The 115343-nt window shown below is 50.9% G+C and carries 100 protein-coding genes, 1 pseudogene and 1 riboswitch (2 of these 102 running past the window's edge); of the genes and pseudogenes, 47 read left to right on the top strand and 54 right to left on the bottom strand.

Annotated features, from left to right (window positions below):
• From M1D61_RS02250 to M1D61_RS02230, 5 genes are all read left to right on the top strand, one after another.
• Window positions 1-1274 carry the 3' portion of a DNA-binding protein gene (locus M1D61_RS02250; protein WP_458121006.1) on the top strand. Its footprint begins 70 nt before the window's first position, so only the last 1274 of its 1344 coding nucleotides appear in the window; its start codon lies off the left edge, out of view; the stop codon is at window positions 1272-1274.
• Window positions 1275-1501: 227 nt separating this feature from the next.
• Window positions 1502-2836, top strand: a complete 1335-nt coding sequence (locus M1D61_RS02245; protein WP_458121005.1) for a hypothetical protein — start codon at window positions 1502-1504, stop codon at window positions 2834-2836.
• 62 nt (window positions 2837-2898) lie between these two features.
• The gene (locus M1D61_RS02240) at window positions 2899-4212 is read left to right on the top strand and encodes a DNA-binding protein (protein WP_458121004.1); all 1314 of its coding nucleotides are present in this window, start codon (window positions 2899-2901) and stop codon (window positions 4210-4212) included.
• A 33-nt stretch (window positions 4213-4245) separates the two neighbouring features.
• Window positions 4246-5595 carry a hypothetical protein gene (locus M1D61_RS02235; protein ID WP_458121003.1) on the top strand — a complete coding sequence of 450 codons (1350 nt, stop codon included), beginning with the start codon at window positions 4246-4248 and terminating at the stop codon, window positions 5593-5595.
• 193 nt (window positions 5596-5788) lie between these two features.
• A complete protein-coding gene (locus M1D61_RS02230; protein WP_458121002.1) occupies window positions 5789-7183 on the top strand; it encodes a DNA-binding protein in 1395 nt (464 codons plus the stop codon).
• A gap of 168 nt (window positions 7184-7351) precedes the next feature.
• On the opposite strand, the gene abc-f is transcribed toward M1D61_RS02230, so the two are convergent.
• The 4 genes from abc-f to M1D61_RS02210 all read right to left on the bottom strand — a co-directional run bounded on the left by abc-f (window position 7352) and on the right by M1D61_RS02210 (window position 10213).
• Entirely contained in the window at window positions 7352-8986 is a 1635-nt protein-coding gene (gene abc-f, locus M1D61_RS02225; protein ID WP_458121001.1) for a ribosomal protection-like ABC-F family protein, read from the bottom strand.
• Between the two features lie 114 nt (window positions 8987-9100).
• Window positions 9101-9358 carry a hypothetical protein gene (locus M1D61_RS02220; protein WP_458121000.1) on the bottom strand — a complete coding sequence of 86 codons (258 nt, stop codon included), beginning with the start codon at window positions 9356-9358 and terminating at the stop codon, window positions 9101-9103.
• Between the two features lie 19 nt (window positions 9359-9377).
• Window positions 9378-9542, bottom strand: coding sequence for a hypothetical protein (locus M1D61_RS02215; RefSeq protein ID WP_156075144.1), 165 nt, complete (start codon window positions 9540-9542; stop codon window positions 9378-9380).
• 83 nt (window positions 9543-9625) lie between these two features.
• Complete coding sequence (locus tag M1D61_RS02210; RefSeq protein WP_458120999.1) at window positions 9626-10213, bottom strand: VanZ family protein; 588 nt, start codon at window positions 10211-10213, stop codon at window positions 9626-9628.
• Window positions 10214-10397: 184 nt separating this feature from the next.
• Here M1D61_RS02210 and M1D61_RS02205 point away from each other — a divergent pair, with 184 nt between their 5' ends.
• Both M1D61_RS02205 and M1D61_RS02200 read left to right on the top strand, forming a co-directional pair.
• The gene (locus M1D61_RS02205; protein WP_458120998.1) at window positions 10398-10859 is read left to right on the top strand and encodes a pyridoxamine 5'-phosphate oxidase family protein; all 462 of its coding nucleotides are present in this window, start codon (window positions 10398-10400) and stop codon (window positions 10857-10859) included.
• Between the two features lie 100 nt (window positions 10860-10959).
• On the top strand, window positions 10960-12528 hold the full coding sequence (locus M1D61_RS02200) for an FAD-dependent oxidoreductase (RefSeq protein ID WP_458120997.1): 1569 nt from the start codon (window positions 10960-10962) through the stop codon (window positions 12526-12528).
• A gap of 319 nt (window positions 12529-12847) precedes the next feature.
• Here M1D61_RS02200 and M1D61_RS02195 read toward each other — a convergent pair whose 3' ends face one another.
• Window positions 12848-13183: a YrhK family protein gene (locus M1D61_RS02195; RefSeq protein WP_458120996.1), complete on the bottom strand. Its 336-nt coding sequence runs from the start codon at window positions 13181-13183 to the stop codon at window positions 12848-12850.
• A 198-nt stretch (window positions 13184-13381) separates the two neighbouring features.
• On the opposite strand from M1D61_RS02195, the gene M1D61_RS02190 reads away from it, so the two are divergent.
• Both M1D61_RS02190 and M1D61_RS02185 read left to right on the top strand, forming a co-directional pair.
• Window positions 13382-15661 (top strand): hypothetical protein, encoded by a 2280-nt coding sequence (locus M1D61_RS02190; RefSeq protein ID WP_458120995.1) that lies wholly within the window; start codon window positions 13382-13384, stop codon window positions 15659-15661.
• Between the two features lie 230 nt (window positions 15662-15891).
• Window positions 15892-16038, top strand: a pseudogene (locus M1D61_RS02185) (bifunctional O-acetylhomoserine aminocarboxypropyltransferase/cysteine synthase); the annotation flags it as partial.
• 219 nt (window positions 16039-16257) lie between these two features.
• Here M1D61_RS02185 and M1D61_RS02180 read toward each other — a convergent pair.
• Window positions 16258-16719, bottom strand: a complete 462-nt coding sequence (locus M1D61_RS02180) for an NUDIX hydrolase (RefSeq protein ID WP_458120994.1) — start codon at window positions 16717-16719, stop codon at window positions 16258-16260.
• 250 nt (window positions 16720-16969) lie between these two features.
• A complete protein-coding gene (locus tag M1D61_RS02175; protein ID WP_458120993.1) occupies window positions 16970-17455 on the bottom strand; it encodes a hypothetical protein in 486 nt (161 codons plus the stop codon).
• Between the two features lie 194 nt (window positions 17456-17649).
• Here M1D61_RS02175 and M1D61_RS02170 point away from each other — a divergent pair, with 194 nt between their 5' ends.
• Both M1D61_RS02170 and M1D61_RS02165 read left to right on the top strand, forming a co-directional pair.
• Window positions 17650-18369 (top strand): 3-ketoacyl-ACP reductase, encoded by a 720-nt coding sequence (locus M1D61_RS02170; protein WP_458120992.1) that lies wholly within the window; start codon window positions 17650-17652, stop codon window positions 18367-18369.
• Between the two features lie 226 nt (window positions 18370-18595).
• Window positions 18596-19180, top strand: a complete 585-nt coding sequence (locus M1D61_RS02165) for an LOG family protein (protein WP_458120991.1) — start codon at window positions 18596-18598, stop codon at window positions 19178-19180.
• Window positions 19181-19327: 147 nt separating this feature from the next.
• On the opposite strand, the gene M1D61_RS02160 is transcribed toward M1D61_RS02165, so the two are convergent.
• From M1D61_RS02160 to M1D61_RS02150, 3 genes are all read right to left on the bottom strand, one after another.
• Window positions 19328-21034 carry a methyl-accepting chemotaxis protein gene (locus tag M1D61_RS02160; RefSeq protein WP_458120990.1) on the bottom strand — a complete coding sequence of 569 codons (1707 nt, stop codon included), beginning with the start codon at window positions 21032-21034 and terminating at the stop codon, window positions 19328-19330.
• Between the two features lie 312 nt (window positions 21035-21346).
• Window positions 21347-22888, bottom strand: coding sequence for a PucR family transcriptional regulator (locus tag M1D61_RS02155; protein ID WP_458120989.1), 1542 nt, complete (start codon window positions 22886-22888; stop codon window positions 21347-21349).
• Window positions 22889-22934: 46 nt separating this feature from the next.
• The gene (locus M1D61_RS02150; RefSeq protein WP_458120988.1) at window positions 22935-23882 is read right to left on the bottom strand and encodes an aminopeptidase; all 948 of its coding nucleotides are present in this window, start codon (window positions 23880-23882) and stop codon (window positions 22935-22937) included.
• Between the two features lie 238 nt (window positions 23883-24120).
• On the opposite strand from M1D61_RS02150, the gene M1D61_RS02145 reads away from it, so the two are divergent.
• The 3 genes from M1D61_RS02145 (at window position 24121) to M1D61_RS02135 (ending at window position 26280) form a co-directional block, all read left to right on the top strand.
• Window positions 24121-24654 carry an isochorismatase family protein gene (locus M1D61_RS02145; protein WP_458120987.1) on the top strand — a complete coding sequence of 178 codons (534 nt, stop codon included), beginning with the start codon at window positions 24121-24123 and terminating at the stop codon, window positions 24652-24654.
• A 123-nt stretch (window positions 24655-24777) separates the two neighbouring features.
• Window positions 24778-25623, top strand: coding sequence for a basic amino acid ABC transporter substrate-binding protein (locus M1D61_RS02140; RefSeq protein WP_458120986.1), 846 nt, complete (start codon window positions 24778-24780; stop codon window positions 25621-25623).
• 3 nt (window positions 25624-25626) lie between these two features.
• The gene (locus M1D61_RS02135; RefSeq protein ID WP_458120985.1) at window positions 25627-26280 is read left to right on the top strand and encodes an amino acid ABC transporter permease; all 654 of its coding nucleotides are present in this window, start codon (window positions 25627-25629) and stop codon (window positions 26278-26280) included.
• Window positions 26281-26459: 179 nt separating this feature from the next.
• On the opposite strand, the gene M1D61_RS02130 is transcribed toward M1D61_RS02135, so the two are convergent.
• The 4 genes from M1D61_RS02130 to M1D61_RS02115 form a co-directional block, all read right to left on the bottom strand.
• Window positions 26460-27836, bottom strand: a complete 1377-nt coding sequence (locus M1D61_RS02130) for a TrkH family potassium uptake protein (protein ID WP_458120984.1) — start codon at window positions 27834-27836, stop codon at window positions 26460-26462.
• 19 nt (window positions 27837-27855) lie between these two features.
• The gene (locus M1D61_RS02125) at window positions 27856-28992 is read right to left on the bottom strand and encodes a nitric oxide synthase oxygenase (RefSeq protein WP_458120983.1); all 1137 of its coding nucleotides are present in this window, start codon (window positions 28990-28992) and stop codon (window positions 27856-27858) included.
• Between the two features lie 370 nt (window positions 28993-29362).
• Window positions 29363-29845 (bottom strand): Dps family protein, encoded by a 483-nt coding sequence (locus tag M1D61_RS02120; RefSeq protein WP_458120982.1) that lies wholly within the window; start codon window positions 29843-29845, stop codon window positions 29363-29365.
• 143 nt (window positions 29846-29988) lie between these two features.
• Window positions 29989-30756, bottom strand: coding sequence for an AIM24 family protein (locus tag M1D61_RS02115; RefSeq protein ID WP_458120981.1), 768 nt, complete (start codon window positions 30754-30756; stop codon window positions 29989-29991).
• Between the two features lie 500 nt (window positions 30757-31256).
• Here M1D61_RS02115 and bacA point away from each other — a divergent pair, with 500 nt between their 5' ends.
• The 3 genes from bacA to M1D61_RS02100 all read left to right on the top strand — a co-directional run bounded on the left by bacA (window position 31257) and on the right by M1D61_RS02100 (window position 34039).
• Window positions 31257-32093 carry an undecaprenyl-diphosphate phosphatase gene (bacA, locus tag M1D61_RS02110; protein ID WP_458120980.1) on the top strand — a complete coding sequence of 279 codons (837 nt, stop codon included), beginning with the start codon at window positions 31257-31259 and terminating at the stop codon, window positions 32091-32093.
• 141 nt (window positions 32094-32234) lie between these two features.
• Complete coding sequence (locus M1D61_RS02105) at window positions 32235-32606, top strand: hypothetical protein (protein ID WP_458120979.1); 372 nt, start codon at window positions 32235-32237, stop codon at window positions 32604-32606.
• A gap of 92 nt (window positions 32607-32698) precedes the next feature.
• Entirely contained in the window at window positions 32699-34039 is a 1341-nt protein-coding gene (locus tag M1D61_RS02100; RefSeq protein ID WP_458120978.1) for a hemolysin family protein, read from the top strand.
• 137 nt (window positions 34040-34176) lie between these two features.
• Here M1D61_RS02100 and M1D61_RS02095 read toward each other — a convergent pair whose 3' ends face one another.
• Together M1D61_RS02095 and M1D61_RS02090 are read right to left on the bottom strand one after the other, a co-directional pair.
• Window positions 34177-35241, bottom strand: a complete 1065-nt coding sequence (locus M1D61_RS02095) for an anthranilate phosphoribosyltransferase (protein WP_458120977.1) — start codon at window positions 35239-35241, stop codon at window positions 34177-34179.
• Between the two features lie 20 nt (window positions 35242-35261).
• Entirely contained in the window at window positions 35262-35861 is a 600-nt protein-coding gene (locus M1D61_RS02090) for an ANTAR domain-containing response regulator (RefSeq protein ID WP_458120976.1), read from the bottom strand.
• Between the two features lie 425 nt (window positions 35862-36286).
• Between M1D61_RS02090 and nirB the strand changes: the two genes are divergently transcribed.
• The 3 genes from nirB to cobA are packed head-to-tail and all read left to right on the top strand — an operon-like array spanning window position 36287 to window position 39956.
• A complete protein-coding gene (gene nirB, locus M1D61_RS02085; RefSeq protein WP_458120975.1) occupies window positions 36287-38773 on the top strand; it encodes a nitrite reductase large subunit NirB in 2487 nt (828 codons plus the stop codon).
• A gap of 18 nt (window positions 38774-38791) precedes the next feature.
• Window positions 38792-39121: a nitrite reductase small subunit NirD gene (gene nirD, locus M1D61_RS02080; RefSeq protein WP_046212720.1), complete on the top strand. Its 330-nt coding sequence runs from the start codon at window positions 38792-38794 to the stop codon at window positions 39119-39121.
• Between the two features lie 43 nt (window positions 39122-39164).
• Entirely contained in the window at window positions 39165-39956 is a 792-nt protein-coding gene (cobA, locus tag M1D61_RS02075) for a uroporphyrinogen-III C-methyltransferase (RefSeq protein ID WP_458120974.1), read from the top strand.
• Between the two features lie 219 nt (window positions 39957-40175).
• Here cobA and M1D61_RS02070 read toward each other — a convergent pair whose 3' ends face one another.
• Together M1D61_RS02070 and M1D61_RS02065 are read right to left on the bottom strand one after the other, a co-directional pair.
• Window positions 40176-41129 carry a nucleoside hydrolase gene (locus M1D61_RS02070; protein WP_458120973.1) on the bottom strand — a complete coding sequence of 318 codons (954 nt, stop codon included), beginning with the start codon at window positions 41127-41129 and terminating at the stop codon, window positions 40176-40178.
• Window positions 41130-41345: 216 nt separating this feature from the next.
• The gene (locus tag M1D61_RS02065; RefSeq protein WP_458120972.1) at window positions 41346-42245 is read right to left on the bottom strand and encodes a diacylglycerol/lipid kinase family protein; all 900 of its coding nucleotides are present in this window, start codon (window positions 42243-42245) and stop codon (window positions 41346-41348) included.
• 453 nt (window positions 42246-42698) lie between these two features.
• Here M1D61_RS02065 and M1D61_RS02060 point away from each other — a divergent pair, with 453 nt between their 5' ends.
• On the top strand, window positions 42699-43565 hold the full coding sequence (locus M1D61_RS02060) for a YitT family protein (protein ID WP_458120971.1): 867 nt from the start codon (window positions 42699-42701) through the stop codon (window positions 43563-43565).
• Window positions 43566-44113: 548 nt separating this feature from the next.
• Window positions 44114-44839: a DNA-3-methyladenine glycosylase family protein gene (locus M1D61_RS02055; protein WP_458120970.1), complete on the top strand. Its 726-nt coding sequence runs from the start codon at window positions 44114-44116 to the stop codon at window positions 44837-44839.
• A gap of 185 nt (window positions 44840-45024) precedes the next feature.
• Here M1D61_RS02055 and M1D61_RS02050 read toward each other — a convergent pair whose 3' ends face one another.
• Genes M1D61_RS02050 through M1D61_RS02040 form a run of 3 tightly spaced genes read right to left on the bottom strand, consistent with a single transcriptional unit; the run spans window position 45025 to window position 49176 of the window.
• The gene (locus M1D61_RS02050; protein WP_458120969.1) at window positions 45025-46980 is read right to left on the bottom strand and encodes an ABC transporter ATP-binding protein; all 1956 of its coding nucleotides are present in this window, start codon (window positions 46978-46980) and stop codon (window positions 45025-45027) included.
• Complete coding sequence (locus M1D61_RS02045) at window positions 46977-48713, bottom strand: ABC transporter ATP-binding protein (RefSeq protein ID WP_458120968.1); 1737 nt, start codon at window positions 48711-48713, stop codon at window positions 46977-46979. The genes M1D61_RS02050 and M1D61_RS02045 overlap by 4 nt, the downstream gene beginning before the upstream one ends.
• Window positions 48706-49176, bottom strand: coding sequence for a MarR family winged helix-turn-helix transcriptional regulator (locus M1D61_RS02040; protein ID WP_046212713.1), 471 nt, complete (start codon window positions 49174-49176; stop codon window positions 48706-48708). Before M1D61_RS02040 ends, M1D61_RS02045 begins: the two co-directional genes overlap by 8 nt.
• 375 nt (window positions 49177-49551) lie before the next feature.
• Between M1D61_RS02040 and M1D61_RS02035 the strand changes: the two genes are divergently transcribed.
• Entirely contained in the window at window positions 49552-52095 is a 2544-nt protein-coding gene (locus M1D61_RS02035; protein ID WP_458120967.1) for an S-layer homology domain-containing protein, read from the top strand.
• A gap of 114 nt (window positions 52096-52209) precedes the next feature.
• Here the strand turns inward: M1D61_RS02035 and M1D61_RS02030 are convergent, their stop codons facing one another.
• Window positions 52210-54495, bottom strand: coding sequence for an ATP-dependent DNA helicase (locus M1D61_RS02030; RefSeq protein ID WP_458120966.1), 2286 nt, complete (start codon window positions 54493-54495; stop codon window positions 52210-52212).
• Window positions 54496-54986: 491 nt separating this feature from the next.
• Between M1D61_RS02030 and M1D61_RS02025 the strand changes: the two genes are divergently transcribed.
• From M1D61_RS02025 to M1D61_RS02010, 4 genes are all read left to right on the top strand, one after another.
• A complete protein-coding gene (locus tag M1D61_RS02025; protein ID WP_458120965.1) occupies window positions 54987-57242 on the top strand; it encodes a helix-turn-helix domain-containing protein in 2256 nt (751 codons plus the stop codon).
• Between the two features lie 558 nt (window positions 57243-57800).
• Window positions 57801-58832: a tripartite tricarboxylate transporter substrate binding protein gene (locus tag M1D61_RS02020; protein WP_458120964.1), complete on the top strand. Its 1032-nt coding sequence runs from the start codon at window positions 57801-57803 to the stop codon at window positions 58830-58832.
• 46 nt (window positions 58833-58878) lie between these two features.
• Window positions 58879-59904, top strand: a complete 1026-nt coding sequence (gene kdgT, locus M1D61_RS02015; RefSeq protein WP_458120963.1) for a 2-keto-3-deoxygluconate transporter — start codon at window positions 58879-58881, stop codon at window positions 59902-59904.
• A 316-nt stretch (window positions 59905-60220) separates the two neighbouring features.
• A complete protein-coding gene (locus M1D61_RS02010) occupies window positions 60221-60955 on the top strand; it encodes an NPP1 family protein (protein ID WP_458120962.1) in 735 nt (244 codons plus the stop codon).
• Between the two features lie 119 nt (window positions 60956-61074).
• Here the strand turns inward: M1D61_RS02010 and M1D61_RS02005 are convergent, their stop codons facing one another.
• The 3 genes from M1D61_RS02005 to M1D61_RS01995 form a co-directional block, all read right to left on the bottom strand.
• Window positions 61075-61977, bottom strand: a complete 903-nt coding sequence (locus M1D61_RS02005) for a DUF4179 domain-containing protein (protein WP_458120961.1) — start codon at window positions 61975-61977, stop codon at window positions 61075-61077.
• A gap of 169 nt (window positions 61978-62146) precedes the next feature.
• Window positions 62147-63355 (bottom strand): DUF4179 domain-containing protein, encoded by a 1209-nt coding sequence (locus M1D61_RS02000; RefSeq protein ID WP_458120960.1) that lies wholly within the window; start codon window positions 63353-63355, stop codon window positions 62147-62149.
• Complete coding sequence (locus tag M1D61_RS01995; protein ID WP_046212706.1) at window positions 63342-63881, bottom strand: RNA polymerase sigma factor; 540 nt, start codon at window positions 63879-63881, stop codon at window positions 63342-63344. The genes M1D61_RS02000 and M1D61_RS01995 overlap by 14 nt, the downstream gene beginning before the upstream one ends.
• A gap of 231 nt (window positions 63882-64112) precedes the next feature.
• Here M1D61_RS01995 and M1D61_RS01990 point away from each other — a divergent pair, with 231 nt between their 5' ends.
• A complete protein-coding gene (locus M1D61_RS01990) occupies window positions 64113-64370 on the top strand; it encodes a hypothetical protein (RefSeq protein ID WP_458120959.1) in 258 nt (85 codons plus the stop codon).
• A 150-nt stretch (window positions 64371-64520) separates the two neighbouring features.
• Here M1D61_RS01990 and cidR read toward each other — a convergent pair whose 3' ends face one another.
• Window positions 64521-65408, bottom strand: a complete 888-nt coding sequence (gene cidR, locus M1D61_RS01985) for a cidABC operon transcriptional activator CidR (protein ID WP_458120958.1) — start codon at window positions 65406-65408, stop codon at window positions 64521-64523.
• A 125-nt stretch (window positions 65409-65533) separates the two neighbouring features.
• On the opposite strand from cidR, the gene M1D61_RS01980 reads away from it, so the two are divergent.
• The 3 genes from M1D61_RS01980 (at window position 65534) to M1D61_RS01970 (ending at window position 67440) form a co-directional block, all read left to right on the top strand.
• Window positions 65534-65905 carry a CidA/LrgA family protein gene (locus tag M1D61_RS01980; RefSeq protein WP_458120957.1) on the top strand — a complete coding sequence of 124 codons (372 nt, stop codon included), beginning with the start codon at window positions 65534-65536 and terminating at the stop codon, window positions 65903-65905.
• Window positions 65902-66582 (top strand): CidB/LrgB family autolysis modulator, encoded by a 681-nt coding sequence (locus tag M1D61_RS01975; protein ID WP_458120956.1) that lies wholly within the window; start codon window positions 65902-65904, stop codon window positions 66580-66582. Before M1D61_RS01980 ends, M1D61_RS01975 begins: the two co-directional genes overlap by 4 nt.
• A 378-nt stretch (window positions 66583-66960) precedes the next feature.
• A complete protein-coding gene (locus M1D61_RS01970; protein ID WP_458120955.1) occupies window positions 66961-67440 on the top strand; it encodes an AbrB/MazE/SpoVT family DNA-binding domain-containing protein in 480 nt (159 codons plus the stop codon).
• Window positions 67441-67619: 179 nt separating this feature from the next.
• Here the strand turns inward: M1D61_RS01970 and M1D61_RS01965 are convergent, their stop codons facing one another.
• The 4 genes from M1D61_RS01965 to M1D61_RS01950 form a co-directional block, all read right to left on the bottom strand.
• Window positions 67620-68408: a DUF2087 domain-containing protein gene (locus M1D61_RS01965; protein ID WP_458120954.1), complete on the bottom strand. Its 789-nt coding sequence runs from the start codon at window positions 68406-68408 to the stop codon at window positions 67620-67622.
• Between the two features lie 230 nt (window positions 68409-68638).
• On the bottom strand, window positions 68639-69847 hold the full coding sequence (locus M1D61_RS01960) for an MFS transporter (protein ID WP_458120953.1): 1209 nt from the start codon (window positions 69845-69847) through the stop codon (window positions 68639-68641).
• Window position 69848: 1 nt separating this feature from the next.
• Window positions 69849-70337: a DUF6530 family protein gene (locus tag M1D61_RS01955; RefSeq protein ID WP_458120952.1), complete on the bottom strand. Its 489-nt coding sequence runs from the start codon at window positions 70335-70337 to the stop codon at window positions 69849-69851.
• 307 nt (window positions 70338-70644) lie between these two features.
• Window positions 70645-71829 carry an MFS transporter gene (locus M1D61_RS01950; protein ID WP_458120951.1) on the bottom strand — a complete coding sequence of 395 codons (1185 nt, stop codon included), beginning with the start codon at window positions 71827-71829 and terminating at the stop codon, window positions 70645-70647.
• Between the two features lie 127 nt (window positions 71830-71956).
• Window positions 71957-72056, bottom strand: a riboswitch (purine riboswitch).
• A gap of 622 nt (window positions 72057-72678) precedes the next feature.
• Here M1D61_RS01950 and M1D61_RS01945 point away from each other — a divergent pair.
• The 5 genes from M1D61_RS01945 to M1D61_RS01925 all read left to right on the top strand — a co-directional run bounded on the left by M1D61_RS01945 (window position 72679) and on the right by M1D61_RS01925 (window position 78215).
• Window positions 72679-73545 carry a PRD domain-containing protein gene (locus M1D61_RS01945; protein WP_458120950.1) on the top strand — a complete coding sequence of 289 codons (867 nt, stop codon included), beginning with the start codon at window positions 72679-72681 and terminating at the stop codon, window positions 73543-73545.
• Between the two features lie 218 nt (window positions 73546-73763).
• Complete coding sequence (gene nagE / locus M1D61_RS01940) at window positions 73764-75251, top strand: N-acetylglucosamine-specific PTS transporter subunit IIBC (protein ID WP_458120949.1); 1488 nt, start codon at window positions 73764-73766, stop codon at window positions 75249-75251.
• Between the two features lie 244 nt (window positions 75252-75495).
• Window positions 75496-76758, top strand: a complete 1263-nt coding sequence (locus M1D61_RS01935) for a cation:proton antiporter (RefSeq protein WP_458120948.1) — start codon at window positions 75496-75498, stop codon at window positions 76756-76758.
• A 306-nt stretch (window positions 76759-77064) separates the two neighbouring features.
• A complete protein-coding gene (locus tag M1D61_RS01930) occupies window positions 77065-77517 on the top strand; it encodes a DUF4385 domain-containing protein (protein ID WP_458120947.1) in 453 nt (150 codons plus the stop codon).
• A gap of 161 nt (window positions 77518-77678) precedes the next feature.
• A complete protein-coding gene (locus M1D61_RS01925) occupies window positions 77679-78215 on the top strand; it encodes a hypothetical protein (protein WP_458120946.1) in 537 nt (178 codons plus the stop codon).
• 204 nt (window positions 78216-78419) lie between these two features.
• Here the strand turns inward: M1D61_RS01925 and M1D61_RS01920 are convergent, their stop codons facing one another.
• Window positions 78420-79520: a copper amine oxidase N-terminal domain-containing protein gene (locus M1D61_RS01920; protein WP_458120945.1), complete on the bottom strand. Its 1101-nt coding sequence runs from the start codon at window positions 79518-79520 to the stop codon at window positions 78420-78422.
• A gap of 103 nt (window positions 79521-79623) precedes the next feature.
• On the opposite strand from M1D61_RS01920, the gene M1D61_RS01915 reads away from it, so the two are divergent.
• On the top strand, window positions 79624-80601 hold the full coding sequence (locus tag M1D61_RS01915; RefSeq protein WP_458120944.1) for a MerR family transcriptional regulator: 978 nt from the start codon (window positions 79624-79626) through the stop codon (window positions 80599-80601).
• Between the two features lie 13 nt (window positions 80602-80614).
• Here the strand turns inward: M1D61_RS01915 and M1D61_RS01910 are convergent, their stop codons facing one another.
• The 5 genes from M1D61_RS01910 to M1D61_RS01890 all read right to left on the bottom strand — a co-directional run bounded on the left by M1D61_RS01910 (window position 80615) and on the right by M1D61_RS01890 (window position 85841).
• Window positions 80615-81661, bottom strand: coding sequence for a glycosyl hydrolase family 18 protein (locus M1D61_RS01910; RefSeq protein ID WP_458120943.1), 1047 nt, complete (start codon window positions 81659-81661; stop codon window positions 80615-80617).
• Window positions 81662-81808: 147 nt separating this feature from the next.
• Window positions 81809-83224 carry an MATE family efflux transporter gene (locus tag M1D61_RS01905; RefSeq protein WP_458120942.1) on the bottom strand — a complete coding sequence of 472 codons (1416 nt, stop codon included), beginning with the start codon at window positions 83222-83224 and terminating at the stop codon, window positions 81809-81811.
• 362 nt (window positions 83225-83586) lie between these two features.
• Complete coding sequence (locus tag M1D61_RS01900; protein ID WP_458120941.1) at window positions 83587-84492, bottom strand: hypothetical protein; 906 nt, start codon at window positions 84490-84492, stop codon at window positions 83587-83589.
• A gap of 386 nt (window positions 84493-84878) precedes the next feature.
• On the bottom strand, window positions 84879-85298 hold the full coding sequence (locus M1D61_RS01895) for a hypothetical protein (RefSeq protein ID WP_458120940.1): 420 nt from the start codon (window positions 85296-85298) through the stop codon (window positions 84879-84881).
• Between the two features lie 300 nt (window positions 85299-85598).
• On the bottom strand, window positions 85599-85841 hold the full coding sequence (locus M1D61_RS01890) for a hypothetical protein (RefSeq protein ID WP_458120939.1): 243 nt from the start codon (window positions 85839-85841) through the stop codon (window positions 85599-85601).
• Window positions 85842-86195: 354 nt separating this feature from the next.
• Between M1D61_RS01890 and M1D61_RS01885 the strand changes: the two genes are divergently transcribed.
• Window positions 86196-88013, top strand: coding sequence for an APC family permease (locus tag M1D61_RS01885; protein ID WP_458120938.1), 1818 nt, complete (start codon window positions 86196-86198; stop codon window positions 88011-88013).
• A gap of 184 nt (window positions 88014-88197) precedes the next feature.
• Window positions 88198-88773, top strand: a complete 576-nt coding sequence (locus M1D61_RS01880; RefSeq protein ID WP_458120937.1) for a hypothetical protein — start codon at window positions 88198-88200, stop codon at window positions 88771-88773.
• A 178-nt stretch (window positions 88774-88951) separates the two neighbouring features.
• On the opposite strand, the gene M1D61_RS01875 is transcribed toward M1D61_RS01880, so the two are convergent.
• Entirely contained in the window at window positions 88952-89911 is a 960-nt protein-coding gene (locus M1D61_RS01875) for a DMT family transporter (RefSeq protein ID WP_458120936.1), read from the bottom strand.
• 284 nt (window positions 89912-90195) lie between these two features.
• Here M1D61_RS01875 and M1D61_RS01870 point away from each other — a divergent pair, with 284 nt between their 5' ends.
• On the top strand, window positions 90196-91569 hold the full coding sequence (locus M1D61_RS01870) for an aminotransferase-like domain-containing protein (protein ID WP_458120935.1): 1374 nt from the start codon (window positions 90196-90198) through the stop codon (window positions 91567-91569).
• Between the two features lie 294 nt (window positions 91570-91863).
• On the opposite strand, the gene M1D61_RS01865 is transcribed toward M1D61_RS01870, so the two are convergent.
• On the bottom strand, window positions 91864-92676 hold the full coding sequence (locus M1D61_RS01865) for a hypothetical protein (protein ID WP_458120934.1): 813 nt from the start codon (window positions 92674-92676) through the stop codon (window positions 91864-91866).
• Between the two features lie 779 nt (window positions 92677-93455).
• Here M1D61_RS01865 and M1D61_RS01860 point away from each other — a divergent pair.
• Window positions 93456-94832, top strand: a complete 1377-nt coding sequence (locus M1D61_RS01860) for a DUF2252 domain-containing protein (protein WP_458120933.1) — start codon at window positions 93456-93458, stop codon at window positions 94830-94832.
• A gap of 219 nt (window positions 94833-95051) precedes the next feature.
• Here the strand turns inward: M1D61_RS01860 and M1D61_RS01855 are convergent, their stop codons facing one another.
• The 3 genes from M1D61_RS01855 to M1D61_RS01845 are packed head-to-tail and all read right to left on the bottom strand — an operon-like array spanning window position 95052 to window position 98038.
• Window positions 95052-95879 (bottom strand): carbohydrate ABC transporter permease, encoded by an 828-nt coding sequence (locus M1D61_RS01855; protein WP_046212682.1) that lies wholly within the window; start codon window positions 95877-95879, stop codon window positions 95052-95054.
• The gene (locus M1D61_RS01850; RefSeq protein WP_458120932.1) at window positions 95879-96745 is read right to left on the bottom strand and encodes a carbohydrate ABC transporter permease; all 867 of its coding nucleotides are present in this window, start codon (window positions 96743-96745) and stop codon (window positions 95879-95881) included. The genes M1D61_RS01855 and M1D61_RS01850 overlap by 1 nt, the downstream gene beginning before the upstream one ends.
• 57 nt (window positions 96746-96802) lie before the next feature.
• Window positions 96803-98038, bottom strand: coding sequence for an ABC transporter substrate-binding protein (locus M1D61_RS01845; protein WP_458120931.1), 1236 nt, complete (start codon window positions 98036-98038; stop codon window positions 96803-96805).
• A 559-nt stretch (window positions 98039-98597) separates the two neighbouring features.
• Here M1D61_RS01845 and M1D61_RS01840 point away from each other — a divergent pair.
• Together M1D61_RS01840 and M1D61_RS01835 are read left to right on the top strand one after the other, a co-directional pair.
• Window positions 98598-98897 carry a hypothetical protein gene (locus M1D61_RS01840; RefSeq protein WP_458120930.1) on the top strand — a complete coding sequence of 100 codons (300 nt, stop codon included), beginning with the start codon at window positions 98598-98600 and terminating at the stop codon, window positions 98895-98897.
• A 42-nt stretch (window positions 98898-98939) separates the two neighbouring features.
• A complete protein-coding gene (locus M1D61_RS01835) occupies window positions 98940-99209 on the top strand; it encodes a hypothetical protein (RefSeq protein WP_458120929.1) in 270 nt (89 codons plus the stop codon).
• Window positions 99210-99459: 250 nt separating this feature from the next.
• Here M1D61_RS01835 and M1D61_RS01830 read toward each other — a convergent pair whose 3' ends face one another.
• The 8 genes from M1D61_RS01830 to M1D61_RS01795 all read right to left on the bottom strand — a co-directional run bounded on the left by M1D61_RS01830 (window position 99460) and on the right by M1D61_RS01795 (window position 109027).
• Window positions 99460-101115 (bottom strand): diguanylate cyclase domain-containing protein, encoded by a 1656-nt coding sequence (locus tag M1D61_RS01830; RefSeq protein ID WP_458120928.1) that lies wholly within the window; start codon window positions 101113-101115, stop codon window positions 99460-99462.
• A 299-nt stretch (window positions 101116-101414) separates the two neighbouring features.
• Complete coding sequence (locus M1D61_RS01825) at window positions 101415-102383, bottom strand: nucleoside hydrolase (protein ID WP_458120927.1); 969 nt, start codon at window positions 102381-102383, stop codon at window positions 101415-101417.
• Window positions 102384-102525: 142 nt separating this feature from the next.
• A complete protein-coding gene (locus tag M1D61_RS01820; protein ID WP_458120926.1) occupies window positions 102526-103281 on the bottom strand; it encodes a metallophosphoesterase family protein in 756 nt (251 codons plus the stop codon).
• A 32-nt stretch (window positions 103282-103313) separates the two neighbouring features.
• Window positions 103314-104312 (bottom strand): glycosyltransferase, encoded by a 999-nt coding sequence (locus M1D61_RS01815; RefSeq protein WP_458120925.1) that lies wholly within the window; start codon window positions 104310-104312, stop codon window positions 103314-103316.
• A gap of 224 nt (window positions 104313-104536) precedes the next feature.
• Complete coding sequence (locus M1D61_RS01810; protein WP_458120924.1) at window positions 104537-105070, bottom strand: GNAT family N-acetyltransferase; 534 nt, start codon at window positions 105068-105070, stop codon at window positions 104537-104539.
• Window positions 105071-105271: 201 nt separating this feature from the next.
• Window positions 105272-107140, bottom strand: coding sequence for an ABC transporter substrate-binding protein (locus tag M1D61_RS01805; RefSeq protein ID WP_458120923.1), 1869 nt, complete (start codon window positions 107138-107140; stop codon window positions 105272-105274).
• Window positions 107141-107202: 62 nt separating this feature from the next.
• Window positions 107203-108297 carry a phosphotransferase gene (locus M1D61_RS01800; protein WP_458120922.1) on the bottom strand — a complete coding sequence of 365 codons (1095 nt, stop codon included), beginning with the start codon at window positions 108295-108297 and terminating at the stop codon, window positions 107203-107205.
• A gap of 232 nt (window positions 108298-108529) precedes the next feature.
• Complete coding sequence (locus M1D61_RS01795; RefSeq protein ID WP_458120921.1) at window positions 108530-109027, bottom strand: phenolic acid decarboxylase; 498 nt, start codon at window positions 109025-109027, stop codon at window positions 108530-108532.
• A gap of 181 nt (window positions 109028-109208) precedes the next feature.
• Between M1D61_RS01795 and M1D61_RS01790 the strand changes: the two genes are divergently transcribed.
• Window positions 109209-109763 (top strand): PadR family transcriptional regulator, encoded by a 555-nt coding sequence (locus tag M1D61_RS01790; RefSeq protein ID WP_458120920.1) that lies wholly within the window; start codon window positions 109209-109211, stop codon window positions 109761-109763.
• A gap of 251 nt (window positions 109764-110014) precedes the next feature.
• Here the strand turns inward: M1D61_RS01790 and M1D61_RS01785 are convergent, their stop codons facing one another.
• Window positions 110015-110530 (bottom strand): DUF2179 domain-containing protein, encoded by a 516-nt coding sequence (locus M1D61_RS01785; RefSeq protein WP_458120919.1) that lies wholly within the window; start codon window positions 110528-110530, stop codon window positions 110015-110017.
• Between the two features lie 210 nt (window positions 110531-110740).
• Between M1D61_RS01785 and M1D61_RS01780 the strand changes: the two genes are divergently transcribed.
• The 3 genes from M1D61_RS01780 (at window position 110741) to M1D61_RS01770 (ending at window position 111739) form a co-directional block, all read left to right on the top strand.
• Window positions 110741-111082: a sigma factor-like helix-turn-helix DNA-binding protein gene (locus M1D61_RS01780; protein WP_458120918.1), complete on the top strand. Its 342-nt coding sequence runs from the start codon at window positions 110741-110743 to the stop codon at window positions 111080-111082.
• Entirely contained in the window at window positions 111034-111252 is a 219-nt protein-coding gene (locus M1D61_RS01775) for a hypothetical protein (protein ID WP_458120917.1), read from the top strand. The genes M1D61_RS01780 and M1D61_RS01775 overlap by 49 nt, the downstream gene beginning before the upstream one ends.
• A 127-nt stretch (window positions 111253-111379) precedes the next feature.
• Window positions 111380-111739 (top strand): hypothetical protein, encoded by a 360-nt coding sequence (locus M1D61_RS01770; protein WP_458120916.1) that lies wholly within the window; start codon window positions 111380-111382, stop codon window positions 111737-111739.
• Here the strand turns inward: M1D61_RS01770 and M1D61_RS01765 are convergent.
• From M1D61_RS01765 to M1D61_RS01750, 4 genes are all read right to left on the bottom strand, one after another.
• A complete protein-coding gene (locus M1D61_RS01765) occupies window positions 111696-112244 on the bottom strand; it encodes a hypothetical protein (RefSeq protein WP_458120915.1) in 549 nt (182 codons plus the stop codon). The two genes, M1D61_RS01770 and M1D61_RS01765, sit on opposite strands and share 44 nt — an antisense overlap.
• Before the next feature lie 228 nt (window positions 112245-112472).
• Window positions 112473-114080 carry an FAD-dependent oxidoreductase gene (locus M1D61_RS01760; RefSeq protein ID WP_458120914.1) on the bottom strand — a complete coding sequence of 536 codons (1608 nt, stop codon included), beginning with the start codon at window positions 114078-114080 and terminating at the stop codon, window positions 112473-112475.
• Window positions 114081-114319: 239 nt separating this feature from the next.
• Window positions 114320-114511, bottom strand: coding sequence for a hypothetical protein (locus M1D61_RS01755; protein WP_458120913.1), 192 nt, complete (start codon window positions 114509-114511; stop codon window positions 114320-114322).
• Window positions 114512-114593: 82 nt separating this feature from the next.
• Window positions 114594-115343: the 3' portion of a DUF4127 family protein gene (locus M1D61_RS01750; RefSeq protein WP_458120912.1), read on the bottom strand. Its footprint extends 867 nt past the window's final position; the window shows 750 of its 1617 coding nt (coding positions 868-1617); the start codon falls outside the window, past its right edge; the stop codon is at window positions 114594-114596.

Genomic DNA, 115343 nt, shown 5'->3' with positions numbered 1-115343 from the left:
GCTTCAGCAATGCCTCCGGCATCAACCGCGGCATTCTGAGCGCTACCCTGAACGGCAACCCGCCCAAGCCGATGTCCATTAACCAGCTGGACCGGATGGGAACCGCTCTCGGCAAGCCGGAAGGCTGGCTGTATGAGCAGTTTATCGAAGAAAGCTTCATCGATGGCAAAGCGAACTGGCGCCGTATACGTCCTCTGCTGCTGCGCTGTATGGAGCTTCATCGAAACGATTTGATCGAACGTACACTCTATCTGCTCATGGAAGACCCCAACCACATCGGACACGTCTTTGAACTGGCTGAGGAACAGGTTCAAGCTGGCTTTGCAGTGGAAACGGTTCCTTTGTATACATGTGTGGTTGAAAATGAACGCAATTACCAGTCCGAGCGGCTGGCGATCAGCCAGTACCGGATTTTCCGGGCATCGATTGGGCATAATATTGAGGATAATTTGAAGGCTGCATTAATCTTTGAGCCGTTTCGGAACCGGTTACCGGATTATTTGAAGCTGGATGCGCTGCTTAAGCTTATTAATGTAAACTATACCGTCCAAAATTGGGATCATGCGAGCCAGTTAGCCAGAGAACTCCATAGTCTGGCCAGTCATATTCACCAGCAGAAGCTTCAGGCAAAAGCGAAGAATAAACCTTTTAAAATGCCTGCTGCGGAACGCCCTCTTCTTTTGTATTATGGGCAAAGTTTGCTCATGCAATTTGTCGCTAATGAATATCAGGAAAAGTATGAGACTGCGCGCACATATCTGGAGCAATTTTCTGATTTGCACTGGTTTGAAGACGATCATCCAGAGAACAAGAACTACATTGAATTTTTCAAGTTTTTTGGCATGTTCAATGCGCTGAATCTGGATATATTAACAGGCAATGAACATAAGTTAACCGATTATTTTGAGCTTTTAAAAAAGCATCCCGAGGAAGCATTGCCCAGTCTCTTAATGATTATAGGAGCAGCCAACAAGCATGGTTACGACATTGACCATTTTCTTGCTTATTATGATGATATTATCTATCCTGCGGATATTATGGATTATCTGATTAAAGGCAAGAGCATCAAACATAATTATCAGGACATCCCGATCGGGATCAGTCGTTATGTGAATATTTATTACCAGCTGGCGACTTACCACTGTGATCGAAAAATTTATGATAAAAAACTGGAAAAAGTTCTATATGCACTAGAATCCACTGTTGAGAAATACAACCGCGGACGCATTATGGATTGCCTGAATTTATTCAAAAAATTACGCAGCTTGAGATAAATATGAGCCTGCCGAAAATAATGTCAGCTAAAAAGATTTGGCGCACTTGAGCAAATTCGGCTTATTTCGTAGAGATTTAAGCTTTAATCAACTGCTACACAAATGAACTAAAATCTTTAGGGACTAAGTTACCTGATACACAGAACGACAAATAACATAGTAAGCTTAGACTTTTATTTCTGCCTAAAAGGATTAAATAACGATTTTAAAGAAAAGCGGGGATTATATTGGAAACAGCACGTGCGTTAATCAAACCGATCAATCTGGAAATCACCCGTCAAGGCTATACTTTAACTACATTCAGTCAGGCTTCAGGTATTAACAGAGGTGTACTAAGCGCCACGCTTAATGGCAATCCTCCCAAAAAAATGTCGATCAATCAATTGGATCAAATGACTAAAATACTGGGTAAACCGGCTGGTTGGCTGTATGACCTTTTTATAAAAAATTGCTTTCCGGAGAATGGCAAACCAAACTGGCGAAGAGTAAAACCACTGCTGGTACGCTGCCTGGAATTGAATCATATGGAGCAGGCTCAGCAGATTCTTTCGCTTCTCGCTCTTGATCCTTCGTGTCTGCAATCCATATTTAATCTTGCTGAACAATTAAGTGAACACATCGCTAACAGCCAGTCTGCTCCGTTGTACACACATATTATCGAGCATGAGAAAGATTACCAATCCGAACGTCTGTCCATCAGCCATTATCGAATGTATCGTTTTTCTGTAGGAGAGGATCTGGAACAGAATGTGAAGTTATCGCTCTGTTTTGAACCATTTCTACAGCATCTTCCAACTTCTCTGGCTATGGAAGCCATCATGCATCTGGCCAGTAATGCTTACGTGATGCAGGATTGGCCCCGTATCAAAGGTTATGGCAAAAATTTAAACCGGATAGTAACTGCCGTCTACAAAGAAGAATGTCGAAAAAGAGCTATTGATCCGGATTATATGTCAATACAAACAGAGCGCCCGTTGGTCGCTTATTACGGACAAAGCTTTCTTATGAGATGCATTTCATTAGAACATGAACAACAGTATGAAGAAGCCGAAAAGTACCTGGAAGGATTTGCTGATCTAAGCTGGTTCGAAGGGCTGAATGAAGAGGGATGGAAAGAAGTAAACAAGCTAAAAAAGTATGCCATGTTTAATGGCTATAATTTAAAAATACTAAAAGGACATCAGGAACTGCTGCCTCAGTACTTTCAACTGCTTGAACAGTATCCTGGCGAGGTGCTGCCTACAGTATTGATCGCTCTCAAGGCCAGTAATGCACATGGTTGGGACATTGACCATTTTTTACAAAAATATTCTTCCATCATTTATCCTCCCGATATGGTCAACAGCATCCTTACCAATCGTTATTACAGCCTTCAGTCTGCACTCAGCCGATATATTCATATTTATTATGAACTTGCTTTATACCATTGCAACCGCAATCGCTACAGTGAAGAGCTGGCCAACATATTATCAGCACTGGAGATAACACTTGAAAAGCATAAGCAGTACCGTATTATGGACTGCCTAACACTGCTGCAAAAGCTGCGGAAGCTCACAACATAAGTATAAATACCAGATCAAACTGCCGGAAACTCTGCAGTCTGCGATGAGCAGGAGGTGAAATCATGACAGAGTTAAGAACCATCCGTCACGAACTGGAAAAGGAAATTGCCAGGCAGGGCTATACTCTCAGCAGCTTCAGCCGACTGTCCGGCGTGAATCGTGGGGTATTGAGCGCCACGCTAAATAGCACTACGCCCAAGCCAATCTCCATCAATCAGCTGGATCAAATGAGTGCAGCTCTTGGCAAACCGGAAGGCTGGCTGTATGAATTGTTTATTGAAGAATGCTTCGCTACAGAAGAAAAAATCAACTGGCGCCGTATCCGTTCGCTGATTACACGCTGTGTAGAGCTGCAGCAGGAAGACCTGCTCGAACGTACACTCTATCTGCTTCTAGAAGCACCTTCCTATACCGATGAGTTATTCCAGCTGGCTGAGAGTCTGATTCCGACAGGAGCACCGCTGGTCATGATGCTGTATAAATACATTATTAAATATGAACGTCATTCCCATTCCGAACGGCTGGCGATCAGTCACTATCGGTTATTTGGCGATATCATTGGGGCAGATGTCGAAAACAGTTATGTTTACGCTTTGAAAATACATGATTTTATTGAATACCTGCCTCTGCCTCTTCAACTGCAGGCTTGGCACAGATGTGCCAACAGCTATTACTGGGTACAGCAGTGGGACAAAATGGAGTATTGCGCGGATCAAATGATTGAAATCACCCAGCGAATCTACCGGGAATACGTGGATAGAAAGAATCGTCCTCCAGTTCTGTACATAGGTACGGAACGGTCCTTTGCAGCCTATTACGGTCAGGCGCTGCTGATCAAAGGGACATTTTATGAACATACAGGCAATTATGCCAAGGCGTTGGAATATGCCCATAAATATTACGACCTATCCTATTTGAAAGGACTGGACGAAGAAGGACAACGGGAAATTCAAAAGCTGCGAGTATTTGCAGAGGGTAATATATATGGAATGAACATGTACCTGGGTCATTTTGACATTTTGGATAAATATGTTGATTATCTGCATACGTACCCATCGGAAATCATTCCCGGCTTGCTTGTTATTCTTACTGTCGCTAATAAATATGAAGTTAATATTGATGACGTTCTGGATCAGTTTGCCCCCGATATCGATTCACTCCTTCAACCTAATGAGCATTATAGGGAGTTTGCGTTGAATGCGTATTATACCAATGCCATTTACCAGCTTGCGCTATATCAGGCCAAACATAAAAAGCCCAATCAACAGCTGCAGCATACGCTTATTCACTTTGAAAGTTCGCTTAATAAATACAATATGAAGCGTACGATGGATATTACATCTTTACTTCAGGAATTTATCCGGTCTTCTCTTTAACAGAGGGAATATATTTATGATGAGGTGAGGTCTGTGCATCAGCCTAGTTGTTTGGCAGCTATACTCGAGCAGGAAATTCGGCGGCAGGGTTTCTGTTCCATCAGCCAGTTCAGTAAAGTCTCTGGAATTAACAGAGGTGTACTCAGTGCCACGCTAAGCGAACATTCTCAAAAATCCATGTCCATTCAGCAGCTGGATCAGATGGCCAAAGCATTGCAAAAACCGTCAGGGTGGCTGTATGACCAATTTCTCACAGAATATTTTTCGGCAAAAGAAAAATTAAACTGGCGCAAACTTAGACCCTTCCTGATCCGCTGCATCCAGTTAAACAGGGTGGATAATATTCATTCTCTGCTGGAACGCCTGGCTCCTATTCCGGGACAGCTCCAGCATATTTTTGATCTGGCTGAGGAGCTTGTGCAGACAGCCGATTATCCGGCTGTACGCGACCTGTATGAGGCGGTTATTCAGTATGAGAAAGATCATCATTCCGAGAAACTCGCAATTAGTCATTATCGTATATTTATGATGGAAATTGGACTCGATCTGGAGAAAAATTATCGAGCGGCCATTAGCTTTAAAGCCTTTTATCAGAAGCTGCCGATTCATTTCAAGCTGGATGCACTGCTGAAATTGGCCTTTCACTCGTATATATTGCAGGATTGGGAACGTGTTCAAAAATATGCGGTTGAGCTTAACCAACTATCCGTCTCCCTTTACGACCTGCTGTATCAACAGAAATCGGTATCCGAGATAGCTGTCATTCCGTCTTTGCTTCGTCCTCTGGTCGTGTATTATGCACAAAGTTATTTACTGCGTTTTGGTGCTCTCGAACGTGATGGGAAATATGAAGAGGCTCGAGAGTATTTACCCTTTTTCAAAGACTTGAGCTGGTTCAGAGGGCTGGACGAAGAAGGGAAAAAAGAGGTGCGGAATTTCAGTATTTATGCTGATTTTAATGAGTGTAATATTGAACTGCTGCAGGGTAATAGAGATATCCTCCCCCGCTATTTCAAACTCATGGAAGCGTATCCTAATGAAATTCTCCCCAGCCTGTTTATTCTGCTGAAAGCAAGCAATATTCACCATTGGGATATCGATTATGTATTGGACAAATATAATGATGTGATCTATCCCATAGATATGCTGGAAAGCATTAATATGATGCGGTCTTATGCCGCTCAAGCGAGTCTGAATCGCCATGTTCATATTTATTACGAGCTGGCTCTGTATCACCTGAATCGCAGCAAGCCTTTGGAGCAGCTGGATGTCATTTTATCGGCGATGGAGACGACAATCGAGAACTTCAACAACTCCAGAATGGTCGATTGTCTGGCACTGCTGCACAAGTTGCGGACGATTCCTAAAATGGAAACCAAATAACCACTTTGATGAGAGCTGTCTATCCTCCGCGATAAGACAGCTTTCTATTTATGATACCTAAATTTGGCTAAAACCATTAAAAGTAATTGACCGCAGTTCAAACCCTAATATATAATGTAATAAATTTGAAGATCATGGGTTTACTGGGGCGCAACAAACGGGAAACTTTCGGAACAAAGGGGTGTGTTCGGTTATGATTACCAACACCACAACCATACGACTTGAGATTGAAAAAGGTATTCGACAAAAAGGCCATTCACTCAGCAGTTTTGGTAAGCTGGCTGGAATTAACCGCGGTATCATCAGCGGCATTTTGAATGGCAATCCGCCCAAATCGATTTCCATCCGCCAACTGGATCTGATGGCCGAAGCACTGGGCCACCCGGAAGGCTGGATGTATGAGTATTATGTGGATGAATGCTTTATCAATGAAAAGGCTGACTGGCGGCGGATTAAAGCATTTTTATTAAGGTGTACAGAGATTGGAAGATATGACTGCATTCAGGCGGTATTGGATCGCTTGATGGAGGATTTATCAAATACGGTTTCTGTATTTGGTTTGGCTGAGGAGCTGTATGAAGAAGGCAAAGTAAAAGAATCTCTGCCTTTTTATGAATGCGTTATCGAGAATGAGAAGCATCAGCATTCGGAGAGATTAGCTATTGCTCATTATCGTGTATTTAGAGCTTCTATTGGGGAAAACACCGAGCAAAATTTGAGAGCTGCTGTACGTTTTGAAGCATATAGAGATAGACTTCCAGAAAATTTTATGCTTGATGGACTTCTAGCACTTGCAAATGTTTATTACAACTTAGAAAGTTGGTATTATTTCGAACGATATGGCGATGAATTGAATAGTATAAGTAAAGCAATTTATAATGAAAGACAACGATTTTTCAAAGAAAAAGGATATTATGAGCCATTAAATACCGAAAGACGACTCGTAGTATATTATGGACAAAGCTATGTTATAAAATCAATAGCGTTGGAATGTATGGGAAAATATGAGGAAGCCAAACAGTATGTGAAAGAGTATATGGATTTAAGCTGGTTTGGCGAACTTGATGATATCGGTAGACAAGAAGTTGATAAATTTAGACTATTCTCTATAGCCAATATGCACAATTTAAATCTATTATCTGGTGATATTACTTCTCTTCTTGACTACGTTGATTTCTTGATTAAAAATCCAAACGAAATTTTACCTAGTTTATGTATTATTACGCAATCTGCTAACAAGTTTGGCTTTAAAATTGATGATCTAGTAGAGAAGTTACTAAATTCTGTGTCATCAGATAAAAATTACTATCAACCTGCAATATCCACAAGTCATTATATTGATTTCTATTACTATTTTTCTATTTATAAATTTAACTCCCAAGTGTATGATGAGGGTATAAATTATTTGCTCAAAAGTTTAAAACTATCTAGTGATATCTTCAATAAAAATAAGATGTTGGAAAGAATGTTACTTTTCGAAAAATATCGCGAGTTTGCAAGTGAAGAAGAATTGCTGCTTTACAATTCCATTATAAAGGAGATATATAATTATGAAAAAACATCTGTTTTCTCTATTAATGTCCTCTAGCATGTTTTTGCTAATACTTATAAGTTCTAATGAGCAGTTTCAAACTTTATATGATACTTTAATCAATGGCGTGGGTGCATAATAAATTAAATAAAATATAAATCAAAAATGGAATTCAGAAAAAGAGAATATTCTTTTTTCCTGAATTCCATTTTTTATGCTAAATTTTTATAAATGTTCTTTGACTACATAATCCTCATAATTCCCCAGCGTCACCTTCAATTCCCCATCTTCCAGACTCCAGATCTGTCCCGCAATCCGGTTAATAAAATACCGATCATGCGACACCGTCAATATCGTTCCCGGAAACTCTTCCAATGCCTCTTCCAACGCTTCTCTTGAGGAAATATCCAGATGGTTCGTCGGTTCGTCCAGGATCAGCAGATTGGGACGCTGGTGCATCAGGATCGCCAGACGCAGGCGGCTCCATTCACCGCCGGACAGTCCGGAGACTTTCTTGAATACATCGGGTCCATAAAATAAAAACTTCGCCAGTTGGCCCCGGGCCTGGCCTTCTTCCATCCTCGCCTCCAGCTTAAACCATTCCAGTACGGTCTCGCCTCTATCCGGCGGAGCTGCTTCCTGGGCGAGGTAGCCGACATCTGTGCGGGAACCGAGAGTCAGGCTGCCGGCATCGGGTTCTTCCTGGCCGAGGATCATACGCAGCAGGGTGGTCTTGCCTGCTCCGTTACCGCCGATGATGGCCGCGTTCTCGCCATAGCGCAGCAGTGCTGATGCTTCCTGCAGCAGGATTCGGTCTCCGTATGCTTTCCATACCTGATCCAGCACCAGTACACGTTCGCCGGAGCGTTCGCGCTGGCGCAGGTCCAGTTCCATCTGGGCGCGATCCATGACCGGGCGCTTGACCTTTTGCATACGGTCGAGCGCTTTTTGCATGGAAGCGGCCCGGCGGTGGAAGGCGGGACTGGGTGGATTGGAGCGGTTGCCCCATTCGATCAGGCGCTTGATCGATTCCTGGATGCGTTTGATTTCCTTTTGCTGCTCCTGATAATCTTCGAACTGGCGGACGAGCCGCCGCTGCTTCTCCTCCCGGTAGGCGGAGTAGTTCATCGGGTAACTGGTCGCTTCACCGTCCTCCAGCTCGATGATCTCCTGCACGACTTTGTCCAGGAAATAACGGTCATGGGAGATGATGACTACTGTAGCAGACGAACCGGTGATGAACTGCTCCAACCAGACGACGGCGTCCATATCGAGATGATTCGTCGGCTCATCCAGCAGCAGAATCTCCGGACGGGTGAGCAGCAGTGCTGCCAGACAGACTTTGGTCTTCTCTCCGCCGGATAGGGCATGGAAGCGCTCCTGGTGGCGATCCGGGCTGATGCCAAGGCCATTCGATACGGCCTCGATACGGGCGGACATCTCATAGCCTCCCTCCTGCTCGAATCGATCCAGCGCTTCGCCATATTGCTTGAGCACTTTCTCCATTTGCGGGGTGGACAGGCTGCTGTCTCCCATCTGTACGGTGAGCTGCTCCATATGCTGCTGCAGATCCAGCAGCTCCCGGAAGCTGCCGCGCAGTACATCCAGGATGGTCGTGTCCCCGGTATATTCGGGCACCTGGGCCAGATAGCCGATACGGGCGCCTTTCTGGATATGGAGGCTGCCCTGATACGGGCGCTCCAGTCCGGACAGCATCCGGAACAGGGTCGTTTTGCCGGCGCCATTGAGGCCGATCAGGCCGATTTTGCGGCCGCTGTGGATTTCGAGAGTGACACTGGACAGAACCTGTTCGGCTCCGTAATATTGTTGAACCTGCTGACAGGCGATCATAATAGACATATTGTATATTCTCCTCTACAAGCTGCAGCGAAGAGACCGAGATAACGGAATGTGCCGTCTCTGTTCACTATGCAGCTGTTTGTATTTTTTTGAGGGGAAATGCGCTGCTGCCTGTCAGCCCGGCGGGATCACCGGAATTTCGCCTGTACCTGCCGCTGTGAGCCTGTCACAGCTGAATGGGTACACGAAAAAGCCGCAGGGAAATGTCCCTGCGGCTGTACTCTGTGAGTCAAGTCCCCTGATAAACAGAGGAGTCTCCGAGTGCAGACGCTTCATGCGCCGGCGGATCTCAGAGATACGATATAGACCGGATCGGAAGACGTACAGGAAATAGATGCAGGGAGACACCGAAGTGTGGTTCTGCATATCCATCTGTACGGTTCCTGATCCGCTATACTGCAAATCCGACCGAGGCTGAAGGCAGGAGCGGCATTTCGCCATTGTACGAGTATTCATTTTTGGACAGACTTCTCCCGTCTTTGCCAAATGAATGTACAATACTACAGCTGCCCAGCGGTCTGCGCTCCAGCGTAATAAATAATGGGAATGTTAACATCCTGCCTCACCTCCTTGGTTGGAACGAATCCGGAATAGCCCATGCTCCTTCCCGGGAGCGGTGGATTCATGGATTCGTTCGTATTATTTCCTTTTTAACACATCCGGCAGCCAGCTGGCAAGGCTTTTCTGACCAAATGGGGTACGCAGCAGCAGACTCACCAGCCCCCAGCCGATCATGGCACCGGTAAAATTAAAGATAATATCGTTGATATCGACCGTCCGGTACGTATAGCCGAGCAGCAGATTCAATATCCCCTGCAGCGTCTCAACGGCTACCCCGATGCCGAGTCCGAGCCAGACCATACGGAGCCGATGGTGCTGCACCGGTACGAGGAATGGCAGCAGCAGACCGTAGGGGATGGTCATCAGAATATTGAGATAGTTGGACTTGTCGTCCAGGATGGAATCATAGAACTGGGAGTGAAACGGTATTATGTTGAACCGCACCATCCCCGGCTCGCTGCCGGCCATGCGCATCAGCGTGAGCAGCTGCGGGTCGACCGGGAACGGGAAGAACGTATACCGGATCACATTTAACATATAAATGCCGAAAATGCCTGCGATCAGCAGGTAGATCCCGCGGCGGCGGTGTATTCGCCACAGGATCAGCAGAATCAGGCCAATCAGGATCGTTCCGATAATCCATAGTCTCGTATCAAATAGCAGCATGGGTGTACTCCTGTTCCAGTAAGAATGCGTACGATGCAATCAGTGGTATGATCACTACATACGGGTATTATGATTTTACCTGTTCCACCTGCTTCTATGCAAAATGCCATATCGGCTGCAGGGCGGGACACTTTATGCTATAACAGATGCGAAATTACAAGAACAAGAAATGGAGTGAATTACCATGGAACATACTACACTTACCCCTTCCCTGATGCAGCTGCTGAATGGACAGGACCTGCAGCACAAGCAGCATCTGGCCATGCCGCTGCTCACGATTGGCGAAGATGGCTACCCCCATCAGGCGATGGTCAGTGCCGGTGAAGTGCTGATGCTCGATGAGCGGCATGTACGGCTGGCTCTCTGGCAGGGTACGACAACGACAGGCAATCTGCAGCGCAGCGGCAAGGCACTGCTGACCTTTGTCTGGGAAGGCGTATCCTACGCACTGCGGCTGTCCTGTACACCGCTGCCGGAGCTGGAGGAGGCTGTCTATCCGCGGGCACGATTCGAAGCCGTGATCGAGCATGTACGCGAGGATACGGCCAAGTATGCGGAGCTGACCTCCGGCATCACCATTCGGCTGCATCAGCCGGACGATGTGCTGTCCCGCTGGCAGGAGACGCTGGACGAGCTGCGGCGATAAGACGATACTTTGTACACTCTTCGATTAACCCCCTGCTGACAGTGGTAATGAAAGGATATGCTTAGTTACCTATCGCTTACGATCTGACAGGAGGGACATAATGAAAGAGGATACGAACAAGGACATTACCCGCAAAGCTGCCGAAACGGAACTGCCGGATCATCCCTACTCCTTCTGGCGCGCTACGACCGAACTGCCTTCCTTTCCCCCGCTGCGTGAAGAATTGGATGTAGAGATTGCTGTCGTCGGTGCCGGCATTACCGGGATCACGGCTGCATATCTGCTGGCTAAGGAAGGCAAGCAGGTCGCCCTGTTCGATGCCGGCAAAGTACTCGACGGCACAACCGGCTATACAACGGCCAAAGTCACTTCCCAGCATGGTATGATCTACGACCATCTGCGCAAGCATGTGGATAACGAGAGTGCCATTCTGTACTATGAAGCGGCCGAGGAAGCCAAACGGTTCATGCAGCAGCTGGTGAAGGATAACGGGATCGACTGTGACTGGCAGGAAGAGACGGCCTATCTCTATGTGGAATCAGACGATGACGAACTCAAAAATCTGGAAAAGGAAATGGATGCATACCGTGAACTTGGTATTCCCGGGGAATGGGTAGATACGCTGCCAATACCGCTTCGGGTCAAAGGCGCGATTGCCCTGCCGGGGCAGGCCCGCTTCCATCCGCTCCAGTATCTGAAATTCCTGCTGATGGAGTTCCGGGTGATGGGCGGTCAGGTATATGAGGACACGATGATCGAGGAAGTGGAAGACGGCGACCGTCCGCGGCTGCTTGTGCAGGATCAGGAATTTGGCGTGACCTGCGACAAAGTCGTATCCGGCTCGCACTATCCGGTGACCGATCAGAACGGGTTTTACTTTGCCCGGCTGCAGCCGCAGCGTTCGTATTCACTGGCGATTCGTACAGAGACGCCTTTTGAAGGCGGTATGTATCTCAGTGCCGATGAGCCCAAGCATTCGCTCCGCTCCGCTACCTTTGAAGGACAGCAGTACGTTATTGTCGGCGGCAAAGGGCACCGTACCGGCCAGGAAGAAGAGACAACGATGCATTATGCGGATCTGGAGACCTTTTCCGGTATGCTGCTCGGGATCAAGGATATTCCGTACCGCTGGTCGGCGCAGGATCTGTATTCCCTCGACCGGATGCCATGCATCGGCTATGTGACCAGCGACAAACCGAATATTCTCGTCGGTACCGCTTATGCCAAATGGGGGATGACCTCGGGCACGCTCGCGGCCATGATAATGACCGATCTGATCATGGGCCGAAATAATCGGTACACCGATCTGTTCTCTCCTTCCCGCAAAATGCCGCTGCTGGAGCGGATCAAGACCGCTGTCAGCCATAACGCGACAGTCGCCAAGGAGCTGGTGACCGGCAAGCTCGATTTCAACCGCCGCAAAGCGGAAGATCTGGAGCCGGATCAGGGCGCGGTCATCTGGCATCATGGCAAACGCACCGGCGCCTACCGCGATCCGGAAGGCAAGCTGCATGTGGTCGATACAACATGTACCCATATGGGCTGCGAAGTAGGCTGGAATGAGGCTGAACGTTCCTGGGACTGCCCTTGTCATGGCGGACGTTTCAGCTACACGGGCGAAGTGCTCGAAGGCCCGCCGACCGATCCGCTGAAGAAGATCAAGTCCTAGTCGGTTACGACAGCTGAATGAAAATGAGGATGGTCAAGTCATACTTAACTGTGCTGCCGCCGGATAGAGGACACAGGACCGAATAACACTGCAAACCATGACATTGGCCAAGATCTTCTTTTCTGTCTCAATAACAATACAACCCCTGGCTGGGATAGCCGGGGGTTTTTGCATAATAACAGGGTCAAGCAAGCTGGCGGATACTTGAGCAATATTGTCTATGCAACTAATAAATTTTCGGCTGCCCTTTTTCTATGCAGCCTATATCATTCTAATGCTCCAATTATGCTCGTACATTCCACGACTGCTCCCAGTCTAGCTATTTCTCACTCGTCTGCCCTTGTTCCGTCATCCATTCCACATGGAATTTGCGTACTAATGAAAGAATGGCTCTAAATAATGTGTTCGCATTGCCGATAACAAACATAACTGTTCCGGTTTTGGTCTGATTGGTAAAGAAAAAATAGCTGCCCACCAGAAAGCAGACGGTTGTAATCATATCGTTCAGCAGACTGATCAGCTCGTAGCGGTTCTCGGCTACCAGTCGGCGTTTTCTGAATTCGACCGCCAGTTTGTAGGCGTCCGGCTTGCGTATGCGCATGCGGCGACTTTTGACAGCTGGCCGCAATGATCGGGCTGCCCGATGTTTTCTCACGATGTATCGCCTCCCTCTGTTGCACTTACCCGGTATGCTTCCATTGACAACAATAGAAAGGAAATTGATCTACATTTGTAATATTTATCTGCTGCGACCCCGATTTTATGTAAGGTAATGGTTTTAATGATATATTATGGATTCTTTGTGGTACTGTATGGATAAAGGTATTTTTATTCTAATGTAAAGGATGACTCTATGCGATCCCGAAAAAAAACACACCAACGCTTAAACCGTCCATTGATCATCGCTGTTGTGGCTGCGGTTGTCGTTATTGCTGCCTTTTCCTTCTGGCTGCTTCGCGGCAGTCCGGCAGACCAACCCGCTGCCAAGACGCCTTCCGGCCCAGGCGGCCATTCGTATACCGTACCTGTCGTCGACAAAAACGGGGTCAAGCGTACCTCTACCGTGGTCGGCGAGCAGCTCGCTGTGTATGACGGCAGCACCTGGCAGCCTTCCTTCTGGGCAGGCATCAATATGGGTGCAACAACGCCTGGCCACTATCCCGGAGAGCTGAGCCCTACCAAGGAAGACTATCTGCGCTGGTTCCCGGAAATGAAAGCGATGAATATCCGGGTACTGCGGATTTATACGATCCTGCCTCCTTTTTTCTATGAAGCGCTCAAGGAATACAACGAGACGCAAAAGGAACCTCTGTACCTGATGCAGGGGGTCTGGTCACCGGAAGAAGAGCTGATCGGTGAAGACTCCAGAGGCCGCGATGCCTATACGCCGGAGATCACACAGACATTTACCAAGGAAATTCAGGAAGCGGTAGGAGCAATCCATGGGCAGATTACGATTGCCGAGAGTCTCGGTCATGCACACGGGCAGTATACGGCGGATGTCTCCCCTTATCTGCTCGGCTGGATCCTTGGGACAGAATGGTTCCCGTATACGGTCGATGTCACCGACAGGGCCCATCCGGATCAGCCGCCTTATAAAGGCAAGTACTTCAGCGCAGACGCAGACGCTACTGCCTTTGAGAGCTGGTTGGCCAGCATGCTCGATGTTGCGGCGGAAGCAGATATGAAATACGGATGGCAGCATCCGATGTCCTTTACCAACTGGGTAACGACCGATCCGCTGGAGCATCCGAACGAACCGCTGGAGCAGGAAGATCTGGTATCGGTCGACCCGATGAACATCAAGCCGGTAGCGAATAATTGGCAGGCCGGTTACTTCTCCTCCTATCATATTTATCCGTATTATCCGGATCTGCTGCGCCAGCAGCCGGAGTACAGAAAATACAAAAAAGCCGATGGTACGGTCAATCCGTATGCCGGTTATCTGCATGATATGCGGAAGCATCACAAAGGCATCCCGCTCATCGTCGCCGAGTTTGGGATGCCAAGTTCGCGCGGGATGGCTCACTATGGACCACTGGGAAGAAACCAGGGGATGCATACCGAAGAGGAGCAAGGCAAGCTGAATGCCGGAATGGTCAAGGATATTTATGATGAAGGGCTGGATGGTGCCCTGCTGTTCGAATGGCAGGATGAATGGTTCAAGTTCACGTGGAATACAATTGATCTGGAACCTGCCGATCGCCGGGCCATGTGGCGCAGCCGTCTGACCAATGAAGAGCATTTTGGCGTGATCGCTGTGGAACCGGGTGCCAGTGCGGATGATATGATCCATCTGGATGGCAAGACTGAAGACTGGAACAAAAACCAGACAGCGGTCACCCATGATTATCCGGATATGACGATGCAGATGACGCACGATGCCGCCAATCTGTATATCAAACTGGAGAAAAAACAGGGTGATTGGGATTTCAGCCAGAACAACCTGTATATCGGCTTCAATACGAATGGCGAAGGCAGCCTCAAGTCCGACAAGGCGCCTGGCGTGACCTTTGACCAGCCGATCGAGTTCCTCCTGAGCCTTCAAGGCAATACGGATAAGGACGGTCATCTTTATATCAACAGCGCCTACGACCAGCATACGTATCTGTATGGCGCTTCCCGTAAGGAAATCCCGTATGATCCGAAATATGCCAATGGAGCGGCCGGTTACTTCCTGCCGTGGAAGCTCGCGCTGAACCGGGAGCTGTATCTGCCGCAGACCAAAGTCACCATGCCGTTTGAGGAACTGGAGGTTGGCAAGCTGCACCACGGTATCAACGATCCGGCCAGCCCGGAATTCAACAACCTGTCCGACTGGTATGCCAAGGACAATGTGATCGAATTCGCGATTCCGTGGATGCTGCTCGGCTTTATGGACCCTAGCTCCCTGACAGTCTGGGAGAATCCGTATCAGGCCAAAGGCATCGCCCCGCAGAAGACCGATGGTGTCAAAGCCTCACCGATACTATTGCCAAAAAACAGCCAGACCGTTGTTAATGCGCCGGCATTTGGCAGTTACACCTGGGAACCATGGAACGAACCGGTCTCTCATGAACGTCCGAAAAAGAGCTATCCGATTCTGCAGGAAGCATATGCCCAGTATGCCAAGCCTGCCAAAAAAGAACAGTAATTCATGTCTAACAGCCGCAGCGGTGTCACGCTGCGGCTATTCATTGTATTCAATTTTCCTATAGAAGATAGAATATTCCAAATTGATATTTGCCGCTTGAATATTGAACAGCCCCATGCGAGAATAGTACAAATCAATTTCTCACACTCACACACCATGGCACTGCTGACATCATGATGGATGGAAACATTGTTGTATCACAACCTCATCTTGTTCAAAGGAGACTGACCATGACTGAACCTAATCCTTATTTTTTGGAAACGCTTGCGATTCACGCCGGACAGGAGATCGATCCGACGACATTTTCCCGGGCTGTACCGTTGTACCAGACTTCCTCCTACGGATTCCGTGACAGCGAACATGCCGCAAATGCGTTCACAGCTGTGTTATAAAATGATGATATACTCCGTATGAAAAGGATATCGATCGTCTCCGAGAGTACGCAGAACCTAAAGAAAGAGGGCATTCCGGCAAAACTGGGATGCCCTCTTCTACTATTTTATTCGTAGCTATTGTGATTGTTGTACTCAGCTTCCCTTTCCTGTCAATCTGCTGGAAAGCATTCGACTGCGCAGTGCATACACACCCAATCATAGTTACCGATACACACCCTTGCGCCCTTCGCGGAAATCAGCCAGCATGTCCACATTCTGCCGGTTGAACAGCGGCGGGGCCGACTCCGGTGCAAAAAAGCGCAGTTCCCTCGTCTCTTCATTCTCCGTCAGCGGCGAGCCGCCGGTGATCCGGCAGACAAAAGCGGTCAGCATCGTCTGGGCGCTGTCTCCGTTCGGATACGTATAATCATACCGGGTGTAGACACCCTGAAGATAATGGATCTCCACTGCATAACCGGTCTCCTCCATCACTTCCCGTTTAACTGTGTCTTCTGCCGATTCACCGAGTTCCATCGCTCCACCGGGAAAGCCCCACTGGCCGTTATCCCGGCGCTTTTGCAGCACAATCTCGCCCCGTTCGTTGGTAATAATCGCTCCGGCAAAGTTGGTGAAAATATGCTCCTTGCCGACTTTGGACCGAATCCAGCCGATATAGTTTGCCATCTTTGTAATCTCCCTCCGTGTCTGGTTCACCTTTGTCAGTTTGATATGGATATCATTTCCTTTTACCATACCTTATCCGGGATCATTCACCAAGCCCGAACCGGAAAAATGGCAAAATAAAAGACAGATCACCGTATGATGCACTCAGCAATCTGTCTCTAATCTATAATCATCATTGTCCAATTAACCGCAGCAGCACTGGGCTGGACCGCAAAGCCAGCTGCCATGGAAACACTCCATCTCAGCGGCATCAGGCGATCACTTCCAGGCCGGTACCTTCAGCAGCAGCACGGTCAATTGCGTCATAATAAGCTTCCAGTGAGCAGTCCACGATCTGTTCGAATACATAGCTGTTCACCTCGGGGACGAGCACACGGGCAAATTCCCATGCATTTTCCTCGATCCGCAGCGCGATGCGTGCACGCAGCAGCGGGTCGGTACACTCGTCGAGATCATCTGCCAGCTGTTCAAGCATCGGATCCTCGGCATGTCCGAGTTCGTGAGCGAGGATGATGGTGAAATAGTCATTCACATGTTTTAAGGAACCGAATAAGTTAAAGCACTGCTCTTCGATTGCATGGAGATACAACGTGATCATTCGGCTGTTCATGCCGAACTTGCCACCCACGGAACGTGGTCCCGGAAATCTTTTTCTGGTGCGAACCCGTACATCACTGTTAGCGCGATGAAGAAGAGTCTGAATGGTTGTTTTGACGTGACGTTGATCCACAGGCATCCCTACACTTTCCTGAAATTTAGTTCGGTCATTTCAAGTTTATGAAATTATTGAACTATTATACAAGAATATGTCGGAATATGTAACCAATTTGATTACCCTTTTGTGAATATCATGAAACATTTTTTTTGCGGGAAAATTAGTAGTATACTATTGCAGTAGGATATTATCGTGAAAATGGAGGTTATTTTATCATGGAATTACGCAATAAAACAGCCATTATTACTGGGGCCGGCAAAGGAATCGGTAAAGCAATCGCCGAGGCACTCGCACGTGAAGGCGTCAATCTGGGTCTGCTCGCGCGCACAGCTGCCGATCTGGACGAACTGAAAAGCACACTATCCGAACAGCACGGTGTACAGGTATTTACCGCTGCCGCCGACGTATCCAACTCCCAGGAAGCCCGTGCAGCCGTGTCCGAACTGGCCTCTTCACTCGGTCATGTGGATATTCTGATCAACAACGCCGGTACGGCTTCCTTTGGCAAACTGGCGGAGATGGACCCGGAACAGTGGGAACAGATTATCCGTGTTAACCTGATGGGCGCTTATTATGTGACCCATGAGCTGCTGCCAGCGATGATCGAACAGGGCAGCGGCGATATTATCAATATCGCTTCTACTGCCGGTGAGCGCGGCTTTGCGACAGGTTCGGCGTACTGTGCATCCAAGTTTGCCCTGCTTGGCATGACTGAAGCGCTGATGCAGGAAGTACGCAAGTCCAATATCCGTGTCACTGCGCTCAACCCGAGCACTGTGAATACGCCGCTGGCGGTCAATGCCGGTCTGCCGATCGGTGACGAAGACCGTATGCTCCAGCCGGAAGATGTGGCTGAACTGGTACTCGCCGGTCTCAAGCTGCCTTCCCGTGTCGTACTGAAAACAGCCGGTATCTGGACCAATAATCCACAGTAATCCTTACCTTTTCCACCCTGCTATCCCCTGCCACGTATAATCCGGCAGGGGATTTTTGCTGTCAACTTGACGAGGAGTAAGCGTGCAGCGGAGATCCTGCCTATGTTTATTTTGTATAAAACATTATTTATTTTGCATAAGGCTTTATTTCCCAATGAACTGCGTAAATAAAGGTTATATATACTATGGTATACTGTAAATTATTCCCTTGTAAGGAGTGAACAGCATGAAGTCGATCTGTGTATTTGCAGGATCAGCAGCAGGACATCATCCTGATTACCTTCAGTATGCTGCACAGCTGGGTACCCATATTGCCGGCCTCGGCTACCGCCTGATCTACGGCGGGTCGCGTCTGGGTCTAATGGGTGCGGTAGCGGATGCGGCACTGGCTTCCGGCGGCGAAGTGACCGGCATTATGCCGGGCGGACTGCTGCACGGTGAGCGGGTACATCAGGGATTAACAGAGATGATACAGGTAGGCAGCATGCATGAACGCAAAGCCATGATGCAGGAGCAGGGAGATGCCTTTATCGCACTACCCGGCGGGCTCGGTACCCTGGAGGAACTATTCGAAGTATTATGCTGGTCCCAGATCGGCATTCACAATAAACCACTCGGCCTGTACAATATTCGCGGCTACTACGATCCGCTGCTGGAGATGGTTCGGCACAGCATGAACGAAGGCTTTACCGGGGAATCCTGTCTGAGCCGGCTGTTCGTCTCTGACAATCCGGAGGAGATTATCCAGGCGGTCAGTCATGAACTGCCGATCACCTCAGATCTGCGCTGGAATCCGACCGGCTGCCAGTAAGCTGCCAGCTGCTCTTTTACTGACCAGTACCGATAGGCGGATTACGCATATTGGTTACTGCATCAGGCAGTAGACACTGCCTTGATTATTATAAATGCCCGCTGACGCACGGTGGTAATTCCACCGGTTCAGCGGGCATTTGTATGCTCAGGATAATACTTTGGATACGGCCGACTGCAGCTGGCTGGACATCGCGTCCAGTTCCTGCGAACCGGCGGCCAATGTCTCCAGTTCACTCGCTGCCGTCTCGGAAATTGCCAGCACACGATTGGAAGCGGACAATGTATGTTCCATCGTCTCTTCCAGCTTGCTCATCATGCTGGTCACATGCTTGGCATGTTCTACCTTTTCACGGGCAATAACGGATACTTCCTGTACGCTAGCTGCCGTTGTACCCACCGCCTGCCAGATCGCTTCCAATGCTTCTCCGGAAGACTGGGCGGCTGCACGTCCGGTATCCAGATGCGTTCGACCCTGCTGGAGCATTTCAACTGCCTGCTGGAGCGAATCGCTCATCTTGCTGGTAAATTCTTCGACCGAATTGGCTCCCTCGCTGGCCTGTTCTGCCAGCTTGCGTACCTCGGAAGCAACTACGGCAAAGCCTCGTCCTGCTTCCCCGGCGCGTGCCGCCTCAATCGAAGCATTCAGCGCCAGCAGATTGGTCGAGCCAGCAATACCGGAGATGGTATGGGCAATCGATTTGATTTCCTTGGAATACTCCGCCAGCTGACCGACGATACGAGCATTTTCCACCGAAGAACGGGCAAAGCTGTCCAGCGCATCAATCGTCTGGGCCATCGTTTCCTTGCCCAGCTGGGCGGTCTCACGGGTATACTGTGAATCCTGGACGGCGCCGTCCACACGTATCGCTGCACGCTGGATCAGCTGTGACAATGCATTCATCGTCTCCATCGAATCATGCAGTACCCGGCTGCCGGCTTCGGCATTCTCATTCATTTCCTTGTTGCTGACAACGACCTGGCTGTACGAGCTGCTCATCTCTTCCAGAGAGCGCGAGAACTGCTCGGACGAGAAACTGATCTGATTTGCCGAGGAATACATATTTTGGCGGATATCCTGCATCAAATGGGACAGATTATCCATCATCGTACGGATCGAAGCGGACAGTCTGCCAATCTCGTCCCGGCTGTGCACTTCCGGCAGTTCCACCTGCAGGCTGCCGCCGGCGACCTGCTCTGCGGCACGTGTGATCATGGTGAGCGGACGCAGCATACGCTTGGTCAGCAGCCAGATCACAACGATCGCTGCGAGGACTTCACAAATAATGAATAGAATAATGCCGCGCTCAAATTCATTACTGGCCTGCTCGTACGGAGCATTCGGCACACCAACATACCAGATGCCGATAATATCACCTGCTGCATTGTGAAGCGGTACATAGGCAGCCTGATTAACCTGGCCCACGACTTCCGCTTCTCCGGTATACGGCTGTCCCTGCTTGAGCACCACATTTCCCACCTTATCGGAAATCTGCGTGCCCACCGCGCGGCTGCCGTTCGGCTTGATCACATTGGTCGCTACACGCGTATCCTGCAGAAACAGTGTCGCGGTATCGCCTGTTTTCTTGCCAAAAGTATCCAACCAGTCAAAGTTGTCGTTCATGACGGTAGTGCCTTTGTACAGCTTGCCATCCCGTGCGGACCACTCCCCCGGATACATGGCATCAATCAGCAGCATACCGGTGTCCAGATCACTGAGCAGTTTTTTCTGCGCAGCCCCCACGATCTGATGATCCGCTTTCTTCACGGCATAGTACCCGAGCATTCCACTGCCGATAATAATCACCAGACTGATGAAAATCACCATTTTCTCCCTAAAACCCAATCTTCTCATAAACCCCTGATTCCCCCTCGGACATGGCTCTGTCCTATGATCCATAATAGTGCCAGTTTCTCATGAACCCGCATATATTCTGTAGATTCTATTGTCAGGATGCTGTATTCGATAGCAGGTTCCAAAGCTACTGGTCAATAACTAGCTCAACAATACCTTATCGGAGCTGAAGGTTGATTAGTTAATATTTTTTACTTAAAATTTGAAATTCGGCAACTATACACCTATAGGTCCAACAAAAAAGCAATGCCTCAGCTTTTCAGGCCGGGCATTGCTTGGTGTTGTAGAATCTATGGCAGACAGAACATCCAATCAGCCTTCCGGATGCTCCATCAGGTAGTAATAGATCAGGCACATATGAATGATAAACTGCTGGTGCGGGTCGTTCAGGTCGATGCCGGTGATATCGCGGATTCGGTCGAGCCGGTACTTGACCGAATTGCGGTGGATAAACAGGTGGTTGGCTGTATCCATCAGGCTGCCGCGACTGTCCAGGTAAAAGAACAGTGTGCGCAATAGATCACTGTGATGCTCTTCATCGTACTGCCGGAGCCGGCCGAGCTTGCGGTCGAACAGTTCGCCAAAACCTCGCTCATCGACCGAGCCGCGCAGCAGGTGGTAAATCTCCACATCCTTGAATGCGGTCAGTGAACCGCCTCCGCTCAAGCGGCGAGAGATGGTCAGTGCGCTGCGTGCCTCGCTGTATCCATGATGGATGTCCCACAGCCATTTCGGCCGGCCGATTCCTGCACGGTAGCCGTGCAGATGGCCCTGACGGTCATTTAACCAGCCAGCGATAATGGTATCCCACGGGATCTCCTGCTCTTCGCCTTCTGCAGCCTGTTCCTGCTCCGGAGGCGGGGTGGGCAGGAACAAAATAGCACGGTTGCTGCGGAATTCCACATGGGGACGGACTCCATATTTGTCCGCCTCGATGGACAGCAGATGATTCATCCACTCTTCCTCCGGGGCGGTCTGGCCTTCGATCACGACAATCTCCCACTGCTGCGCCGGATTCATGCCGAGCTGGCGTCCGCGCTGCTCCACTTCCTGGCGCGGTGGAACCGGCGGGGTCATCAGCTCATCGATAAAGTTGCCGCGCAAACGGCTCTCCGTATCCTCGATGATTTTGTTGCGCATCAGCTCCAGCGCCAGTACCAGCCGTGCCTGCTCCACACCGACCTCTTCCATCGCGTCCAGCTTTTCCTTATCCACGATCAGGCGGGCAACGCTGCGCCGGTCGACATTGATGTTCCAGCTGAGCGGATGATCTGCCTGCCGGTAATCCCAGCCCACCGGGGAAGAGACGATAGTGACACCGGTGTTATCAATCACGGCGACCGGTGCCTTGAGCAGATCGGAGACATGGTCATTGACCGCCTGGATGCCGATATTCTCCAGCACCATCATGGTCAGCTTGCGGTACACTTCATCCGACCGCCGCAGCATGGAAGCCTGACGATCCAGTACCTGTTCCATCACCGCCTGGGTGATCTCCGTATACGGAATATCCGGCGGCAGCTCGATCAGCGGCAGTCCGCATTCTTCACTCAACCGGATCGCCTCCTCCGGTATGCCCTGGAGAAAATGCGCCGGCTTGATCGCAAGACCGGCTGCCCGCCCTTTTGACAAGGCGACGATCATATCGGACAGCCGTCCCGGTTCATGCCGGATCGGATAGGCCGTCGTCATCAGCAGCACACCTTCTCGGACCCAGCCTTCCAGATCCGGCGTCTCCATAATATCGATAAATTGTACCGAACGCTCCAGTCCGCGCTCGCCGCTAATGACGCTGGCGCTCCGAAGGAGCGGAATCTGCAGCAGTTCGCGCAGTGTTACTCCTGTTGTCTTCATTTCTGTTCACCGCCGTTATCGCAAATTGGTACTCTGTATCCGTCCGTTAGTCCAGCAGCTCGCCGGCACGCATGATCAACTGATCATCCAGATACACATCCGGCTGCTTCACCACGATATCGATATGTACACCTGCCGCTACCGTACCGCCAAATGTATTATTGCTGCCAAAGGCCACATGGATCGTTCCATATACCTTCTCGTCTTCCAGTACGATGCCGGTGATACGGGCTTTGTCATTCGTACCGATTCCGAACTCGCCCAGCATGCGCCCCTGGTCATCTCCGAGCATACGCAGCAGTTCATCGCCTTTGTCTCCTTCAGCGGCCGTCAGTCTGCCCTCCGCAACCGTCAGCAGCAGCGGACTGCTCAGCGCGCCAAGGCCTGCCACTGAACCATCTGCCAAAATTTGTCCTTCTGCGGTGCCTTCCAGCGGTGCGATATACGCTTCACCGGAAGGCAGATTGCCGGATTCACCGGGATTCAGATACAGCCCGGTACTCGGTACGCCTTCTCTGCTGTCGATGGAGAAATTCAGGCTGTAGCTGTCCTTTTCGATTCGTACGGTGGAAGCGCGGGTCAGCATCGCTGTGACTTTTTCCGTCAATTCTTTGACTTTGGAATACTCGGCAGTGATTGCACCGTGGGTGAACATGTCTTCGGTAATGCCCGGCATGGTCGCCACACGTGCACCCGCAGCAGCTGCCTGCTTGCGGGCAGAGGTATGGGTCAGGGAGTAGCGGGTGACGCAGACGGCTACCGAAGCATTCATCATCGCCATGGCAATTGAGGCCGGCGGTTCTTCGCCTGATTTGCTGCGTTCCTGCATGACCATCAGCATCGATTCGGCGCCGAGGCGCTTGCCTGCTTCATACAGGGATTCTGCCAATTCCTTGCGGCTGTCATCGGTTACGACAAGCAGGGTTTCGCCGGGCTGAAGACCCAGACAGTCGGTCAGTACGTTTTTGCTGATTTCAATCCGTTGTTCGTTCATATGTCTCCATCCTTTTCGTTCTTTTTCTCCGGCTCTTGGGAGCGGGTTGGGTTATACATATATTGTTCCATAAGTCCGCTCAAAACGCTAATCATTCAGCAGACTTAGGCTGATCCGGATCCACTGTGCAGAAGTGCCGGAATCGAACCGGGAATTTGCATCCATGACGATAGCCCAATTTGCGGTATAATGGATGCTTGTTACATACTTTACCATGCTAAAGAGAGGATGATTCACCATGAAGCAGGCACTGATTATTATCGATATGCAGGAGATTTTTTTCATGGGTGAGGAAAATGCATTATACCGCCGTGAACCGCTGGTTGCGAACGTGAATGAGCTAATTGCGGGAGCACGCCGCCAGCAGGTACCGGTGGTCTTTATCCAGCATACCAGCTATACGCCGGGTGAGGATCTATACGTGGATACGCCGGAATGGCAGATCTGCAGCCACCTGTCCCGCATGTCCGAAGATACGGTTATCCGTAAAACCCGCTGGGATTCCTTTTACCGGACCGAGCTGCTGGAATGGCTGCAGCAGCATGAGATCGAACAGCTTATCTTCGCCGGAGCCCAGACCGAATTCTGTCTGGACACGACTCTGCGCGCAGCCTACAGTCTCGGTTACCAGCATAATATTGTAGCAGCGGAGAGTCACAGCACACTCGATAGCAGGACACTGACTGCCGAGCAGATTATTCTTCATCACGAAAATATATGGGATGGAAGATTTGCTGCACTGAAATCTGCTGATATCATTTTTAATTCCTAGTAAAAAAGATTTTTTCATATTTATATGTAAAATAAACTGACACATATCACATATTTTCATTGTTATCCCTTATATTTCTTGCTAGAATCTCTAATATACATTCAAATATTAGGGGGTTACATAGTGAAAAAGGGGTATTTGTTAATTTTCCTAACATTGTTAATAAGTCTGGTATCTGCCTGCGGGCAGCCACCTGCACAGGACCCTGCTCCTGCTGCCAGCAGTGAGACCGGTGAACCTGCCGCAACCAGCGGACCTGTCAAATTCGCTACCGACGCTTCCTATGCACCGATGGAATTTATGGATCTGGATCAGGTCAAAGGATTCGATATCGACTTTATCGCAGCAGTCATTAAGGAAGCCGGACTGGAGCATGAAGTGACCAATGTCGGCTGGGATACGATGCTGGAGAGCGTACGCCAGGGCACCGAGTATCAGGCAGGCATCTCTTCGGTATCGATTACCGATGAGCGCAAGGACAGCTATGACTTTTCCCTTCCCTATTTTGAATCGACCAATATCATTATGGTCAAACAGGGCAGTCCGATAAAATCCGCGCTGGACCTCAAGGATAAAAAAGTCGCTGTCCAGAACGGCACCACCGCCGATATTCTGATGACAGGCATCATGGGCGACAACAATGCCGGTCTGAGCAAGTTCGAAAGCAATGCGCTGGCATTGATGGAGCTGGACAGCGGCGGAGCCGATGCGGTCGTCGCCGATATTGCAGTGGTGCGTGAATATATCAAAAACAACCCGGATAAAAATCTGGTGAGCATCGCAGACTCCCAGAATTTCGATTCCGAGTATTACGGCATTATTTATCCCAAAGGCAGTGACCTGAAAGCCAAGCTGGACCCGGCGATTCAGAAAGTGATCGACAATGGAACGTACGCAGAGATCTACAAAACCTGGTTTGGCGAAGAGCCGGATCTGACCAATCTCAAAGCAGCCATGGCCAAAGGCTAAGCCATGCAGGAGTTTCGTTTTGATATCATCCTGTATTATCTGCCCATGCTGCTGCGGGGAACCCTGCTCACGATCGGGATCTCCATTCTCTCCATTATTCTTGGCTCTCTGCTCGGTTTGATCGTCGGCTTTGGCCGGATGTCGCCACGCGCCTACTTCTGGCTGCCGGCGGCCTGTTATATCAATTTCTTCCGCGGTACGCCGTTGCTCGTCCAGATTCTGATCGTGCATTTTGGCGTCGTACCGGCGCTGGTCGGTCATACGGATGTGATGATCGCAGCGATACTGTCAATGACGCTCAATTCGGCGGCCTATACGGCAGAGATCTTCAGAGCCGGTATCCAGTCGGTGGAAAAGGGACAGACCGAAGCGTCCCTGTCACTTGGTATGACACACCGTCAGACGATGCGCTACATTATTCTGCCTCAGGCGATCAAGCGGATGGTTCCGGCGTTTGGTAATGAATTTATCGTGCTGATCAAGGACTCTTCCCTGCTCACCGTAATCGCTGCCAAGGAACTGATGTATTATGCCAACGTAATGCGCGGACAATATATGCGCATCTGGGAACCATATCTGACGGCGGCGATCATTTACCTGATCCTCACCTATTCACTGAGCAAGCTGCTCAACTGGTGGGAACGGCGAATGAATTGAAGCTGTCCTGCCCACCATGAACGAATGATGGGCAGACTAACCAGCCCTTCTTTTCACGGCAGAGCCAGCCTGTAATTTCTCTATTCTGTCTCCAACCGAAAAAGCCTGTTGTCCTGCCGGAGTTCACAACCTCCAAGCAGGAAAACAGGCTTTTATTCTATTCGCTCATTCTGTGCGTATCAACCGATCAATACCTTTTCTTCCGGATAGCTGTACTTGGCCGGACGCTTCGTCTGCGCCAGTGCAAAGGCCAGTGCCAGCGGACCCAGACGTCCGATGAACATCGTGATAATTATAATCAGCTTTCCGGCAGGAGACAGATTCGGCGTCAGGCCCATCGAGGAACCTACCGTACCAAACGCGGACACTGCTTCATAGAAAATCGCCAGGAATGTAACGCTGGAACCACTCTCCGTAATCGCCAGCAGGATCGTCAACACACACACAATACCAAACGAGATCATAATAACCGCCAGCGCCCGGAATGCCATTTCGAAGCTGATTTTCCGCTGAAAGGCATGAATCTCCGTACGCCCGCGAACAACGCTGTACAGACAGAGGGTCAGGACCGCAAAGGTGTTGATTTTGATGCCGCCTCCCGTCGATCCGCTGGCTGCCCCGATGAACATCAGAATAATAAAAACAAATTGGGTCGCAGCCATCAGGCCTCCAATATGGATAGTGTTGTACCCGGAAGACCTCGGCATCATCCCCTGGAACATCGCCGCCCAGATCTTTTTCCCTGTACTCAGCGGTCCCAGTGTCGCCGGATTGCTCCACTCTGCTATCAGTACAAAGGAAATTCCAAATACGGTAGCGATCAGCGACGCTGTCAGTACCAGCTTGGTATTGAGCGAGAAGCGGCGCCAGCGGCGCTTTTGCAAAATATCCGTCAGTACGATAAAGCCCAGGCCACCGATCACAAACAGGGTAATCACGACGGTATTTACGACCGGATCACCGACATGGTCGGACAGACTATCCGGACTCAGCGCAAAGCCCGCATTGTTAAATGAAGAAATCGCATAAAAGGCACCCTGGTACCAGGCATGTTTCCAGCCAAGCTCCGGTGTCCAGTGCAGCGCCAGCGTAATCATCGCTACCGATTCCAGTACAAAGGCGATCAGGAAAATGTTCAGTGACAGCTTGACCAGTCCCTGCGTGGAGAAAGCATTGGTCGCCTGCTGAATCATCAGCCGCTGCTTGAGCCCGATCTGCTTGCCCAGCAAAACGGCAAATAATACCCCGAATGTCATAAAGCCCAGACCTCCGATCTGGATCAGCACCATAATCACGACCTGTCCAAATACGGAAAAATCCGTGCCGGTATCCAGTACAGCAAGCCCGGTTACACATACTGCAGACGTCGCCGTGAAAAGGGCATTCAACCAGTCAACAGACTTGCCGTTAGCGCTGGACAGCGGCAGCCGGAGCAGCAGCGTACCGATCAGGATCATAACTGCAAATCCCATCGGTATCAACCGGGCCGGATTCACAAAGCTCTGCATCTGCTGGCTCATCCGGTGCGAGCCCTTGCTTTTTCCGAATCCTAGCATGTTCTAATTAGTCATCCTCTCAATGAAACGGGCAGCCGCCTCCATCCGTGGTTCCGGTCTCGCTCCGCTCATATTTTTTGTCCTGATAAAAGAAATTCGGCGTGACCGTCCGGTTGGGATACGGACGATGGAAAATATGCGTCGTGGCCGGAGACATGGGCGGAATCAGCCATACCCAGTTCCCGGTCACTTCACGCCCGGCTGCCGCCTCACGCTGCTCGAACTTCTCAAATTGCGAAGCTGCCGTATGATGATCCACGATGCTTACGCCGGCCTGCTTGTATGAATACAATACCGCGGCGTTCAGTTCCACGAGTGCACGATCCTGCCACAGTGTCGACTTGCTGACCGTGTTCAGCCCCATGATCCGGGCCATCGCCGGCAGCAAATTATAACGGTGCTCATCGGCAAAGTTGCGGGCGCCAATCTCTGTACCCATATACCATCCGTTAAACGGCGCAGCCGTATATTGAATCCCGCCGATATTCAGCCGCATCTCGGACACAATGGGAACAGCATACCATTTCAACCCGAGCTCTGTAAATTCCGGAAAATCCGGATGTATCATCGGTACTTCGAGCACATCCTGCATCGGAATATTGTACCACTGGGGAGCGTCGTTATTCTCACTTATAACCAGCGGCAGCACATCAAAATCAGTGCCTGCTCCCTTCCAGCCCAGATGCTGACAGAATCGTGTAAAGGACAGGGAAGAAGAGTCTCCTTTTACCCCCTGTTCCGTCTCATAGCCGGCATACCGGATCAGCTGATGATTCCAGATGCGCGTCTCACGCCCCTGTGCATCACGCGGACGGAAAATGGTGATCGTCGGACGGATTTTGCCGCCATTGGTTGCATACCGGATATGTTCCAGCAGCTCGGCAGCAATCTGGTCGGTACCTTCCACCTGCCGGGCATCGCGTACATCCAGATGATCCCAGAACAGGCGGCCGATACAACGGTTGCTGTTGCGCCAGGCCATTTTGGCACCGTGACTCAGCTCTTCCAGCGTATGGGTATAGATGCCCTCACGCTCAATTTCTTCATATATTGCTTCCAGCCGCGTGGCCGTCTCGGCTTCACTTTTGCCAAGTTCTTCATAACACACACGGATAAAGGATTCTGCTTCCTGAACAAGCGGATAGGTTACCGCCATCTCGTCCACCTCATTATTTTATGGATTTCATTAAATCTATCCTGTACATACGGATAAACGGCGCTTCCGGATGAAGGCCGCTGATGGTCCTGTATCTTCGTCAAATGAACTTACTTAATATAAGCTTCTACCCATTATACGTGAAGCAGAAGTGATCTGGCAGTAACAACAGCAAACTGTCACAAAATCAGCACACAAAACACAGCAAAAAGCCTGCCAGGTAGTAGATCCGCTACCCGGCAGGCTGATGTAAGGCCATGCATAAATCAAATAGTATTCGTTATTGTTCATAAGGGGGTATGAACCGGACTGCCTCAGCAGTTATTACAGGTCAAAAGGGGTGGATTGCTGTATACGGCTGAGCTGCAGATTAGCGGCCCAGGTAAGCGTTGAGCATCCAGGCAGCTTTCTCCACTTCACCGCGGATACCTGTCAGTAGGTCGGCAGTTGGGTGGTCAGCCAGCTCTTCAGCCAGTGTGATCGCTTCGCTCATCTCACCGGACAGGGTAGCAAAGTCTTCCACAACGGAAACGACCATTTGGTTGGCAGTTTCATTTCCTGTTGCTTCCAGCAGTGTGGACAGCTCCAACTGTTCCTTGATGGTAGCGACCGGACGTCCGCCGATAGCCAGCAGGCGCTCTGCCACATCGTCCATATGACCGGTTACCTGATCATACAGCTCTTCGAATTTGGCATGCAGGGTGTAGAAGTTCTCGCCTTTAACATACCAGTGGAAATTGTGCAGCTTGGTGTACAGTACGGACCAGTTGGCGATTTGAATGTTCAGTGCGTTATAAAGGGAATCGATCTGTGTATTCTCGGATGTATGGGTTTGATTATTTACAGTTGTCATGGTTAATTCCTCTTTTCTTTATTTTAAATTTAGACTTATTCTAATTCCTGATATAATCATAACAGAATATTTTGGATTTGACTAGTCCTTTTTTATATTTTCATACCTGTTTCTGAAAAAAGGTCTTTCTCACCGTCTGCGGATTAGCTGTATGCCGCCAGCGGGGCCAGCCAGACCATACCGGTGCCGCGGTATACATTGACCAGTCCTTCGCCGGAAGCAGCCGAGCCCAGACGGGTCTTGCCGGAGCGTTCCACAGTAAAGTTCAGCGAGTTCGACCACATCATCGCAAAGTTGCCGTCCACCTTGAGTTCATCATTTTGCAGTTCCACCACAACTGCTTCTTCCGACGGAATCGGTGCTTCCAGCGCGATGACGCCCTTGCCGCGGGCGCTCATATTAAACAGACCTTCCCCGCCAAGCACGGCAGATGACAGATTGCTGCGTGCAGTTACGCCGATGCGCAGTGAAGTCTCGCATGCGAGGAACAGTCCATCTTCGATCACCACTTCGTCGTTGTCCACATCGATCAGCCAGATGTATTTGTAGGTAGGTTCCAGCAGAATGGTGCCTGTTCCTTTATAGAGCGGCTTGATCGCACCTGTCCCGCTTGCTGCTCCGCCGAAAAAGCTGCGAACTGCTCCTCCCGCATCCTTGATCCCGGTCGTCATTTCCATCCGGCCGACGGTGTACTGCATCGCGCCTGCCTTCATCATGATCTCACTGTTGTTCAGTTCGATCATTAGCTGCTTGCGGTGCATATTGCTGTGGGACATGTAATACTGCGCTGTAGCGTCCATTACCGAGGTGGTGCTGAGATCCTTTATGTATTCCAGCACCGTAAAGCTGCCCAGTTTTTCCTTGATCACCGTATTGCTGTTATCTGTCAGATTGTTAATTACAAAAGCCATGATAAATCACTCCTTTTGGTAATGGGTATATGCCGGGATTGTATTCGGCCCTTGTCTGCAGATGTTTGCCAAAGAGCCTGCACCTATCTTAACGGAAGCGCGTCAGTAAGCAATGTTCTCTTCTTATATACTACATATATTCAATAAGGGTTCTGAATTTCAACATTTCTATCGGTTTGTCACAAATAAATTAATCGACAGCTTTCGACCGCATTCCCATCCCAAAATAACCCTAAAATCCGATGTAAGCGATTCCTTTTGGTTGGTGGCTAACCTGTCCTAGTCCTTTCAGTTCAGAACCCAGCCAGGCAGCCCAAAATCCGCTCCTGTCAACGGACAGACGGCAAATTGACTGGTGCCTACTTTTTCTCATACTATGGTAGAAGCGTGGTTTGCTTTCTGCAAACCGAACATCATGTTGGAAATAGGCGTCATTGTTTATGTAAACCAAGTCAGGTATTTGCTATCCATGCAAATACACATCCAAAGGAGGTCCATTCGTGGATATTATTTCAGCCATTATTATGGGTATTATCGAAGGGCTCACCGAGTTCCTGCCGGTGTCCAGTACAGGTCATATGATTCTGACCGCTTTTCTGCTGGGACTGGACGAGAATTCCGAGCAGGTCAAATCATTTGAAATCGTCGTACAGCTCGGTGCCGTACTCGCCGTTGTCGTTCTGTATTGGCGCAAATTCATCGACATCCTGATGACAATTCCCGATCTGTTCCGCGGACGGCTTAAACAGGACAATCGTCCAGGCGCTCCACACCGCCTCAATATCTTACATATCGCACTAGCCATGCTGCCGGCTGTTGTTGTGGGACTGCTGCTGCATGATGTAATCAAAAAATACCTGTTCGGTCCGCAGACGGTTGTATACAGTCTCGTGGTCGGCGGTCTGCTGATGATCTATGCCGAGTGGCGCAAAGGTCGCAGCGCAGGCAATATGACGGTCGATGATATTACGTACAAGCAGGCTTTTGGTATCGGTCTGTTCCAGTGTCTGGCACTGTGGCCGGGCTTCTCCCGTTCGGGTTCAACGATCTCCGGAGGGATTCTGCTCGGCGTATCCCACGTCGCTGCCGCCGAATTCACCTTCCTCGTGTCCGTACCCATCATGTTCGGTGCAACCGGCTATGATCTCTACAAGAGTGCCGAGTTCCTGAGCATGGATGATTTCGGCTTCTTCGCTGCCGGATTTATTACGGCCTTTATCGTGGCCATGATTGCGATCAAAACATTCCTGAGTCTGCTCAAACGTCTGTCGCTGACCGTATTCGCCATCTACCGTTTTGTGCTGGCAATCGTCTTCTTTATTCTGCTGGCCATGTAACCCGCAAAAAAAGAACATTGGTTTTTGAAACGATATCCTGTAAAATACGTATAACTTTAACTAATGTCATTTTTGTGCCTTAATGGTACAGGGATTACGATAACGGACGGCTCTGCCGTCCCGACAAATGGGAGATGCTACTTGGATAATTTACCTTCACGAAGGCGGCAGATGAGTGCACTGCTCTTTAGCCTGGTCATGCTGCTGTTCTGCCTGCCGTTTCAATCGGCGGACGAAACAGATTATGACTTTGCCGTTACGAACGGTATCAGTCCGTGCAATATGTCATTCGGCTCGGCACGCCATGCCTGCAATACAGATGACGGCAATGATCTGCCGAATCTGCCGGCGCTGATGTCACTGACGGCTTTTTTTGCAGGCCAGACACGGATTGTGGCGATAGATCGCGCTCATCTGCTTTCCTCTATACCCCTCTTGCTTAAGCGTCTGCTCCTGGCTGCGCTCAAGTACCGGTCCAATTATATGGATAATGTATCCGTACGTTGTTCTTAGCGAGGTTTCTCGTCGTCACGGAGCTGCCATACGGCAGAATACTATCATCCAAATTGTATCGGTGCGCAAACGCACGAAGGGAGAGAATTTTTTTGTCAGACGGTGGTATAAATATAGGTCTTAATCTGACCTTGTTCGTTATTTTGATTATTTGTACGGCGTTTTTTGTTGTTGTGGAATTTGCAATTGTAAAGGTACGTCCGAGCCGGATCGACCAGCTCATCGCCGAAGGGAACAAAAGCGCAGTCGCGGCCAGACAGGTCATTTCCAATCTGGATGCCTACCTGTCCACGTGTCAGCTGGGGATTACCATTACGGCACTCGGACTTGGTATGCTCGGGGAGCCTACCGTTGAAGCGGTACTGGAACCGGTATTCCATGATATGGATGTACCTGCAGCGGTGTCGCATATTTTGTCCTATGCAATCGCATTGATTCTGGTAACGTATTTCCACGTGGTGGTCGGTGAATTGACACCAAAAACCGTAGCCCTTCGCAAAGCGGAGCTGGTGACCCTCTATACGGCACGTCCAATTATTATTTTCAACCGCATCATGTACCCGTTCATCTGGCTGCTGAACGGATCGGCGAACGGCCTGTGCCGTCTGATCGGTCTAAAACCTGCCAGCGAGAATGAAGAAGCCCACTCGGAAGAGGAACTTCAGATCATTCTGAACGAGAGTTACGAGAGCGGCAAGATCAACCAGAGTGAATTTGGCTACGTGAGCCGTATCTTTGCCTTTGACGAGATGATCGCCAAGGAACTGATGGTGCCGCGTACCGATATGGTCTGTCTGTTCACCGACAAGACTCCTGCCGAGAACCGCGAGATTATCCGCAGAGAGCAGTACACCCGTTTCCCGGTTGCTGAAGGCAGCAAGGATAATATTGTCGGCATGATCAATACCAAGCAGTTCTTCCTCGCGGCTGAAGAGCAGGCGAATCTGAATGTTGCTTCCCTGATCCATCCGGTCATGTCCGTATCCGAGACGATTCCGGTTAAGGATCTGCTCAAGCGGATGCAGCTGGAAGGCACGCATATTGCGATTCTGGTCGATGAATACGGCGGCACTTCGGGTATGATCACGATCGAGGATATTCTGGAAGAAATCGTCGGTGAGATTCGTGACGAATTTGATGCGGATGAAGAGGATGAGATTCAGCGGATCAATGAAGATCATCTGATCGTGGATGGTAAAGTATTTATTAACCGCGTGAACGATATTCTCAATATCGAATTGGATGATGAAGAACTCGATACAATTGGCGGCTGGTTATACGGCCAGCGTCCCGACCTTCCGGCCGGTGCTGTGTATGAATTCGAGAACCTGAGCATTCGTGTTCTGCGCCGCGGTGTGCGCCGCTATCGCAAGCTGGAGATTACCCGCAAACCGGTAACTTCCAATGATGAAACCAACGAAAACAATCAATAACAGACTGTGTACCGATTCAGTGACAGGCTTTGATCGCCGAATCATGGATACAGCGTCTGTACCGAAATAGCATGCCTAGCAGCCGCTTCCCGGATTCCGGTGAAGCGGCTGCTTTTTTGTATATATTCCGCTGTCTTTCAGTATACACTGCCGGTCGGCAGCATATTCGGCTGCTCACCGCGCATCAGACTGCCCCACTGCAGGTACAGCTGACGGGCCTGTCCGCTCTCCAGCAGGGCTTTAGCATCATAGACGCCCTGTTCGACCGAACCGGCTCTGCCGGCAAGGTAGAGCCGGTAGGCGCTATTCAGCAATACCTGGTGGGTAAAGGCCCGGTCGGCGGTGCCAGCAAGTACCTGCTCGGTCACAGCGATCTGCGTCGCCGCGGTCCAGTTCATCTCCGGTACAGACATATCGAGAAAGTACGCTTCCGGATCAATAATCTCCAACCGGGCTTCCCCATTCTCTACGCGATACGTACGGGTCGGACGGTCGATGAACAGATCCTCCGAGCCTTCCGGCCCCTGCACGATAAAGGCCCGTTCATAGTCCAGCCGCAGCAGCAGCTTGGACATGCGCTCAAAAAAGGTATTATGAAATACGCCGTATACTAGATACGGCGCCTGACTATAGTTCATCAGCTTCTCGGCCGTATTAAGCACGGTACGCACACCGATCTCTTCGCGCAGCTGGCGCAGGTCGCCAAGGGGCGGACACCACTGCTCGGCCGCCACGAACAGCAGCCCCGTCTCGGCCGCCGCATGCAGTGCCTGATCACGGGTGAGATGATGGGTATCCACACCCATCTCACGCAGCAGCAACGGCAGGGTCACTCCCCATTTGGGCGGCAGCGGTTCACTGCCATGGAGCGTCACCGGCACACCTGCAGCAGCCAGCACAAAGGAAGTGGCAAACCCGGCGATAAACGATTTAACCCGTCCGTCATACGGCCCGGCGCAGTCTACTCCCCCTCCGCGAAAAGGTGTCCGCCAGGACAGCTGGCGGCATACATCCACAAATGCCTGCATCTCGTCCACATTTTCCATTTTCATGCGTTCAGCCATAAAAAAGGCACCGACCTGTACATCGGAGGCCTGCCTGTTCATTATCATACTGGCGACATGCAGCGATTCTTCGTAATTTAGATCACGGGAACCGCGCTTGCCGCGCCCGACTTCCTTGAGTATCTCGGTCATGTTCATGTCAGATTCCTCCTCTGGCTCTACGATTGCAGCAGCTGATGCGCTTTGACGATGGCGGTCGCCACATCTACCATGCGTTTACGTTCATTCATGGCCTTTTTGCGCAGCAGGTCATAGGCTTCCGCTTCGGAAATATTTTTCATGTCGGCCAGGATGCCTTTGGCCATGTCGATCCATTTGCGCTCTTCCAGCCGGGACTGCAGCTGGCTGCGCTCACTGGCCCACTGCTGCCGCTCCATGCACTGCCTGGCTGCAAAATGCAGAGCCCAGTGCAGCTCACGGTCACACATCGAAGGCGTAAGTATGCCGTCTATCGCAATCTCGGTCTCACAGGCTTCCACAGAGGAAGAGGCGGTCTGCTGACTGCACCACCACAGCAGTGGAATCGGCCGGGACTGCGACAGCAGCTTTTCCCATTCGGGGATCTCCTCAATCGGCAGGTCCAGCACGGCCGCATCCGCTTCCCCAAGCAGCCGGAGCACGCGGGTAGAGCTGTCTCCATCGGCGACCTGTACCTGATAACCGTTCTCTTCCAGCATCATCTCGGGGAATAGGCCCGCTGCTGCCCGATTCGGATCATCCATGATATTTTCCATTCGAATAACGAGTAAGGAACGCATTATACAGATACTCCCTCCTGTCCTGGTCCATCTGGTGCAGCAGAAAAGCTCACATGTTATTTGGGAATAAGCTTTTTTATGGATAAATCACTGGTAAGAATGAAATAAAATACAGTTTTTGATATTTTTCATGTAAACATAATTAACTTATAATTTCAAATAAAATTTTTATGTTATTTATATTGACACATATTTATACATGTCTTATAGTTAGCGCATAAGTAACGAGAGGATACAACGATGTATCTGATAGGACGGCAATGAAGCCTGTTCCGTTATACTGCAAGCTGCGCTATTGCTGCGCCCTGCCTGCTGTGTAACCGGACAGGCTTTTTCTATTTTCATCATCTATTGTCTGTTCTGTCAGCAAACAGCCGCTCCGTCATATACAAGAGATGAATGGATACCTGGAGGGAGAGATTCGGATGAGAGAGAACAACCAACCGATCAAAAAGCTGGTACTGGCCGGCAACGGAATGGCCGGTGTACGCATGCTGGAGCATCTGCTCAAGCTGGCTCCGCAAGCTTATGAGATTACCATTTTCGGTGCAGAACCGCATCCCAACTATAACCGGATACTGCTGTCGTCCGTACTCGCGGGCGGAGCAGATATGAATGATATCATCATCAACCAGCTGGACTGGTATACCGACAATGCCATTACCCTGCATACCGGCGATCCGGTCGTGCAGATTGATCCAACCGCCCGTCGGGTCATCTCATCCAAAGGCATCACCGCCGACTACGATGAATTGATCCTGGCGACCGGCTCCAGTGCCTTTATCCCCCCGCTGCCCGGCGCGGACAAAGACGGAGTGATCGGCTTTCGCGATATCCGGGACTGCGAGACAATGATGGAGACAGCCCGAACGCATCAAAAAGCCGCTGTCATCGGCGGCGGGCTGCTCGGACTGGAAGCGGCTCGCGGGCTGCTCAATCTGGGTATGGACGTCACGGTCATCCATATCAATGAGCATCTGATGGATCGCCAGCTCGATCGTCCGGCAGGACTGATGCTGCAGCAGGAGCTGGAAGCACAGGGTATGAAATTTCTGCTGAGCAAGCGCACCGTCGAACTGACCGGCAAGCGCCGGGTACAGGGATTGCGCTTTACCGACGGTACCTCGCTGGAAGCCGATCTGGTCGTCATGGCAGTCGGCATTCGTCCGAATATCCAGCTGGCCCAATCCGCCGGATTGAATATCGGACGCGGCATTCTCGTCGACGATTATATGCGCACCAACGTACCGGGCATCTCGGCGGTCGGCGAATGCGCAGAGCACCGGGGAATCGGCTACGGACTCGTAGCTCCGCTGTATGAACAGGGAACCGTACTCGCCAAGCGGCTCGCCGGTGTGGAGACGCTGCCGTATGAAGGCTCTGTCACCTCTACCAAGCTCAAAGTATCCGGCGTGGATGTATTCTCTGCCGGTGAGTTCCAGGATACACCGGATACCCGGTCGCTGCGGATACAGGACGATATCGATGGCATTTACAAAAAACTCGTTATGCGGGACGGACGGCTGATCGGTGCCGTACTGTTCGGAGACACATCGGATGGCGCCTCCCTCTTCTCCCTGATCAAGAGCGGTGAATCGGTCAAGGGCCGTGAAAAAGAACTGCTCACCGGCCAGCCAGCCGCCGGAGCTGCTGCCGTCTCTCCGCTCCAGCGGCTGGAAAGTATGCCGGATGACGAGATTATCTGCGGCTGCAACGGAGTCAGCAAGGCTGCTATCGGCGATGCGGTTCAGAACAAAGGCTGCAATACGATGAAGTCGCTCAAAGCCTGCACCAAAGCATCCGCTTCCTGCGGCGGCTGTGCACCGCTCGTCGAAGGACTGCTGCAGCTGTACGCCGGCGACAATGCCGGGGCCGCGGTCAAGGAAGGCATCTGCGGCTGTACCTCACTTGACCGGGACGAAGTGGTGTCCGAGATCCAGCGCATGGGACTCAAAACCGTACGTGAAGTGATGCATGTGCTGGACTGGGCCGAACCGGAAGGCTGCTCCAAATGCCGCCCGGCCCTCAACTACTATCTGGGCATGCTGTGGCCCGGCGAATACGAGGATGAAAAGGAATCCCGGTTCACCAACGAACGCTATCACGCCAATATCCAGAAAGACGGCACCTACTCGGTCGTGCCCCGCATCTATGGCGGCGTCACTTCACCTGCCGATCTGATGAAAATCGCCGCTGTCGCAGAGAAATACAATGTACCGCTCGTCAAATTCACCGGCGGACAGCGCCTCGATCTGCTCGGCATTCAAAAGGAAGACCTGCCGAAGATCTGGGAAGAGCTGGACATGCCATCCGGCCACGCCTACGGCAAAACGCTGCGTACCGTCAAAACCTGTGTCGGCGATACCTTTTGCCGGTTTGGTACCAAGGATGCGATGGGTATGGGGATCAGGCTGGAAAAAGCATTTGAACGCATGGATGCTCCTGCCAAGGTCAAGCTGGCGGTCTCCGGCTGTCCGCGCAACTGCGCCGAATCCGGTATCAAGGATGTGGGCATCGTTGCCCTGGACGGCGCCTGGGAGCTGTACGTGGGCGGCAATGGCGGTGTGAAGATCCGTGCCGGTGAGCTGCTGCGTACGGTGAAGACAGAGGATGAAGTCATGGAGTGGACATCTGCCTTTCTCCAGTATTACCGGGAAAGTGCCCGCTGGAATGAGCGTACCGCCGCCTGGATAGAACGTGTCGGTCTGGAGCTCATCAAGGAAAAGCTGGCCGATGCAGATACCCGTCAGGCGCTGGTCAGCCGGATCGAAGAGACACTGAGCTATACAACCGATCCATGGAAAAAGATTATCGAAGACGACAGCCTGCGCAAAAATTTTGAAGACCTGAGCGGAGCAGCAGCACTGAGCGGAGCAGCAGCACTGAGCGGATCGTCACCGGCACGCCACTAATCCAAGGAGGAATCAGCGATGAACAGAATGCAAATCGCCCACATTTCCGATATCGATGTCAAAGGGTCACGCACCTTCACCCTGGGAGAGACGGAAGTCGCCCTGTTCCGGCTCAGCGACGGCAGTATTCACGCTGTCGAGAACCGTTGTCCCCATAAGGGCGGCAAGCTGTCGGAAGGCATGGTCTGCGGCACCACGGTTCACTGCCCGCTGCATGACTGGAAAATCGAACTACGCAGCGGCAGAGTGCAGGAACCGGATGAAGGCTGTGTGAATACCTTTGCGACCGAGATCGACGAGCATAGCGGGTCCATCTATATCACACTCCCTTCACTGGCAGCCAGGTAGGATGCAGCAGGCACGTATTTCATCATGATAAGGAGGCCATGCGATGAACAGAGGACAGGGAATGGTAAGCATCATCGGCGCAGGACCGGGCGATCCGGAGCTGATCACGGTCAAGGCGCTGCGGCGGATCGAGCAGGCCGATGTGATTCTGTATGACCGGCTCGTCAGCGAGGAACTGCTGCAGTACGCAAGGCCGGAAGCACGTCGGATCTATTGCGGCAAGTCTCCGGGTCTGCATCATATGAGTCAGCAGGCTATTCATCGTGCACTGCTGCAGCATGCTTCGGCCGGACTGCATGTGGTGCGGCTCAAAGGCGGCGATCCGCTCGTCTTTGGCCGCGGTGGCGAAGAAGCGCTGTTCCTGCAGGAGCATGGCATGGACTATGAAATCGTGCCCGGTGTGACGGCAGCGATCGGCGCTGCGGCAGGTGCGGATATTCCGCTGACGCATCGCGGGATAGCGACTTCCTTTGCCTGTGTGACCGCCAGCCGTGCACAATCGGAAGCTGGCAGCGAATCCGCCGGAGATGGAGTACGCTGGGATCTGCTCGCCGGCAGCGTGGATACGCTGGCCATTTACATGGGCGTCAGCCAACTGCAGCAGATCTGTACCGAACTGGTGCGCTATGGACGGCCTGCCGACACGCCGGTCGCCATTATCGAGAATGGCACGACCGCTGTCCAGCGGGTGCTGACCGGTACGCTGGAAGATATCCATACGATTGCACAGGCCGCCCGGCTAGGCAATCCAGCGCTGATTATCGTCGGCGAAGTTGTGCGCATCCGTGAACAGCTGATGCAGATCCGGCAGCAAGCACAGACCATGATCGGGTGAAGTCCAATATAATCATTTTATACCGGTGTTGAAGCTGGCATACCGGACAGGCTGTAAACCATCTGCCATTATGCAAAAAAGCTGTTCCCTGCGTACCCAGATGGATACGTGAGGAACAGCTTTTTTGGGATTGGATTGTATATGGGGATGTATATGACAGCATGCTTGTCTTTCATATATCTTCATCTCAACACAGTCAGGTTCCGTCTGCCAGGGGCTTCAGTAACGTGCCGGTGCCGCCTTTTGAGCCAGTGCGATCATATAGTCCGAAAACGCCTGCGGATCGGTATCATATACCAGATTCACTGGACGTCCGTCTGCCTGTTCTACCGTTCTGCCCTGGGAAGGACCATCCGGAATGACGATGCAGTTGATCGTTTTCTTGCTCACCAGCTCCGGCTTGCCGATCGATAGTGTCGTCAGCACATCCCAGAAGTAGTAGGTGGAATTGTTCTCCATATGGACGAGCGGCGGGCAGCAGGCATAACAGTTGCCGAGGAAATCGACACCTTCATACCGGCGCTCGGATGCCCAGCGCTTGCGGATCTTCAGATCCAGCGGCACTTTGATCGTGCTCTCCAGGGCGACCAGATCAATCTCGATGCCACTTTGCCATACACGGTGAGCGGCTTCCGGGTCCCAGAACACATTCCATTCTGCCGTACCGTCATGCTCGGGCTCATCCACATTGCCGCGCTCGAATCCGCCGCCCATCCAGACCAGCTTGTCGATCTTGTCTTCGATCTCCGGCGCTTCATCCAGCGCGCGCGCCAGATCGGTGAGCGGTCCGGTAAACAGCAGCGTCGTCTTGCCTTCGGTCGCCAGCAGCTGACGAATCATATGGCGGTGAGCCGGCAGTTCGGACAGCGGTGCTTCCATCGTACCGGATTCATTCAGAATCGGCAGTGCATCTACATAAAAGGTATGCATCCGCCATGCCGGCGGGAACGGATTTTTGCCGCGTGAATTGGATTTGGCCGTCTCCGGTGCATAGGTACCAAAACGGTCGATAATTTTGCGGCTGGCATCCGCTCCCGGCTCCAGATAGCCGTCAGCCGGAATAACCGAGACGCCGGTCAGGCGGACATTATCCATCTGCAGCAGCATAAACAGCGATACCAGATCATCGACACCGGCATCATGGTTAAAATATACGGATTGAATCTGTGACATGTTATTCCATTCCCCCAATTTCATGCTGATCGGCGAAACGATTCTGCCTTATCCAGGCCAAGAGCGCTTCCCTCTATGGAAGCGCTCCGGCAGCTCTGCGGCTATTCCTGCTGTGCATCCTCGCTTCGACTCTACCTTGCTCTCTCCTATTATGGGGGATAGCATACCAAATCGCTAGAGTTAGTTGCCTGATCTGTCGTCTCAGTCACCTGTCAATCAGCCCGAGACCGGCTGTTCGCCAACCAGAAAAGTCAGCTTGCCTGGTAGCACGCCCAGCTCTGCTGGCGTCTCCAGATAAATTTCCCCATCCGTATCCGCCGGCATCGGCTGCTCGGTCCGGATATTCAGGCGGCTCGTCTGGATATACTCGATCGTACTGCTCTCCGGACTCCACTGGCCCGGCGTCTTGCGACTGAGCAGCTCTCGCAGCAGCGGCAGTCCCGCTTCCCGGATAATCAGCACATCCAGCAGTCCGTCCTCCAGTGACTCATCGTGAAATGGCAGCGGATTGGTCCCGAGATAGCGGCCATTGGCAGCATAGATCATCACCGCTTCACCGGCAATCTCTCCTCCGTCATGACTCAGTTCAAACCGGAATGGCTCTGCTGTCCGCACCGTCTGCAGGGTACTGAGAAAATATCCCAGCTTGCCGAAGGCCCCTTTGATATCCGAGTTAATATTCTGGGACGTCTCCGAGATCAGCCCGATTCCATAGAAGTTGGTAAAATAGTGCCCATTGGCAGTACCGATATCCATTGTACGGGTGCGCCGTTCATTGAGCACCTCCGCCGCTCTCGGCAGCTGCTGAGGCATCCATAATGTACGGGAAAAGTCATTGCATGTACCGCCGGGCAGTACTCCGATGACCGGAGGCGAATCCAGTACAGCCAGCCCGTTCACGCATTCATGCACTGTTCCATCTCCGCCCAGAATATACAGTACATCGTACTGCTCTCCCAGCTCGCTGCAAATCTGCTGGGCTTCTCCCGGCTCGCTCGTACGCCGTACATTCAGTTCGGGCAGCTCCGCAGACAGAATACCAAGCACCGCTCCAACCTGTGCGCTGTCTACCGAACCCGCATTGCCGTTATAGATCAATAAGCCTTTGCTATACATGATGAATTCCTCCTGTCGATAATAGGGAATAATCAGCTGCCATAGAATACTTTTCAATCGCTCGCAAGCGATTTCAGGACATTCCGGTATATTTTCAGTGATTGGATGAGATATAATAGGAATTAGTCGTGAAATCTGCCCTTTTTGCAATTAATTGACTAAATTTTGCTTTTTATTGGGTTTGCAGCTTGTTTTATGATATAATTTATATAGGTAGCTTATCATTTTCAATTTGAGATAAGTAAATATTGTTGAATAGTTCGATACAGGCGCTATCCGGTTACAGTATATTTACGTATAATACAGGGGCTTTCAAACACCTGGACTGTATTTACTTTATAACTGTCTATAATCCGGTCTGCGATCCGGATCGTGATCGACAGGAATGCTATTGCAGCGCGTATGGAATTAATCAACAATCCTGCCTACATTACTGGAGAGAGAGGATTGCGTATGCCAAGAAGACACCGTAAGCTTACCTTTGCCCAATTGCTCGCCAAGTTCATCTTTATCACCACAGGTGCCGTGATGATGGCGGTTGCGCTGGAGATTTTCCTGATTCCGAATAGTGTAATTGATGGCGGAATCACCGGTATTTCGATTATTTTATCAGAGCTGTCTTCGATTCAGCTCGGGATATTCATTTTTATCATTAACGTACCGTTTCTGATTATCGGCTACAAGCAGATCGGTAAGACGTTTGCCTTTTCCACCTTATACGGTATCGCCGTCATGTCATTAATGACTGTCTACCTGCACGATGTGCCTGCACTCACCGATGACAAGATGCTCGCCAGCATGTTCGGCGGCGTGATTCTCGGCTTCGGGATCGGGCTTGTTATCCGGTTCGGCGGCTCGCTCGACGGAACCGAAATTGTCGCTATCCTGTTGTCCAAGAAATTCCATATGCCGGTTGGACAGATCGTTATGCTTATCAACGTATTTATCTTTGCGGCTGCCGGATTCGTCTTCGGCTGGGATTCCGCGATGTTCTCCATTTTCACCTATTACATCGCCGCCAAGGTAATGGACATTGTGGTTGAGGGTCTGGAAGAATCCAAATCCGTCACCATCATCTCCCAGGAATACGAGGAAATCTCCCAGGCGATCATGGACCGTCTTGGACGCAACACAACCTTCATGTATGCCAAGGGCGGTTATTCGAAGGAAGACACACAGGTAATCTACTGCGTGGTCAGCCGTCTGGAACTCGCCAAACTGCGCAATATTGTGCATGATATTGATGAGACAGCTTTCCTCGCAGTCGAGCATGTGAGTGAAGTCATTGGCGGGAATTTTGAAAAGAGGAGTATTCATTAAAACAGCGGTTTGAATGTTATATGATGGAGGAAGCCACCTGATGAGTCATCATGGTGGCTTTTTCTTTTGAGGACTTCAGAGTAGCGTGCTAAGGGAGTGTGCGGCATTTATTCAACGTTTAGCTTAGTGCCGTGGCGGGGATTGCAGCATTCACTCCAGAAAGGAATAAGAGCACGTCCTCCGGTTAAGCCGGAGATCCCTGAATTGGATCTTGGAAATGGGGATCTCCAGGCTTAAAGGTCGTCCTTTGCTCTTATTTCCTTTCTTGCGTTACGTGGAATGATGTCATTGGCTGCTTGTTGATTTACTTCGCGTTTAGCTTTAGCTTCATAATACCTCAGTATTGGTGGAGCAGCTGTATTTCTTCGTCGTTAGTGGGTAAATTAGGGTGGTCTCTGTAAGACAGTTTGGTTGGTCGATGGATCGGATTTTTTAAATGTTATTCTCCGAAGATCTACATTTGCGATTTGAAGGAAGGGTTCTCTTCTGTTGGTTAGCTGGTACAATACATCTATATCGCTGTCATGGCAGCTAGGGGAGGGTTATTTATGAGCAGTTCTGATAGGCAGTCATCGGATCGATCCAGGGCGGTGCGGATGGTGCTTCAGTTGGAGGGGGCGAATATGCGTGAGCTTAGGGAGGCTGATCCGAGGCTTGGGCGGTTGATTGAGTTGATTGGGCCGCTGGAGATTCCGCTGCGGGCTGATCCGTTTGTGTCGTTGGTCTCCTCGATTATTTCCCAGCAGCTGTCGGTCAAGGCGGCGGCGACGATCTGGGGGCGGGTTACCGAATTGTGCGGACCGGAGATGAGCGCGTGTACGATGGCTGCATTATCGGATGAGCAGCTGCGTTCGGTCGGGGTCTCGATGTTCAAAATCCGCTATATCCGCGATCTGTGCGACAGGGTCATGAGCGGGGAACTGCCGCTGGACCAGCTGGATAACCTGCCTGACGAAGAAGTGATGAAGGCGCTCGTCGCGGTAAAGGGCATCGGGCGCTGGACAGCCGAGATGTTCCTGATCTTCAGCCTCGGGCGCACCGGCATCCTTGCTCATGGCGATGCCGGACTGCAGCGCGCGGCCCGCTGGCTGCATAACATGGAGGAACGCGACGATGCCGGCTATACCCAGCAGCATGAGCTGAACTGGGCCGCTTATCCGACTGCTGCCTCCCTCTATCTGTGGGAAGCGATCAATATCGGCTGGGTCAATTCGGGAAAAAGCTTCGACGAGTACAGCGCCGGCTTATCCGCGAATACTTCTGCCGATCACTGAGAAGTATAAGGATTTGCAGTTTCTATGCTCACACACAGATATCCTGCGTACACGGATTTTCTCCAATTTGTCCAAAAAAGCCCGTTAACCGGATACCATCTGGTATTATCCAGTCAACGGGCCTTTTCATCCTTTCACTATTACATCGCTTGGTATGCTGAATCCCTGCAGCCCCGTTACCGATCTCAGCCGGCTTCCTGTCCGGAGAACTGGCTGTTGTACAGGTCGGCATAGAATCCGCCGCTTTCCAGCAGTTCCTCATGGGTTCCCTGCTCGATCACTTCACCATGGTTCATCACCAGGATCAGATCCGCTCCGCGAATCGTGGACAACCGGTGCGCAATGACGAAACTCGTCCGTCCCTGCATCAGCTCGTTCATCGCCTGCTGAATCAGCACTTCGGTACGGGTATCGACACTGCTCGTCGCCTCATCCAGGATCAGAATCGACGGATTCGCCAGTATGGCGCGGGCGATCGTCAGCAGCTGCTTTTGCCCCTGGGAAATGTTCGATGCTTCCTCATTCAGCACGGTATCATAGCCTTCCGGCAGTGTGCGGATAAAATGGTCCGCCCGTGCAGCTTCGGCTGCCTGCACAATCTCCGCCTCGGTCGCATGCTCGCGTCCATAAGCAATATTATCGCGGATTGTGCCGCCGAACAGCCAGGTGTCCTGCAACACCATACCGAACAGACTGCGCAGCTCTCCGCGTGACATCTCCCGGATATCCTGACCATCGACCAGGATGCGTCCACCATTCAGCTCATAGAACCGCATCAGCAGATTGATCAGCGTCGTCTTGCCAGCGCCGGTCGGACCGACAATGGCGACGGTCTGGCCGGCTTTTACATGAATGTTCATATCCTGAATGAGCAGCTGATCCAGCTTATAGCCGAACTGTACATGCTCAAAATCCACATTGGCCTGGAATCCCTGTCTTGTCACAGGCTGTGTCGCCTGATTAGCTGCGACTGAACCAGCAGCTGTCTCATCTGTATGTCTGGCTGCGGAAATGGCAGCTGCAGCCGGAGCAGCAAATGTGCCCGGCATCTGATCTTCTTCCTCCTCTTCATCCAGCACCTCAAATACCCGTTCTGCCGACGCAATCGCCGACTGGATAATATTTGAGATATTGGCCAGCTGGGTGATCGGCTGGGAGAACTGGCGCGCATACTGGATAAAGGCCTGAATCCCGCCGATCCCGATACTGCCGCGCGTCACCATAATCCCGCCGACCACGCAGATCAGCACAAAGCCGATATTGCTGACAAAGTTCATCAAAGGCATGATTGTACCGGAAATAAACTGTGCTTTCCAGCCGGAATCATACAGATCATTATTGAGCGTATCAAATTCCTCTACAGCCTTGCGCTCCTGTCCGAACGCCTTGACGATCGAGTGACCGGTATACAACTCTTCCACATGCCCGTTCAATCGTCCCAGGGCCGCCTGCTGCCCGGCAAAATGCTTTTGCGAACGCTTGGCGACAACGATAGTCACGATCAGACTGAGCGGAATGGTAAGCACGGTAATGAGCGTCAGGATCGGGCTGAGCGTCAGCATCATGATAATGACGCCTATCAGCGTAACGATCGACGTAATCATCTGCGTAAGACTCTGCTGCAGGGTCGTACTGATATTGTCCATATCATTGGTGACACGGCTCAGCACTTCCCCGTGCGTATGCCGGTCATAGTAGCGCAGCGGCAGGCGGGTCAGCTTGCCTTTGACTTCGCGGCGCATCTCGTAGACGGTATTCTGGGCAACCCCTGATATAAAATACTGCTGCAAATAAGCGAACAGCGAGCTGAACAGATACAGCCCGCCCAGCATGAGCAGCAGCCGGAAAATGTAATCAAAATTAATCTCGCGCCCGCCGGTAACACTGGTGAACAGCTCATCTGTCGCCAGTCCCAGAATACGCGGCGAGACAATGCTGAACAGTGTGCTGAGGATCGCCGCGGCCAGTACACCAATCAGCGGCACCCAGTGCGGCTTGAGGTAGGCGGTCAGACGACGCAGCGTTCCTTTAAAATTTTGGGGTTTGGCTCCCGGCAGCGACATGCCGGGCGGGCCGCCCGGACCACCCATGGGTCCTCCCTGAGGCTTCGCTGATGATCGGTTTCTCGATAGTTCACTCATGCGATTTCCTCCTCGGACAGCTGGGAAGATACGATCTGGCGGTATACTTCACAGGTGTCCATTAATTCACGGTGTGTGCCGATACCAGCCATACGGCCTTCATCGAGCACAATAATCTGGTCGGCATCCATCACGGTGCTCACCCGCTGGGCGACCATCAGTACAGTCGCCTCGGTCGTCTCCTCGCGAAGGGCAGCGCGCAGCCGGGCATCCGTCTTGAAATCCAGTGCCGAGAAGCTGTCATCGAAAATATACAACTCCGGCCGCCGCACCAGCGCCCGCGCAATCGACAGACGCTGCTTTTGCCCGCCGGATACATTGGAACCGCCCTGGGCGATCTCCGACTGATAGCCTTCCGGCATACCCGAGATGAATTCATCCGCCTGTGCGATACGGGCAGCATGAATTATCTCTTCATCGGTCGCCGTCTCATGACCGTAGCGGATATTGTCCGCAATCGTGCCGCTGAACAGCATCGCTTTTTGCGGGACATAACCGATCCGCGCCCGCAGGGCAGACTGCTCCAGCTCACGTACATCGGTGCCGTTCACTTCGATCCGGCCGCTGCTCACATCATAGAAGCGCGGAATCAGATTGACCAGCGTCGACTTGCCTGAGCCGGTACCGCCGATAATCGCGGTCACTTCACCCCGTCTGGCTTCAAAAGTAATATGTTCCAGTGCAGCCTGCTCGGCGCCCGGATAATGAAACGTCACATCGTCAAACTTCAGCGTCACCGGCTGCTGACGTTCATTGGACAGCTGTACCGGTTCTGCCGGATTCACAATATCCGGCTGCATGTCCAGCACCTCATTGATCCGTGTCGCCGAAGCCGAAGCTCTCGGTACCATGACAAAGATCACTGACAGCATCAGGAACGAGAACAGAATCTGGGTGGCATACTGAACAAAAGCCATCAGATCACCGACCTGCATCTGTCCGTAGCTGATCTCCACACTGCCAAAGCCGATAATCGCGATAATCGAAAAGTTCAGTACGATCATCATGACCGGCATCATCAATGCCATCAGCTTATTGACACGGATCGCCGTATCGGCCAGACCGCGGCTGGCAGCGTCGAACCGTTTATTCTCATAACGATCCCGGTTAAAAGCACGGATAACCCGGATACCGGTCAGATTCTCGCGAATGACCATGTTGAGCTTGTCCAGCCGGGTCTGCATCTCTTTGAACAGCGGCATTCCTTTGCGTCCAATCAGGAAAATGGCCAGACCGAGCACCGGAACGACCACGACAAAGATCAGCGACAGCTGAGCCTGCTTGGAGATCGCCATGATCAGACCGCCCAGCATCATCAGCGGGGCCATCAGCATCATTCGCAGCATCATCGTCAGCACCTGCTGCAGCTGGGTAATATCATTGGTCGTACGTGTAATCAATGAAGCCGTACCGATACGGTCAAATTCCTGGAGCGAGAAATTCTCCACATGCGCGAATACGCGGCTGCGCAGATCACGTCCGAACCCGATCGCGACTTTGGCCGAAAAATAACTGGCCGCGATCGAACATAACATCCCAACCGCGGCGAAAATAAGCATATAGCAACCGATACGCCAGATATACGGCGTGTTACCGGCCGCAATCCCGGTATCCACAATATCCGCCATCAGCGTCGGCAGGAACAATTCCGACATCGTTTGCAAAAAAGTAAGCACCAGAATAAGCCCTATTATTGGATAATAAGGCCGCAGCTGGCGGAGCAGTCTAGTCACCCAGACCATCTCCCTTATGGGCAGGTTCTACCGGTTCAAACACCCGATCCTGGAAATACTCAAATACGCGTCCCAGCAGTTCGGACAATTTGCGGCTGTCCTCTTCGCCGAGATAATCCACCAGTCCTTCAAAAGAAGTCTTGAAGACGGCCAGGGATTGATCCATAATGGTCTCGCCTTTATCCGTCAAGGTTACACGAACAGCGCGGCGGTCAGTCTGATCCATATTGCGCTCCACCAGGCCATCGTTTTCCATGCCCTTAATTAACTGGGTTACCGTCGGGGACGTTACACGAAGCATACGGCTCAGTTCGGATACCTGAATTCCGCAGCTTTTGCAGTCTTCCTGATTACCGATACAGATCAGTGCCATAATTTCACTCGGCTTATACCCTGCGACCGGCTTTTGGCGCCAATCCGCTCTGCGGAACAGACGGAATGCACGCAACAATTCCTCACCCATTGGTGATATTCCTTCAAATTTCAGTTCTTCATCCACAGTCATTCACCCCGAGATCTATATACTATTATTTAGTTATGCTATTTATTAGGTTACCTAATTTTATATCTCTCATTAAATCCTTGTCAATCATTAGTTATATCATACCATTACTTCACCACATTTTAAGCTTATTCTTACAAATTAAGAATATTTGTTACCAAAATATTTACAAATGAATAATATAATTACCATATAATGTAATTAAAAACGGCTAATTTCGACAAATTTATTTTTTTGCCAGATAAATGTTAAAAATAACAAATATTTTACGATAAATAGTAATAGAGGATTTGCAGATTTATGCAACTCTCAAGATATAAAGGAGGTTAATTGAATATGAGAAGGAGCAGACTGCGTTCGCAACATCACGTATCTCTCAAACCCCACGTCTGCGGTTGGCTGGCTGTCTTGCTATTGCTGCCCTCTCTTCCTGTAAATGTTCACGCCGATGCACTGGCCCGACATGAGCAGGTAGGCAGAGACACGTATTTGGGCGGTTCGTATATTGAGCTGGGCATCTCCGGAAGTGGTACACTGGGCACATCCAGTGACAGCCCCGCCGGATTCCACCCTGGTCCGCTTCGGAAAACGATTGGACTGAATACGGATAGCGACGGTTATGATACAGGCAAGGAAATGACCAGCGGCGATTATGTGCTGCCGGGCAGTCCATCCGAGGGATTCACGGTCGGCTACCGTACCGCGCCAAAAGCCAGTCCACAGAGTTTTACCAATGAAGAGCAAAACGGCAGTATCGAAGTACCAGGCACTACAGAAGATATTTCTACCGAAGAACAGCTCGCCGCTAAAACAACCGGCGCCACGCTGGACAAAGCAATCGGAGTCGAACAGACGATTTCATTCAAACCAGGAGACCCCTTTTATAAAACGACCATTCATCTCACCAACACCAACGTAACCGCCTCCGTCTACGATGTTCATTATATGCGCTTCCTTGATCCCGATATGGATGCTGATCTGAATGGCGATAACAGCACCATCAACTGGGTACCTTCCAATCCACCACAAGATCCCGATGCGATTGCTGCGGCAATTGGCAACAAAAGCGACAATGTATTTATGTATGTAGCCAGCGACCCGCGCGCCCAGGCTTCGATCGGCTTTAGCCGCAATCCGTACAGTGAACCGGCATTTCGTGCAGCCGGAGGCATCCACGTGGCGGCAGCAGCTTCGGATGACTGGCTGACACTGGCCTTTGACGCCGGTAATCTGGAGCCGGGCGAGACAACAGAACTGGTATTTTACAGCAGTTTGGACCCGGATATGAACGGCGCACTGGCTGCGATCCACGCGGATTACAACACTGCTCTGAATGATGCGCCAGCCGATGTTACACTGTCCGGCGATACGCTCACCTGGGATGCACAGCCGGGAACGGCCGTTGGTCAATTCTCTGCGGTGACCGAGGATACGTATGCACCGATCATCTATACTCTTGTCAACGGCGAGAATGACCGTGACAACAAGTTCTTTGCCATTCGCAACAATCGTCTGGAAACCAATGCGCCATTGACGCCTGGCGTAAGCAGCTATTCGATCCGTGTACGTGCTACCGGACCAAAAGGCGGCATGCTGGAGAAAGCATTTACCATTCATGCCCAGGCACCAGACCGCAAGACCGAGCTGACTTCACTGTCATTGGTAAATGGCTCACTTACTCCCATGTTTCAGCGGGATGTGACTTCATATGAAGCCAACATGAACGCCGGAGCAGAGGAAATAACCGTGTTTGCCAGCGTATATGATCCGGATACGACCCTGTCGGTAAATGGTGTAACTGTGACCGAGCAGGTATACGGCACCCAGCAGCTGAAATATTCCGAACCGCTGAGCAGCAGTCTGACTGCGCTTGACCTGCAGGTAACCGGTCCGAACGGCAAGTTCAAAACGTATACGATCAAGGTAAATGCCGCTGCCAAGCCGGAAGAAACTCCTGCTGCAGATACGCCAGTACAATCAGAACCTGCACTGCCAGAAGCTTCGGAACCGGCAGCTTCCACACCGGTCACTGCTGTTCCGGCAGGACCCCAGCCTACTGTACCGGCACCTACACCAACTTCGGACACCTATATCGTACCAGGACCACCGGTTACGATTACGTTCCCATTCATCCCTATCGTTCCTGTAGACCCGGGCGCACCGGCGCCTGTATTTGCCGGCGGCGGTGGAGGCGGAGGCGGCGCTTCCCGTTTGGATGATATTGTTCCAACGGGTTCAGCGTCCTCTGAGACAGCAGCACCTGCTGCAGACAGCAAACGCAGCAAATCCGGCAATACCGCCAAAAAGTCCGTAACAACCAGCGGATATATCCAAGGGTACGCGGATGGCACATTCCGTCCGGATCAGCAGGTTACCCGTGCTGAACTGTCTGTCATGCTGGAGCGTCTGCTGAACGGCAGCGAATCAGTCGGCACAGCAAGCACTTCATTCAAGGATGTTCCTGCCACGTACTGGGCTTCCGGCGGTATCCAGCTAATCCAGTCCTACGGCTGGATGAAAGGCTACCCGGACGGCAGCTTCCAACCAAGCAAAGCCATGACCCGTGCCGAGCTGGCGTCTCTGATCGCCCGCTGGAAAGAACTCGATACAGCAGCGGACAGCAATTCCTCCGTACAGGCATCCGATCTGAATGGTACATGGGCTGCCGCTTATATCCAGCAGGTCGTAAGTGCCGGATGGATGCAGGGCTACCCGGATGGCAAGTTCTACCCGGACAAGCCAATCACCCGCGCAGAGATCGTTACTGTACTGAACCGTCTGCAGGATAGCTCTACAGACAATGCCACAACAGCCGCTTTATGGAAAGATGTACCTGCAAAACACTGGGCCTATGATGCGATCAACAAGGCATCCCATTAATATCTTTTCCATCTATGATTGATTGCAATCTTAAATGCACAATCACAAAAACCTCCTTTTCCCGCATGAATCCATGTTGGGGAAAGGAGGTTTTTGGTGGGTGGAGCTGCTGCCTTACTCGGGGCGCCATTCCGGTGGCAGCAGCTGTACATACGGACGCTGGAGGAAGCGGTCATCGACCAGCATCAGCAGGCCGCGATCCTGCTCGGTACGGATCAGTCGTCCGCCGGCCTGCAGCACTTTGTTCATACCGGGATACACATAGGCATAATTGTACCCGCTGTGTCCGCCCTTGCTAAAGTGCTCGCGGATCATCTCCCGCTCCGGTCCAAGCTGCGGCAGACCGACGCCGACGATGATGACACCGGTCAGCCGGTCACCGGCCAGATCGACCCCTTCACTGAAAATACCGCCCATCACGGCAAACCCGGTCAGTGTACGCTTGTTGTCACTCTGAAAAGCATTTAAAAACCGGTCGCGCTCTTCTTCCGCCATATTGGACTGCTGAATCAGCACATCCGTATCCGCACCCAGCGTCTCGAATACGGTCACCACATCCTGCATATACTGATAGGACGGGAAAAAGGCCAGATAATTGCCCGGACGCTCATTGACCAGCTCGGCCAGCAGCCGGGCCAATTCATCCCGGGTCTTTTCCCGGTCACGATAGCGTGTCGACAGCGGCACAATCCGCACCTCCAGCTGCTCTCTGGAGAAAGGCGACGGAATCGAGATATTATAATCTTCTTCATCCGCACCGAGCATATCCCGGTAATAGCCAATCGGCGACAAGGTAGCGGAGAAGTGGATGACCGAGCGGTATCCTTTGGCCGTCTGATGCAGCTGCAGGGACGGATCGATGCAGAACATGCGCAGCATGACATTGCTGCCGTCCATCTCGGCATACGTAATATGGCTCTCCATATCGTAGATCCGCCCGATACGAAGAAACGCCTGTACGGCAAAATACGTCTCCAGCAGCTGATCCGTCTCACCGCTACCGCCCTGCTCCAGCAGCGTCACTTCCGCGCGGATCGTGAATTCTTCCAGCAGCTTGAAAATCTCCTCCGGCGCCTCCCGGCTCTGGATAAAGTTCTTCTCGCCCATCTGCTTGCGCAGCCGGATAAAATACGCGTTGACCGCACTGGCAATCTTGGACAGCGATTCCGAGGACTGCTGATAATCCCTTTTCAGATCGAGAAAGTCCGACTTGTTCAGTGCTGCCGAGAACATGCTGCGTCCTCGGTCGACCAGATTATGTGCCTCATCCACGAGCAGTACGGTACTCTTGCGCTGATCATCCGTTACCCGCTTGAGCGACACACGCGGGTCGAATACATAGTTGTAATCACAGATAACCGCATCCGAGGCATACGACGCATCCAGCGATAGCTCGAACGGGCAGACATTATGCTTGCGTGCATACTGCTCGATAATATCCCGGGTCATCATCGTCTCTTCGGTCAACATATCCAGAATCGCCCCGTTAATCCGGTCGTAATAGCCTTCCGTGTAGGCACAGTTCTCCCGTCCTTTGATCCCGTCAGCCGTGCAAAAGCAGACTTTATCCTTGGCTGTTATGGTCACCCCGTGCAGATGCAGCCCGTTATTTTGCATCCGCATCAGCGCATCTTCGGCATTGGCCCGGGTTACGGTCTTGGCGGTGATGTACATGAGACGCTCGGCACGTTCATTGCCGATACTTTTGATAACCGGAAACAGGGTCGAGATCGTCTTGCCTGTACCTGTCGGCGCTTCGGCGAACAGGTTGACCCGCTCGCCGATCGTCTTGTAGACCGCTCCGGCAAACTGCCTCTGCCCGGACCGATAGCCCGAGAAGGGGAACGCCAGCTGTTCGATGCTGGCATTGCGTCTGCGGCGGTGTTCGGCCAGCATCTCGGCGTAGGGGGCATACCGGGCAACCGTATCCATGGCAAAGTCGACCAGCTGCTGGCGGGTACGGATACGTTCCAGCCGGGTTTCTTTGCCGCTGCTCTTGTGCACATAGGTGAGCTGGATACGTACCTGCTCCAGCCCACGATCCAGAGCCAGCATGTAGCCGTACATCTGCGCCTGTGCCCAGTGTACCTCCCGTCCGTCGCCGATATCCTCGGCCGAGATGGAGGTGGACTTGATCTCGTCGACAGTCAGCAGACCCTCCTCGTCGATCCATAGTCCGTCACAGCGTCCCTCAATCCGGAACAGCAGATCATGATAGGGGATCTCTGTCTTGAGGTGTACCTCCTTCTCGCCCTGTTCTCCGTAGCCCTGCTGGATCTGCTTGTGGATGCGTGTACCTTCCTGCATCGACTGGGCGACCCGGAATCCGGACTCGATGCTGCCTGTACGATAGACGTACTCCACCAGCGGACGGACAGGAATATCGATGATTGTTGTCATGTTGGTGTCTTCCTTTCATGGTGCCTGCTATATAGGTTCAGATTATCTGTTTATGTTCGCGCTGTGTTCATGGTTCTTATTGTACTGTACCCTTTATTATCTCACAAAACGTCAATGCCGGGGCACAGGCAATCATTTGTCATTATGAATCGGCTGCTGTTCGACCGTACCGAATGTTTCTTATATAATAGCAAAAGATGGATAATATGGAATCGGGATCGATTGTGGATGGAAAGAGCGTATGGCCGGTATCCTGTCTGCGGCCTGCAGCAGTCCGTCATGCCTGTATTACATGCAATACCGATGATATCAAGTACAGATTATATACAACACCATGGTGTATTATGTAGCAAACACAATCAATATCGGTTCCAATCCATTTACAATTGTAAGCGTAATCTTAAAACAACAGGGAAGCATTTCCATACATATTACGGTATCGGTTTTTATTGAAATAACCGATGCCCTTAGGGAAGGATGAAGACTGCTGCATGTTCCGACTTCGACTAAAGTTCCTGCTGCAAAACAAACAGACGCGGCTTATTCTGCTGCTGACCCTCTGTCTGTCGCTGCTGATTACCGCTATTGGATTATTCTCATATTCCCGCTACCGCCAGGAACTGGACAGTGAGCTGAATACACCCAATATCGAGCTGCTGCAGATCAATCTGGATGTGACCAACCGTGCCTTCCGCGAATCGGACAACAAGGCGGTCGATGCTTCCTTTCAGCCGGATGTGCTGCAGTATATCCGGCTGGGTGAAGAGGCCAGCCCTGCACTGACAGCCACAATACAGCAGTATCTGCGTACCGCTGCCGCCGACCGGGAGATCCGGTCAATCGATTTGATCCGGTTCAGCGATCACAGCGTGATCTCCAGCGAATCCGGCTATAGCAGCTGGGACAAGGCACCCGACCGTACATGGACCGACTGGATTGAACAGGTACGCAGCAAGCCGTTGCTGATCGAGCGCAGATGGCAGGGCACCGATCCCGATCAGAGAGAAACCGAGCTATTGTCGCTGGCACGGCCCGTACTTACCGGCAACCAGGTCACAGGAGCGGTGCTGATCAATCTGGATTATGACCGGTTTTTCTCGAACTTTTATATTCATTTGTCCAGCTCGCAGTATGTATATGATCTGGATGGAAGACTCATTTATCCCAAGCTAAGCAGCTCTGTTCCGGCGGATGGCATGCAGCAGGTACTCGCAGAACTGGGTGTACAGCCGTATGCCTATGTGGAGTTGAACGGGCAGAGCTATATGGCAAACCAGACGTTCTCCGATGTGACCGGATGGCGGCTCGTCTCCCTCGTCCCGACCGAACAGCTGCTCAAAAATGTAAAGCTCGCCCGCAATATGATGCTGCTGCTCTCACTAATCTCCATCCTGATCGGCTGTGCAGCTATCTATTCCTACAGCTATGCGGCTTTTCGTCCGCTGCGCCGGATCAACCGATTGCTGCATCCCGAAGACCCGGACGGTTCCAGGCAGTCGCTGTATGATCTGGAACCGGTGATTCACAAGCTGGTCGGTGATTTTCACAGCAAGGCACTCGTCGCCGAGCGCAGCCTGCCGGAGCTGCAGACCAAGTATGTGCAGGATGTGCTGCACCGCAATATCGGGCCGCAGGAGATGCACAGCAAATGGGGACAGTATTTCCAAGATTGGCAGCCGGGTCCGTCAGTGATCCTAGTCCTCTCGATCGACCGCTATTCGGAATGGTCTGCCGCCTACTCCGAGTCCGACCGGATGCTGCTAAAGTATGCACTCAATAATATGATGGCCGAGATTCTGCAGCCGCACTGGCGGACGGTCGGGATTACCGGAGAACAGGACAGCTTTATCTGGATGGTACAGTCGCGTCTGGCACATGCCTCGGAAGAACGCCGAACGCAGCTGCAGCAGGATGTGCAGCGGATGATGACGATCGCCAGCGAACATCTGCGGCTGTCGCTGTCTGCCGGAATCGGTACGGAGATGCCGCATATCTCCGAGGCTCCAGCATCCCATCAGGAGGCAGCAGCGGCATTGTCCCGGCGTCTCTATCTGGGATATGGAGCGATCCACTGGCCGGACCATGAAGTCCATATGACGCAGGATGGACTGCCGGATGATAGCTGGCGGCGGGAACTGCTGCATGGTGTGGAGCAGGGGGACAGCGAGACTGCAATGGTCTGGCTGCACCGCTGGTGCGAAGAGGTGCGCGTACATCAGCCGTCCCCTTCCGCTGTCCGGCTGCTGATCCATCGGCTGCTGGAACAGCTCATGGATAACGCTGCCCGGCAGCATCTGTCTCTGCCCCCGGATATGGTCAATTACCATCATCATCTGTTATCCACGATGAATCTGGATGACATGGAACAATTGTGTGCCCGCACGATTACCCATCTGACCGGACAAATGGATATCCAGCGCAGCTCCCGCGAGCATCTGCTGGTGGAAGCGATCAAGCAGTACATGCAGCAGCATTTGAGTGAAAATATCGGTCTGCCGGATGTGGCCGAGCATGTGCAGCTGAGTGTGTCTTCGGTCAGTGCCCTGTTCAAGGAACAGACCGGCAGCACAGTCTATGATTATCTGACCCGCTTGCGGCTGGATCATGCCTGTGAACTGCTGCGTGACAGTAATCTGCGGATTGCCGATATTGCCGCCCAGGTCGGCTACCAGAACGAGAACAGCTTTATCCGGACCTTCCGCAAGCACAAATCGATCACCCCCGGCAAATATCGTGAGCAGGCCTGAAAAGGTCTGCTCCGGTTTGATCAGCGGCATGATATACATTCAGAGAAGCTGCCGCGAGGCAATATGCAGATCGGCCAGAACATATGCAGATCGTCGAAAGCCGCGCGGCTCCGGGATTTTTGCAGATGATAACGAAGATTAACCGATAGATGCTTCCCTTCATGGTGCGCTAGACTGAAGCTGTAACAGACGGCAAGATGGGCTCGCTGCTCTTGTCCGGATAGATCGGATGAAGTGGCAGCAGCCTGTTTATAACGGACCTGGCATACCGGACTTTTCCTAGCGATGATCGTTCGGTCAGCGGCTGACGATGCCGACGGTATACTGCCGCCTGTCCGATCCGTACAGCGCGCATGGAGGTGAGCAACCAATTCTGCATACAGGTTCGGTCGACTGATTGGACCGATTCAGGACTTTGTCCTTAAGAAGACGATACTGGAAATAATGAACAGAACGATGGAAGCAACCTCTGCTCCCTTACCATAAGCCTGTTCTGCGTATCCGCTTCCTGAATCGGCAATTAGAACACCGACCTGCAGCGAAGAGAGGGAGTTTGCCGTGACTACTGACAATCGCAGATGGCACCGCTGGAAAAAGTACAGCAGCCTCGCTGCCGGATTGATTGTTGTTGTTGGACTGGTTACTTTTTTTACCGGGCATTGGTCGGCTGTTCCGTTCTATGCCAAATCCGCGACCGATTATCCGTCCAAGCCGATTACGCTGGTCGTCCCTTATGCTGCCGGCGGCGGCACTGATATTACGGCACGCGCACTGGTCGAAGCTGCACAGCCGTATCTCAGCCAGCCCGTGACGGTCGTGAACCGTACCGGTGGCGGCGGCTCGATCGGCCTGATGGAAGGCGCCAATGCACGGGCAGACGGCTATACGGTCACCTATCTGGTCGCCGAGCTGACGACCCTGCCGCATATGGGTCTGCTGCCGATCACATATGAGCAGTTCAAGCCGATTATCCAGACCAATTACGATCCGTCTGCCATCACCGTGCGGGCGGATGCACCGTGGAAGACTGCCGAAGAATTTCTCGGCTACGCCCGTACCCATCCCGGTGAAGTGAGAATGGGCAATGCCGGTACAGGCAGCATCTGGCATCTCGCTGCAGCTTCGCTGGAGCAGGCCACCCATGTCACTTTCACCCATATTCCGTATGAAGGAGCAGGTCCCGCCGTATCCGCGTTGATGAGCGGATTTGTCGATGCTGTGCCGGTCAGTCCGGCCGAAGTGAAAACCTATGTCGATCAGGGCAAGCTGCGCGTGCTCGCCATCAATGGCAGCGAACGTTCACAGGCACTGCCGGATGTGCCTACCCTGCAGGAAGCAACCGGTTATACGATGAATTTCAGCGGTACATGGCGGGGGCTCGCCGTACCGGAAGATACACCCGATGAGATTGTCCAAATACTTGCCGATGCCTTCACCCGGGGCGCCGAGCAGCAGGAATTCAGACAGATGATGGCCGAACACGGACTCGGACTGCGTATCCGTGACAGCGAAGGCTTCCGCCAGCAGCTGCAGCAGAGTCATGATCTGTATGCTGAACTGATTCCCGAACTCGGGCTTAGCCGAAAATGAAAACGCTTCAGTGACAGGTCGGCAATCAGGAGAGGATTGGATTCTTATGAACATCAAGAAAACGATTGATAAAATACCGGGCGGCATGATGCTGGTGCCGCTGTTCATCGGTGCGCTGGTACACACCTTTACCCCGGGAGCAGGAGAGTATTTCGGTTCCTTTACCAAAGGACTGATGACCGGCACCGTGCCGATTCTCGCGGTATGGTTCTTCTGTATGGGCGCTTCAATTGACATACGCGCTACCGGTACCGTCCTGCGCAAGTCCGGTACCCTCGTACTTACCAAAATTGCCGTCGCCTGGGTCGTAGCGATGATCGCCGCCCAATTCCTGCCTGCCGGCGGCGTACAGACCGGATTCTTCGCCGGACTATCCGTGCTCGCGCTGATCGCGGCGATGGATATGACCAATGGCGGTCTGTATGCCTCGATTATGCAGCAGTACGGCACCAAGGAAGAAGCCGGTGCATTCGTGCTGATGTCGCTGGAATCCGGTCCCCTCGTCACGATGCTGATCCTCGGCAGTACCGGTCTGGCGGTATTCGAGCCGCATGCTTTTATCGGTGCAGTGCTTCCGTTCCTGGTAGGGTTCCTGCTCGGTAACCTGGATCATGATCTGCGCAGCTACTTTGGCAAAGCGACCCAGACGCTGATTCCCTTTTTCGGCTTTGCCCTTGGCTGTACGATTGACCTGAGTGTCATCGTTCAGACCGGTATGCTCGGCATCCTGCTCGGCGTTGCGGTAATCATCGTTACCGGTATTCCGCTCATCCTTGCCGACCGGTTTATCGGCGGCGGCAACGGTACCGCCGGTCTCGCTGCTTCCAGTACGGCAGGCGCAGCCGTAGCCAACCCGGTCATCGTCGCCAGCATGAAGCCCGAGTTCCTGCCGGCAGCACAGTCGGCTACCGCACTCGTCGCCGCTTCCGTAATCGTCACATCTATCCTCGTCCCGATCCTGACCGCTTACTGGGCCAAACATATGAACAAGAAGCGACAGGACAAACAGCCGCTCTCCAATCTGGAGGCGGATGGCGAGATGAAGCTGCGGAGTGCGAAGGGTAACCTGTAAATTATTCTTATAACAACGTATTAATACTATTAAGATTTGAGGATCATCGATCCGCTGGTTACTTCTATCTGCCAATCGGCCCGATATGGACCCGGATCGCCGTCTCCTTCCTGTTATCCAGAGAGCCTGCCTATCCAGCAGGCTCTTTTTGTAATGCATTGCCTCTGCTATCACTCTATTATTATCGTCATTCATGTTTTGCGTAAACTTCTGTAAACAACCTTAATTTGATATTTTCACATCCACATATTCATATAGACAGTTATTCTCCCAAACAGGATAATAATCCCTGGAAATAGAAATGGAGGGAATACATATGAAAAAAACATTTGGCAAAATTATCGTCACCGCTGCGCTGACAGCCTCCGCTTTCTCGGCAGTTATACCAGCACCATCAGCTCATGCAGCTGTGATCAATCATGATGCCGTCATCGGCTTCAGCGAAGTAACTCCGGTAAACGATTCCCAAAAAACGGCCAAAACTTTTCAGCCCTATCTGAAAGTATATAATGGCAGCGTGCCTTTCCCGGCTGTTGACGCCCAGGGCAATACCAGCGGCGGCCTGGAGCCAACCGGATCTCCCAACGGACAGAGCAGCAAAAGCCCAGGACAGGTGTATGTACGATCGGCATGGTATAACGGCTCATGGGCAGTAATGTACTCCTGGTACTTCCCCAAGGATGAAGCGTCGCCTGGCCTTGGGCATCGGCATGACTGGGAATGCATCGTCGTCTGGCTGGATAATCCGGCTGTCGCCACTCCCAAAATCCAGTCCATCGCCTATTCCCAGCACGGTGGTTTCAAGCAGGCCGCACCGAGCAGCAGCAATACCAGCGGCACCCATCCGCTGATCGGCTACCGGAGCGTCTGGCCGCTGAACCATGCACTGTACAGTGTCAGCGATATGGGCGGCACTCAGCCTCTGATCAGCTGGGAAGATATGACTCAGGCGGCACGTAATGCATTGAATACGACCGACTTTGGCAAAGCGAACGTTCCTTTCAAAGATGCCAACTTTACCGGTAATCTGCAGAAGGCATGGTATAAATAATTTCCTATCTTCCAGCGAAACAAAAAGAGTCTTTGCATATCGCAAAGACTCTTTTCTTCGTGGTTGGTATCCAACTTTTGCAGTTCTTCTTGTCACAGTGTGCTCTGACCCGTTATGAATCAAGGCTGTACTGGAATGGTAAAGTTCAACTCCGGCAGATAGACTTTTTTCCCGGTTTTGCTGTTGCCGTAGTAGGGCTTGAACTTCACCGTGTTGGCTCCCTGGGAGATCTCACCGCTCAGCAGGGACACACGGTAATGAATCGTCTTGCCGTCTGCGCCCAGTTCGCCGCCGCCGATACTTTTCCATATCTTGCCTTTGCTGTCGACTGCTTCAAAGCCCAGCCATTGATCATTACTACCCTTTGGCTGGTAGGCGGATGTCCATTCGGTACCGATCAGCATTGGAGAGTAATTGACCTGCTCCAAAGTAAGATTGTGCTGCTTGGTTGATTTGGTCTTGCCGTACTCCTTGACCGTTCCCTGACCCAGCTGCTCGGCAGTGATGGTATAGTCAAATGCCTGCGGCTTCTCCATGCTGCCCGTGATCAGGCGGATCTTCAATTCTTCGCCCGCAGGCAGAGAAGATAGCTGGATCGCACCGGTCTCAAATACGCCTGTCTTCAGTGAAGGACTGCCCATAGTCATTACGTCATTCAGCAGATTGCTGCCCTGATACGTCACGCTGTACAGCGCAGCCTGTTCCAGCGTCTTCAGTGAATCTCCTTTGTATTCGATATGCAGATGACCATCCACGAGAACGACACGGGTGAGGGTCAACGTCTGCTTGCCGTGGGTGACGCTCTGGTTGATTACTGGCGCTGCGGCGAGTGTACGAGCCTTGTTACTCTGGCCGGAGGAGGATTGTACCTTGGCTACGACAGGATGCTGTACGGGCGCTGCCTGTGCCTGCATGATATAACCGGAACTGAGCGTCACGCCTCCTACCATGGCTGCAGCTGCCAATCCCCATGCGCTGCGTTTCAGAATGTCTTTCATTGTATTTTTGTTGGATGTATTCATTATCATTGCCTCCTGTATCGTTGTTTTTGTGATGTTACAACCGTTAGATCATTCTCCTTCGGCAAAGGTTACCGGATACAGAAAAAACTTTTTTCTATCGTCTCCATTTGGTCTCTATATCGTCTGCATATGCATAAAAAAGCCGACCCATCGGGGTCGGCCTGGCAGCTTACTGGGTAGCCGGAATCGTGAAATTCAGTTCCGTCAAATATTTGTTTTGTCCGGTTGTCGCATCTTGATAATACGGCTTGATCGTAATGGTGCGGGCAGAAGGTGTAATCTCTCCATCCATAAAAGCTACCTGATAATGGATCCGATTATCGGCAGCATCCAGTTCGCCGCCGCCGATACTTTTCCATACATGTCCCTGATCATCTTCCGCTTCAAAACTAATCCACGGATCATTGATGCCAGCCGAAGACAATTCCACACTGACCATCAGCGGCGTATAAAGCACTTTATCCAGCTTCAGGGAGTGTCCGGTTTTGGATGCAGAGCGGGTATCCCCTACATTCAGCACTTTGCCCCGGCCGATCTGCTCGGCAGGAATCCAGAAATCAAATACAGGGTTATTGGAAGTATGGTCAGCATCGGCTGCAGTATTACTGCCAGGCGATCCGGTAGTAAGGCGGATCTCCACAGCGGTCTGGGCAGGAAAAGAATCCGGCAGATCCACTGCTTTGGCTTCAAACACACCGGTCTGTTTGACCGGGTTGCCAAACGTCATGACACTGTTGACGTGCCCCCTGCCTTCGTACCGGATCGAATCCAGCGATACCTTTTCCAGTACTTCCAGGCTGTTCGCCCGGTATTCAATCTGCATATCTCCATCGATGAGCGAAGCTCTCGTAATGGTGATCGTCTCATCGCCATGGGTCACACTCTGATTAATTTCCGGTGCGACCGCTGCCGGATTGGGCGCCGGCACATTCTCCGCCGGACTCTTCGGTGCAGATTCAGGCTGTATCCAGCTGCCCAGTACCGGTACATTGCCGAGCGACCAGCCGGAGCTGCCACCGAGTCCGGCGGCAAAGATCATCACTGCTGCCGCGGTTCCGATACCTGCATACCACCAGCGGCGGGCAGCAGTACGTCTTCCTGAATGCTGTCGGTTATGACGTTTGCCTTTGCCATGTGTGCCTGCTGCCGAATATCCTGTGCTTGGCTCCAGTTCAGCCGGTGTATGGCTCATGCTCTGCACAGCAGCAGGTTGATCCACATTCTCTTCTGCAGGCTGCTCCGGCTGTGCAGCTGGCATCTCCATCCCCTGTATGCGGGCATACGTCTGTTCCAGACGGGCACGGGATTGCTCGCTCAGCGGACGGTCCTGCTTTTGCTTTTCCTTATTCAGCATACGATCCAGCTCATCTGGTCTCATAATGTTGTCCCCTTCCCGGCTCATCGCTGAGCCAGTCCATTAATGTCTTGCGTGCCCGGTGCAGCCGGGTCTTCACGGCTTCCACCGACAATTCCAGTACATCCGCAATCTGCTGTACCGGCATATCCTGAAAATAATGCATGGCGATCACCAGCCGCTGTGGTTCCGGCAGCTGGTGCACCGCCTGCTGTACATCGATTCGCTCGTATTCATCGGTCTTCGCAGGCAGGCTGCTCCATTCATCCGTGACGACGACACGGGCGCCTTTGCGGGCGATATTATGACATTCATTGATCAAAATCCGGAAGATCCATGTCTCGAAATAATCCGGTTCACGCAAAGTGTGTATATTGCGAAATGCCTTGAGCATCGTCTCCTGTACCGCATCATCGCATTCATCGTCACTTCTCAGCATGGAGCGGGCCATCCGGTACAACGGCCTCTCCATTTCACGCATCAGCTGGATAAACGCATCCTTCTCCCCGTTACGGGCAGCGAGTACGTCTTCCTTACGGGCATATTTCATATGGGCTATCCTCTCTCGATCCGCCGCGAACCGGTATCACCTGGGATAGTCGGTTGTGGCAGGATTTTCTGTACGGTAGTCTGCTCGAATGGCAGCTTGAATACCGGTTAGACTGCCCACCCCGGCGAAAGGTTACCAGGAGCAGGTAAATAATTAAGCTGAAAATGGGTTACTTCTATAATAAGAGCTGCTGCTGCTCCTGCAATACATGTCATTCTTTCAGGAGGTTATATGGATTATGTTGAAATGATTCTGCTCGTTGTCTTTATTGTTGGTATTCTCATCATGGCATTCCAACGCATACGGCCAATATATTATTTCGTGTTCTTTCTGGCAATTTCAGCAGGTTTATTTATTTATCGTCTGTTCACTTATGATAATGTCTGGTCTGCTTTTTCGGATTCATTTGGCATTGTTTCCCTTATATTAGGCATAGCTGGTATTGCCTTCTGGGTACAGCATCGCCGGACAACTCGCCATAACGGTTAATACAAAAAGGATGCTCCTGTCTGTGCAGGTACATCCTTTTGTGTATTTATATTCATATCAGCACATAAGTGCATATTCATTCCACTACCATTTCAGGATGAAAAAGGCCAGGCCATCTTTGCTTGTACCCATACATATCTGCCTCGTCCTCTACCTGGTCTCCATCATCTCTCTTGTAAACCGCAGCCACTCCCTCGCTGCAAACGACAAATAACGCTCACGATGCCAGATCACGCCAAGATGCCAGGGAATCACCGGCTGGACATTCGAGATAATGTGTATATTCCGCGGATTGATCTGATTGCAGATCGTCTCCGGCAGCAGCGCAACACCAAGTCCGGCGCCGACCATTTCGCTGATCAGATCCCACTGAGAACTTTCATAGATGATACGCGGCTGGAATCCCACCCGGATACACGCCTCAATAATCCGCCCGTGCAGCGTAAAGTCCTCACGGAAAATAATAAAGAAATCCTCAGCCAGCTCGCTCATCTGCACTTCGGTCGCTCCAGCCAGACGGTGATTGTTTGGCACGATCAGATTCAGCTTCTCCTCGGTAAACGAGAAATATTCCAGTATATTCTCTGTCACCGGCAGCACGGTTACCCCGATATCGAGCGATCCGTTCACCACATCACTCTCCACCTTTTTGCCGCCGTCTTCGAACAGTTGGATCGTCACATTGGGATACATCTGGTGAAACCGGCCGATGATCTGCGGGAAAAAGCGTGACCCGATCATCGGCGGCAGCCCGATACGCAGATGACCGCTTTTGAGATTGCGCAGATCATCCAGCTGGGAAGACAGGCTCTGAAAGGACTTGACGATATTCTGCGCCTGCTGCTCAATCACCTTGCCTGCATCAGTCAGCTCAACCGAACGCCCGACCCGGTTAAACAGCGGTGCCCCCAGCTCCTCTTCCAGGGAACGGATCGTCTTGCTGATCGTCGGCTGGGTGATGAATAGGGCCTCCGCCGCCCGGGTGAAGCTTCCAAGCCGGGCCACTTCAATAAAATACTGCAAATGACGAATATCCATGCGCACACGCCTCCTATAGCCAAATGGAATACATTTCATGCCATATATGAATTTTACCTATGAAAGAAAGAGATGTAAACTTTCATATATAAGAAAAAGTTGCAAATGAAAGAAGGATCTCTTCTATGAAAAATATAGGGAAAGGCATTTTGCAGGTCGCTGTTCTGATGGCTTTCTCCGAACTGCTCAACTGGTTTGCGGACTGGCTGCATCTGCCGGTTCCCGGCAGTATTATCGGCATTGCACTGCTGTTCATCCTGCTGCAATCCGGAGTGATCAAGGTCGAATGGATCGACCTCGGAGCCAGCTGGCTGCTCGCCGAGCTGCTGCTGTTCTTTATCCCGTCTGCAGTCGGTGTGATGAATTACATCCCGATGCTGGAGCAGGACGGTGTCCGCATTATTACTATTGTTATCTGCAGTACCATTCTCGTTATGGTCAGCTCGGGACTGCTGGCCGCCATTATGTCCAGACGAAAGGAGCGTCACGCCAAATGAATTCCATCCTGTTTTTGCTTGCTACACTGATCGTCTATATGGGAGCCAAAAAGCTGTACCGGCGTTTTCCGCGGGTCTATCTGTCCCCGCTGCTGACGACTCCGCTCGTACTGGTCATTGTTTTGCTGAGTATGCATGTACCATATACGCACTACAACGAAGGCGGACAATGGCTGTCCCGTCTGCTGCAGCCGGCGACTATTGCTTTTGCCGTACCGCTGTACAAAAATCTCAAAACCCTGCGCAAGCATGCGGTTGAGATTGTAGCGAGCGTACTGTTCGGTTCGATCGTTGCGGTCAGCTCGTCCGCACTGCTGGCCCATTTGATGCACCTGAATCATGACCTGATGGGCAGCATTATTCCGCGCTCCATCACTACGCCAATTGCGATGAACGTATCCCAGGCGATTGGCGGCGTACCGACCATTACCGCCATCTTTGTAATCATTACCGGATTGATTGGCAGTATGATCGGACCTTATATCGTCAAATGGCTGCGGATTGACGGCGAGATTGCGCGCGGTATTCTGTTCGGTACCGCCGCACATGGAACCGGTACTTCCAAAGCGTTTGAGCTGAGCTCACTCACCGGTACCATTTCCAGCATTTCGATGATATTGTCTGCATTATTTACACTGGCTGCCACTCCGATTCTGGCATTGATTATGCTGCCCTGAGCAAGGGCGGCTTTTTTTGTATACCACATACACAATGTGATGCCGAATTGACTGATTCCTAAGAATTATCCTTCTTATTATACGTAATCATGTATATTTATACTAAATTAGAAAACATAAGCTTCTAACCCACAACTGCTATTTATGTCCAAAATTAGCAAGTAAAATTTGAAATTATTAGGAGGTATTGCCGGAAACATCGCAAATTCCTCATTTTTCCTCTTTCTTTACGCGCATATATTTGGACTTTTTCGGTTATACTTATACATATCCATTTGCCAAAGATGAATTTGGTGCCCATATTGTTGTATATTTATATAAAGGATCTTACAGACTGATTCTATTACATTCAAACTGAACAAGCGGAGGACCTTTATTATGAAAAAAACCGGTATGGTACGTCAATTGGATAGTCTGGGACGAATTGTGATTCCCAAAGAAATACGGGATACGATGGAAATTGGCATTAGCGATCCGATGGAATTTTTTATTACGGAGAAGGAAATCATTTTCCGCAAACACAAAGGCATCCAGTGCATTTTCTGCGGCAGCTTCGATGATCTTGTGTATTACAAGGACCAATTCATCTGCGGCGGCTGTGCAGACCAAATGGGCGACGAGTCCATGCATACACCGCTGGACGAGATGACCGAGCCGCCTGCTTCCCAGCACAATCTCCATTCATCTCTGCGCAAATCGCGCAACAAACGGGGAGAGATGATGAACAAGGTGGAAGCCGCCATGCAGGAAAATCCCGGCGCCACCCAGAATGAACTGGCGCGTATTCTCGGTATCTCCCAGAGCCGGGTCTGCCAGATTCAAAAAGAACTGCGTGCCGGCCATCATCAAGAACACTGATGATCCGGCATCTGTCGGCAGCTTTACTTCGGCAAAAAACGGATTGAAAAGCGTCAACCCTCTTTTATCTGCATGAAAGAGGGTTGACGCTTTTACATGAATATGAGAATCGGATTCGGCATTAATGGTTTTTTCGCCGTTATTATGGACAGATACAGCATACTGCCGCAGTGCTAATCTTACTGCTTGACCCAGTATTCGCTGCCGTCTTCCTTGCGGTCCATATATCCGTATTCGATCAAATAGCGGCGCAGGGTGACATAGTCGGAGTAAGCCTGCTCCAGCAGCTCGTTTACCTGCTTTTCCGTATAGGTACGGCCGGGTTCGAACCTTTTCATCAGATGGCGCAGAATGACGATTTTCCGTTTCTCCCGGCGCGGGAAATCGGTCAGCGGTCCATCCGGTCCTTCCGGAAAATACTGCTGAAGCAGCGAGTCATTCTCCTGCTCGGTAATCGCATACCGTTCATCCAGCATCGTTGCCGTCCGGTGAATCGGTATAAAAGGCGACGGGTCCTGCTGCTGCTGTTCCATCAGCTCCATGATCGCCAGGAAGATTCTCGCCTGCTTGGCTTTCTCCCGCAGTGCGAAACGATGATTGCGGATCGTCGACTTGCTGCTGCCTGCCTCTGCAACAATCTCCGTATCACTCTGACCTTCGTAAAAAGCCTCCACCAGACTGCTCTGCAGCTCGGTCAGACCGGTCCATTTCTTGTCCAGTGTCAGCAAGTAGTGGAACATGGACCCATGCTGGCGACGGATATGCATCTGCATATACCGCTCCGCTTCGTAAAAGCAGCCGTCCTCGGCATAGATCTGCCCTTTCTCAAATATCTGACCGTCGATCAGGCACACAAAACCGCCAAACGGCCCGGCCTGCGCATCTTCCACATACCCTCTTTTTAATTCGTCCAGCGAAGCTTCCCAGAAGCGCTCCGATAATTCCTTGTCCTTTTTCACTTTGTTCATCTGTTTGTTCCTTTCTACTGCCCTCTATTACCTATCCATGATATCCAACAAATGGAGAATTCATCTATTTATTTCTTAGACATTATATAAATACGTACAACGATATTCAATCCCCCTTTTCTATCAAACGCATGAATGTGCAAGGGCATTCTCGGCTGCCTGTTCATTGCCTCTACCTGCCAAATCCCCATCCATGCCGGTCTCTGCCGATGGGAGATTCGGGCGCCTCCTCAGGCTGCTCTCTTCTCCTCATCGGATTGTGTAGTGCGAAGAACGAACGGCAGCAGCACGAGTGCCCCTATAACAATCAGACCGCCGCTGAACAAATATACCGAAAAGAGAGAAAACGATTCCTTGAAATAGCCGGAGATCAGCATGCCTGTGACCATCGTACCCATAAAGACCGGCATCATCGTACCGGTTACCCGCCCGATAAAAGCAGTCTCTGTATTCCGTATCATCAGCGTCTGAATGCCACCCTGGATGCATGGATAAAAGAACCCGCTGATCGCCAGCAGCGCAAATGTCAGAATCATTTGCCGGGAAGCTCCAATCCCTGCTGTACAGACTGCACTCACCAGTAGGCCGACGATCAGCATCAGGTGCGGCTGCATCTTACGAGCCAGACCGGTAATGATAATACCGCCCGCCAGCATGGCTGCTCCATTGACCATCAGAAACCACTGCAAAAAGGATTTGTCCAATCCAAGCTGCTCAATAACCAGAAAAATCTGCAGCGGCTGCGTGAGTCCCGAAGCAAGGCCAACCGCTGCAAAAGTCAGACTCAGCGTACGGAGCGAACGACTGGAGCGGATATAATGCAGTCCGTCTCTCAGTTCATGCCTGAATCCCTGCTTGTCTGACTGCTCCACCTGCTGCTGATCTCGCGGAAGCCCCAGCAGAATACAGGAGGAGCCAAGAAACAGCAGCGCGGTTACGATCAGCGTTACATCAATTCCAAACCGGATAAAAATAAATGTACCGACAGCCGGTCCCAGAATGGTAAATATGGCAATCAGCGACTGGGACAGCGACATCACCGCCTGCAGCTGTGCTTCGGGCACATGCCGCTTGTACAGCTTCATCGCGGAAGGCTGGGATAACTGGGACAGGCTCGCAGAGATAAATGATCCGACGAGAAGCATGACCCACCCGCCTTGGAGTACGAGCAGCCATACAGCGACTACGGATAAGGCAGACAGCAGATCGCTCCAGACCATGGTACGTCTCGGCTGCCAGCGATCCGCCAGCGTCCCGCCAATCAGGGCAAATAGAAAAATCGGTGCAAATTCAGCGACCGAAATCAAAGAGACATCTATCGGATTGTTGCCGGTCGTCTCTGTGACATACAGCAGTACTCCATAATTGCGAATCCAGATCCCCAGCTGCAGCAGCAGCCGGGACAAAATAATAGTGCGGACATAGCGATTGGCTAACATATCAATACCCCATCTCTTCAAGAAGCCGGGCGAGAATCCGCAAACGCTCCCCGATGAGATATCCGTTCTCTTCCAGAGCACGCTGGAAATCCTGTATGTCCCCGTCAATCCCGCTGCTATCCGTACAGATTCCTACCGACAGTGCCGCTCCCTGCAAAGGAATACGGTCGAACACCGGATGCTCCGGGTCATACAGCTGCTCCTGTCTGTATGCTTCCTGAAAATAATCAAGCGACCGGCAGATCAGAATGGATGCATCCAGAATCCGGTGAATCGGCCACTCCGATAAAGGCCCCTCCTTCTGTTCTGTGACATCACGCCATAGCTGCGCCACAATATCCGCCCTGCCGTCCATGCATCCTGTCTGCAGACCAAGCGATAGCTGCTCTACCTCATGCTGACCAGCCAGCTGTCCATCCACCTGGTCATAATTAGCCGACAGAATGACCGGTCTGTGCCTTGAATCCTTCATCTCATTGATATCCTTCATATTGCTCTCCTCCCTAACGCTGCATACGACAATAAATCCAAACACAATTGTCATTCGTCTATTTATTAAATAGATTAATAAATTATAATCTATTTTATATTAGACATTATATTCAACGATCTACCAATTTACAAGACAAAACAAAAAAATACCCAACCACAGCGTTTACGTCTGTGATCGGGTATTGGGAGTTGTGAAGATTTATAAAGAAACGATAGGAAGATTCGCAAAGCTTAGTCCTTCCGGATATAAAGGTCTACATTATGTTTGCAAATGTTTTGGACAGCATCCAGCTTCATGCTGCCAATCAGGAAGTATGCACCGAGCGGTTCGATACGCCTTCGGATGCGCCGGACGGTCTGGACAGTGAGTACAGTGCACAGCAGAATGACAATACGACAATCGCCGCGCCTACCCAGGCATTCATGGTAACCGAATCGGTATTTTTGATTACGATACCGCCAAAGGCCGAACCGAGCGCAATCCCGATCTGCAGGGCAGAAAAGTTAAAACTCTGCTGGATATCCGCCGTCTCCGGCGCATGCTGGATCAGATAGCTCTGCTGTGCAGGCGACAGCGCCCAGCTGAGAGCCCCCCAGATGAACAGAACAACCGGGAATACCCAGATCAGTTTGGCCGACATCGGCAGGACGAACATCGCCAGAGCGAAGACGCCAATTACGATCAGTATACTCTTGGTACTGCCCAGACGGTCGGACATTACGCCGCCGATCATACCGCCGCTAACGGCAGCAAGACCGAAGACAAAGTACACTACGCTGATCCAGTACGCATTCAGATGCATCGTTGTCTGCAGGAACGGCGTCAGATACGCATACATCGTATAATGACCGGCCAGCATCAGCAGGGTCACCAGATGGGCACTGATAACTTTGCTGTTTTTGAGAGAAGCGAACTGTGCCCTGAGCGGCATGATCTCCTCGACCGGGATATGATCCAGGAACATGTAGATCACGACCATCGCTACCAGCGTCAGCAGGGCGATCACGAGAAACAGAATGCGCCAGCCGAGCGCTTCTTCGACCAGTACGCCGATCGGTACGCCCAGCACGATCGAGGAGCTGATCCCCATCGAAATAATACCGATGACTCGTGCGCGGAACTCCGGTGCGACGATTTTCACGGCAATCGTCAGCGACAGGGTCACGATCAGCGAACCGCTGGCTGCGGTCAGCATCCGTGAGAAGAATAATACTTCATAGTTGGGACTCCAGCAGGCGATCAGACTGCCTACGGTAAAGATCAGCATCGACCAGAGATACAGCGATTTGCGCTCGACTTTGGAAGTGAATGCGAGCAGAGTCGGTCCGGCAATCGCATACACCAGCGCATAGATCGTAATCAGCTGGCCCGCTGTGCCGATCGACACGTTCAGGTCACTCGCAATCTCCGGCAGCACACCGCCGATGATCAGTTCAATCAGGCCGACCGTAAAGGTGGCAATAGTGAGGATAAATACTTTGAAATTCAAGCCGTCTCTCTCCTTTGTGTAATAGTAGGTTGGCTGTCCGGCAGGTGAGCGCCAGCGCAGCGGCAACGAACGAGAACACTGGAACAGTGCGAGCCGCAACAAAAAAATCCTGATTACAACAGGACACGCGGGCTGCGCATCATCTTGTAATCAGGATTGTTCGGTTCCTGGTAGAGACCCTCAAACCATATTATTGAGGTTATACAATGATGTATCATCATTTATTCCAGTCGTCATTCAGTTGGTGGTACATGATGCACGTGGGCATCAACGTTATATACATTAACAGATTGAAAATGGTATTTCAACAGGGTTTTCGGTAAAATTGAAAATAATGTATGGTGAGGGCGTTATCGTGCTGCGAGTTATGGATTGAAGTGATTTTATTTAACAATGATCGTCAAATATTTATCCGTGATGGGAGTCTATCCTTGCTGATTATCTTTATCGTTCGTTTGGAAATGAAAATTCCGATATGGTTCGGCAACCATGAAAAAGAGCTTTAAATCCCTATAACTACAGCCTCCTAGTATTTTCATCATGAAAATGCTCAATTCGTCTTGACGATGACTGGCTTACGTTATATGCTACGTTATGAAACCGCAACCAATATATAAACGACCGTACATCGGCGTGTTACCAGTAATGGGCATGAGCCAAGCAACGGACGATATCAGGATACGTTTGTCGTATGCCTGTGTCTCCTTGTCTTGGCTCTTTTTTGCGTTATTATGAACGGCCAAGACCTATTGTAGCGGTTACATGAAAAAAAGTAGGGTCGCTTTGCCCTTTCTGTCTTTTCGGATGACACCTGCCGTGTTATTCTGCAAGCAAGAGGTGATTATCGGAATGAACAGAGACCATCGGATTTTACATGTGGAGCGCGTAGTCGGCAACAATATCGTCATGGCCTGCGATCAAGTGACCGGCACCGAATATGTCCTGCTCGGCAAGGGGCTCGGCTTCGCCGCCAAAAATATGCAGGAACTGAGTACGGCAGACGAACGGATCGAAAAGCGGTTTCGGTTGGAAGACCGGGAGCAGATGATGAACCATCCGACCTTTTTTGACGATATCGATGCGCCGGTGATGGAAGTCTCCGACCGGATTATCCAGCTGATCGGACAGACATTTCCCGAGCGATTGAACGACAAGATCTATCTCGCACTGCCCAGTCATATCCAGTTCACGGTCTACCGGGTGCGGCACCGGATCGAGATCGTCAATCCGTTTTTGCAGGAGACCCAGATCTGCTTTCCCCAGGAATATGAAGTGGCACTGCAGGCGCTGAATATGATTCGGGAGATATTCGGACTGGAGATCCCCGAGGATGAGGCCGGTTTTCTGACGTATCATATTCATTCGGCCATTACCCACGTCCCTGTCGGACAGCTGGTGAAAATGTCTTCCCTGCTCGGCAAGCTGCAGCAGATGATTGAGGACGAGCGGCAGATGACGTTCAAACAGGGCAGCATGAGTCAGGTTCGCCTGATGATTCATCTGCGGTTTGCCCTGGAACGGATCGTACAGGGATCGATGGTCGACAATCCGCTGATCCAGCATATTCGCGACCAGTACGCCGATGAGTACCAACTGGCTTCACGGATGAAGCTGGTCATGGAGCAGGAGCTGCAGCTGTCGGTACCCGAAGATGAGGTCTGCTTTTTGACCATGCATCTGTACCGGCTGTTCCGCACCCACAGGCCGGACAGCTGAACCCGCTGTCTGATTCATTCCTGCCGATAATCGCATGTACCCGGACAGCAGGCCGCCTCTGACACGACTGTCCGCTGGTACAGGCTGCACACTTTCCGATCTTTCTCATGAAAATAATTTTCATGATTTGGATAAACAGCTGAAATAAATGCTGCATAGAGTACAATACGAAAACGGATAATTTATTTACCAAATGAATGATCCAAAGGGGGATTACCATGCTACAATTTTTGCAAAAAATCGGACGCTCACTGATGCTTCCGGTAGCCACACTGCCTGCAGCCGCCATTCTGCGCGGATTCGGCCTGATCAACTATGAGACGGATATTCCGCTCGGCTCTGCGGTAGGCGGCTTTATGAACCATTATATCGGTCCGCTGCTCACAGCCGGCGCCGGTGCCATTTTCGATAATCTGGCATTGATCTTCGCCGTAGGTATCGCCATCGGGATGGCCCGTGACGCGGTTGCCGCTCTGTCTGCTGTACTCGGTTATATGATCCTGACAGCGATCCTCAAGGAAATTCCGGGGATTATGGGTTACATACCGGATGATGTGAAACTGAATATGGGCGTGCTTGGCGGTATTCTCGTCGGTCTGTGGGCAGCCTACATGTATAACCGTTTCCACAATATCAAGATGCCGGACTGGCTCGGATTCTTCTCCGGCAAGCGTTTTGTTCCAATGATCACGGCGGCCACAACGATTATTCTGGCGTCCCTGATCGGGATGATCTGGAGTCCGATCCAGGATGCCATCTCCGCATTTGGCATGTGGGTCGTTAGTCTGGGCGGATTCGGTGCCTTCGTCTTCGGTACCGCCAACCGTCTGCTCGTTCCAATCGGTTTGCACCATGTACTGAACTCGATCGCCTGGTTCCAGATTGGGGATTATACCAATGCAGCCGGTGAAGTCGTTCACGGCGATCTGACCCGTTTCTTTGCAGGGGATAAATCGGCAGGCATGTTTATGTCCGGCTTCTTCCCAATTATGATGTTCGCGCTGCCGGGTGCGGCGTTTGCCATTATTCATACGGCACGTCCGGATAAACGCAAAGCGGTCGCTTCGATCTTTATCAGTGCGGCGGTCGCTTCCTTCCTGACCGGTATTACCGAACCATTGGAATTTGCCTTTATGTTTACAGCACCGCTGCTGTACGTTGTTCATGCGCTGCTGACCGGTCTGTCGGGACTGATCATGTATATGCTGAATGTGAAGCTGGGCTTTGGCTTCTCCGCTGGTCTGATCGACTATCTGATCAACATGAAGCTCGCGACCAACCCGCTGCTTATGATTCCGGTCGGTCTGGTATTTGCTCTCGTGTATTATGTACTGTTCCGCTTCCTGATCGTGAAGCTGAACCTCAAAACTCCGGGACGCGAAGACGATGACAGTATCAATAGTTCGTCGAACGTACCGGATAAAAACAGCCCTGCTGCAGCCATTACAGCTGACAATGGCGACAGCAAAGCGGCTCTCGTGCTCAGCCAGCTCGGCGGATCGTCCAATATCGACAGTATCGATGCCTGCATCACCCGCCTGCGTCTCGTCGTCAAAGACGATCGTCAGGTCAACGATGGCGAACTGCGCAAGCTCGGTGCTGCCGGAGTCATGCGGCTGGGCAGTGGAGCGGTACAGGTCATTTTCGGTACCCAATCCGAAGCGCTCAAGGATGATATCAAGGATATTATGGATCACAAAGCGTAAATAACGGTTCTTCTGGAACTGTGGTATTAGTGAACCGATCGGTTATCCTACAAGCAGATCAAAGCGTACAGTTGTCCTTCATGGCAGCTGTACGTTTTTTATTTTGCGTAATATTTATCTATGCTCTAGTACCGGAGCTCTCTGCATCTTCTGCATGTTTCGCATATAATTATGATAGAACGACTCATTTCTTCCCCGAGTTGGGTAAATACATATCGTATCTTATACGGAACGGAGGCTGTACATGCATCACTTTAATGAAGTATTTATTGAAATTCTGATTCTGCTCGCAGTGTCCCTGGCCGTTATTGCTGTCGCCCGCAAGCTGCGCCAGCCGGAATCCATTGCGCTCGTACTGGTCGGGCTGCTGCTCGGTACGGTAAATATTCCGGTACTGGAAGCGGCCGAGACGTATATTACCCAGTCCAATGTATTCCAGGCGATCATCATCTCGTTGTTCCTTCCTGTACTGCTCGGAGATGCTACGCTGAAGATGCCTTTTTCGCATTTGCGTGCACAATCACGACCGGTTATCGCTCTCGCACTCGGCGGGACTTTGCTGTCCTTCCTGTTCGTTATGCTCGGTTCCTATTATCTGATCGGGCTGCCGCTGGTAATTGCATTTACCTTTGCTGCCCTGATGAGCGCGACCGATCCAATCAGCGTAATTTCCATTTTTAAATCGCTGGGTGTGTCGGAGAAAATGGTAACCACGATGGAAGGCGAATCGCTGCTGAATGACGGTATTGCTGTCGTTTTGTTCCAGATTTCCACCGTTTATCTGCTGACGTACATCAGTATGGGCTGGCTGGGATTTGGCAGCGGGATCCTGTTGTTCCTGCAGTTTGCTGTAGGCGGTCTGGCTGTAGGAGGTATTCTCGGCTTCCTGTTCTCACGGTTGATCAGATATTATGACGACTATCCGCTCGAGATCGCTTTCTCTATGCTGCTGTTCTTCAGCTGTTACTTTATCGGAGAGCATCTGCAGGTATCCGGCGTGATCGCTGTCGTTACCGGTGGACTCGTATTCGGTAACTATGGTAAAAAGATTGGCATGTCCGCGGTTACCAGTCAGAATATCAATACATTCTGGGATGTCATCACCCTGATCGCCAACTCGCTGATCTTCCTGATGATCGGGCTGGAGATCCGCAATATCAGTTTTGCCGATAAATGGGGCATTATTGTACTCGCTATCGCAATTGTGCTGGTCGCACGTACTCTGGCCCTATTCATCAGCCTGTCCCGGTCCAAAGATTTCTCCACTCCAGCCAAATGGGTGCTGAACTGGGGCGGTCTGAAAGGCAGTCTCTCCATCGCACTGGCACTCAGCCTGCCGCTGGAATTTGAAGGCCGGGAGACCATACTGGTGCTGACATTCAGCGTTGTCCTGTTTTCCCTGATCATCCAGGGGCTGACGATCAAGCCGCTGATTATGAAGCTGGGACTGATTCCCGCTCCTTCGCCTGCTTCAGATTCTGCCGGACAGCAGAACGGACAGCATTGATCCGATACAGATAACAGACATTGCCGGCAAAATGAAGTTTACAAAAACAAACAGCCTCGGTACTCCCAATGGAGCGCCGAGGCTGTTTGTTATCTGATCAGTATGATCTGGTGGTATATCAGTATTCCGATTTCCATTCCGGTGAGTGCGGGCTGCTCCTGCTTATTAGAACTCATCAGATATAGCCCCAACTGCATAGAATGACACTTGCAATCTCTATCGTCAAAGCTTGCATAACTTTCCAGCTCCATCATATCAGATAACGGTTAATAAGCTGTAGAGCTATTATGCAAAGGAGCGATAATTATGCCAGAAAAATTCGATTACGATATCGACTATTCCACACTCAATCTGCGTGAACATCCCGAATTGTACCGCGTCGGCAAAGGAGAACAAGGTGTGCTGATGGTCGAACCGTACAAAGGCGAGATCCTCCCGCACTGGCGTTTCAAGACGCCGGAAATTGCTACGGAATCTTCGGAGAAAATCTATGCCATGTTTCTGGAATACAAGGAAAAGGGCGACTTTGTCGGCATGGATATGGCGCGCAAATTTTTGCAGATGGGCTATACCCGCGCCCGCCGCTACACCAACCACAAAGGCGGCCGCAAGTATGATGAGAATGGTGAGGTTCTTCCTTATACGAGCGACCCGGTCAAAGCGGAGTCGGCGCGTATTTTCAAGGTGAAATGGGATGAAGCCAAGCAGGACCCCGATTACATCCGCATGAAAAAGGAGCATCAGCAGAAGTATGGCTAAGTCTGTTAGCTTTAGCGCGGTTTCCATTATTTTTATGTTATTCTAAGACATGAATTTTATCGGATGGGAGGGGTTTTATGTTTTAACTTTATAACTCAAAAGAAACAAAGTTAAATTTCACACTACCACAATTACGGAATGAAGTATGGCGAAGGAGCACTATGAACAATGTACCTAAAAATAAAAGGAAATATTTTATTATTCTGTTGATCCTTATTATTGCTGTGTTTTCAATCATATTCATTGCTACAAAGTTGAACACGGACACATTAAAAGATACAGATTTATCTAATGTCACAATATACAATATCAAACCGGGAGAGTCGCTAAATCAATTAAAAAAGGATCAATACGGATCAAGGCAGGATTTATTATCTCAAAAAAATAACTACCATTTCAAAAACTTCTCAGTCACATACAATGATCAAAAAATTATAACATCCATTCAGACGACTACAGACGAAGGAAACCAACATTTTAAAATTAACAACAAACCAATATCCAATCTGGATACAGCAGTAACAACCTTGGGAGAAAATTACAGAGATATAGAATATGACAGCGAACAAGGTCTATACTCCCGAGAGTATAATGACCAAAACCATGGAATTCAAATTTCATTGATTCATAGCAAAAATCAGGGGAACTATAATACTTTAGTTTGGGTGATTATCAAAAGCGTTGATCAAAATCAATGAGTTTGTATTTCGTATAAAGTATCTCCGAAATTCTTGTTTAATATAGAGTTGTATAATAAAAGTATTTACGTTTACTAAGTGATACCCGGTTATCACATAAAAAAGTCATCCTTTTGAAGAGCATGCCTATGGCTCTTGAGGATGACTTTTTTATTTTTTCAATATTTTATCGATTGTTCCCGCCAGTTTTCTTGTATTACAGAATCAGGAGGACGTTTTTTCTTCATAAATAACGACCGTTTCGCTCACAGGCTCCCACTTCACCGTAGCGCCCAGCGCTTCGCTGATCACGCGTACCGGTACCTGAATGGTACCCTTTTTCATCACCGGGGCGGCCTGCAGACTTACCTTTTTCCCGTTAACTTTGGCAGCCTTTTGGTTTACATATAGTGTAATTGTTTTTCCGTCCTTTACTACGGTAACGGACTTGTCCTTGGCATTCCATGTCACATCGGCAGACAGCGCTTCGGAGACGACGCGGAAAGGAACCAGTGTGGTACCGCTCTGTACAACCGGAGCAGCACCGGTCACCTGCTCGCCGTTAATGAACAGATTCAGTTCATTCGATTTGTCTGCTGTCCGGTTTGTCAGCTCATCCAGACGCTGGTAGCTGTCCAGATCGGCTGGATCTGCCTGGATCACCTGTTCCTGCAGGCCAGCTGCCTCTTCTACATTGCCGCCTGCTTCCAGCAGGTCAGCAGCTTTGGCCAATGCTTCCTTGGGCTCGCGGATCTGTTCCAGCTCGCTCTGCATCTCCGGGGTAAGCTGCGCCTCATAACGGGTCAGCAGCAGATTCGCCAGCACCTGACCGGCCGGTTTATCCTTTACATTATTCATGGCGTTCAGCAGTCCTTTGTAGCCCTGCTTTCCTTTGGAACTGCCATATACATCATCGGTTACACCTGCGGCTTTTGCGGATGTGTTATCTTTAGCGTGACCGTTGGCATGACCATTTCCATTATTCGTTTTTTCCTTTTTCTCTTTTTCCTGCTTGTCTTTGTCCGGCTTGTCTTGCTCTACAGCTTCGGCATTATCCGCAGCGGGTTGGTCTGCTGCTGGAGGTAGTGTTACCGTCGGTTCAGTCGCAGGAGCTGCAGGTACCTCTGTTATAGCTGGTGCTGCAGTCTCTGCCTGTGTACCGGTTACGCTGCTGTTGCTGTCCTTCTGCTTTTCGCTGGACTTGTTCTGTTTGCTCTCCGATTTGGAGCTGGACTTGCTGCCCTGATCGGACTTCGCCAGTACCGGGCCTGCCGTCATGCCGGTAAGCAGCAGACAGGTGAGCAGCAGGATGGATATTTTTTTCATGCCTGTATCCCCTTTTGTTTATAATCAGGCTTGGTGTATAACTTAGATGCCTATAACATATAACGGCAGCACACATCCATTTATTAAGGTGGTATGACATCTGATGAAAATTAATGAACTGGCCCGTAAGCTGGGGGTCTCTGCACGAACGATCCGCTTTTATGAACAAAATGGGCTGTTGGAACCTGCACGGGAGGAAGACAATCGGTATCGCGTATTTCATGAAGAGGATATCTGGCGGCTGCAGACGATTATCGCTCTGCGGGAGGCTGGTATGCCGGTCAAGGAAATACGGGCTGTACTGGAACCGGAAGGCATGCCGGACAGCACGCGGCTGCGCTATTATCTGGAGCTGCAGCATTCAATTCTGACGACCCAGTGGCTGGAGATGAAGCGCATGACCGAGACGACCGCCCAGATGATTGAACTGCTGCGCAGCCGTCAGGAGCTGCCGATCGGGGAGATCTACCAGCTGGCCGAGCATTCCCGGAATCTGCGGGAGATTCGCCAGAACTGGCAGGATCACTGGAACTTTGACCAGCGGGCACAGGATCATGATGATTACGTCAGACAGAGTACCGCGGAATATCCTGATTATGAAAAAGCCCTGGACAGCACAGTGCGTGCCGTCCAGGCTATTGAGGGGGAATATGGACTGGATCTTGGTACAGGTACCGGCAATCTGGCCGGTCGGCTGCTGCTCCAGGGCGTTCGGATGTCCGGTGTGGATCAGTCCCAGGAGATGCTCAAGCAGTGCCGGGCCAAATTTCCGGATATGGATCTGCGTGCCGGGAATCTGCTCGCTATTCCGTACCCGGATCAGAGCTTTAACTTTGTCGTCTCCAGCTTTGCCTTTCGGCATCTGAATGCAGAGCAGCAGCTGCTGGCTCTGCTGGAGATTCGGCGTGTGCTCAAGCCGCATGGCCGGATCTGCATCACCGACCGCAGCAGCGTTATTCCCGAGGAAGGCGTGTCCCATGCGGAGCTGCTGCTGCACTGGCTGAATGAGCACGGCTGTATTGCCAGCCACCTCAATCCTCAGGGCGACTGGTTTACCCTGCTCGCCGTCTCGATCCGCTGAGCAGTCATTTTCGTTACTTGTTCATGCCGGTTTGGACCGCTTTCCAGAAAGAAGCATCTTCCATACCGAGTGCCCAGACGGAAGCGCCGCCCAGCTGATAGACAGGAACCAAATGTGCTTTTTCTTCTATACTTCTGGCATTTTCATACCAGACGACATGCTTGCTGCCCTGGCTGTCCGTATAGTTAAAGTATGGTGAAGAGGTGGCTGCATCCCATTTCACCGTTGCGCCGGTCTTCTGCAGCAGGGCTGCGATATTTTTGCCGGCGATCTGGTGGTGATCTTCCTCACGATTCGTTGTCAGGTTCCAGTCATACCCGTAATCCGGCAGACCGATCAGCACTTTGGAGGCGGCGACCTGGGAGACGGAGAATTTCAGTGAATCTTCGATCCAGCCTTTGCTTGCTACAGAGCCCGGTTCGGACCAGGGACCATGTTCGTCGTAGGTCATCACCTGGAGGAAATCCACATACCCGCCAAGGGCCGCATAATTGTACGCACCGGACCAACCGTTGGACGGATCATCCTCAGTCTTGGCCGGGACGGATACGATCACCTGATAGCCCGCCGGACGCAGTGCATCCGAGACGGATTTGACGAAGCTGGTCAGCGCATTGCGATCACTGGCCATTACACTTTCAAAATCAATATTCGCTCCGGTATATCCGTTCTTTTTGACGGTATTAACGATGTTTTGTACGGCTTTTTGACGTACGGATGAGTTCGTCAGAATGACATGTGCCAGATCGGGATCAAAATCACTTGTACCGAAATTTGAGAAACAGGCATAGGTCGCGAGCGCGTGCGATTTGGCGTACGATAGTGCCTGCGTTGGCACATCCCCGACTACCCCGCCTGCAGTAGTCATGTTGAATGAATCCGTTGATACGCCGGTCAGATAGTCATGATAGGTCGTGAGTGCCTGATAGGATGCATCATCCGGCGTATAATACCCGAGTACGCTGGCTGCCTCCGCTCGTGCCTGGTCCCCTGCAAATCCTACCGTTCCTGTCAGCAGCAGCGCCAATGCCCCGGCTGCTGCCCATTTTCCAAATGCCATGTGTATTCCTCCATTCTACGAGTGATGAAGCAGACAAAAAGAAAACCGCCCTTTCGGCGATCCTGTGATAAGGATACCTTAAAAGGGCGGATTTGTAAAAATATAGATATCTTATATGAATAATTGGAATATGATCGTTCAGCAGGATCAGACCGGTGCAGCCATTGGCACATTGTCCGGCTTTTCCGGTTCTTCGTGCTGTACGAGTGCATGTTTCTCCCAGGCTCTGCTCTTCCAGCGGAAGTACATAATAACGGCACGCATCCATTCATCCGCAGCAATCGCCAGCCAGATCCCGGCCAGTCCAAGGTTCATTTTGAATACGAACAGATAACCAAGCGGCAGGCTCATGCATACCATGGAGATTAGTCCCATATACACCGGGAACTTCGCATCGCCCGAAGCACGCAGCGAGTTGATAATGACGATGTTGCAGGTTCGTCCGGTCTCCAGCAGGAAGCTGAGCAAAATGACCTGTGACGCCATCCGGATAATCTCCGGATTGTCGGTGAACATACCGATCAGCGGCTCGCGCAGCAGAATAATGAGCACGTCCATGACCAGTGTGGCACCCATCGCCCATTTCACACTGTTCCACACGCGGTGGTAAGCTTCTTCCTTGCGATTCGCACCGACCAGACGGCCAACGATGATCGCTGTACCCATACCGATCGCAATACTGAACAGATAGATAAAGGTCGAGATATTATTGGCATACTGGCGGGAAGCCATCGCTTCACTGCCCAGATACGTTACATAGAAGACGAAGACCAGCTGGCACATCTGGTAGGTGACCTGCTCTACTGCAGAAGGCACGCCGATTTTCAGAATTTTGAGAATGTATTCCTTGGACATGCGGAAGTAGTCAGCGATCTGAATACGTACTTCCATCACGCGGTACATCAGCCAGAAGAAGATGACCACGCAGACCAGGCGGCTGATAATCGTGGAGACAGCTGCGCCCTGTACGCCCATTTGCGGCAGACCCCAGTGACCGAAGATCAGCAGGTAGTTCAGCCCCACGTGCAATACGTTCATGAAAACAGAGACAAACATCGTTTCTTTGGTAAATCCGTACGTACGGATAACCGCCGCCAATGTATTGATAAGGGCCTGCAGGAAGATGGCTCCGCCGACAATAGCAATATAACTCTCGGCCAGTGCCAGAATCTCACCCTGCAAATGCATGGCTTCCATCAGATGTCCACCAAAGAACAGGAAGGTGATACTCAGGAGCAGACCAACCGACAGGTTCAACGTAATCGCCAGTGCCGTGATCCGGCTCGCCTCCAGTACTTTGCGTGATCCAAGGTACTGGGCTACGACGATAGCGGCCCCGTTGCCGATTACCTCCAGGATCAGTATAGCGATTGAAATAACCTGATTGGACGTACCGACGGCTGCTACCGCATTATCGGATACGTCGCTCAACATTAATGTGTCGACGATTCCCATTAACATAAACAGGAATACCTCGAGGAAAATCGGCCAGGTCAGACGGAACAGGTTGAATTGTTTGTCAGCTGCCGGGCTGTTATCGTGCGTAGGGTTCATAGCGCTCATGATGTCACCTTCCTTTGTGTTCATAGTGAGTGTAATTATGGCAGTTCATGACTGCAAAATCTTCACGTTTTTACATGAAGATAAAAGACAATGTACGACGGGTATCTGTAAAACTCTACGTATCTTAGCATATCCATTTTCCGATTGCACTACTAAAATTGAAATTTTCTGAAAAATTTACAAAGTTTTTGTTTCATACTTATGAAACAAGGGTATGTAAGGGTTTTAACGCAAAATGCATGATATTTTTTACATGGATTTTATACATATTTTCACAAGCAAGCAATATAGCAAAAAAGCGCACTGTTCATTTTCCTGTCGGAAAACGGTGCGCTTTTTTTGAATAGCGGGCTGTCTGCTTCTTAATGTTCTGCCAGTGTAACTACGACTGCATTGTACCCGGGCTTTAGGGACATGGGATTCCCCTGGATCGATACACCAAACTTGTCATCCAGTGTACCTGCAATACTCAATGCGGTCTCCTCGACCTGATTGTTGAACAAATCCAGCTTATGCGGAGCATAATAGGTCAGATAGGCATTGCCTACCTCTTTCAGGCTGGCCTGGGTCGTGTAGGTGAGAAACAACTGCTTTTTATTGCCTGCCAGCTGCTCACTGACCTTGCCTTTGACTGCGTCTGACGGAAACGGGAAATCTGCCGGCAGGTACTTGCTCGTAATGATGCCTGTCGTCATGCCGATCGATGGAACTGCCGCTTTCTCTTCCACAATGGGACCAATCGGACCATTCGTTACATTGCTTGCGGCAATCTCGGCTGCATTCTTCGCAGCTGCGATATACTGGGAAGCTGCAGATGGTTTACTGCTTGGAGCTGGTGCCGCCGCTGCGCTGGATGTATCTGCTTCGGTACCCGAAGCGGCTGCTGCACTTTTGTCCTTGCTGCCTGATTTGGTTGTGGTCTGAGTGGTGCCGCTGTCGGATACTTTGCTGCTGCTTTTGGTTGAAGTCGCTTCACTGCCTGGCTTGATCAATATTTTATTGTTAACCGGGTCAAACAGAATGCTCGTATTCAGTGTCTCTCCAATGGAACGGACCGGCAGATAGGTCGTACCCTGGTACGTAATCGGTGCCAGCTTGTCGCCGTTGGAATTGACCGGCGTATACGCCTTGCCATCCATCTCGATGCTGATTCCGTAGTTTTTGAAAGCGGAGATTTTCTCCATTTTCGCACCTGCATATACACCTGCCGAGCCGGTGAGCAGCATACCTGCAACGGCGGCGACTACAATCCATTTCTTTTTACTCATTATCATCATTCTCCTGTCTGTTCTTAGGTTCGTCGGCATCTATGGGAGACGGATCCATTCTGATCCTGGACTCGCTGTTCTGGTCAAACCATTGCATCCCTGCACATAATGGCTCAGGTGCTTTGTTATATTATCGGTTAAAAGAAGGCGGACAATTATATTCTATAAATGGATAATATTACTTTTGTTATTCTTTTTACGACAATTGGGATGGATGTGATGTGAATGCTGGGTTAGATGCAAAAAAAAACCGCCTGCTAGGGGTGGCAGGCGGTCATTATGTAGTTGGATTTGGATAGGGACGTAAGGATAGCAGTAGTAGCTCTTGCTGCAGCCACTCCGAAAGGAATAAGGGCCTGTCCTCCGGTTAAGCTGCCAGTCTTTCATCAAGCTTTTTTGAATAAAATGGATTGGATTATCTGCAGGGTGATTGTACTCAGATATATCAGCAGCACTAATGCCTGATTGGCGGTCATCGGTACAAGTGAAACCATCGTCAGCGTATATATAATTGCGATATAGCCAAGCATGAAGTAAAAGGTCAGATAAATGGCTCTGTGCCGGATGGCATCGATACGCTCATCACCACGGATAAAAAACTGCTTATTAATAAATGCCCATGTCAGGAAAAGAAGGGCCATTCCAATATTGGGAACATAGTCTAACCAGTTAATGGATCTGCCTATCTCCCGATTAACATGAATACTGTCAATCATCACGCAAATCTGAAACAAAGCCACAAATATAAACAGAATTCTTGTGACCAGGGGATGCTTCCGCTGCTGTGACACTTGCGTTTTACTCATAAAGGCTCCTCCTCCATACTTCCATTTTTGTGGAAAACAGTTCCAGTGTCAAGTTTGCTTTACATATTCCTGCTGCTTGATGCTCTCTCTATTGTGTACTTTTCGGTATAATCATCGATCGTTATGTACAAAAAACAGCTGATCCTCCGCGGGAACAGCTGCTTTCTTCTATATAAGTGCAGGTAAGCATGTGTGCAATTATTATATTGATGCCAGCTAGCGGTCAGAGGCTCATTGATCCGGCAGCTGTCTTCTCTTGTTCATCGGCGTATTCGTTCCCGCCAGGGCAGCTGTCCGTGTCTAATCTTCTCGATCGGAGCGATAGCGGTCGGTCTGTTCGCGGATATGACGGTCATAGCTATTCTGGTGCAGCCAGACATTATTATTAATGCTCGCTACCTGTCCCATACCGAACAGTACGGCAACAATTAGGAAAATCATACCGTACGCATACATAAAGTACCCGAAATAAAAACAGGCTATAATCCCCATCAGCAGAGCCAGAGACAGGATGATCAGCAGACGGAGCATGACTTTTTTCATAGGTTTCTCCTTTATATTTAACTATGATTCGATAAGGAATCTCAGGACATGACAGCACTTGAATTACTTATGACTTATTTATGACTTAATTTTAACAAATTTTCGTAAAATATAGCATGACTTTTTTCAAAGCAGGAGTATAATGAAATACGCTTGCCCATATGTCCATATGGGCACAGCCCTGACAAAGCACTGCTTGAGATATGCTGAATAGGTGTATACAAAATTCAACATTTTTCCTATTTCTATATCTACGTATCCATCCGCTGTATATATCCTATGGCAGCCCCTCGGCAGGCAATGATTTGTGGCAACCAACTAAAATCCATTTAATTGATGAAACGAGGGTGTAAGATGTTTGGCAAGGTAAAGCGTGTATTAATCGGAAGACCGATGAAATCAGCAGAATTGGAAGCCGAAAAGCTGGGTAGGCTTAAAGCGCTCGCGATCCTGTCTTCCGATGCGCTATCATCGGTGGCTTACGGGACCGAGCAGATTTTGCTGGTACTGATGGTCGCCGGATTTGCAGCATTGTGGTATTCCGTCCCGATCTCCGTTGCAGTACTGGGACTGCTCGTTATTCTGGTCATTTCGTATCGCCAGACGATTTTTGCCTATCCGACAGGCGGCGGCGCATATATTGTCGCCAAGGATAATCTGGGGCAGGCATCCAGTCTGATCGCCGGCGGCTCGCTGCTGGTCGACTATGTGCTGACGGTAGCGGTTAGTTCCTCGGCCGGAACGGATGCGATTACGTCGGCATTTCCGATCCTGCATGATCATCGGGTAATGATTGCCCTGGTCATGATCGTCTTCCTCACGCTGATGAATCTGCGCGGGGTGACTGAATCGGCCTCTGTACTGGCAATCCCGATCTATCTGTTCGTTATTTCGATTTTTTTCCTGATCATCAGTGGGGTGATCAAGTACATGACCGGCGGCATCGAAGCGGCAGCGCCGGAATTCGGCACGACCGTCTCCAATGTGAGTCTGTTCCTGCTGCTCAAGGCATTCAGCTCGGGCTGTTCGGCTCTGACTGGGGTTGAAGCGGTATCCAATGCCATACCGAACTTCCGCCAACCGGCAGAACGTAATGCCGCAGCGACCCTGCTCATGATGGGTCTGATCCTCGGCAGTATGTTTATCGGAATTACCCTGCTCGCGTACTGGTACGGTATCCGTCCATCCGGTACCGAGACGGTCATCTCGCAGATTGCCCGGATGACCTTTGGCAGCGGGATCATTTATTTCATTATACAGGGTGTAACCGCATTGATCCTGTTCCTGGCCGCCAATACGGCCTACTCGGCTTTCCCGCTGCTGGCCTTTATGCTCGCCAAGGATAAATACATGCCGCATATGTTCATGGTACGCGGCGACCGTCTGGGCTTCTCCAACGGTATCATTTTCCTCAGTCTGGCTTCGGCTCTGCTCGTCATCGTGTTCCATGGAGAGACCGACAGTCTGATTCCGCTCTATGCGGTCGGTGTATTTATCCCGTTCACGCTGTCCCAGCTCGGTATGATGGTTCGCTGGATCAAGCACAAGCCTGCCAACTGGATACTGAAGTTTGTCATTAATACGATCGGTATGCTGACGACGCTGTCGATTACACTGATCTTTATTTTCACCAAGTTCTCGCAGGTGTGGATTATCTTCATCTTCCTGCCCATTGTGGTGTACGTGTTCTACAAAATCTACATTCACTACCAGAACACGGCCGAACAGCTCCGAATTGATATCACTACAGACAAGCCGCAGATCAAAGGCAATACGATCATCATTCCGGTCGCCGGCATTACCCGTGTCGTGATGAATACGATCAGTTATGCCAAGACGCTGTCGCCAAATGTCGTTGCCGTCTATGTCGGCTTTGACGATGAAGCGATCCGCAAAATGGAAGACAAATGGGAACAGTGGGACCCCGGTGTACGCCTGATCGTGCTCAAGTCCCGTTACCGCAGTATTCTGGGACCGCTGCGCCGGTTTATTGATACGGTGGAATGGAAGACTTCCGCTACCGATCATATTACGGTCCTGATTCCGCAGTTTGTCACCAAGCACTGGTGGGAGAGCATTCTCCATAACCAGACGAGCCTGCTGATGCGTGCTTATCTGATTAATTACAAGGATGTTGTCGTCGCCACTGTGCCTTATCATCTCAAAAACTGACCATGGATCAGCCGCAGTACATTTCCATTTGGAGCCCCTTGATTACAGAGGGGCTTTTTGCTGTTCTAAAGCGCCCATGATAGCGCTTAAATTCCTGTTTTACATTTCCGGTATTTTGTTGGATAATGCAATTGTACTGGGTATTATATCCATAAGAATTAACCTATCGCCTGGAGGGATATTAATGAATATGAAAAAGAGCACAGCGGTCATTGCTGCCGTCATGCTGGCTTCAACTCTGGCTTCATCCGCTCATGCTGCATCTGATCTAACGGTACCGGCAGCCGAACCTTCCACCATAGCGACTCCAACTGTACCGGCTGTGCCATCTGTACCCAAGACGCCATCTACACCGCAGAATAGTTCATCCGGTGGGACCAGTTCGGGGACATCAGGCAGCTCTACCAATCTGGCGACTTCGCTGGTGAATACGGCAGGATTCAGCTCCGCCAAGCAGTTCACCGGATACTTTGCCAATCTGAAGCGTGCTGTCGCCAACGGCAACCGCGAATCTGTCGCCAAACGGATCTCGTATCCGCTGGTCGTGAATGCTGCCAATGGAACGAAGCGCTCCATCCTGAACCAGAAGCAGTTTCTGAATGAGTATACTTCCATTATGACGTACAATGTCCGCCGGGCACTGTCCAATCAGAATGTAAACAACGTCATGGTGAGCTCTCGCGGGGTCATGATCGGCAACGGCCAGATCTGGATCGGCGCAATTGATAACAAACCGGGCATCTACGCGATTAATCTGTAATTGTACCAGAGCTATACCGTAGTCCTGTTAAATACAACGCTCTGTCATACCGCTGCATATGCAGCGCGCAAAGGCGGCCTATCGCCCTCGGAAGAGGAGAACGGGCCGCCTTTTTTGTCATGCTGTGATGGGATGGAATCTATATGAATCATCCAGATAGTCTGCCGTAGAACCGGACTTATTTGGGGACAGCAGGCTTCATGCTGCGTGAGCGGCCGGTTGTACGGATACCCCGGGATTGCCATAGTCCCTGCAGGGCTTCCAGATTGGTTAAGATGACGCCGATCAGTACCACCGCTGCCCCCGCAGCCATGATCCAGCTCAGTGGTTCGCTGTACAGCAGCCAGCCGAGCAGCAGGGCCAGCACCGGTGAGATATAGAGCCATGTTGAAGGAAATACCGGATTGGTGCGCGAGATCAACCAATAGAACAGCGTATGTCCGGCCATCGAGCCGATAACGATCAGATACGCCAGTGAACCGAGCGCTTCAGGAGACAGAATCACATCCAGATGTACCTGTCCCCGCTCGGTGATCAGCGACAGCACGAGCAGCATCCACCCGCCATGGATCAGCTGTGCAGCATTCTGGGAGACCGGCGAGATATCATGCAGCGCTGTCGATACCTGCTTGGAATAGACGGCTCCGCCCGCATAACCGATCTGTCCGACCACGACGACGATACAGGCCATGATCCATAATCCGTGATACTCTCCGGCACCCGACAGTCCGGGCAGCATGAGTAATCCCACACCAGCCAGACCTATCGCAGCTCCGGCAAAAGCCAGCACAGGCACCTTTACCTTTAACACCAGTGCGCGGATCAGCAGCACCATCGCCGGACCGGTTGCGGAGAGCAGTGCACTCACTCCGGAGGTTACATATTGTTCCGCCCAGTACAGGCAGGCAAACATTACAAAAGTCATACTGGCACCCGTGATCAGCGTCTCCCGCCGCCACAGCACCGAGAAACTCGCCTTGCCGCGTGCACGCATAATGAGCATCAGCAGCAGACCTGCCAGCACGAAGCGCATCCCTCCACTCCAGAATGGCGGCAGCCCCGCGTCTACACCTATCTTGATGGCCAGAAAGGTTGTGCCGAAAATAACGCACATAATTGCATAGCCAAGCATAATCATCTGTCACTCCTCCTCTTTGTTCTGTTATTGTAAAAGAAACACAACAGAACAGATGGACATGGACAGAACAGATTTATAAAAGCAGCCATTCGCAAAAGGTATGATAGTTCCAGCAAAAAGTTCACGATCCATGAATCACCAACAGGAAAGGAAACCGGCGAACCATGACCCATTTCTCTTTGAAGCCCGATATTTCACTATCTGATCCGCACCACGTTGAGTCGATCAATAATTCCATAAATTTTTATAAAGAAAAAAACTCGTTTCAGCACATCAGCGATTATATGGAAGCACGCATCCGGCGCGGAGACTGGCAGGCACACGAGAAGCTTCCTTCCGTACGACAACTGTCCCACGAGAGCGGCATGCACCGGCTGACGGTACTTAAAGCCTATCAGCAGCTCAAGGATTCAGGCATCATCTATTCACGTCACAAATCCGGCTATTATGTGAGCCCACCCGCAGCCGGCACACTGACCCATGACAGCGAACTGGAGCCATCCCTCTTTCAGGGCAATATGGGCGAGCTTCGTCATCTGCCGGCACGCTATCAGTTCTCTCATGCGCTCATCGATCCAAACCTGCTGCCCAATCATTATTTTGCCGAATATATGAAAAAGGTATTCGATCTGTATCCCAAGCTGCTCGGCACCTATGCCCATATCCAGGGAGATATGGAACTGCGGGAGATGCTGGCCCGCTACTTTGGGCGGACGGCTTCCTTTCATATTGATCCCGAGGAGCTGCTGATTACAAGCGGTGCCCAGCAGGGGATTTATATCGTCGCCGAGACCTGGATACGACCGGGCGATCATGTGCTGATCGAGTCTCCCACCTATGCTACCGCGCTGGATGTATTCCGGCAAAAAGGCGCCCGGCTGCTGCCGGTTGGCATCCACAGCGGAGGCTATGATATGCAGGATATCGAGCAGAAAATGCAGCAGTACCGGCCGCGAATTTTCTATCTGAATCCGACTTTTCACAATCCGACCGGGATCTGCATTCCGGCCGAGCAGCGCAAGCAGCTGGTCGATCTGGCCGCGGAGTACCAGTGCCTGCTGATCGAGGACGATACATGCAGCGATATTTATTTTGACCGCAAACCGCCTGCTCCGATCTTCGCTTATGATACGGAAGGATATACCATCCATATTCGCAGCTTCAGCAAATACATCTCACCCGGTCTGCGCATCGCCTGTATCGCAGCCCGCAAACCGTGGATGTCCCGACTGCTGACAGCCAAGTCGCTGGCCGATGGCGGTACTCCGCTGCTGAACCAGAAGCTGTTCCTGCACTACTTTATGTCCGATCGGCTGCATCGTCATCTGGATAAGCTGCGCATCGCTCTGCGGATTCGCATGGAGATTATGCAGGAAGAGCTGGACCGGGCAGGCTGGCAATATGAGCAGCCGCAGGGCGGGCTCAGTCTGTGGGTGAGAGTGCCGGAGCATCTGTCTGTCCCGCATCTGCTGCGGGAATGTCTGGCCCGCCAGATCAGCTTTGTACCGGGCTCGCTGTTCGATGCGGCAGAGCAGTCCGGCCAGTATATCCGGCTCAGTTTCTCCTTTGCCAGCGAGACACAGATCCGTGAGGGGATGCGTGAACTGCTGACTATTTCCCGGGACATAAATGTGCAGCGAAGCTCCATAAAACGATGAATAAGCTTGTGTTATGGCATATCCATAGCCAGCTGGCCGTTCTCAATGGAAGCTTATTTATCGTCCTGCCGGTCTATCGTTGGTGCTGATCAAGATACATTTTCAGCACTAAATAGCATTAGCAGACAGCACAAAAAACCTGATATTTTGCATTTTTGAAAAATCAGGCTTCATGTGCTCTCCAGGCGGTCTTCCGTGGACCGCCTTTTGCTGTGCAATTGTGCAATTATATATGGTTATGAAGATACATTATTGGATCTATCCATGCATTACAACAGGGCATAATAACAGGTCTTATTGGGCTTTGGGTGCTTCACGATAAGGGTCGTCCAGCTGCAGGGTTAACGGCTGGAGACGCAGCATTCCTTTGTCATAACGATAGACAGCGTCGAGTTCACCGATGAACTCGGTCGTACCCGCCTGCAGCGAGTAGGCGGCATGAATCTGATTATCCTCTACCGTATACTGCTGAACATCTCCGCCATGAATATAATTCTGCTCATCCGCTGCCGGCGGCTGGGTAAATCGTTCCAGCGGAATGGTGGTCACCCGGTCATTCACATGCAGCTGAATCGAAGAAGCCCCCAGCTCGGTCGTAAACTGGCGCTGGACCGAATTGCTGAGCGGCTCGACCGGTATCGATTCGCCGTTCTGGCGGAACACCTGAATCGCATTCAGATACGCACCGGTGCCATAGCCATACGTCAGGTTAACGATAATCTCCTGCTGTCCGTCTCCATCCAGATCCGCCTCACTGATCAGCGGCGCATAAGAGGGGTTGCTTACCTGGGTTCCCGGCAGCATGCACTGGAACAGCGGGGTGTGCAGGGAAAGATTATGGTAATTGCCATCCTTGCCAAGCGCACCTTCAATCGTAATACCGAGCTGGTCATCGGTCATGATGGTCTCCAGCAGTCCTTCCGGTTCCCCGGGATCGACAGGCGCCACCTCCTGGCCTTCTGCATGGATAGTGCTTACGAGTACTGGCGAACTGGTGGCGGCGGTCTGACAGGAATGCAGACGGGCTGCAGACACCGTTTCAATACAAATAGCGCTCAAAATGACAGTCAGAAATACCCATTTTTTAATATTCTTTTTTATATTCAAAGGAGTGCCTCCCGGTATAATATGCTTTAGGTTGATATTCAGATGAGACATGTCAGTGTTACAGGCTCCGCTTCGGAAAAATCAGATACAGCGGAGCAGGTATCTGACTGGATTATTCGTGTTCTCCCTTTATGCTACGCGTTGAAGCACAGAATTACCAGTGAAAATTGAATTTTTCCGAACATCGTATTCAAATCGTTGGAAATAGCAAGAAGCAGTACATAAATATTACCTGTACAGGAGGACAAATAAACATCATTAGGCCTCCTAAACGAAAAATAGATGCTGTTCATAGCACAGTAAAAATCAGCTGTCATTTGTCTGTCATGGAACAGGGCAGGATATACGCTCTACAGAAAAAAACCAGCTACAAATATGTAATAATAATCATATGAATAACAAAAAGCCTGTTCGATCTGCATTCTTTTCTTTGCAGATCAGACAGACTTTGAGATGATACGGATGCTTCACTTCCAAATTAGCTGCGGCGGCTGCGCATCATACGAACCATCAGCACAACGAGCAAAACCAGAAAGACCAGTGCCACCAAGATAATGGAACCGGTGATGAACAGGTTGGACCAAACAATATGCATTTCTTTCCCTCTTTTCCAAACTGCTGTTATGTAAAAAACATCTACATTTATTTACCATGCTGCTCGTTTGTGAAACAATTGCTCTGCTGCTCGCTCTTCCTCTCTATGGAAAAATTTACTTTTACGGGATGGTCATTTACGATATGATAATTGCTAAAAAGCAGTACATAAGGGGGACCCGGTTATGGTAGATCAGGCGATTACAGAAAATGTAATCCGTACACGTACCAAGCTGCGCAGAGACACACTGGTATCGGTGCTGGATGAATTTGACGCGAATATTATGAATCTGAGTCCGCATAAGCGATCCGAGAAATACAGCAAAATGAGCCAGACGGCCTTTTCCTTTTTCCGGGGAAGTGCGTATCTGTTCTATTTTGATGCGACAAGGCATTATTTTCCGTATCATACACCGGCAGAGCGGCCGACATGGATTCAGGGGGACCTGCATTTTGAGAACTTTGGCGCGTTCCGTAATGAATCCGGTGATATCGTCTACGATGTGAATGACTTTGATGAAGGGTACGTCGGCTCATATCTGTATGATATCCTGCGCATGTCTGTCAGTATCGCCCTCGTCTGCCGTCAGCTCGGTTATGATACCCAGCAGCAGTTGAACATGCTGGAACATTATATTCTGTCTTACTACAAGCAGATCCGCTGCTATGCCGAAGGTAAGGAGAATCCCGCCAAGTTCATCATGGATGAAAGCAATGCCAAAGGCCCGGTCCGCAAACTGCTGCGCAAGCTGGAGAAGCGCCGTCAGGGACATTTCCTCGAAAAGGTAACCGCCGTGATGCAGAGCGACCGTGTCTTTCTGGAAAATAGTGAGCTGGTCATTCCTTCTGCCCGCGAGCAGGAGCTGCTCGAACAATCATGGGAATCGTATCAGCAGACACTGCTCTGCTGTGAAGACGATGTGAATCACTACAAGATCAAGGATATCGCCATCAAGCACGGCTCCGGTACCGCTTCGATCGGACTGGATCGCTATTATGTGCTGATCGAAGGCGGCGCGACCCAGGAAGGCGAAGATGATCTGATCCTGGAGGTCAAGGAAGTCCGTGCACCGGTACCGGCGTATTTCCTGCCATATACGGAATCGTTCTGGAACACTTTTGGTCACCAGGGCAAGCGTGTGACTACGACCCAGCAGGCGATGCACCACAAGGCCGATCCGTATCTCGGCTACCTGACTCTGGATGAGCGGGACTTCTACGTGCGTGAGCGTTCTCCATACAAAAAGCGGCTGAAGCTGGAAAATATCCAGAGTACCGACGATATGCAGAAAATCCTGTCCACCATGGCTAAACTGACCGCCAAAATGCACTCCCGCGCCGATCAGGACGTCAGCGAAGGTATTCTACCCTACCACAGCGAACGTGAAATCTACAACGCAATGGGCAGCAAGCCGGAAGCATTTGTTCACCATATCTCCCGCTGGGCGTATGCGTATACCGATCAGGTGGAGCGGGATTACCAGCTGTTCTGCGAGTGGGCAGCTTCCTTTTCAATCCGGACAGCCGAGCCTGCTGCCAATGAAGTCGAAGCAGACCGTTAAGCGCCAGCTGCTCTGACCGACCCATTCGGATGATACACTATGCGCTTGTACCATAATTCCGTACATCCATCCCGTATATCATCAATATGCAGTATACCAACCATTACAGATAACTTTTGTTCCATAATAAAGAGACCGTACTCCCTGTTGGAAATACGGTCTCTTCTCTATTCACTTCATTATTCGCTTCATTCTTCCGGTTATCTCATTCACCCGTCTTTATTTTACCGAGCCGCGTGTTACTCCGCTAATGATCCACTTCTGTGCAAACAGATAAATGATGATCATCGGCAGCATCGCCAGCAGATACGAGGCGAAGGCCAGATTATAATCCGTATTGAACTGTCCCTGGAAAATATACTGTACCAGCGGCAGCGTGTACATATCCTGGTCACTGATAATAATGAGCGGCAGCAGAAAGTCGTTGTACGTGGACAGGCAGACCAGAATACCGACTGTCGCATTGATCGGGGCCATCAGCGGGAAAATGATCCGCCAGAACGTCCCCCAGGTAGTCGCTCCATCCACGGTTGCCGCTTCTTCCAGCGCTACCGGAATCGAGCGAATATAGCCGACATATACAAATACGTTAAATGCCAGCGCATACACCGTATGCAGAATCGTCAGACCGACCAGATTGGTCATATGCAGCGATGCGGTCAGCTTGACGATCGGCAGCATAATGATCGGGAACGGAATGAACATCGCGCTGACAAAGTAGAAATACAGTCCTTTGAAAAACTTGCTGCGCTCCATATTGCGTCCGATCGCATACGCGACCATCGAGTTGGTCAGCAGCGTCAGCACGACCGTCGCTGTCGTTACCAGCGCACTGTTGCGGAATGCCTGGAAGAAGTTCGTCACCTCAATCGCATTGGCAAAGTTATCAAACCGCCACTGTTTCGGCAGGCCGAACAGCGACTGGGCCATCTGCTGCGGGTCTTTGAGTGCAATCGTGAGTGCCATGTAAAGCGGGAACAGAATGATCAGCGTCCCGATGGCAACCAGTATATTAATCGGCCAGTTGATGCGTGCATTTTCCTTCATTACATGTCCATCTCCCTTCTTTGCAGGAAGCGAATCTGCAGAATCGAGATCACGGCGATAACGATAAAGTAGATAACCGAGTTCGCCGACTGATACGCGAACTCTCCACCTTCAAATCCGCCGGTATAGATCAGGAAAGAGATCGACTGGGTCGCCCGTCCGGGTCCGCCATTCGTCAAGGCGACGATCTGGTCGAACACCATCAGTGCATTTTTCATCGCCAGTACCATATTGATCGTGAAGAACGGAGCGATCAGCGGGAACGTAATGCTCCAGAATTCGCGCCATTTACCGGCCCCATCCAGACTGGATGCTTCGTACATATCCTTGGAGATCGTCTGCAGACCGGCCAGATACAGAATCGTATTCAGCGCGATACTCTGCCAGACCGCTACGATCACGATGCCGATCCAGGCCAGATTTTCATTACCGAGTATGTTCGTGGACAATGCGTTGATGCCCAGAGACTGTCCCCATACGGTAAATACGTTGGAGAACAGATAGTTGAATATGTAACCCACGATCAGTACGCTCAGAATATTCGGCAGGAAATAAATACCCCGGAAAAAGTTCCGGAATTTGATGCTCGCATTCAGCCCCAGTGCGATCAGGAGGCTGAATACGTTAACGAGAATGGTGACCACAACCGCGAACTTGATCGTAAACCAGTACGCATCACCGACCACATTATCCGTGAACAGGTTGATATAGTTGCGCAAGCCGATAAAATCATACGTTTTACCGAATCCGTTGTAGTTCGTAAATGAATAATAGACCCCCTGAATCGCCGGCAGCGTCAGGAATAGAAAGAATAGCAATACGGCCGGAATCGTCATCCAGTAATAGGTGGACATCCGTTTGGACATGTGTCTTCCTCTCCCTTCTTGGCTTCCCATCATTACATTGCATCATATGGCAGCAGATCAGCTCGCCCTGCGCGCAGCTACCTTGTCCCATTCCTTGTCCAGCGTACCGAGGAATGCATCGATATCCTTGTTCTGCAGGAACGCCTGCACATTCGGGTTCAGCTGTACTGCACTCGGGATATAGTGATCGACAAAGTCGACAATTTTACCCTGTTCAAAATACGGCAGCAGTCCGGTTACGCTCTCATCCTTTTGCTGTACACCGTCTACCGCGGAGAACAGATTCTGTTCATCGATATACTGCTGACTGTTCTCCGACTGCAGCAGAAACGCGATAAACTGCTTGGCTTCTTCGGGATGCTCGGTCTGATTGGAGATGGCGAGCAGCGTATCCACACCGGCCGTCAGCTTGTTCTGGGCTTCATCATTGCTGGCAGGCAGTGGGAAAAATCCCAGATCGATATCCGGATTGACTTTGCGGATCTCGGAGATCGCCCAGCTTCCCTGGATATACATAGCCGCTTCCCCGTTACCAAAAGCACGGTTACCATCGGCATAACTTTTACCAAAATTGTCGCTGTGTCCGTAATTGAGCAGCTCCAGCTGCTTTTTGGCCACTTCCTGATAGGCCGATAGGAAAGTCGTCTTGTTCTCGCGGCGTTCCTTGTAGAAATCAATACCGACCAGGGTACCGCCCATATCGTTGAACGGCAGGTTGGTCTGCCAGTCATCCTTGTAGGTAAAATAAAACGGGATGACATCGGCTTCCTTGGCTTTTTTGGCTGTTGCGATCAGTTCGTCCCAGGTCTTGGGTACGGACAGGCCGAGCTTCTGGAAGATTTCCTTGTTGTAGATGACGCCGCTGGCATTAAGGGCAAACGGAACACCTGTCACTTCCTGCATACCGGTCACATCGGTCAGCATCTGTACATATTTGGGATCAATATTCTGGAGTAGAGGGTCATTCGTGAGGTTAAGGAAAATTTCGCTTTGGGCCAGAAGAGAGTATGTATCGGTCGCGCCCAGTCCGATAATGTCGGGAATATCATCTTTGACGACACGTGTCTTAAGTACGGTCTCGGCATCCGGCGGATTCACCTGGGAGACGTGGATATTCGGATGCTCTTCGTTAAACTTGGCTACCAGCTTGTCAAAAGTACCCTTGGCTTCGGGCTTGTTCTGGAAAAACTCCAGTTCCACCACGCCGCTGGCATTGTTGCCGCCGCCACTGCAGGCTGCAAGGGTCAGAATGATCAATAAGCCTGCAAGACATGCACTTCCCCATTTTCTCATGCTAACATCCCCTTCAAGATAGATACCTACTGTCTGATCGCCGTCGTCCGCAGGACCGGAGCACACAGCTTATCAGTGCTTTGCATAATATACAGTTCTGTCGGATAATAGAATAGCTCTATCATAAAGCGCTTACAATATGCTTAAAGTTGGAAAAACCAATTTGCTTCTTGCAAGAGCTGACAGTTTTGCATATTTCATTCAAAGCCATTTATCATAATTAAGGATACCCTTTTCGTCAAAAAAGTAAACGTTTTCTTTTAGAGACTCTAAATAAAGCATAATAATATAGAAGTGTATTGCTAACTAATATTTATTGTTAAAACCTATTCAAAAGGCATTTTCTGGAATTTAGAAGAATAAAATACGATTATACGGATATGTTATTATAAAATATTTATAAATATACTAACTATGTAATAATCAGCGCATTTTCCTTTTCAAAAGTGGATGATTTATCCTTTCCAATTCATTCCGTATACTGTGATATACTTAGGGATACATATTAGGATTTTTTTTACATTTTATCATGTATCTAAAAACATAAAGGAGGATAATCATGCAACCGATCCATCAACTCGTATACGCAGGGATAGGCGCCGGCGTACTGATCTATCTAATCGAACTGCTGCTCACGAGAATTGCTCCACAGCCGCGCTTTTTCCGCTTTTGTCCGGGACTGCTTGCCCTGGCTGCCAGTATGATTCTGTTATGGATGATCGTTCCTGCCGGTAATGATGAGAGCTGGACAGGCATGCTTGCCTTTTGCCTGGCGCTGATCAGTACATCGCTGATCGGACTGGTGGTGCTGCTGTTCCAGCTGTTCTATCGTCTATCCAAAGGTTATACCCGCCCGTAAAGCGGCGGCATAGATAATCTGAAATGAATAGAGGTGTCACTATTGATACAGCTTGTCTATATGGGAGCAGGTCTGGCATTGGTGCTGTTAATTATCAGCATTGTGCTGATTCGCCGCCGGCCCTCTTCTGCAGGTGCCCGTTATATCCCCGGCCTGATTGGCGTGCTGATCGGCGCTCTGTTGATGCTGTTCAGCCTGTTCCAATACGGCTGGGATGCACTCGGCTACCTGGTTCTGTCGCTCATTATTATTATCTCTTCATTGATTGTACTGTTTATTATACTGGTGGTCGGCAGACGGATCGCCGGGTAGCACAAAGTCTATCGGCGGTATGATCCATATGGAGTGTGCCATATTATTATATCCTTCTGTCTGCAGATAATTGGTGCTCCCTAACCGTTTGCTTCTCCCCATCGTTCCTAAGTCAGGGACGTATCATGAATCAAGCAAATGCGAATCACATTTACGGTAATCAATTTGCAGTAATAAAACAAAAAGAGCCCGTATAGGCTCTTTTGTTTTATTATAGTATATTTCATAAGAATATAGTCCATTTTCCCAATTACATCGCAGACTGCGGAAAAGATTCATCGTTGTAAAAAGTAATCCGGTTTTTGCCGGCACGCTTGGACTGGTACAGCGCCTGATCGGCCATGCGCACAATCTCGATCGGATTGTCGCTGTCGATCGTGTAGATCGCACCGCCGATACTGCAGCCGATATTAATTTTCTGGTATTCCAGCACAAAAGGCTTGTTCAGCAGGCTGATGATCTGCTCTCCATAGGTCCGGGCTTCATCGTATGGATGTTCCGAAGAGGCGTGCAGTACCACGAGGAATTCATCCCCGCCCAGACGGACGGTAATATCATTTTCACGAGACAGACTGGTAAGACGCTGGGCGACTTTTTGCAGCAGTACGTCTCCGGCCTGGTGACCCAGACTATCGTTGACTTTTTTGAATCCATCCAGATCGATATACAGGAAGCAGAGCTGCTGTTCCTCATTGCCCTCATGCACCGCTAGTGTATGCTCCAGATACGTCTCCAGCGCATTACGGTTCGGTAGTCCGGTCAGATGATCATAATGAGCGATCGCCTGCATATTATCCAGCTCGACATCCTTTTGCACAAGCGAACTCACCATCGTCCGCAGCGAGCGGGACAGGATCTCGATCTCATGGAAGCTGCGGCGGACCGGAATGTCCACCATCTCCCGTTTGCTCAGACGATCTGCCCGTCCGGTCAGTTCACGAATCGGCAGCGAAATTTTGTTCGCCAGGAACCAGCCAATCAGAGCAAATACAGCGGCAGCTATCACGCCTGCAATGATTGTAAATGTATTGATATCCGCGACGGCTGCCAGCGCTGTTAATTCCGGCTGACGCACCAGCACAGTCCAGCCAAGTCCCGGATAATCCATATAACCATCGCCATACGCATATCCGGTCAGATAAGAATTGCCATCCGGCCACTGCTCCAACTGCCAGCCGGATTGTCCGGACTGGGCTTTTTGCACACTGCTGAGCGGCAGCGTCTGGCCGACCAGACCATCGGGTCCTAGCAGTACCACCTGATCTTTCTGACTGACGATCAGCACCTCAATATCCTTGTCGGATTGGCGGAAAGATTCCATGACCGACTGCTTGACTTCACGTGCCCAATCCCAGCTCATATGAGCAGCGAGAACGCCGATCTTCTGGCCTTGATTATTCATAACCGGAAGACTGATATCCACGAACTGCAGCGGTTCACCGCTCGGATTGGGCAGCAGCTTGGCCAGCAGTACTGCATCATGTACGTCTCCGATAAATTTCCTCTTGATCCCTTCCTTGTAGACCGGACGTTCGGACAGGTCTGCACCGAGCAGAATATTATCCGTAGAAGCCAGTACCTTTCCGTGAATATCCGTATAGCCGATCCAGGAAAAGGATGGAAAGCTCGATTGCAGTTGATCCAGCATCTCATGCACTTCGTTCGTGTTGTTCGAATCGTGGAATACCGGCAGCTTGGCCAGCAAGTCCATTTCCCCTGATCGTGACCACATGAAGTTGTCCAGCTTGTCTGCCGTATTATGCGCAGTACTGAATAAAGAATCCCCTATTTCTTCTTTCATACTGTTAACGGCATAACGGTTCATCACCCAACCGAGCGTACCGGACAGCACCAGCGATAATACAATAAATACGACAACCAGTATGGTCCTCAGTTTGAAACTCATTGACAGCTCCCCTAAACAATTCGACTTAATGTTTAAGTTATCGGTTATATGGTCACTCGGCTACACATATCTAAAGTCCTATTTTATAAAAATATCAATTATTTTGTCGAATTATGGTATATTTTCTTTTAATATACAATTAATAATAAGGTAAATAAATACTTTTAGATCATTTTTAGTTGCTATACAGGTATTTATATGGGGGTTTTTATACCTAAAATACTTTTTACGCCCGAAAAAAACCGGGATTTTATGATATCTAAACTTTTGGACAAATAAATATCTTTTTTTTATATGACTCAATAAATCGCTGTGAGCACGTCGATCAGCATCTGCTTGAATGCATCACGGTCGATCGATTCGCAAACACGCACATTCGGCTGCTGTCCGAGACGTCCGTTAATATCCACCACACTGTATCCGCGTGTCCATTCGCCCTTCGTCTCCACATCGACAAAGTACTCATGTGATTCCGTCATGACCGCTTCATTCGCAGCCACCGCCATCAGCAGCGTATCCGGGTGGGTCGTGCCGTTCAGCCGGTGCACTTCTTTGTTAAACTTCATGACGACCTTGTTCACATCGGCAAAAAATTGCGTACCCGCGGTGCCAAGCGCCTGAATCTCCGCATGATCGTTATCATCCATCAGGGAATAGCGCGTACACATCTCCCAGCCAACCATCGTCGTCGGAATGCCGGAGCGCAGCACGATATGAGCTGCTTCCGGGTCTACATAGAAGTTGTATTCCGCAGCAGGCGTAATATTGCCAAGCGCATTATTCGTACCGCCCATCACATACAGATGCGGAATCTTCGGTACGATGGTCGGGTCCTTTTGGATCGCCATCGCGATATTGGTCAGCGGCGCGATCGCCAGCAGATGAATCTCGCCCGGATAACGATGCACCGTCTCAATCAGAAAATCCACCGCATGGCCGTCTGCCGGACGCTGCAGTGCTTTGGGGAAATTGGCCCCGCCCATGCCGTCACTGCCATGCACATCCTCGACCGTCCGGTGGGACTCCGCATTCCATGTCATCATCAGCGGACGCTCGCAGCCTTTGTAGACAGGGATGCTGCCGTTTGCTCCGCCTTTGCCGGCTACCTGAATCGTATAAAGCGCATTCTCCACCTGCTGGTCAAACTGTACATTGCCACCGGTCATCATAATGCCCTGCACATCAAAATGATGCAAGGCTGTCAAAATGGCGATCGTATCGTCGCCTGCCGTATCCGTATCAATAATCGCTTTGCGTAGAGTTGTCATCAAATCGTCTCCTGTCATTGAACATTTGGAATTTGGAATATAGCATATGGATTGCTTGATCAGGCATATTGCTGGTTATGGACTACCCAGCCAGACATGAACAGCATCGCGGGATGAGCCGCATCCCATTTCATGCTGCTTGCTAAAAGGGTAATGTTCTACCTGTCCGCAGAGCAACCGCCCAGTCGGGACGCTGTCTCTGCTCGGCCTGCCGGGCGGCGGATTCCCAGTCATAGGGAACGAGGTGATGGGTGATTTTCCACTGTCCCTGATCCTTTTCCAGGGTGGCATACCGGGCATGCGGAGTATGGGATTCCATCACATGGGGATACGGCAGATCATCTTCGTAAGCAGGCAGTCCGACACTGCCGGGATTTAGAATGAGTCGCCCGTCCGGCAAATAGCGGGTACACGGCACATGGGTGTGGGCGCACACAATAATGTTCTGCCCGATACTCTGCAGCATCTCCATCAACTGTTCATCCGAACGCATATGTACGCCTGCAGCCGTAATATTTTCCAGCAAAGGCACATCATCTGCCTGCGGTGTACCATGACAGGCATAGATCTCTTCACCTATTACCATATGTTCCGGCAGACCCATCAGCCACTCCATATGGGCAGGCTGCAGATCCTCCAGCACGTCGTCAAAGGTGGAATGCGGCGATGACTGCCGGGGTTCCAGCATAACCCGATCCTGATTGCCGCGAATGGACACAATGCCGCGCTCAATCAGACGCTGCGCAGTCTGTGCAGGTTCCATCGGGCCATATACACTGTCTCCCAGGTTATAGATGTGCCGAATCCCCTGTCTATCGATATCACGCAGTACCGCATCCAGTGCCAGAATATTGCTGTGTACATCGGCAATGACGGCAATTCGCTGCTGCTCTGTCATCCTTTTTCCCCCTTGTGATCATGGATACATGCTTATTTCAGCCACTCCGAGTAAAAATTGCGGTATCCTTCTTTCATAATGCTGCCCGAGAACGTCTCAAAGGCATAATCCCGGTTGTCCTGGGAATAGCGGCGCGGCGACGCCACCGCCATATTGACCAGTTCGAACCAGTTGCGCTCATTGCCGGCAAAGGAATGCGCCGAGCTGATATGGTCATAGCATGGATGCTCGGGCTTCACGACAATTTTGCCCATTGCCAGCGCTTCGGTCAGCGGCATCGCAAATGTATCGAACCGCGAGCTGCTCCAGTACACCTTGGCCGAGTTCATCAGCTGGAATACTTCATCCTGGGACAGGGCAAACTGCAGCTTGACGTTGGCAGGAATGTCGTATTTCTTCATGCTTTCCCGGTACCGTTCGCCTCCGAATACCATGAACACTTCCTTATCCGGGTTACGACGTGCATATTCAATCGGCAGATCCGGGCGGCGATTCTCTTCATCCCGTCCGATCCACAGTACCCGGTTGTCCACCACTTCATCCGGATTAAAGTGCTTCCGGGCCAGCTCTTCGCTGAATCCGATCGGAATCACATCCACATCGGTAATGCCGAACTGGGCAGCCATCTGTCTTTTGAGAAACGGAGTCTGTACGACCGCTTTGTCCACCATCGTGTAGAACGGCTTCATCATCTCGTAGCCGGTCAGCGCCGGATCGGGGAAGCTGTGCGGGAACAATACACTGTTCGGCAGGAACATTTTGAGGAAAGTAAAGCCGGATACCGTGTAGATCACATGGTCGATGTTGTGGCTGTGAATCTGGTCGAGCACGATATCGTAATTGACCAGGTCGCCTTTCTCGTGTTCATAGCCGGGCAGCCAGTCATAACCGCTGACATGACGCTCCGGGGAAATAAAGACGATCTCCACACCCAGCTCCGCACTGAGCGCCTTGAGTCGCTCTGCAAATACGCGGGGTCCCTGATTCTCGGTGAATTGAATTTTACGCATGATGAGTCCGATTTTGGTCATTGCTTTTGCTCCTTTTTCCTATGGAAACGAGCCGGGTCATCGTTGCTCCGGCTGTATATTTTGTCGGCGAATCCTTGGACCGCCTTAGATCATATGAAAACAAATCTTTATCCATTGTAGACCCTTTTACCGGGATTGTCTTGACATGAACCGACAGCAGCAGACAAAGAAAAGACAGCCAGACGGCAAATGCCTGCTGCAGCCTGTCATAATATACACATCGATCAGAGCGGACGACCGGACAGCTTTTCATCCAGCATTTTGTAATACAGATTCGTCGCATCCAGCGAACCTGTCTCCGAGCGGGCGAAAAAAGGAATCTGTCCACCCTGAATGTATCCGAGCGATTGATACAGCAGATTGGATGGATCGCCATCCCGTGTATCCAGTACGAGCAGCGAGCGATTCGCAAGGCGTGCTTCCTGTTCCGCTTCCAGCATCAGCTGACGGGCGATGCCATGGCGGCGGTAATCCGGGTGCACCATCAGCTTGGCAATCTCGGCGCGGTGGCTTCCGTTGGGCTTGGTACACAGATGAACCTGCACCGTTCCGGCTAACCGTCCACCGGAGCGGGCTGCCAGCAGAATCACTTCCGGGCTGTTCACGCTCTGCCAGTAGACTCTCGCTTCTTCCCTGCCAAGCGGCGGCAGGAATCCGATGGATGCTCTATCATCCACAACAGCTACCAGCAAGTCCGCAAAATGATCCAGTTCTCCCTCCAGTGTATCCAGCTTTTCCATATTTACCTGATTCAGCATAACAATCTCCTCCTGCACTGTGGCTGCAATTCTTTTAAGATCAGTATAGCGGTACCCTATTTTACGAAAAAGGGTAAATCGTGCAGCTCAGGTTTCCACTTTCCGCTCTATTTATGCGGCTTTCCCTACCTTTCCGTCTTTCTTTCTTCCGATGTCATCCACGATCCATCTATTCGGCAAATGCTATATCATACATTCCGCTTATGGATTGCCGCAAAACCACAGCTGCTGGAAGTTCGTCCAGCCCCGTTCATTGATCCTGACGCCGCGCAGGGAAGGGTGATGCAGCAGTATGGCCGAGCGCTCCACCAGCGGGACGATACTGCAGTCATCCAGCAGTACCGTCTCGATCTGCTGCAGCCATGCTGTCGACTGCCTGATCTCCTGCTCTTCGGATGATTCGCTGGTCGTACCGGTATCCGGGCGGGAATCCGGGCATGAGCATAGCCATTCCCTGCTGATCCCGTCGACCTGCTCTGCCGCCCCATCCCGAAGCCGGCTGCGGAGCAGGCTCTGGGCAGAATGCACATATTCCAGCTGACGCAGCATGCCGCCGCTCAGCACTGCTTCGAACAGGATCAGATCGGCCTGCTCCCGGATATGCGGCTGATTCAGCTCGGCCCACGGCACAATATGTACTTCGATCCGAATCCCCAGTTCCCCGTACGACGCCTGCAGCCAGCAGGCATCCCGTTTATGCCGCTGAAAGGTATATAGCTGCAGCAGCTCACCTTCATAACCGGAATGCTGAAGAGCATGAAACGCCTGCCGAAGCTCATACAGATCATCTGCATCCATCTTCGCTTCTCCCTGCCTATCCTCGTATGTATGCAGCTGGTGCTGCCTGCTCGTCAGATGCAGACCCGAGGCGACAGCGACCCGTGTATCGCCCAGTTCATGCATCATGCGCCTCCGGTCGATCCCCTGCACCAATGCCTGCCGCAGCCAGCGGTCCTCCAGTATCCCCGGCTTGCGCCTGTTCACGGACAGCAGGGATACACCGGTAACATTTTGCTGGCGCAGCAGGTCTGAGGATGGCTGGATACCTACTTCTCCGGTGATGACAGTCAATGTTCCCGGGGCCGGACCGATCGCGTATTCCGCTTCCTGCTCCGGGACGATCATAATCTCGATCCGGTCAATCAGGGCATTGCGGCCGTAATAGCCGGAGAATCGTTCCAGCACGCATCTCCCCGGCTGACGGCTGATGATCCGGTAAGCTCCCGAACCGACAGGCAGCTCTGCTCCCGGATGGCTGCCTGTCGGTATAATCGAGGCTCCGGTGTGGCTCATATAGAGATCAAAATACATATTCGGACGATGCAGCACCATCTGTAATGTATAACGACTCACTACGCGTACTTCATTGACCTGTTCCACCAGCCAGCTGTGTGCATGGGCATCGGTACGCAGGCGTTCCAGACTGACAGCTACATCCTCCGCCGTCAGTTCCTGTCCGCTGTGAAAGCTTGTATTTTTGAGCAGGTAAAAGGTCCATATGGTCCCCTCCCCGCTGCATTCCCAGTGATGCGCCAGCCCTGCGGTTACACGTTCTGCAGCGGTATCGTAGCCGGTCAATCGGCTGTACAGCTGCTCTACCAGTTCCGTATCAAAGGCAAATACCGCATCTGCCGGGTCCAGACAGACAATCGGCCGGTAAATGGGCAGGCGCAGCGTCTCCACCATCTGCTCCGAATCGCTGCGTTCTGCCGAATATCCAAAATACGACGTCAGCCACGGCAAAAAGTCCTCCCGCACAGCAGCGACCCACTCATATTCATGCACCCAGTCAAAGGCAGCCTGTACATCACCTGCGGTCACCCGGGCTCTGGCCTCCTCCAGCATTACATCTGCTGCAGGACGGAGGAACATCAGCGCAGATCGATTACCTCGGCCCCGTCCCGGCTGGAAAGCAATCCATCCCGCCTCCGTCATCCGTGACAGGATCAGCCGGGCATTGCGCGGTGTACAGAACAGCGCTCCGGCCAATTTTCCCATCGTAATGCTGAACATCTGCTCGTCCCCGTGCGCTGCAAATGACCGGCGCAGCCTCATATAATCCTCTGCCATACGCACTGCGTCCTCCCCCTCTCCTGTTGATCAATACCGTAAATACCGTTACCTCGTAACTGCTATTCGTACCATGACTCCATACACTGCAGCACATGTTCCATCGTCTCCCGGCGCTGGGCCAGCAGCTGCGGATGCGGCCAGATTGCCTGGGGTTGATGCAGATCCCGCTCGATCAGCATCAGCATCCACAGCGAATACACAATGGCGTACAGGTAATAGTCCCGGATGAAGCTGGAACGATCCCATTCCATTGCAGCTGTATGTTCCTGCCCCGGATGCTGCCATCTATTCGACCAGTATCGGTGCAGCAATTGCTGCCGCAGTGTCCGGTTCATTCTTCGCGGGAATAGTGGATGCGACAGATCGAGCAGGTGGTACAGATCCCAGTAAGGCGAAGCGCTGTGCGCATGTTCCCAGTCCAGAATAATCAGCCGACCTGCCGGATTAAGACCGTAATTGCCTGCATGCAGATCGCCATGAGCAAGCACTTTGGATTCAGGAACAGTGAAATGACGCAGCTTGTCCTGCAATACGTTCAGCTGATGTTCATCCGGTGTACGATGCTCTGTTCTCCCGTTATCCCTGGTAGTGCATCGTATAGTGCATTCGCTCTGAACCGAGGTGATCAGCTGCACCACCTCTTCCCAATCCCGCAGTACTTCATCTCGGACGACAGACAGCGGCGGCTTTTGTCCCTGATCAGGCAGTTCCCGGATCTTCCCTGTCGGGATGCTGTGCCACTGTGCCATCAGGTCCACGACGTCCAGCAGTACCTGACTCGTATGACGATGATTCAGTTCGCCAATATCCTCCAGGATGAGCCAGCAGCCGGGCTGTGAGACCGAGCGAGCTTGCTGCAGTCCTGTTTGCTGATCCTGCCTCCCGGCTTCAGCATCCGCTGCCAAACCTGCCGAATATCCAATCAGCTGCGGGTACACTTCCGGCAGCAAAGGCATGATCCGCTCATAGACGCCGACTTCACGTATCACATCATCCGCTGTGGCGAACGGCTTGTAGATATAGTGCTGCTCGTCTTCCTTCAGCCTGAAGCGCTGTACCGACAGTCCTTGCAGGCCGGTATACAACACCTCGATATCACTCGTCCACTGTCTGTCCAGCTGCCCCTGCCGGGTAAAAATCAATTCCCATTTCACGATATATCACCTGACTTCCGATTGATCCCCTTTTGTTATAAATTCCACTATATCATGCGTGAACAGCAGCGGCGAGCCATCCTGCCGGAGAGCGGCAGCAACATGGTAGTAGGATAAATGCACAAAAAAGCAGCCCGCGTCCATAATAAGAGGAAGCACGGGCTGCTTTTGGTTATAGGAGATATAGAGTAGTATCCTGCAGTGCAGGTACAGTTATCATTTATCAAAAAGATTATTTGGATTGCAGCGGTCTGCCGGCACGAATATCGTCAGTCATGCCCGGATATGGAGCGATGGAGATCAGCTCTTCGTTATTCGCACCTGCATTCTCGATAAACGTAATATCGGCAAATTCCGGTACAACATATTTGGGATACGTTTCGTATTTGAGACGGGATTCTTCCATTAGAGCGATATGGTCGTTCTGGTAGCAGACGGTAATCTCCGGATGTTCATGCACCCATTTCGGGAAGAAAATAATACCATGCATTCTTTTCTCATCTGGCATAAAATTAAGGGATACGTCTGTGCCGGTAGGTTCGGTCCAGGATACTTTGTAGACGCCTTCGGTCAGTTTCACCAGATCCACTTCCTGATCGCGCACCCAGCGTCCTGCGACCATACCAGAGTGAATACGATAATCGATCGTACGGTCATTCTTGATATAAATCTCGTATTCCCAGCCGTTCTCATACGTATAAATCATGTGACTGCCAACAAATTGGTCCATGTTCAAAGCACCTTCCTCAAGTTAGTATATACTGTCCAGACGCCAGCTGACCTCTCCATGAACGTGCAGGTTCGGATAGGCAGCGGCAAACATAAATCATTTAAAACATGTAATTGTTTACATGTTTATACTAACACTATAAATAGACACAGTCAAACCGATCAAGGGGGATTATTGCCTTATGCGAGTATTAAAATATGCCATTCTCGGCCTGCTGAACCGTCACGAATGCAGCGGCTACGATATTACCAGCCAGTTCAAGGAAGAGATCGGACAGTTCTGGAGCGCCAAGCACAGCCAGATCTATCCCGAACTCAAGAAACTGGTCGATGAAGGACTCGTCCAGTTCCGTACCATTATCCAGGGCGAAAAGCTGGAGAAAAAAATGTACACCATCACGGCAGAAGGGCAGCAGGAGCTGCTGGAATGGGTGAGCGCCTCCTCCCCGCTGCCGGAGACGGAAAAAGATACGTTTATGCTGAAAATGTACTTTATCGGCAATTTGCCAAAAGAAGAGGCCCGTGTGCTGTTCGCTGACCAGCTGCGATTGCGGCAGGAGAAGCTGAAAGATCTGCAGCAGCGGTATGAAGGGTTGAAGCCGACATTTGGGGCGGAAGACGCAGAGATGACATTTGCCAATCCCCAGCTGGGGCATTATCTTGTGTTGACCAAAGCGCTCGTACGCGAGCAGAGCTATGTGGACTGGCTGGAACAGCATCTAAAAATATTCGCGTAAAGATATCTGTTTTTCCAAAGCGCTGTTAACACCAAAAGGCATCCTGATATTGGGATGCCTTTTTGGCATATACCCGATGTCGGTTGAACCTGATATCGCCCATCCAACAAGCGGCAAGCACAAAGAAACCCGTCTCCCTGTGGAAAAGACGGGTTGTACAATTAGAATAGCCGGCAGCGGCTGGCCTGTCCGGTATAGATTGAATGTAGGCGATTGCCCGATAATACAGTACCTGATACGTGATATGCCTGTTATCGCTTGATCGCTTTAGTCCAGAATCCGCCATGGAATTCGCGGGGTTCGACCATAATGACAAATGCTTTCGGATCGACGGCCAGAATACTTTTGTACAGATTATCCTGGTTTTTGCGCTTGGCCAGAATCTCCATCATGATCCGTTCGCCGTCGCGGCCCTGCCCGATCCATGAAGTGACGCCATAGCCTTTTTCCCGCAGCACTTCAACCAGATGGTAATTGGGTGCATCGCTGATTACTTTGACAGTAATATAACCGAGTGCGATCTTCTCCTCAATCCAGGAACCGAGCAGAATCCCCATCCCATAGCCGATCGCGTACACGATGAGGCTGACGACCTGATCCAGGTAGCTGAGCACCATGTTCAGTCCCATGACATAAATAACGACTTCCACCGTTCCGATGCTGGCGGCTACATACTTTTGCCCTTTCAGCGTCAGAATCGTCCGCAGTGTATACGCCGTAACATACACAATCTGAATCAGAAAAATAAACAGCAAAATTTTCAGCATAATGAGGTAAAACACCTTTCCGGGAAAATCCCTTCGACTTCGAACTCTTTACTGCCAACCTGAACGTCGTAGCAACATGATGCAGCCCAAAATCGTCTCTTTTTCCGCTGCATATCCGGTGTATGACCTCCGCCGATGCTTATGCTTATTGGTAAAATAAGAACATAAGTTCCCTTAATTGGAAAATATACCACAAAGGAGTTGAACTTCATGTCTGTCATTTTACCACTGAGCGAGCAGTACCGGCAGCGACTGCGGCAGGCGTCCTGGAGGATGCAGTACCGCACCAAAACCAGATTATATCATGAAAAATTCCCTCTGAACGAGCAAATCAGCTCTTTTTCGGTACAATCTGATGACATCAACCTTATTTTGCTGCAGGAATGGATCCATACCCTGCCTTCCGAACAAGGCCGCACTATCATTACCGGACTGTATCTGGAAGGAAAAAGCGAGCAGGAACTGGCAGCCCAGCTGCAAATCAGCCAACAGGCGGTGAACCGATGGAAACGCAAAAGTCTGCAATTCCTCTCCCGGACGAACAATTTATAACCCTGCTGGAAAAGGCCCGCGGCCCACATGGACAGCAGTATATGCTGGAACTGCTGTCCTACTACGAACCGGAGATGCAGCAGCTCAGCCGCTATATGCCGATGGATCGTGAAGATGCGATGCAGGCGCTGCGGCTGGAACTGATCGAGCTGCTGCAAGAAGCTCCTTAACCGCTGCGAACCGGAACATCAACAATTTGAGGTTCTGGCTGCAAGCAAAACCTCCTGTACGAAGAAAATAGAAGGTATAATGGATATATTTCCAAATTCCAGAATACACAGGGGGCTTTAAACACCGATGAGATTGAACAAATCCGGCGTATTTACGTTAATCCTTCTATTGGTGATATGGATTGCCCTGGTGATGATCTATGGGCTGTTCACCCACTTTTCACTGGGAGCATTATGTATGCTGGCTCAAACGGCATGTATCCTGCTGTATGATGAGATCCAAATCAGATATCCGAACAAATGGACTACCTGCCTGCTGCTCGGCTGGCTGGCTCTCGGCATTACCGGAGTCAGCCTGTTCAATGCATGGTACCTGGAGGATACAGGCATCTGGTTCAAAATATATGTTTTTCTGTTTTCTCTTGTCGTTGCCTATGTGTGTATCAAAATGCTGCGGGAGACGATTCGGCAAATTTCTGCTCGATAATGGTGGCATATATACGCAGCAGCATATCCGTCGTTTTGTCCTTTTCCGTGGGATGATCGGGCAGATGCAGGTCCCATATCGCATAACCTTCTTCTGTATTCATGTAACCGGACACAGGGGCACCATGTTCTCCAACAACATCATTTAGCTCAAAATTATTGTCTGTAAATAAGGGAACCATCAACTTCTCCGCACCAAAAAAGAAAACGGGCGTCCTGGTATGGATAAAGAAATACCTGTATTTTTTCTGGGCAGCATCTGCCAAATGATCCGCTGTCACGATAATGCCGTCAAACGCCTGGCTATCCTGGACCGACAGACGATCCATATCCACTCTGGTGTAGGTCACGTTATTGACGGGTTCCAGCGCCTCTTGTCCGATGACGGCGATCGAAAGGTGGCGGGACGGCGTTCTGTATTTTTCTCCTTCGGGATCATATTCAGTAATCCTGGTACTGCTGCACCCGACCAAAAATAATAACACCAGCATAATCCAATACTTCATCGCATTCCCTCCTTAGTAAGTGATATCGAATCATCCTCTGGAGATATGAGCTATATGAGCCGCAATGTATAACAGGGATTACGAACGGAGCCATGATTACAGACCGAATAGTGAAAAGAGGACATTCACCGAATGCCCTCTTTTTCTGATCTTTTATAATAACCTGCTGCTTATTCATTTCGCTGCCATGCCGGAACTTCTCCGTACCATCCGATCCATAGACTGTTTTTACTTCTGCGGCTGCAATACTTCCTTTTCCACTTCTTCCGGCCAGTGCAGCTGTACACCGCCATCGGTCAGTATCTCCTGGTAGCGGCTCACATGTTCACTGGATTCGTATACTTCACGCGGCGTCAGATTATGCTGGATTGCGTAGGCGGCCAGATAACCGGCAGCTTCTCCGATATTCCATTCCACCGGATGCAGACGGTAGCAGCCGCCGGCGATCTGGGTCATGCTGATATTTTTGCATGCGGGCAGCAGGTTTTTCATCCGTACCGGAATCAGCGAACCGAGCGGAATCTCGAACGGATAGTTCGGAATATAAAAGGTCCGGTGCGTCTTGACGGTCGGATGCAGATCGAGCGAGTAGCTGCCGATACCGATGCTGTCCTCATAGCGCTTGATCCCCTGCTCTCCGCGCAGTTCCTTGCTGACATCGTGTTCGGTAATCGTGTACATGCCCTTAATTCGGCGGGATTCGCGGATATATGGTGCTTTGGCAAGTCCATCTGCAGTACCGAGAATATCGCCTCTCAGCCGGATACCCGGGTAGCCTTTGCCGCCATCCAGACGGGGCGCCTCGGTCTGCAGCCAGTATACGAGCGACAGGGTGAGCTGACGGGCACTCTCCAGATTCGGAATACGCTCCTGCAGCGGCACTCCGGTGACCGGTCCGGCATAATAGTCATTCATCGCCCAGTTAAGCAGGGACACCTCGGCGCTCAGCTTCTCGGTCCAGATTGACGGATCGACGATGCGGCGGTAATCCCACAGCGATGTCACGCCCTGTTCATTGGGCAGCAGGGTGAACTCCTTGAGCTTGGTCGTATCGTTCGCATCGGTCGCATACCAGCTCAGGATCGGGTACTCGGAAAAAGATGGCGTATACTGCCGCCAGAACTCGTACTCCTCCGGCTTGTCAATCGTAAAGTCGCCGCCTTCGATATAATCGACAGCCGCTACATGTGTAATCGACTGCATATCCAGCGGATCGGCCTCTTCCAGTGCATGAGGCTCACCAGTCTCGGATCTGGCTTCGGCGCCGCTCACATACTCGGTGCCGGACATCGGCAGCAGATCGCCTTCGTCGGTGCCATCGAGATAATATGTACCGATCAGGGTCATGTATTTCGGACGGTAATGTCCGAGCCGGTTTACGGTCACAGAGCGGATCATATCATGCTCTACATTGACCTCGACCGGTACGGTCTGGTACAGCACTTCGATGCGCTGTGTATTGATATATACGGCGAGCATATCTTCGAGCACCTGTAACGCTACCTTTGGTTCATGAGCCAGTCGGCTCACCCAGCCGTTGCCGGGATTGAGGATCGGATTGGTCAACGCTTCTTCGGTGAGCGGATAGTTGTTGCGATAATATTCCCGCACTCGCTCCCGGAACTCGATAAAGGTACCCGGGGCACCGATGCCCTGCTCAATCCAGCGATGCTCATCAGGGGGAACCGCCTGGGAAGTGAGCTGTCCGCCGAGCCAATCTGTCGGTTCGGTCAGAATAACATGCAGTCCCTGCTTGGCAGCTGCGAGTGCGGCAAGTGTTCCTCCGAGGCTTCCTCCGATGACGATGACGTCAGCTTGCAGTGTATGTTGGTTCATGACTGAAATCTCCTTTGGGTGCGAATTTGGCACGACGATGATGTAGGTAGGTGCATTTACGGCTTCGTTGATGCAGCCATCTGGCAATGGAATGCAGCGGATAATAACATCAACAGCCACAAGCTGCTGGTATACGCTGGTTCATTATGCAGGCTCCGCTGCGGAGAGGGATTATGCCGGCGGCCTCCGGTTAAGAATGGATATTTTGAAATACCGCCTGCAGCGGTAAATATCCATTCTTAAATGTCGGCCTCTGGCATAATTCCCTCTCCTTCGCTTGGAGGCGTGCAGGGCATTGAGTACATGGTGTTACTTTCAACTTCTGCTTCTGCTTTAGCTTTTGGGATTCCATTTGGATTTTGGATTTCCTTTGGGATGGAATAAGGATAGGCATCGCTTGTTTGCTTTTTCTCGCGCCCATCCTTCATCATCTTCCTTCCATCTTTGTATCATTTATACCAGTTAAAGGATGCTTGGTTCAAGTTTACTGCTTTTCGGAGCTGGTACGACATCTCAATCGGCGTGTACGGTCAGGCCGACTTCGAACATTCGGTTCCATGGCATGTAGCAGTCCATGATGCGGATGGAATGTCCTTCCTGCTGCAGATGATCGTGAATGAATTGTTCCAGTCCCTGGCGGACCATCCGGGATACCTGGCCCCGCGGGCCGTCGAGCAGGAATTTGTCCAGACCAAGTTCCTGGATCGGGCCGCTGCTGAGTGCTTTGCGGACGACAGAGTCGTAGCCGAAGTCCTCCACATACCGCAGGGCCAGGAAGTTCAGATGCTCCGGGGTCATGCCATAGTGTACATGGATCATCGACTGGGCGATCACGGTGCCAAGCGTGTTGGAACTCGTATTCCAGCCGGCATATCCGGCGAGACGGTACAGGATACCCCGCTGACGGAGCAGGCTGAGCAGTTCCAGATCTCCACCATTGGCGTAGGCGATATCTGCGATCGCCACAGCAGGCCGGCGATTCCGTGCCGGGGAAGTAGCGGAACCGTTATGCTGCGAAGCAGCAGGGGGATGCTCTGGAGCCTGTTTGTCGGAAGATCCCTTATCCAGCAAGTAACCGGCATATTCGACCAACTCGACAAGCGTACGCTCGGTATCATAATTGGCGGATGGCTTGCCCTGGTTGACGGCTTCGCCCATTTTCTCGCCCGGTGTATTCAGCAGCAGCACCAGATCGGCTTCGGACTCGGAAGAGACGATCATGCCACCAGCCGCAATAATCTGGTACTTGAGCGTCTCGTATAG

This window comes from Paenibacillus sp. Z6-24, assembly GCF_054161335.1.
Note: the sequence above shows the minus strand (reverse complement) of the source record. Positions and strands in the feature narration are given on the sequence as shown.

Excerpts from the sequence above, each read along its gene's own strand:
- M1D61_RS01870 (WP_458120935.1), top strand. The coding sequence starts at position 90,196 with ATGGAAGCACGCATCCGGCGCGGAGACTGGCAGGCACACGAGAAGCTT.
- M1D61_RS01970 (WP_458120955.1), top strand. The coding sequence starts at position 66,961 with ATGAAAAAAACCGGTATGGTACGTCAATTGGATAGTCTGGGACGAATT.
- M1D61_RS02120 (WP_458120982.1), bottom strand. The coding sequence starts at position 29,845 with ATGACAACTGTAAATAATCAAACCCATACATCCGAGAATACACAGATC.
- nirB (WP_458120975.1), top strand. The coding sequence starts at position 36,287 with ATGAGAGAGAACAACCAACCGATCAAAAAGCTGGTACTGGCCGGCAAC.
- M1D61_RS01775 (WP_458120917.1), top strand. The coding sequence starts at position 111,034 with ATGGAAACGCAAAAGTCTGCAATTCCTCTCCCGGACGAACAATTTATA.
- M1D61_RS02145 (WP_458120987.1), top strand. The coding sequence starts at position 24,121 with ATGAAGCAGGCACTGATTATTATCGATATGCAGGAGATTTTTTTCATG.
- M1D61_RS02210 (WP_458120999.1), bottom strand. The coding sequence starts at position 10,213 with ATGCTGCTATTTGATACGAGACTATGGATTATCGGAACGATCCTGATT.
- M1D61_RS01975 (WP_458120956.1), top strand. The coding sequence starts at position 65,902 with ATGAATTCCATCCTGTTTTTGCTTGCTACACTGATCGTCTATATGGGA.
- M1D61_RS01955 (WP_458120952.1), bottom strand. The coding sequence starts at position 70,337 with ATGAAGGATATCAATGAGATGAAGGATTCAAGGCACAGACCGGTCATT.
- cobA (WP_458120974.1), top strand. The coding sequence starts at position 39,165 with ATGAACAGAGGACAGGGAATGGTAAGCATCATCGGCGCAGGACCGGGC.
- M1D61_RS01995 (WP_046212706.1), bottom strand. The coding sequence starts at position 63,881 with ATGAAATATGCCCGTAAGGAAGACGTACTCGCTGCCCGTAACGGGGAG.
- M1D61_RS01780 (WP_458120918.1), top strand. The coding sequence starts at position 110,741 with ATGTCTGTCATTTTACCACTGAGCGAGCAGTACCGGCAGCGACTGCGG.
- nagE (WP_458120949.1), top strand. The coding sequence starts at position 73,764 with ATGCTACAATTTTTGCAAAAAATCGGACGCTCACTGATGCTTCCGGTA.
- M1D61_RS01815 (WP_458120925.1), bottom strand. The coding sequence starts at position 104,312 with ATGACCAAAATCGGACTCATCATGCGTAAAATTCAATTCACCGAGAAT.
- M1D61_RS01765 (WP_458120915.1), bottom strand. The coding sequence starts at position 112,244 with ATGAAGTATTGGATTATGCTGGTGTTATTATTTTTGGTCGGGTGCAGC.
- M1D61_RS01960 (WP_458120953.1), bottom strand. The coding sequence starts at position 69,847 with ATGTTAGCCAATCGCTATGTCCGCACTATTATTTTGTCCCGGCTGCTG.
- M1D61_RS01965 (WP_458120954.1), bottom strand. The coding sequence starts at position 68,408 with ATGAACAAAGTGAAAAAGGACAAGGAATTATCGGAGCGCTTCTGGGAA.
- M1D61_RS01990 (WP_458120959.1), top strand. The coding sequence starts at position 64,113 with ATGGATTATGTTGAAATGATTCTGCTCGTTGTCTTTATTGTTGGTATT.
- M1D61_RS01895 (WP_458120940.1), bottom strand. The coding sequence starts at position 85,298 with ATGAGTAAAACGCAAGTGTCACAGCAGCGGAAGCATCCCCTGGTCACA.
- M1D61_RS02000 (WP_458120960.1), bottom strand. The coding sequence starts at position 63,355 with ATGAGACCAGATGAGCTGGATCGTATGCTGAATAAGGAAAAGCAAAAG.
- M1D61_RS01915 (WP_458120944.1), top strand. The coding sequence starts at position 79,624 with ATGAAAATTAATGAACTGGCCCGTAAGCTGGGGGTCTCTGCACGAACG.
- M1D61_RS02165 (WP_458120991.1), top strand. The coding sequence starts at position 18,596 with ATGAAGTCGATCTGTGTATTTGCAGGATCAGCAGCAGGACATCATCCT.
- M1D61_RS02050 (WP_458120969.1), bottom strand. The coding sequence starts at position 46,980 with ATGAGTGAACTATCGAGAAACCGATCATCAGCGAAGCCTCAGGGAGGA.
- M1D61_RS02040 (WP_046212713.1), bottom strand. The coding sequence starts at position 49,176 with ATGGGTGAGGAATTGTTGCGTGCATTCCGTCTGTTCCGCAGAGCGGAT.
- M1D61_RS02150 (WP_458120988.1), bottom strand. The coding sequence starts at position 23,882 with ATGAACGAACAACGGATTGAAATCAGCAAAAACGTACTGACCGACTGT.
- M1D61_RS02175 (WP_458120993.1), bottom strand. The coding sequence starts at position 17,455 with ATGCCTGTGGATCAACGTCACGTCAAAACAACCATTCAGACTCTTCTT.
- M1D61_RS02155 (WP_458120989.1), bottom strand. The coding sequence starts at position 22,888 with ATGAAGACAACAGGAGTAACACTGCGCGAACTGCTGCAGATTCCGCTC.
- M1D61_RS01945 (WP_458120950.1), top strand. The coding sequence starts at position 72,679 with ATGAACAGAGACCATCGGATTTTACATGTGGAGCGCGTAGTCGGCAAC.
- M1D61_RS02010 (WP_458120962.1), top strand. The coding sequence starts at position 60,221 with ATGAAAAAAACATTTGGCAAAATTATCGTCACCGCTGCGCTGACAGCC.
- M1D61_RS02055 (WP_458120970.1), top strand. The coding sequence starts at position 44,114 with ATGAGCAGTTCTGATAGGCAGTCATCGGATCGATCCAGGGCGGTGCGG.
- M1D61_RS01825 (WP_458120927.1), bottom strand. The coding sequence starts at position 102,383 with ATGACAACTCTACGCAAAGCGATTATTGATACGGATACGGCAGGCGAC.
- M1D61_RS01905 (WP_458120942.1), bottom strand. The coding sequence starts at position 83,224 with ATGAGCGCTATGAACCCTACGCACGATAACAGCCCGGCAGCTGACAAA.
- M1D61_RS01770 (WP_458120916.1), top strand. The coding sequence starts at position 111,380 with ATGAGATTGAACAAATCCGGCGTATTTACGTTAATCCTTCTATTGGTG.
- M1D61_RS01790 (WP_458120920.1), top strand. The coding sequence starts at position 109,209 with ATGCGAGTATTAAAATATGCCATTCTCGGCCTGCTGAACCGTCACGAA.
- M1D61_RS02170 (WP_458120992.1), top strand. The coding sequence starts at position 17,650 with ATGGAATTACGCAATAAAACAGCCATTATTACTGGGGCCGGCAAAGGA.
- M1D61_RS01810 (WP_458120924.1), bottom strand. The coding sequence starts at position 105,070 with ATGCTGAATCAGGTAAATATGGAAAAGCTGGATACACTGGAGGGAGAA.
- abc-f (WP_458121001.1), bottom strand. The coding sequence starts at position 8,986 with ATGTCTATTATGATCGCCTGTCAGCAGGTTCAACAATATTACGGAGCC.
- M1D61_RS02115 (WP_458120981.1), bottom strand. The coding sequence starts at position 30,756 with ATGGCTTTTGTAATTAACAATCTGACAGATAACAGCAATACGGTGATC.
- M1D61_RS01860 (WP_458120933.1), top strand. The coding sequence starts at position 93,456 with ATGGTAGATCAGGCGATTACAGAAAATGTAATCCGTACACGTACCAAG.
- M1D61_RS02160 (WP_458120990.1), bottom strand. The coding sequence starts at position 21,034 with ATGAGAAGATTGGGTTTTAGGGAGAAAATGGTGATTTTCATCAGTCTG.
- M1D61_RS01805 (WP_458120923.1), bottom strand. The coding sequence starts at position 107,140 with ATGGCAGAGGATTATATGAGGCTGCGCCGGTCATTTGCAGCGCACGGG.
- M1D61_RS02130 (WP_458120984.1), bottom strand. The coding sequence starts at position 27,836 with ATGCTAGGATTCGGAAAAAGCAAGGGCTCGCACCGGATGAGCCAGCAG.
- M1D61_RS02215 (WP_156075144.1), bottom strand. The coding sequence starts at position 9,542 with ATGTTAACATTCCCATTATTTATTACGCTGGAGCGCAGACCGCTGGGC.
- M1D61_RS02240 (WP_458121004.1), top strand. The coding sequence starts at position 2,899 with ATGACAGAGTTAAGAACCATCCGTCACGAACTGGAAAAGGAAATTGCC.
- M1D61_RS01785 (WP_458120919.1), bottom strand. The coding sequence starts at position 110,530 with ATGCTGAAAATTTTGCTGTTTATTTTTCTGATTCAGATTGTGTATGTT.
- M1D61_RS01890 (WP_458120939.1), bottom strand. The coding sequence starts at position 85,841 with ATGAAAAAAGTCATGCTCCGTCTGCTGATCATCCTGTCTCTGGCTCTG.
- M1D61_RS02065 (WP_458120972.1), bottom strand. The coding sequence starts at position 42,245 with ATGTATAGCAAAGGCTTATTGATCTATAACGGCAATGCGGGTTCGGTA.
- cidR (WP_458120958.1), bottom strand. The coding sequence starts at position 65,408 with ATGGATATTCGTCATTTGCAGTATTTTATTGAAGTGGCCCGGCTTGGA.
- M1D61_RS01855 (WP_046212682.1), bottom strand. The coding sequence starts at position 95,879 with ATGAAGGAAAATGCACGCATCAACTGGCCGATTAATATACTGGTTGCC.
- M1D61_RS01925 (WP_458120946.1), top strand. The coding sequence starts at position 77,679 with ATGAACAATGTACCTAAAAATAAAAGGAAATATTTTATTATTCTGTTG.
- M1D61_RS01910 (WP_458120943.1), bottom strand. The coding sequence starts at position 81,661 with ATGGCATTTGGAAAATGGGCAGCAGCCGGGGCATTGGCGCTGCTGCTG.
- M1D61_RS01875 (WP_458120936.1), bottom strand. The coding sequence starts at position 89,911 with ATGATTATGCTTGGCTATGCAATTATGTGCGTTATTTTCGGCACAACC.
- M1D61_RS02190 (WP_458120995.1), top strand. The coding sequence starts at position 13,382 with ATGCGATCCCGAAAAAAAACACACCAACGCTTAAACCGTCCATTGATC.
- M1D61_RS01820 (WP_458120926.1), bottom strand. The coding sequence starts at position 103,281 with ATGACAGAGCAGCAGCGAATTGCCGTCATTGCCGATGTACACAGCAAT.
- M1D61_RS01845 (WP_458120931.1), bottom strand. The coding sequence starts at position 98,038 with ATGAGAAAATGGGGAAGTGCATGTCTTGCAGGCTTATTGATCATTCTG.
- M1D61_RS01885 (WP_458120938.1), top strand. The coding sequence starts at position 86,196 with ATGTTTGGCAAGGTAAAGCGTGTATTAATCGGAAGACCGATGAAATCA.
- M1D61_RS01980 (WP_458120957.1), top strand. The coding sequence starts at position 65,534 with ATGAAAAATATAGGGAAAGGCATTTTGCAGGTCGCTGTTCTGATGGCT.
- M1D61_RS02230 (WP_458121002.1), top strand. The coding sequence starts at position 5,789 with ATGATTACCAACACCACAACCATACGACTTGAGATTGAAAAAGGTATT.
- M1D61_RS01795 (WP_458120921.1), bottom strand. The coding sequence starts at position 109,027 with ATGGACCAATTTGTTGGCAGTCACATGATTTATACGTATGAGAACGGC.
- M1D61_RS02205 (WP_458120998.1), top strand. The coding sequence starts at position 10,398 with ATGGAACATACTACACTTACCCCTTCCCTGATGCAGCTGCTGAATGGA.
- M1D61_RS01930 (WP_458120947.1), top strand. The coding sequence starts at position 77,065 with ATGCCAGAAAAATTCGATTACGATATCGACTATTCCACACTCAATCTG.
- M1D61_RS01920 (WP_458120945.1), bottom strand. The coding sequence starts at position 79,520 with ATGAAAAAAATATCCATCCTGCTGCTCACCTGTCTGCTGCTTACCGGC.
- M1D61_RS02220 (WP_458121000.1), bottom strand. The coding sequence starts at position 9,358 with ATGGATATGCAGAACCACACTTCGGTGTCTCCCTGCATCTATTTCCTG.
- M1D61_RS01840 (WP_458120930.1), top strand. The coding sequence starts at position 98,598 with ATGCAACCGATCCATCAACTCGTATACGCAGGGATAGGCGCCGGCGTA.
- M1D61_RS02135 (WP_458120985.1), top strand. The coding sequence starts at position 25,627 with ATGCAGGAGTTTCGTTTTGATATCATCCTGTATTATCTGCCCATGCTG.
- M1D61_RS01850 (WP_458120932.1), bottom strand. The coding sequence starts at position 96,745 with ATGTCCAAACGGATGTCCACCTATTACTGGATGACGATTCCGGCCGTA.
- M1D61_RS01760 (WP_458120914.1), bottom strand. The coding sequence starts at position 114,080 with ATGAACCAACATACACTGCAAGCTGACGTCATCGTCATCGGAGGAAGC.
- M1D61_RS02200 (WP_458120997.1), top strand. The coding sequence starts at position 10,960 with ATGAAAGAGGATACGAACAAGGACATTACCCGCAAAGCTGCCGAAACG.
- M1D61_RS02180 (WP_458120994.1), bottom strand. The coding sequence starts at position 16,719 with ATGGCAAACTATATCGGCTGGATTCGGTCCAAAGTCGGCAAGGAGCAT.
- kdgT (WP_458120963.1), top strand. The coding sequence starts at position 58,879 with ATGAACATCAAGAAAACGATTGATAAAATACCGGGCGGCATGATGCTG.
- M1D61_RS02095 (WP_458120977.1), bottom strand. The coding sequence starts at position 35,241 with ATGAACATGACCGAGATACTCAAGGAAGTCGGGCGCGGCAAGCGCGGT.
- M1D61_RS02070 (WP_458120973.1), bottom strand. The coding sequence starts at position 41,129 with ATGTCACAGATTCAATCCGTATATTTTAACCATGATGCCGGTGTCGAT.
- M1D61_RS01830 (WP_458120928.1), bottom strand. The coding sequence starts at position 101,115 with ATGAGTTTCAAACTGAGGACCATACTGGTTGTCGTATTTATTGTATTA.
- M1D61_RS01935 (WP_458120948.1), top strand. The coding sequence starts at position 75,496 with ATGCATCACTTTAATGAAGTATTTATTGAAATTCTGATTCTGCTCGCA.
- M1D61_RS02060 (WP_458120971.1), top strand. The coding sequence starts at position 42,699 with ATGCCAAGAAGACACCGTAAGCTTACCTTTGCCCAATTGCTCGCCAAG.
- M1D61_RS01900 (WP_458120941.1), bottom strand. The coding sequence starts at position 84,492 with ATGAGTAAAAAGAAATGGATTGTAGTCGCCGCCGTTGCAGGTATGCTG.
- M1D61_RS02005 (WP_458120961.1), bottom strand. The coding sequence starts at position 61,977 with ATGAATACATCCAACAAAAATACAATGAAAGACATTCTGAAACGCAGC.
- M1D61_RS02030 (WP_458120966.1), bottom strand. The coding sequence starts at position 54,495 with ATGACAACAATCATCGATATTCCTGTCCGTCCGCTGGTGGAGTACGTC.
- M1D61_RS01755 (WP_458120913.1), bottom strand. The coding sequence starts at position 114,511 with ATGATGAAGGATGGGCGCGAGAAAAAGCAAACAAGCGATGCCTATCCT.
- M1D61_RS01880 (WP_458120937.1), top strand. The coding sequence starts at position 88,198 with ATGAATATGAAAAAGAGCACAGCGGTCATTGCTGCCGTCATGCTGGCT.
- M1D61_RS02035 (WP_458120967.1), top strand. The coding sequence starts at position 49,552 with ATGAGAAGGAGCAGACTGCGTTCGCAACATCACGTATCTCTCAAACCC.
- M1D61_RS02025 (WP_458120965.1), top strand. The coding sequence starts at position 54,987 with ATGTTCCGACTTCGACTAAAGTTCCTGCTGCAAAACAAACAGACGCGG.
- M1D61_RS02125 (WP_458120983.1), bottom strand. The coding sequence starts at position 28,992 with ATGGCGGTAACCTATCCGCTTGTTCAGGAAGCAGAATCCTTTATCCGT.
- M1D61_RS02090 (WP_458120976.1), bottom strand. The coding sequence starts at position 35,861 with ATGCGTTCCTTACTCGTTATTCGAATGGAAAATATCATGGATGATCCG.
- nirD (WP_046212720.1), top strand. The coding sequence starts at position 38,792 with ATGAACAGAATGCAAATCGCCCACATTTCCGATATCGATGTCAAAGGG.